This is a genomic window from Streptomyces sp. NPDC090022 (assembly GCF_044748145.1).
Taxonomy (GTDB): Bacteria; Actinomycetota; Actinomycetes; order Streptomycetales; family Streptomycetaceae; genus Streptomyces.
Genome location: NZ_JBIVFN010000011.1, coordinates 82,468 through 196,755 on the forward strand (window position 1 = coordinate 82,468; position 114,288 = coordinate 196,755).

The following is a 114,288-nucleotide window of genomic DNA, read 5'->3' on the forward strand; positions in this document are numbered from 1 at the left end:
CGAGCGGCTGAGCTGAGCCGTAGCGGAGGGTAGGGGTCGCCCCGAGGAACGAGGGGCGGCACCTGCCCGCAGCGCAGGCGAAGCTCAGCGCGACCGAGAACGCGAGCGGCTGAGCTGAGCCGTAGCGGAGGGTAGGGGTCGCCCCGAGGAACGAGGGGCGGCACCTGCCCGCAGCGCAGGCGAAGCTCAGCGCGACCAAGAACGCGAGCGGCTGAGCTGAACGGCCGCGCTCGGGTCGCGCGTCGCTACTGACAGCGATTCCAATCCCGCCGCGGCCGACCTGTGACCGAATCTCCCCCAGGATGTGACCTTTGTCCTGGGGGATCGGTATTTACGCAGGTCAGGCGAGGTGCGCCTATGATCGCCGGGGCGAAAGACCTGTCCATTTCGTGACGTAATGCACTGCACGCCATTCCCAGGTCGGGTCAAGCTGTTGTAGGAAGTCGGGGGATCGGAACACATCTGGAGTTAGTCAGTGAGCGCCATGTCTCTTGCCCTGCTGCTGACCACGGCCGCTGCCACGGCCGTGGGCGCTGCTGCGCTGCACGCGGTGCACAGCCTGCGCAAGCAGGTCACGGCCCTGCGCGGCGAGCTCGTCGCGTCGGTCCAGCCTCGCGGTACGACCGTCCCGCACGCCCGTCACGCCACCGAAACCCCGGCTGCCGAGATACGAGCCGCCGTGGCCGAGGCCCTCGCCGAGGAGCGCGAGCGCGAGCTGGCCGAGGCGCGCGCCTTCTGGGCCGCCCAGGAGGCCCGTGACGCCGCCGACGCCACCCCCCGCTTCGCCGGGGACGCCCCGACCTCGCTGCTGGGCGGTATGCCCGGGCTCGGCGAGGACCACCCGCTCTTCCTGCCCCGGCAGGCGGACCTGGTGGGCCTGGACCCGATGGGTCTGGACCCGCTGGACCTGGAGCCGGTGCTCGGGGACGAGGTGGACGAGTACCCGGAGGACTCCCCCGAGCTGGCCGCCGCCCGCCGGCGCCACCCCTCGCACCCCGACTTCGTTCCGGTCCAGCCGAGCCCCGGCGCCGACCACGAGCGCACCGTCAGCCGCCTGGAAGAGCTCGCGCACGCCCGTACGGCCCTCGCGGACGTCCGCCCGGGCCCGCTGGGCACCCTGGACGTGTACGTCTTCACGGACGGCACCACGCTGTGCATGACCCCGGGCCACCGGGAGACCGCGGAGCGGCTGGCGGAGGCCCTGCGGTCGGGCACCGCGCCGGTCCTGCTCGGCGGCTCGGGCATCTCGGGGGCCTACGCGCTGACGTTCTCCTGCGGCGACTCCGACGACCCCGACAGCAACGTCTACATCCTCGCGGACCGCGTCATCGCCTCCCTCTGAGCGCCGACGCGCCGACGCGCTGACGCGACGCCCACGCGACGCGCCCACGCGCCGCCGTCTCCGGCTCAGCCCAGCGCTCTGGCTTCCGCCCGCTCCACCAGCGCCACGGCCTCGTCCAGCATCCCGGACGGGGCCGTTCGCGCGTCCGGGGAGTACGGGGCCTCGCGCAGGGCCTGGGCCAGGTCCAGCCCGGCGACGGCCACCTGGTCCCCGACGGCGAACAGTCCGGCGTCGGGCATCTCGCGGACCTCTGAGGCCCCCTCCAGCCGCTGTGCGCGCGCCGACAGCTCCCGGGCCAGCGCCAGGCCCTCGGCGGCCGCACCGCGCTGCAGGCGGCTCTGCGGGGCGGCGCGCAGCCGGTCGGCGAAACGTTCCACGACGGCGGTCAGGGGCGAGGTATCGAGCACCCGGCCGACCTTACGCGCCGTACACGCGCCATTGCCAACGGGCAAACGGTCGGGCACGGTGGCATGAAGAGAACAGCACGACGGCGATACCCCCGGAGGCGCCCATGTCCGTAGAGTTCTCCGAGCAGACCCACCGCAACATGATCGACCGCATCCCTCAGACCACCGGTCGTGAGATGTCCGACTGGCTCCGTACCGTCGACGAAGGTCCCTCCCTCGTCCGGTTCGAGGAGAAGCTCCACTGGCTGCGCGGCGCGTACGAGCTCTCGTACGGCCAGGCCAAAGCGATCATCCACGAGTACGACCTGCGCCGGGCCGCCAGAAAGTTCGGCTGACGCGCTGACCCGCTGATCCACGACGTCCGACCCCCTGACCCCTGACGCGGGAAGGCCCCGCGAGCGTCACGCTCGCGGGGCCTTCCCCGTGCTGTCTCCGGGACGATCAGTCGTCGCCCGAGAGGATCTGGAACAGGCGCAGCAGCTCCAGGTAGATCCACACCAGGGTCATGGTGAGGCCGAAGGCCGCCAGCCACGCCTCCTCGCGCGGGGCGCCGTAGGTGACGCCGTCCTCGACCTGCTTGAAGTCCAGGGCGAGGAAGCAGGCACCGAGGATGACGCCGATGACGCCGAACAGGATGCCGAGGCCACCGCTGCGGAAGCCGAGGCCGTCGCCGCCCGCGAAGACGGAGAACAGCAGGTTGGCGACCATGAGCAGCATGAAGCCCATGGCGGCGGCCATCACGAAGCCGTAGAAGCGCCGGTTGACGCGGATCCAGCCCATCTTGTAGGCGAAGAGGACCGCGGCGAAGACGCACATCGTGCCGAGGACGGCCTGGACGACCACGCCGGCGCCGATGTAGGTGCTGGTCGCGGAGCTGATGACGCCGAGGAAGACACCCTCGAACGCCGCGTAGCCGATGATCAGCGCCGGGGCCGGCTTGCTCTTGAAGGTCTGGACCAGGGCCAGGACCAGGGCGACGAGGGCGGCGCCGATGGCGATGCCGTACGACTTGCCGATGTTGGACGCGTCGACCGGCAGCGCGACCCAGGACAGGACCGCCGTCAGGATGACCGTGCCGAGCGTCATGGCCGTACGGGTCACGACGTCGTCGATGGTCATCGCGTTCGTCGTGGCCGGCGCCTGCGGCATGCCGGTCTGCGGGTCGGTCGCGTAAGGGTTGGTCGCGTACGGGTTCGTCGCGTACGGGTTGGTCGCGGCCCCGGCCTGCATCTGCGCCTGCGCGCCAAAGCCCGCGTAGCCGCCGTTGTCGCGGCTGAACCCCCGTCGCGAGAAGACCGGGTTACTGCTCCTCATCTCACTCCTCCATGGCCACCGGGCGCGGCCTTAGCACCCAGAGTAATGCGTTCGCAAAAGAATCACCCTACTGCTGGAGGAGGATCTTAGGAGAAGACAGCACGGCGCGCAGGAGGATATGAGGAGGCGGCGCGGCGTCCGGACGCGCGGCGGGAGTGCCCGGAGCCGGACTTGAACCGGCACGGCCCGAGGGCCAGCGAGGTTTAAGCTCGCCGTGTCTGCATTCCACCACCCGGGCAAGGCGTGCGGCTCCCGCGAGAAAAGCCTTGAACGCAATGGCGAGCCTAACCGGAAGCACCCTGTCACCGAACGGGTTGCATTCCGATGTTGTCTGATTTTATTGGCGCTTGAGGGTGCGTCAGGGCGCAGAACGCGTTGTCGGCCCCCGGTCCGGGACGATCACCGCCCGCCTGTGATTGACGGGATTTCGATGCCCGCGCCACCCGCCGCGCCACCCCGGGCCACCCCACGCCGTCCCCGGCCGTCCCCAGCCCCCACCGCGGCCCCCGCCCCCGCCCCGACCCCGACCTCTTCGCGACGGCCGTCATACCAGAGGAGGAGGCGCGCGGGCGGCGGGTCAGACTCCAGTGGGCCGACGAACGGTCACGGCGGCTGATCCGCGACGGGGGTGGCCGCGGCGACGATGGACACGTCCCCCCGCGATACGTCCCGCAGCACCGACAGGAGTTCCCTGTGACCACCATGAACTACGCCCCGCACACCACCCAGGCCGTGGCCGCCCGCGCCACCGGCCTCTCGAAGGTGTACGGCCAGGGCGAGACCCAGGTGGTCGCGCTCGACAACGTCTCGGTCGACTTCGGCCAGGGCCAGTTCACCGCGATCATGGGCCCCTCCGGCTCCGGCAAGTCGACGCTGATGCACTGCGTCGCGGGCCTGGACTCCTTCTCCTCCGGCTCCGTCCGCATCGGCGAGACCGAGCTCGGCTCCCTGAAGGACAAGCAGCTCACGCAGCTGCGCCGGGACAAGATCGGCTTCATCTTCCAGGCGTTCAACCTGCTGCCGACGCTGACGGCGCTGGAGAACATCACGCTCCCCATGGACATCGCCGGCCGCAAGCCCGACCAGCAGTGGCTGGAGACCGTGATCCACATGGTCGGCCTCTCCGGCCGCCTCGGCCACCGCCCCACCCAGCTCTCCGGCGGCCAGCAGCAGCGCGTGGCGGTCGCCCGCGCCCTGGCCTCCCGCCCCGAGATCATCTTCGGTGACGAGCCCACCGGAAACCTGGACTCGCGCTCGGGCGCCGAGGTGCTGGGCTTCCTGCGCAACTCCGTGCGCGAGCTCGGCCAGACCGTCGTCATGGTCACCCACGACCCCGTCGCCGCCTCCTACGCCGACCGCGTCATCTTCCTGGCCGACGGCCGGATCGTCGACGAGATGCTGCGCCCCACCGCCGACGGCGTCCTGGACCGCATGAAGGCGTTCGACGCCAAGGGCCGCACCAGCTGACCGGTCCTCCGCCCCCGACGCCACCGCACAGACTTCCAGCCCCCAGGACTGACACCCATGTTCCGTACCGCCCTGCGCAACGTCCTCGCGCACAAGGCCAGACTGCTGATGACGCTGCTCGCCGTCGTCCTCGGCGTCGCCTTCGTCTCCGGCACCTTCGTCTTCACCGACACCGTCAGCAAGGCGATGTCCGACCAGTCCCGCAAGAGCTACGACGGGGTGGCGGTCTCCGTCACCTCGTACGGCACCGGCCGCAACGAGGACGGTGAGAAGGAGGGCGAGCCGGGCATCGGCCAGCCGACCCTCGACAAGATCGCCAAGCTCGACGGCGTCGACTCCGTCTCCGGCCGCGTCTCCGGCTTCGCGGGCGTCGCGGACCGCAGCGGCAAGCTGATCGGCACCGGGTGGATCAACCAGGGTGCCAACTACGCCCCCGTCAAGGACGGCAAGGACCCGCGCTACACCTTCACGCAGGGCGCGGGCCCCGCCAAGGCCGACCAGGTCGCCCTCGACAAGGCCTCCGCCGAGACCGGCGCGTACAAGGTCGGTGACAAGATCCGGGTGGCGACCAACGGCCCGGTGAAGGAGTACACCCTCAGCGGTGTCTTCACCACCGAGGACGGCGCGGTCAACGCGGGCGGGTCCCTGGTGCTCTTCGACGCCAAGGTCGCGCAGGAGCTCTACCTCGTGCCCGGCTACTACAGCGAGCTGTCGGTGGCCGCGAAGTCCGGCGCCGACGCCGACACGCTGCTCTCCGCGATCAAGCCGATGGTCGGCGAGAACGCCCGCGCCGAGACGGGCGCCGCGCTCGCCGAGCGCAACGCCAAGGACATCGAGCAGGGCATGAGCGGCATGAAGACCGGCCTGCTGGGCTTCGGCTTCGTCGCGCTCTTCGTCAGCGTCTTCCTGATCTACAACACCTTCACCATGCTGGTCGCCCAGCGCACCAAGGAGCTGGCCCTGCTGCGCGCCGTCGGCGCCACCCGCGGCCAGGTCCGCAAGTCGGTGCTCAGCGAGGCCCTGCTGGTCGGTCTGCTCGCGTCCGCGATCGGCCTCGGCCTCGGTGTGCTCCTCGCCGTGGGGCTGCGCTCCGGGATGGACGCCTTCGGCGTCAAGATCCCGGCCGGTCCGCTGATCATCTCCCCGACCGCCGTCATCACCGCGCTCTGCGTCGGTGTCGTGATCACCGTGCTGGCCGCCTGGCTGCCGGCCCGGCGCACCGCGAAGATCCCGCCGGTCGCGGCCATGGGCAGCGCGCACCTGCCGCAGAGCACCAAGGGCCTGGTGGTCCTCAACAGCGTCGGCGGCACCATCACCGCCCTGGGCGCCGCGATGATCCTGTGGGGCTCCTCCAAGGGCGGTGAGACCGGCCGCTGGATCATCGGCGGCGGCGCGTTCTTCACGCTCGTGGGCATCGCCGTCCTCATCCCGATGCTCTCGCGTCCGCTGATCGCCCTGATCCGGCCGCTGCTGGAGCGGGTGTTCGGGGTCGCGGGCAACCTGGCCGCCCGCAACGCGGTCCGCAACCCGCGCCGTACCGGTGTCACCGCGGGCATGCTGACGATCGGTCTGACGCTGGTGACCGGCCTGACCGTGCTCGGCGTCACCATCGGCCAGGCCATCGACAAGTCGACCACGGACAACATCAAGGCCGACTACGTGCTGTCGATGGCCAGCGGCGACTCCCTGGACCCCACGGTCCTGACCGCGCTGGAGAAGGCGCCGGGCGTCACGGCGGTCTCCCCGCAGCAGTCCGGCTACTTCATCGACGGCGCCAAGACCTACCACTCCGCGTCCGGCGTCAACCCGGCCACCATCGACCGGCTGATCAACCTCAAGGTGGTCAGCGGCTCGACCGCCTCCCTCGCCCAGGGTCAGGTCGCGGTCGCCGACAAGACGGCCGAGAAGGCGGGCCTGTCGGTCGGCAGCACCATCGACGCCATGTTCGGCGACGGCAAGAAGCAGACCCTGAAGATCGGTGCGGTCTACGAGGAGAACGAGCTCGTCTCCCCGTACGTCATGGACGCCAGGCTGATCGGCGCGGAGGAGGGCGCGAAGCCCGAGATCCGCCAGGTCTTCGTGAAGATGGACGGCGGCGAGTCCAAGGCCAACGAGCAGAAGGTCATCGACGCGCTCGGCGACAACCCGGCCATCAAGATCGCCGACAAGCAGGACATGCGCAACGAGATGGGCGGCGTCATCAACCTGATGCTGAACCTGATGTACGGCCTGCTCGGCATGGCGCTGATCATCGCGGTGCTCGGTGTCGTCAACACCCTGGCGATGTCGGTCTTCGAGCGGACCCAGGAGATCGGCATGCTGCGGGCGGTCGGCCTCGACCGGGGCCGGGTCAAGAACATGATCCGCCTGGAGGCCGTGGTCATCTCGCTCTTCGGCGCGGTGCTCGGCATCGGGCTCGGCACCTTCCTCGCCTGGGCGCTGGGCCGCACCTTCAAGGCCAGCATCCCGGACTACGAGCTGGTGATCCCGTTCGACCGGATCGGCGTCTTCCTGCTGCTGGCCGGCGTGGTCGGCGTCCTGGCCGCCATGTGGCCGGCGCGCAGCGCGGCGAGGCTGAACATGCTGACCGCGATCAAGACCGAGTAGCGGCGGAGCCGGGCCCCCGGCCCGGCCCCGGGGACGCCGAAGGCCCCGCGACCTCCGAGGTCGCGGGGCCTTCGGCGTCCGGGCGGGCCGTGCGTCCGGGCGGGCGGTGCGTCAGGGCGCCGGCCAGTGGCGGGTGCGCAGGGGCAGGCCCGACGCCCCGGGGGCGGTGGCCCGTACCGCCAGGACCTGGTTGACGCCCAGCCGGTTGCGCTCGAAGCCGAGGGCCGAGGCGGCCATGTACAGCTGCCAGACCCGCGCCCGCCCCGGGGAGGTCAGGCGCACCGCCCGCTCCCAGTCGGCCTCCAGGCGGGCCACCCAGGCCCGCAGGGTCAGCGCGTAGTGCTCGCGCAGGGCCTCGACGTCGCGGACCTCGAAGCCGGCCCGCTCCAGCTCGCCGACCGTGCTGCCGAGCGGGGACAGCTCCCCGTCGGGGAAGACGTAGCGGTCGATGAACTCGTCCACGTGGTACGCCGATTCGTCGGCCTCGGGGCGACGCGCGATCTGGTGGTTCAGCAGCCGTCCGCCCGGCCGCAGCAGGGCGTAGAGGGTGCGGGCGTAGGCGCGGTAGCCGGCGGAGCCGACGTGTTCGGCCATGCCGATGGAGGAAATGGCGTCGTACGGCCCGTCCTTGACGTCCCGGTAGTCCTGGACGCGGATCTCGATCCGGTCCGCCAGGCCCTCCTCCGCAACCCGCTTGCGGGCGTACGCGGCCTGCTCCCCGGAGAGGGTGATGCCGGTGACCCGGGCGCCGTACTCGCGGGCCGCGTGCAGCGCCATGGAGCCCCAGCCGCACCCGACGTCCAGCAGCCGCGCGCCGGCGCCGAGGTCCAGCTTGCGGCAGACCAGGTCGAGTTTGGCGTGCTGGGCCTCCTCCAGGGTGCCGCCGGGCTGCCAGTAGGCGCACGAGTACACCATCGAGGGGCCGAGGACGAGCTCGTAGAAGGCGTTGCCGACGTCGTAGTGGTGGCTGACGGCCTGTTTGTCGCGGCCCCGGCTGTGGAGGGTCCCCGAACGCCGTACCGCCTCCTCCGGCGGCGGCGCGGGCGCGGGCAGCGGCCGGGCCAGGGCCACCAGGTCGCGTACGGCGGCCCGCGCGCCGGGGTCGCGCAGCAGGCCCACGGGCGTGGCGCCGCCGGGGGCGGGGTGCGGGACGGAGCCGCCGGGGCTCCCGGGGTTCCCGGGGCCGCCGGGACCCGCCGGGGCGGGCCGCCCGCGCTCCCACAGCACGCCCGCGACCCGGTCCAGCAGCTCGTACAGGTCGCCCTCGACGCTCAGTTCGCCCGCGACCCAGGCCCGGGCCAGGCCCAGCTCGCCGGGCTTCCACAGGATCCGGCGCAGCGCGCGGCGGTGGTGGAAGACCAGGACCGGGCCGCCGGGCGGGCCCGCCTCGCTGCCGTCCCAGGCGCGGACGCGGACGGGCAGCACGGACCCCAGCAGGGTCTCGGCAAGAGCGGCCAGCCGCGGCGCGGCGTCGGTCATGGCGCACACCTCCAGATTGGCTCCGACGCATGCGTCTACCCAACTCGCGCCCCGGGTACGCCGAAGGGGCCGCCCGCACCACGGATGGCGGGCGGCCCCTTCGGGGACGTGCTGGGTCAGGCGGGCGTCAGGACGCCTTGGCCTTCTCGGCCGGGGCAGCGGCGGCGGCCGGGGCCGGCGCCGGCTTGGCGGCCTCGTAGAACTCCTCGCGCGGCGTCTCCAGCGCGCCGAGGGAGACCACCTCGCGCTTGAGGAACATGCCGAGGGTCCAGTCGGCGAACACGCGGACCTTGCGGTTCCAGGTCGGCATGGCCATGCCGTGGTAGCCACGGTGCATGTACCAGGCGAGCCGGCCCTTGAGCTTGATCTTCATCTTGCCCATGACGATCATCGCGACGCCCTTGTGGAGGCCGAGGCCCGCCACCGCACCCTTGTTGTGGTGCTCGTACTCGCCCTGCGGGAAGCCCCGCATGCCCGAGATGACGTTGTCGCCGAGGACCTTGGCCTGGCGCAGCGCGTGCTGGGCGTTCGGCGGGCACCAGGCGTTCTCGACGCCGGCCTTGCGCAGCGCGACGTCCGGGACCTGGGCGTTGTCGCCCGCGGCCCAGATGTAGTCGGTGCCCTTGACCTGGAGGGTGGGCTCGCAGTCGACGTGGCCGCGCGGGCCCAGCGGCAGGCCGTAGCGGGCCAGCGCCGGGTTGGGCTTGACGCCCGCGGTCCACACGATGGTGTTGGAGTCGACCTCGAGGCCGTTCTTCAGCACCACGTGGCCGTCCACGCAGGAGTCCATGGAGGTGTTGAGGTAGATCTCGATGCCGCGGGACTCGAGGTGCTCCTTGCCCCAGGTGCCGAGCTTGGGCCCGACCTCGGGGAGGATCTTGTCGGCGGCGTCCACCAGGATGAAGCGCATGTCCTCGCGCTTGATCGTGGTGTAGTACTTCGCGGCGTCGCGGGCCATGTCCTCGACCTCGCCGATCGTCTCGGCGCCGGCGAAGCCGCCGCCGACGAAGACGAAGGTGAGGGCCTTGCGGCGGACGTTCTCGTCCGTCGTGGACTCGGCCTTGTCGAGCTGCTCGAGTACGTGGTTGCGCAGGCCGATGCCCTCTTCGACACCCTTCATGCCGATGCCCTGCTCGGCGAGGCCGGGGATCGGGAAGGTGCGGGAGATGGCGCCGAGCGCGATCACCAGGTAGTCGAAGGGCAGCTCGTACGCCTCGCCGACGAGCGGCGTGACGACGGCGACCTTGCGGTCCTGGTCGATGGTGGTGACCCGGCCGGTGAGAACCTCAGCCTTGGGCAGCACGCGTCGCAGCGGGACGACGACGTGCCGAGGCGAGATACTGCCTGCGGCCACTTCGGGGAGGAAGGGCTGGTAGGTCATGTACGAACGCGGGTCGACGACCGTGACGGTCGCCTCGCCGTAGCGCATCTTCTTCATGATGCGCTTGGCTGCGTACAGGCCTACGTACCCACCTCCTACTACGAGGATCCTGGGACGCTCCGTGGTGCTCATGGAACGAGTATCCAGCACTCGATGGGGCGTCGCTCGTGAGGGTCTTCACAAGCAGCGGGGAGGCCTCTGTTACACTGCGCGACCCACGTGACCCAGGTCATGACCCGCAACGGGAACCATGGGGTACCCGGGGACGTTGTTCACCCGTCCTGAACTGGCCTCCAGGCCCTCGGGAGGACTGGACCACCGCCTTCGTGGATACCTCCGACGCGGATCCAGTGGTGTCCACTCTTCGCACGAACGCGGGCATGAAAGAGGCCTGCGGGCCTCGGAAGGGGCTCGAACCACCCATTCCTTGGCCCAACAGGCCTCTTTTCCTTGTGAAGAACTTCACGAAGTTCGTCCGGAGAGCCGCCCCGGCGACCCCCGCCAGGCCCCCGTCAGACGGCGGACCAGGCGATTCCGTCCAGGATGTCGTGCTCCGAGACCACCACTTCCGAGGCCCCGGTGCGCTCCATGACCGCCAGCAGGACGAGGGCTCCGGCGCCGATCACGTCGACCCGGCCGGGGTGCATGACACCGAGCTCGGCGCGCTGGGCGTGGGTCTCGGTGAGCATCCGGGCGCTGATCTCGCGGACCGCCTCGTAGGGGATCCGCGCGTGGTGGATCGCCTCGGAGTCGTACGCGTCCAGTCCCAGCGCGATCCCGGCGACCGTCGTCACCGAGCCGGCCAGGCCCACCAGGGTGCGTGCCTGCTCCAGCGGGACCCTCTCGGCGGCCCGGTCCAGGGCGGCCTCGATGTCGGCCCGTATGGCGGCGACCTGCGCCTCGGTCGGCGGGTCGGTGATCACACCGTCCACGACCAGGTGGCGCTCGGTCATCCGGACGCAGCCCACGTCGACCGAGCGGGCCGCCCGTACGTGGGTGTCGCCGACCACGAACTCCGTCGAGCCGCCGCCGATGTCCACCACCAGGAAGGGGCGGTCCAGGTCGGCGCGGCCGGCCAGGGACTTGGTGGCGCCGGTGAAGGAGAACTCGGCCTCGTCGTCACCGGAGATCACCTCGGGCTCCACGCCCAGGATGTCCAGAACGCCCCGGACGAAGACGTCGCGGTTCTCGGCGTCGCGCGAGGCCGAGGTGGCCACGAAGCGGACCTTCTCGGCGCCCAGCTCCTTGATCACGGCGGCGTACTCGCGGCAGGCCGCGAACGTGCGCTCCAGGGCCTCCGGGGCCAGCCGGCCCGTCCGGTCCACGCCCTGGCCGAGCCGGACCACGGTCATCCGGCGGTCCAGGTCGGTCTGCTCGCCCGTCGCGGGGTCGCAGTCGGCGACCAGCAGGCGGATGGAGTTCGTACCGCAGTCGACGGCGGCGACCCGGGTCACGCGGACTCCCCCGGCAGCTCGTCCTTCTTCTCCCCGCACGGGGTGACGCACGGGCCCTTGGCCCACCACTCGGGCAGCATCGCGAGCGCCTCGTCACCGAAGGGGTTGACCCCCGGGCCCGCGGCCAGCGAGTGGCCGACCAGCACGTGCAGGCACTTGACGCGGTCGGGCATGCCGCCCGCGCTCGGGAAGCCCTGGAGCACCTCGATCGCGTCGCGGCGCCGGATGTAGTCCTCGTGCGCCTTCTGGTACGCGGCGGCCAGCTCGGGGTCCTCGGCGAGGCGGGCCTGCATCTCCTTCATGACCCCGTTGGCCTCCAGCGTGCCGATCGCGGAGGCGGCGCGCGGGCAGGTCAGGTAGTAGAGGGTCGGGAAGGGGGTGCCGTCGGGCAGCCGCGGCGCGGTCTCGACGACGTCCGGCTGGCCGCAGGGACAGCGGTGCGCGATGGCGCGCAGCCCGCGCGGCGGGCGGCCGAGCTGCTGCTCGAACGCCTCGATGTCGGCGTCGGTCGGCTCGGTCCGTTCGGTCTGGGGCGGGGGCGTCTGCATGCCTGGAGGAAGTCTCTTCGTTCGCGGTTCGGTGGTCGGATGGGGTGGGTGGCTCAGCGGCCGCCGCGGTCGGGGCGGTCGGCCTTGTCGACGCCGTCCCAGACGTTGGAGTACCAGGGGCGGTCCGCCGCGTCCTTTCCGGTACGGCGCTTCTCCTCGGCCTCGGCGTCCGGGTCGATCACGGTGTAGCCGATCTCCCCGGGCCGGACGTAGTGCAGGTGCTTGCGCGCCTGCTGCTCCACGTAGGCCGGGTCCTGCCAGCGGGCCTTCTCGTCGCGCAGCTCCTCGAGGCGCTGGCGCGCCTCGTCGGCGGTCCGCTGCTGCTCCGCGATCTCCGAGCGCTGGGAGACGTACTGGCGCATCGGATACGCGAGGGCGACGACCAGCGTACAGAGCACGAGCACGAGCAGGGCGGCGCGGCCGGTGAGGCGGCTGCGGCGGACCTGACGGCGCGACTGCGAGCGGTAGACGTGGGCCGCGGTCCGCTCGCCGAGCTGCTTGAGCCTGGTCGCGGTGGAGAACCGATCCCGGTTCCCGGCCATGGCTGTCGCCTCCCCTGGTAAGCGCGTACGTCCCCGCACACGGTACGGGACCGGGTGCGGGGACGTACGGAGGCGCTGAAGGTGTCAGCCCATCAGGCGCGGGGCGCCGGGCTGCCCGACGGGTGTCAGCCCTTGAAGCGGGGGAACGCGCTGCGGCCCGCGTACACCGCGGCGTCGTCGAGGATCTCCTCGATGCGCAGCAGCTGGTTGTACTTGGCGACGCGGTCCGAGCGGGCCGGGGCGCCGGTCTTGATCTGGCCGCAGTTCACGGCGACGGCGAGGTCGGCGATGGTGACGTCCTCGGTCTCGCCGGAGCGGTGCGACATCATGCACTTGAAGCCGTTGCGCTGGGCCATCTCGACGGCGTCGAGGGTCTCGGTCAGCGAACCGATCTGATTCACCTTGACGAGCAGGGCGTTCGCGGAGCCCTCCTCGATACCGCGGGCCAGACGCTCGGGGTTGGTGACGAAGAGGTCGTCGCCGACGATCTGGACGCGGGCGCCGAGCTTGTCGGTGATGACCTTCCAGCCGGCCCAGTCGTCCTCGAACAGCGGGTCCTCGATGGAGACCAGCGGGTAGGCGTCGACGAGGCCCTCGTAGTACTCGGTCATCTCGGCGGCCGAGCGGGACTGGCCCTCGAACTCGTACTTGCCGTCCTTGTAGAACTCGGACGCGGCGACGTCGAGCGCGAGCGCGATGTCCTTGCCCGGGATGTAGCCGGCCTGCTTGATGGCCTCGACGATGAGGTCGAGCGCGGCGCGGTTGGACTCCAGGTTCGGGGCGAAGCCGCCCTCGTCGCCCAGACCGGTGGACAGGCCCTTGGTGTGCAGGACCTTCTTGAGGGTGTGGTAGACCTCCGCACCCCAGCGCAGGGCCTCGGAGAAGGACTCCGCGCCGATCGGCGCGATCATGAACTCCTGGATGTCGACGTTGGAGTCGGCGTGCGACCCACCGTTGAGGATGTTCATCATCGGAACGGGCAGCAGGTGCGCGTTCGGGCCGCCGAGGTAGCGGAAGAGCGGGAGGTCCGAGGCCTCGGACGCGGCGTGCGCGACGGCCAGGGAGACGCCGAGGATGGCGTTGGCGCCGAGGGAGCCCTTGTTGTCGGTGGCGTCCAGGTCGAACATGGCCTGGTCGATCAGGCGCTGCTCGGTGGCGTCGTAGCCGACGAGCTCCGGGCCGATCTGCTCGATGACCGCGAGGACGGCCTTCTCGACGCCCTTGCCCATGTAGCGGTTCGGGTCGCCGTCGCGGAGCTCAATGGCCTCGAAGGCACCGGTGGAGGCGCCGGACGGAACGGCAGCACGGCCGGTGCTGCCGTCGTCGAGGCCCACCTCGACCTCGACCGTGGGGTTGCCTCGGGAGTCCAGGATTTCCCGGGCTACGACGACGTCGATGGACGGCACGAGCATCTCCTTCTGGGATGTGACGCTGGGTGTGCGGGGGCGGGGGCCGTGGGACGGCCCTGCCGCACTAGAGCCTAACCGGATCCGGGCAGTCGGCCTGCCGACCGCCCGCCCCCTGGGACGAAAAAGGGTCCGAATACCCGTGTTCCGTCATATAAGACCCATGATCAACAGGCGTTCCGTCCGGAAAGACGCCGCCGCCCGGCGCGTGAGGGGAGACGCGCCGGGCGGCGGGGAGGTACGCGTGTGGCGAACGTTTCGCGGTCAGGACCGCGAGTGTTGCGCCGTGGTTCAGCCGATCTTCAGCTTCTGGCCGGGGAAGATCAGGTCCGCGTCCTTGACGATGTCCTTGTTCAGCTCGAACAGCTGCTGCCAGCCGCCCTTGACGCCGTGGGCCTCGGCGATGGTGCTGAGGGTGTCGCCGGCCTTGACCTCGTAGGAGCCGTTGCCGGTCAGCGGGGCCGGGGCGGGCTTGGAGACCGGCGCCGGGGTGGCCGCGCGCTCGGAGCGGGTGACGGGGGCCTCGGAGCGCGGGGTCTCCTTCTTCGGCGCCGCGGCCTTCGTCTCCGTCTTCTTGGTCTCGGTCTTCTTGGTCTCGGTCTTCGGCTTGGCCGGCGTCTGGGTGCCGCCGCCGTTGTAGGCCGCGTTGGTCAGGCCCTTGCCGCAGTGCGGCCAGGCGCCCTTGCCCTGGCCCTTGAGGACCTTCTCGGCGATGGCTATCTGCTGCGCCTTGGTGGCCTGGTTGGCCTGCGGGGCGTACGCCTTGCCGCCGAAGCCGGCCCAGGTGGAGGCGGAGAACTGCAGACCGCCGTAGTAGCCGTTGCCGGTGTTGATGGACCAGTTGCCGCCGGACTCGCACGCGGCGACGGCGTCCCACTGCGAGGCGGTGGCGGCGTTCGCGGTGCCCGCGGCCATCAGCGGGGCGGCGATCGCGGCACCGGTGACACCGGCGAGCGTGACGATGCGGGTCGCCTTGGAGGCGCGGCGGTGCTTGCCCTTGCCGGAAAGCAGCATGGAACTTCTCCTCACCGACGCCTGCGAGGTGAGCTGTCGGGTTCGGGCGAGTGAGTTGCCCGGCCGCGCGACCTAGCGCGCGGCTTAACCCCTAGCCGTTCCCGTGACCATCTCTCAATGGCCGGTCCCGGCACCTACCTTGGGTCCCCCGCTCCTGCCTTCGGCGCTTGACGCGACGACTGTTCCCTCCGTCCGCCGGCAGGATTCGGCGATGCGGTCGAAGGGGCCCGCGGTGGCGAGCGATTCAGAAGGTAGACAGGTCTCCGCCCGATGTTCAACGAGCGCATTCGCCGGAAACCGCCCCTACTTGCACTCCTGAAAGGGATGTTTGCGCAGGTGAGGGGCGGGTTTGCGGCATTCCACAAACGAGACACGCCAGTTGACCGGAAGAGACGCATGTCTCACTTACACGAAACGGACATTGGGGCGTTTCCACCCGCCTGAAGTGCCCCTATTTCGGGGTTACGTCCAGATTCTGTCCGGGCTTGATCAGGTCCGCGTCCTTGCCGATGACCTGCTCATTGGCCTCGTAAAGGGCGTTCCAGCCGCCCTTGAGGCCGTTGGCGTCCGCGATGTCCGTCAGGTTGTCACCCGGCTTCACCGTGTACGTCGGTTCCGGGGCGGGTCCGGGGGCGGCCGGACTCTCGGCGGCCGGGGCGCCGCGGTGGCGTCCGGTGCCCTCGGCGGAGTCCGGCGTCGGGGTGTTGCCCGGCGCGGTCGTACCGCCCGCCGGAGCGGTGGGGTCGACCGGGGTGCCCGGGACGGTGGGGGCGGCCGGGACCGTCGGGGCGGCCGGGTCGGTGGAGGCGCCGGGGGTGCCCGGGGTCCCGGGGGTACCCGGCGTGGCGGGGGCGCCCGGGGTGGCGGGCGGCGTCACCGGAGGCAGCACCGAGGGCGTCGAGGTCACGTCCGGGGCGGGCATGACGGGCAGTCCGGGCATTCCGGGCGCCGTGGGCAGCAGCGGCTCGTTGATCGGCGGGGTGGTCGCCGGGACCGAGGGGCCGGCCGAGTGGCCGGGGATCTGCGGGGTGTCGCCGGATCCCTCGGAGGGGCGCAGCGGGGCCGGGTCGACCGGGCGGGGGGCGCCGGGCACGCCGGGGTCCACATCGGCGGCCGGGCCGTGCTGGACCAGGCCCGCCTTCTCCGCGCACACCGGCCACGCCTGGGGGCCCTGGGAGGCCAGCACCTGCTCGGCGATGGCTATCTGCTGGGAGCGGCTGGCGAGGTCGGGGCGCTCGGCGTAGGCCAGCCCGCCCGCGTTCTTCCACTGCTCCTGCGTGAACTGCAGGCCGCCGTACGCGTCGCTGCCGAAGTTGGCGCTCCACGTGCCGCCGCTCTCGCACTCGGCGACCTTGTCCCACGTGGTGGCCTCCGCGGCGGTCGCGTTGGTGGCCGCCAGCAGCGGCAGGGCGAGCGCGGAGCCCGCGACTCCGGCGGTGACGACGATTGCGGGAGCCTGACGGGGGCGCCGGTGACGGCCGTTCCCGGAACGCATGAGGGTGGACCTTTCGCGTGACGGCAAAACACACCCGGTGAGGGGTGACGTGGAACCTAGCGCTCCTCGAACGCTTGTCACAAGTCGATGCAGCGCAGATCACGTGAAGGTCACAGTCGTGACGCCGGGTCAGTTAATTGCGGGGAGTGAAGCGGACCGGAAGCGTGCGCAGGCCACGCATGATGAGCCCGCCGCGCCAGCGCAGCTCCGAGGGGTCCACGGCGAGCTCGAGATCCGGCAGACGCGTCAGCAAAGTCGCCAGCGCCGTCTGCCCCTCCAGCCGGGCCAGCGGCGCGCCCAGGCAGTAGTGGATGCCGTGGCCGTATCCGAGGTGCTGGTTGTCGGTGCGCGCGAGGTCCAGGGTGTCGGGCGCGGCGAAGCGCTCCGGGTCCCGGTCGGCGGCCGCGAGCACGACCAGGACCGGGTCGCCGGCCGCGATGTCCTGGCCGCCGAGGGTCAGCGGGCGGGTGGCGAACCGCCAGGTGGCCAGCTCCACCGGGCCGTCGTAGCGCAGCAGCTCCTCGACCCCGGTGGCGAGCAGCTCGCTCTCCCCGGCGGCGAGGGAGGCCTGGAGGCGGGCGCGCTCGCCGGGGTTCATGAAGAGGGAGTGGACGCCGTTGCCGATGAGGTTCACGGTCGTCTCGAACCCGGCGAAGAGGAGGATGAAGGCCATGGCGGCGGCCTCGTTCTCCGTCAGGTGCTCGCCGTGGTCGCTCGCCCGGATCAGACCGGACATCAGGTCATCACCCAGATCATCCCTTTTGCGGTGGATGAGGTCGACCAGGTAGGTCCGCATCTGCTTCACCGACCGGGCGACGCCGCCGCGCGGACCGCCGCCGTGCCGGATCATCATCCCGGCCCAGTCGCGGAAGTCGTCCTGGTCCTCGCGCGGTACGCCGAGCATCTCGCAGATGGCGTAGATGGGGAGCGGGAAGGCGAACTCGTGGATGAGATCCGCTTCACCCCGGCTCGCGAAGCCGTCGATGAGATGGTCCGTCAGTTCCTGTACCCGCGGGGTGAATTCGGCGACCCGGCGCGGGGTGAACGCCTTCGAGACCAGCCGCCGCAGCCGGGTGTGGTCCGGCGGGTCGATGTTGAGCAGGTGGGTCATCAGCTCGGCCTTGCGCTCGCCCGGAATGCCCGTCTTGCCCTTGGCGTGCGCCGGCTCCGCGTGGTGCGCCGGATTCTTGCTCAGCCGCTGGTCGGCCAGCGCCTGGCGGGCGTCGGCGTACCGGGTCACCAGCCAGGCCTCGACCCCGCTGGGCAGCGTGGTGCGGTGCACCGGGGCGTGCTCGCGCAGCCAGGCGTACGCCGGGTACGGATCGGTGGCGAACTCCCAGTCGAAGAGGGTGGGAGCGGCGGGAACGGCGGGAGCGGGCGCGGCGGTGGGCTCGGCGGCGGGGTCATCGTGCACCGTCCGACGGTATCCCGGCCCGCCACCGGTCATCCCATATGGGCGGTTCGCCGCGGCTGTCCGCAGATCCCCCGGAGCTTGACCTGGCGTTCGGAGCCGATCCTACTGTCGGCTTTGTGGATGTGAGGATCTTGAAGAGCAGCTTCGCGGTGGTCGAGAGAAGGGCCGAGCACGCGGTCAAGTACTTCTACTCCCACCTCTTCTGGCACCACCCCGAGCTGCGCGACCTCTTCCCGCCCGCCTTCCTCGACATGGAGCGCCAGCGGGACCGGCTCTTCGCCGCGCTCACCCACATCGTCGCCCGCCTCGACGACGAGAGCCTGCTCCCCTATCTCCACGACCTCGGCCGCGACCACCGCAAGTTCCTGGTCCGCCCCGAGCACTACGCCGCCGTCGGCGCCAGCCTGCTCGCCGCGCTCGCCGAGGCCGCGGGCGAGGCCTGGACCCCGGAGACCGGCAAGGCGTGGACCGAGGCCTACCAGGTGATCGCCGACGCCATGACGGCCGGCGCCGCGAGCAGCCAGGAGCCGCCCTGGTGGGACGCCGAGGTGGTACGCCACCTGAAGTACGGCGAGGACATCGCCGTCCTGACCCTGCGCCCGCACGCCCCGCTGCCCCACCTGCCCGGCCAGTACGTCAGCGTCAGCAGCGCGCACGCGCCCGGGATCTGGCGCACGTACTCCCTCGGCAACGCGCCCCGCGCCGACCACACCCTGGACCTGCACGTCAGCCGGGTCGAGGACGGCCGGCTGAGCACCGCCCTGGTGCGGACCGTACGGCCCGGCGAGATGCTGCGGCTCGGCGCGGCCGGCGGCCGGCTGACGCTGCGCCGCGAGGGCCGCCCGCTCACCTTCATCGCGGCCGGCACCGGCTGGGCCCCGGTGCGGGCGATGCTGGAGGAACTGGAGCGGCACCCTCCCGACGCCGGCGCCCGGCTCTTCGCCGTCGCCCGCGACGCGGCCCACCTGTACGACCGCCCGCTCATCGACGCGTACGCGGACCGGCACGGCTGGCTGAGCGTCACGTACATCACCCCCGCCCCCGGCCGGCACCGCGACGAGGCCACCGAGCGGCTCGCGACCGCCCTGAGCCACCGCAGCATGTGGCCCGAGCAGGACGTCCACCTCAGCGGCCCGGCGCCGTTCATCGAGGACACGGCCCTCGTGCTCCGGGAGCTGGGCGCCCGACCCGAACGGATCTTCCACGACGCGGTCCCCGCCACGGCCCCGGCGCACGGCGGGCGCGGCCGGCCACTGGGTTTCGGCGAGTGGTTCCTCCAGCCGCCCGCCCCGCACTGGCACAACCCCGCGGGCCGCGCCCCGCACCACGGGTGAGGCTCTCCCCTCTATACGCACGGCCCGACGCACGGCCCGTACAGACGTGCGGCTCGGCGTACGGCCCGACGTACGGCCGGCCGGCGCCCGGTGCGTACGGCCGCTACGCGGCGGGGCCGCCGACGCCCTCGGCGGCGCGGATCGCGTCCCGGTACGTCCGGGCCGCCGCGCGCAGCGCGGTCTCGGGGTCGATGCCCGCCTCCTCGGCGCGGGCCGCGAGCGCGAGCAGCTCGTACCCGACGCCCTCGCCCCGCGGCAGCTCCACCGGCACCCCGCCGGCGCGGACCCGGCCCGCCAGCTTGGCCGCGAGCGCCAGGCCCGGCTGGCCCAGCGGGATCCCGTCGGTCACCGACTCGCGCCGCTTCTCCACCGCCTTGGTCCGCAGCCAGTGCGCGCGCACGTCGTCGGGGGTCTCGGCCTTCTCGTCGCCGAAGACGTGGGGGTGGCGGTGGACGAGCTTGGCGACCAGGGCCCCGGCCACGTCGTCGATCGAGAACGGCTCGGCGCCCTCGCCGTCCTCGCCGGGGTCCGCCTCCTCGGCGATCCGCGCGTGGAAGACCACCTGGAGCAGGACGTCGCCCAGTTCCTCCAGCAGTTCGTCGCGGTCGCCGTCCTCGATCGCCTCGACCAGCTCGTACGCCTCCTCTATGGCGTACTTCGCCAGCCCCTCGTGCGTCTTCTGCGAGGTCCACGGGCACTCGCGGCGGATCCGGTCCATGACCGCGACCAGGTCCAGCAGCCGCGCGCCGGGCAGGTCGTAGGAGCCGGGCAGCAGCTCCAGGCCGGGCATGGCGACCCGGCCGGAGCCGGCCAGCCGGGCCAGCCCGTCGGTCAGGCGCCGGTCGCCCTCGCCGGAGGGCAGCACGACGACGGTACGGCCCCCGGCGCACGCGTCGACCAGCTCGGACGCGTCGGGGCGCTCGAAGCCGACCGCGACGCCCGCCTCGCGCAGGTACGGCAGCTGCGGGTGGTCCGGGTCGGCGCACAGCACGCGGTCCGCGGTGCGCAGCGTCTGCCAGGCCGGCCACGACAGCACACCGGGGGCGACCCGGTGGCTGGTGGTCAGCAGGACGATGCGCCCGGTGCCGGACGGGGCTGCGGGCGTCGGCTCGGCGGGCGTCGGCTCGGCGGGCGTCGGCTCGGCGGGGGTGGTCTCGTCGGTCACCCCTCGAACCTACCTCCGTCCGGGCCGGTCAGGCTCCGGCAGGGGGCTGCTCGGGCCGGGTCCGCTGGGTGATCCACGGGGTGCCCTTGTCACCGAGGCCGATGGCCTGCGCGTCCCAGGTGCCGTAGCGCGGGTTGAGCTGGATGCGCATCTTCTCGGCGACCGCGCGGATCCCGTCGACCGCCTTGTCCTGGGATCCGTAGTGGTCGTACAGCTTGTCGCGCAGCAGCTTGAAGCGGAAGTCGTCGTCGATCTGGCCGGGGGCGACGACCGCCTGGAGGGCCGCCGCCTCCAGCTTGTCGGCGCCGCCGGCCCGCTCCACCTGGAGCTTGCGGAAGTCCTCGACCTCCTTGACGGTCACGGTCACCCCCGCGTCCTTGGCGGCCTTCTCCAGGACGGCCAGCTGGATCATGCGCTCCAGCTTGCTGCGTTCCAGCCCCGCGCTGCCGGAGATCAGGGCGGCCGCCTGCGGGGAGGCGTGCTGGGCCGCCCGTACGTCGTTGACCTTGGCCTGCACCGCGGACGTGGTGATCCGCTCGCCGCCGACCACGGCCGCCGTGCCGGGCCGGGCCTGGCCCGAGCAGGCCGTGAGCAGAGGGGCCGCCGCGAGCAGGGCGGCGGAGACGGAGAGCGCTGTGCGACGGTGCAAAGGAGCCTCCCGGGGCGCGGGCTTGGATTGTGCAGGGACGCACAAGGCCTTGCGGTGATCGATGGTATGCAGTCAGGGTGATCCGAGCCACCGGTTCGACCAACGATTCCGGGGGTGTCGGGGCACGTGTTCATCCCGTGGCCATCCGCCGGTCTTCCGGTGCTGCGAGGGTCCCCCCACCATGCCCACGCTCGCCTCGTCGCCGCGCCGCCGCAGCCTCGCCGCCTCGGCCCTCGCGGGACTGCTCACGGCGGTGGCCGTGTGCGCCGGGGACGCCATCGCCCGCGTCCACCCGTACGGCCCCCGCCACCGCAGCATCAACGACCTCGGGAACCAGTTCGTCCCCTTCCACGCCCACCTGTGGGACCTGCTGCACGGGCGGGCCGCGGGCGGGCTGCTGCTCAACTGGCAGTCCGGGTACGGAACCAGCTTCCTGCCCGACTTCGGCACCTATCTGACCAGCCCCTTCGCGGTGCTCGTCGGCTTCTTCCCGCGCGCCGAGATCGACCTCGCGGTGTACGTCGTCTCCGTGGTGAAGACGGCGGTCGCGGCGGCCGCCATGGCCTGGCTGCTGCGGACCCTGCGCCGCGGGCCGGGCTGGGGGGCGGCGGTGCTGGGTGCCTCGTACGCCCTGTGCGGCTGGTCGGTGATCGAGGCCTCGTACAACCCGATGTGGCTCGACGGGCTGATCGCCTTCCCGCTGCTGTGTCTGACGGGTGAATGGGCGCTGCGCGGGCGACGGCCGGTGCTCGCGCCGGTGGTGGTCGCGCTGTGCTGGACGGCGAACTTCTACACCGCGTACATGGCGACGCTGGGCGTGGTGCTGGTGCTGCTGGTGCGCGTGGTGCTGACCCGGGAGGGCGTGCGCGCCCGGGCCCGGGTGGTGGCGCGGGCGGCGAGGTCGGCCGTGCTGGGCGTGATGCTGGCGGCGCCGGTGCTGGTGCCGCTGTTCCTCAGCTCGAAGCAGGCCTACCCGGGCTGGACCCGGCAGTTCGCGCCGGTGTCGTGGGCGGACTTCTTCGCGCGGGCGCTGCCGGCGACGTACAGCTTCTCCTCGCCGGCGGTGTTCGTGGGGACCGGGACGCTGCTGCTGGCGGCGGCGCTGCCGCTGCACCGGGGGGTGCCGGCGCGGACCCGGTGGTGGTGGACCGGGCTGGCGGTGGCGGTCGCGCTGTCGTTCCAGTGGACGCCGACGCATCTGGCCTGGCACGTGTTCGCGACGCCGAACGGCAGCCCGTACCGGCAGACCTTCGTGCTGGCCGGGATCCTGGTGATCGCGGCGTGGACGGCTCTGGCGGCGGGCCGGCCGGACGCGCGGGCGCTGGCCGTCGGCGCGGGGGTGCTGGCGGCCGGGGTGCTGTGGGCGACGCGCAGCGCGCTGTCGACGGACGTGGGGTACCTGCTGTTCGCGGCGGGCCTGGCGGGGGCGGCCGGGGCGCTGTGGCTGGCCCGGCGGCACGTCCTGCCGGCGGCGGCGCTGCTGGCGTGCGTACTGGCGGTGCAGGCGGCGGCGACCACGGCGTACGGCCACAAGGGCAAGCTGGGCGGCCTGGACGACTACCCCTCGTGGGGCGCGCCCCACACGGCCCGCGCCAAGGCGCTGGCGGCCGCCGACGGCTGGCCCGCCTACCGTACGGACGCCGGCCGGCCGGCGCTGACCGGCAACGACCCGTTGCTGCTGGGCGGGGAGGGCGGCGCGTACTACAGCAGCCACACCCCGGACGTGTTCACCCGCACGATGGCGGCGCTCGGCGCCGGCTGGACCTCGCGCGGGCGCAACGTCCAGAGCATCGACAACCCGGTCACGGACGCCCTCTTCGCGGTCGGCGCCCGGCTGCGCCCGGACGGCACGGTGGCCCGCTTCCCGACGCTGCCCCTGGTCACGACCCGCCCGGCCGGCCCCGAGGGCGGCTACGGCAGCTCGCCCTTCACCAACCAGGAGCTCCTGCTGGGCGCCCGTGTGTACGAGGCGCCGCTCGCGCCCGGGGTGTGCGCCGCCGGGACGGAGGCCTTCCTGTGGGCGCCGGCCTACAACGCCACGGCCCGCCTGGCGGACGGCCCGGCGTTCCGGCTGAACGGCAACGCCCCGCGCAACCGCGCGGCCCTGCAGCCGCTGGGCGTCTCCCACGGGGACCGCTCCCGCCTCGTCTTCGACCGCGAGCCCCCGGCCGAGTGGGCCCTGGGCTGCCTGGACCGCGGCCGCCTGGACACGGCGGTGGCCGCCCTGCGCGCGGGCGCGGCCACCTCGGTGGAGGTCCTGGACTCGGGCATCCGCGCCCGGCTGGCCCCGGGCGCCACGGGCACGGCGGTCGTCGCCACCCCGGCCATCGCCGGCTGGACCTGCAACGGCCGCCCGCCGGCGGCCCACCTGGGCCTCCTGGCCGCCCCGATCGCGCCGGGCACCACCACCCTCACCTGCACCTTCCGTCCCCCGGGCCTGTACGCGGGCACGGCGGCGGCCTCGGTGTCGGCGCTGACGCTACTGGGGCTGGGCCTCCTCGCGGCCCGGCGGCGGCGCCGGACCGCGGCCTGACCCGCAGGCCGGTCAGCCGGTCAGCGGACCTGGCTCAGCCAGTGGAGGGTGCGGCGGACCTCGGTGGGGAAGGGGTGCGCCGGGCCGTGGAAGCGTTCCGCGTCGAAGAGGAGGCGGGCCAGGGTCTCGTGGGCCGCCGGGCGGTCGCCGAGGGACAGCAGGAGGTGGGCGATGCGGCGGCGGACCTCCAGGGGGAGTTCGGGGTCCGGGTTGGCGTAGTGGTTCTCGAAGAGCGGGAGCAGCGAGCGGTACTCGGCCAGCGCGGCGGCGGGCTCGCCGAGCTGTTCCAGGCACTGGGCGGCGTCGTAGCGGAACCGCAGCGACTGGGGGTCGCCCGCCGGGAACTGGTCGGCCAGCCTGCGCAGTTCGGGCAGGGCCCGGCGGTACTGGCCGTCGTCCATCAGCGTCGCGGCGTACTGCTTGCGCAGGGAGCGGACCACCGGGGAGTGCTCGCCGTGCCGGGCGGCCGCGGCCGGGAGGATGTCGCCGAGGATGTCGACGGCCTGGGTCAGGCGGCCCTGGTCGAGGAGGCCCTTGACCTGGTCGACCGCTGCGGCGATGTCCGGCTGGGCGGGGGCCGGCGGCGCGGGCCGGGGGGCCGGGACGACCGCGCGGTCGGGCCAGGGGGCCATCGGGCGCAGGAAGGGGCGGGTGGGGTCGAGGGGGCCGGCCGGGGTGCCCTGGGTGGGCAGCAGCGGCACCAGGGCCTCGTAGACCTCCTGCGCGGAGGCGGGCCGCTCCTGCGGGTCCTTGGCCAGCAGGTGCAGCAGCACGGCCTCCAGCTGGTGCGGGACCTCCGGGCGCAGCTGGCGCACCGGCAGCGGGGGCTCGTACAGGTGCCGGTGCAGGACGCCGAGCGCGGTGGAGCCGGCGAACGGCACGTTGCCGCTGAGGAGTTCGTACAGCAGCACGCCGAGGGCGTACAGGTCGGTGTACGGGCCGACCGCGCCGCCCATGGCCTGCTCGGGGGCCATGTAGGCGGGGCTGCCGATGGGGGTGCCGGTGTTGGTGAGGCGGGTGGTGTCGGTGTCCATGACGGAGGCGACGCCGAGGTCGAGGACCAGGACGGTGCCGTCCGGGCGGATCATCACGTTGCGCGGCTTGAGGTCCCGGTGCACGATCGGCACCGCGTGCACGGCCGACAGCACCGCGCACAGCTGCGCCACCACCGCGACCGCCCAGGGCCAGGGGTAGGGGTCGTGCTCGGCGAGGTGGTCGGCCAGGTCGGAGCCCTCGACGTACCCCATCACCAGGAACAGCTCGTCGCCGTCGCTGCCCGCGTCGTGGACCGTGACCAGGCCCGGGTGGTCGACCTGCGCCGTGACGCGGCACTCGCGCACGAAGCGGCGGCGCAGTTCCTCGGCGACCGTGCCGGGGCCGGCGACCTTGTCGGGGCGCAGCAGTTTGACGGCGACGCGGCGGTCCAGGCGCCGGTCGTAGGCGGTCCAGACCTGGCCCATGCCGCCCTGGCCGAGGATGGTGGCGAGCTGGTAGCGCTCACCGATGACGCGCTCGGTCACCGGCCCGGTCCCTGCCCGTGGCCGTGTCCGTGGCCCGGCCCGTGGCCGTGCCCGTGGGGGTCCTGGCCCTGCGGGCCCTGGCCCTGGCCGCCGTCCTCGCGGCGCAGCAGCTCGCTCAGCTCGTCGAGTTCGGCGCGGACCTGGCCGATGCGCGGCGCCTGCGGCGGCCCGGCCGGACCGGGTGCGGGCGTGGGGACGGGGGTGGGAGTGGGGGTGGGGGTGTGCGGGGGCATCGGGCCGGCGCCGGGCGGGAAGCCGTAGCCCGGCCGCTGCTCCGGCGGCTTGTAGTACGGCGCGGCCGGCGGCACCTGGGGCTGCGGCTGCGGGTACCAGGTGGCCGCGGCCGGGCGGGGGGTGGCGGCGTAGTGGCGGATGTCCTCGTAGAGGAAGTAGGCGACGACGGCGATCGCGAGGGTCAGCGAGGTGATCATCGCTATGTCGGTGCCGCGCGAGGTCTCGCCGTCGGGGGTCTTGTCCGTGCCGAGCAGCGCGATGCACACAATGTTGATCACCACGGTGACACCGAAGAGCAGCCAGTTGCGCAGTGACCGCGTCACGATGGCGATCTTGAGCATGCTGGCCCACGCGAAGAACCCGCAGGTGAGAATGGTCAGCGCGACGAACAGCACGCGCAACGTCACCTGCAGTCCGTTGTCGGACCCGGTGTGCTGCGGCGGTGGGAGGCCTGGGCCGTGCATCGCTGCTCCTGTGCTTCCTGTGCGGGCGGTACGAGTGAAGTGACGGGTCTGAGCGTATACATGGACGCACGCGGCGGGTCAGGGGATGCACCCAACCGTCATTGCGGTGTGACCGTGCCGTCCGACAGGCCGTCGTAGAGGCCCTGCACGAGCTGTTCGCCGAGCCGGCCGGCCAGCCGCAGCACGTCCTCGAACTCGGCGAGCGCGCGGAAGCGTGTCCCGTAGTGCCGCTGGTCGGCGAGCGGCAGCCGCGGCAGCTGGAGCCGGCGGACGTCGAGGCGGGTGGCGGTGGAGGCGTAGCTGCTGGCCTGGCGGGTGTTGGCGGTGCCGCGCAGGAAGCCGGCCAGGAACCAGGGGTCGAGGGCCTCGGGGTCGGGGCGCAGCAGCTGGAGGTTGCGGCCGAGGGCCGCGCCGGCGGTTTCCGCGGTGACGACCCGGGCCACGGCGCCGCCGCCGACGACGGGGACGACGACGTCGCCGGCCTCGGTGCGCACCGGCTCGTCGGCGCCGGTCCCCGTGTGCAGGGACAGGGCGCCGGCCCGGGCGAGTTCGCCGATGGTGGTCAGCGGCGGCCGGTCGGCGCCGCCGGCCTCGGCGGGCGCCGGGGTGAGCCGGGCGGCCCGGTGCAGGGTGTCGTCGAGGCGTTCGCGTACGGCGGCCAGCTCGGCCAGGCCGCCGGCGGCGGGCGCGGGGGGCAGGTGGCGGCCGGGGGTGAGGTCCACGTCGTCGTCGAGGAGTTCGAGGACGGGCACGCAGCGGCTGACGCCGGGCACCTCCTCGGCGGTGCCGGTGCGGTCGTACGCGGTCCAGGCGTCCAGGACGGCACGGTGCACGGCGGGCCAGGCGGCCTTGCCCTCGCCGGCCAGGGCGGCGGTGTCGACCAGCAGCAGCCCGGCCGGTGGCGGGGTCCGCTCGGGGCCGCGGCCGGCGGGCCGGCGCAGCACCCACAGGTGGAGCGGGATGCCGTACGGGGGCGCCGCCCCGGCGGGCAGGGCGACCACCGCGCGCAGCGCGCCGCGGCGCAGCAGGTCGGCGCGGATGCGGCGGCCGGAGCGGCGGGCGGCGACGGCCGGGGGCATGAGGAGCACGGCGGTGCCGCCCTCGCGCAGGTGGGCCAGGGCGTGCTGGACCCAGGCGAGTTCGGATTCGGTGCGGGCGGGGAAGCCGTACTCCCAGCGCGGGTCGTAGGCGAGTTCGCCGTGGCCCCAGTTGCGCTCGTTGAAGGGCGGGTGGCAGAGCACGGCGTCGGCGGCGAGCTGCCCGAAGCCGTCGGCGCGCAGGCTGTCCGCGGCGGCGGCACGGACCTCGGCGGCGCCGTGCAGGGCCAGCCGCAGGGCGGTGAGCGCGGCGAGTTCCGGGGCGGCGTCCTGGGCATACAGGGCGAAGGGCGTGGCGGCCTCGCCTCCGGCCGCCTCGCGCCCGGCCCGGCCGGCCGGTTCGCGCACCGCGCGCAGCAGGGTGCCCGTGCCGCAGGCCGGGTCCAGGACGCTGCGGGCCGGGCCGGCGAGGTCGGCCATCAGGGCGGCGGGGCCTTCGGGGGTGAGCGTGTACTGGCGGGGGTTGGCGTCGAGGTGACGGCCGAGCAGGAACTCGAAGGCGCCGCGCGCGCCGAGTTCGGCGGCCAGATCGGCGGCGCCGCGCAGCAGCGGCATGTGCGCGGGCGGGGCGGAGCGGTGCAGCGGGTGGCCGGGGCCCAGCCGCGCGGTGAGCACCTGGTCGAGGACGGGCCGCAGGACGGTGGCCATGCGGTCGTCCGAAACGGCCGTCAGCTCCAGCCAGTCGGTGGGCCGGTCCCGTACGACGAGCAGCGCGCAGCCGGCTTCGACGAGCGCGGCCACGGCGCCGCCGGGGTGGCCGCAGACCTGCTGCCAGACACGTTCGCGCAACGGGACCTCGGCGAGCTTGCCCTGGGCGCGCAGCCACGCCTCGACCTCGGCCAGGGCGAACGAGGGGCTGGTCTCGGTGCCGCCGACCGGCCGGGGGAAGTCGGCATGGCGGCGGCGCCAGTTGCTGACGGCGGCGCGGCCGACCCCGGCCAGGCGGGCGATCTCGGCCGCGGTGACTTCGGCGGCAGTGCCTCCGGCGGCGGCTTCGGCGGCGGCGGCTTCGGCAGCGGCGGCTTCGGCGGCGATGTGGTCCGGCATGCGCCGAGCATACCGAGCCGTGGACACACGGGAATCACTGTCTCCCCGTGAACCGGATCAAATACTGGATTCGCGTTGACTCGGTTCACAGAGATCTGCTGTGATGACTCCCGTCCCACCGATCGGCCCTTCACCAGGCGAGAGAGAGGCACTTCCATGTCCCGCACCGCGAAGCAGCGCACCGCAGTCACGGCTTTCGGCGTCGTCCTGACGCTGTCCCTCGTCGGCGCCTGCTCGGCAGCCGACGACGGCGGCAACGGCAGCGGCGGCAACGGCGGGACACCGCAGTCCGCGGCCCCCGCACCGGCGCAGAGCGGCGGGACCGGCGGCACGGCCGGGCAGTCCAAGCCGCAGGACACGGCGCAGGGCAAGGCCGCCGCCAAGGGCGACGGCACCTACCAGGTCGGCACGGACATCAAGCCCGGCACCTACCGGACCACCGGGAACACCTCGCTGGGCTGCTACTGGGAGACCGCCAAGGACTCCACGGGCGAGATGGAATCCATCAACGCCAACGACAACGTCACCGGCGCGAGCTACGTGACCCTGACGGACGCCGACAAGGTGTTCAAGTCCACCGGCTGCAAGGACTGGTCCGCCGTCGACGACAAGGCCGCCGGCGCCGCGCCGAAGACCGAGTTCGCCGGCAACGGCGGCATGTTCAAGGTCGGCGCCGACATCGCCCCCGGCACCTACAAGTCCGCCGGTATCGCCGAGGGGTCCGTGGGCTGCTACTGGGAGCGCGCCAAGGACGCCCGGCACGGCCTGGAGTCCATCGCCGCCAACGACAACCCCACCGGCCCGGCCGTCGTGACCATCACGGCGCAGGACGGCTACTTCAAGACCACGGGCTGCTCCGACTGGAAGAAGTCGGGCTGACTGCCCACCCCACCCCCGCACAGAGAGTCCCCGCATGCGTCCCCTCCCCCGCACCGCCCGCCTCACCCTCGTCACCGCGGCCGCCCTGACCGGCCTGAGCGGCCTGACCGGCTGCCTTCCCGGCACCACTGACGCGGGGCCCTTCGCCGGGCAGTCCGGATCCGAGATCGCCGACCGGTCGACGGCGGCCCTCAAGGGCGCCACCTCGCTGACCATCTCCGGCACGGTCCGCGACAAGGGCAAGCCGATCCAGATGGACATGGCGGTCAGCAAGGGCGGGGACTGCCGGGGCACCATGACGCTGCCCGGCGAGGGCGCCTTCGAGCTGATCCGTACCGGCGAGCTGGTGTTCATCAAGGGCGACGAGACCTTCTACCGCACCCAGGTGAAGGACCTGCCCAAGGACCAGGCGGACGAGGTGCTCCGCCAGCTCGCCGGCAAGTGGGTCAAGTCCCGGGCGACGGCGCAGGACTCCAAGGACCTGTCCGAACTGTGCGACCTCGACCAGCTGCTGACCATGTTCGAGAAGAGCAAGGGCACCGTGAAGGGCGGCACGGCCGACGTCGGCGGCAAGGAGGCCGTGAAGCTGACCACGATGACGCAGGACGGGATCGAGACCCTCTACGTCGCCACGCAGGGCGAGCCGTACCTGCTCAAGGCCGTCCTCACGGGCAAGGACCCGGCGGACGTCACCTTCTCGAAGTTCAACGAGCCGGTCCAGGCCACCCCGCCCGCCGGCGAGGTCGTCGACAGCGACCAGTGACCGGCCGGCGCCGCCCGCCCGCGACCGCGCGTCAGCGCGCGAGCCGGGCGGGCGGCGCCGTCGGCGTCCCCCCGGTGGGGAGCCGCTCGCCGGGGCACCCGTCGAGCACCCGCCGCATCGCGTCCCGCTCGGCCTCGGTCACCCACAGCCCGTACTTCCGCTTCACGGAGACCTGCGCGGCGACGTACCGGCAGCGGTAGGACCGGTCCGGCGGCAGCCAGGTCGCGGCGTCGCCGTCGCCCTTCTCACGGTTGGCGGCCGCGTCCACGGCCAAAAGGTTCAGCGGGTCGTTTATGTCGGCACCCGCAACTGTCTCACCGACCCCTCCGTTATGTGCGCGTACAGCTTGTCTCACACCGGGGAGGGTGGCTCGCGCGTGATGGAGTCAGAAGAGGCGGATGCCAGTGCCGGGACGCTGGTGCTACTGCACCGGACGGCGCTCGGGGCGCCACCCATCGACCCACTTCCCTTCGACGGGGACACGGTCCTTCAGCGAGCCGGCGCCAACGAGGGCAGACCTTTCATCCTCGGACCGGACGGCGGCTACGACCACCACCTGAACCGCTTCCTGCGCGACCTGGAGAACTGGGGCGTGCGATCGGAGAACAGCCGCATCGCCTACAGCACCGACGTCATGCTCTACTGCCGCTTCCTGCACGAGTCCCGAGGCGGCAAGTCCATCTGGGACACGGACGGTGCCGACCTCCGCGCCTACAAGGCCGTACGCCTGCACGGCAACGGACCGGGCAGCGTCTCGGTGGCGACCTGGAACCGCTCCATCGCGGCGCTCGACAAGTGGGTGCAGTGGTCGCTGCACGAGGAACTGTTGTCGGCCGAACCGTTCCGGTACGTCGACAAGACCGTGGTGTCCCCTCAGGGACCGAAGCGCGTACGGGTCAACGCCGACGCCGAGCCCGAGGTGCCCGGACAGCCGATCCGGTTCCTCTCACACGAGGACTTCATGCTCTGGCGGGACGTCGGGCTGCGCGGGCTGCTGCCGGACGGCTCCCCGGACGCCAAGTGGCGCGGACGCAACGGCGAACGCAACGCTCTCTTCGCCGACCTCCTGGTCTGCACCGGCATGCGGCTGGGCGAGGCCGCGAGCCTGCTGACGACGGAACTGCCACCGGTGACCGGCAGACGCCTCATCGGCGGCATCACCGTCTCGGCCGCCGTAGCCAAGCGCGGCAGGGCACGCACGGTGTACGTCCGCCCCCGGGTGGCCCGCGACCTGCACCACTACGTCGGTATGGAGCGTGACGAGCTGGTGCAGCGACGGCGCGTCCAAGGCGTGTACGACGCGGTTGGGGACCAGCTGCCGGTACGCCGGGCGAGCCGGCACGCGCTGGTGGTCGAGAACGGAACGAGCTGGTCGTACTCGCGCATCGGTGCGGCGGACCGAGCACGACTCGTCCAGGTCGACAGCCGAGGAAGCATGGTCGGTCCCCTGTGTCTGTGGCTCGGTGAGAACGGACTGCCGCTGCGGCGCAGTACCTGGCAGTCGGTCTTCCAGCGGGCGAACGAGCGGTGTGCCGCCTTCGGGATCGATGTCGACGTCCACCCGCACACCCTGCGGCACACGTTCGCGGTGCACATGCTCGGCCTGCTGCTGCGACAGACCGTCCGGGCACTCGGCATGCGTGAGGACCGCCGGTTCACTCACGCGGAAGTGAAGCGCCTACTCATCGGCAACCCCCTGCGCAAGCTCCAACTCCTGCTCGGCCATCGCCACGAGGCGACCGTCTACACATACCTCGACGTCCTGGACGAGGCCCAGGAGATCGTCCTCGCCGCTCTCGGCGACTGGGACGAACAGGCCGCCGCCTTCGAGCGGATCCCCTTGGACGCGGAGGAGGACCGGTGAGCCCGCGCCGCGTCCGCTTCCCTGCCGCTGTGGAGACCCCCGCCACGGCCGAGCCCGTGCCGACGATCGGCCCGGTGATCTTCACCGTGGATCTCAACGGAAGTCCCGAAAACATCGACCTGTCAGGGCTCCCGTGTCCGCGTCTCACCCGGGCGCTCGCCTCCGCTCTCGCTGAAGTCGTCAGCGCTCCCGGCACCCTGCGTGACCGCAATGGTGTCCGCTATGTCGTCAAACGCATCCGGGAGTTCGTCGAGTTCACGGCCGCCGCCCTACCGGACTCCGCCTCCGACCTGCGTCTCAGCGACCTGGAGCCCGATCTCCTGGACGCGTTCGAGACGCGTCTGATCGCTCAGTACGGAGGGACGAGCAAGGAGCCGTACCTCACCATGACGTACCTCGTGCGGCTTCTGAAGCTGGTGCACGAGGCGCACCCCGACGCCTTCGGGGCCGCCTTTCACGCCCGTCTGGGCTTCACGTCGGCATCGGCCCACCGGGCGTCGAAGCCACTCGACGCGTACCCGTTCCCGGTGCTCGACGCACTGGAGAACGCCGCCCGGGACGATGTCGCCCTCATCCGCGACCGGATCCTGGAGGGCGAGAAGCTGGCGGCCACGGGCCGCGACCCGCGCCAACACGGGTGGGACCGGCTGGAGAACGTCCTCTGGTTCATCGCCAACCACGGCCCGCTGACCGTCGACGACGCCTCGTACAAGGTCCTGCGCCCGTTGGGCGGAAGAGAGGAACTCAACGGTCGTCTCCACCTCACCGCTGGGGACCTGGTGCCCTTCCTGCTCCTTCTCGCCTGTCAGACGGGCATCGAACCCGAGTGCATCCGGCAGCTGCGCTCCGACTGTCTGGCGAGTCCGGCACGCGGCTACGTCAGCATCGCCTACGTCAAGAAACGCGCCCCGGGTTCCACGCACAAGACGGTCAGGGTCACCGATGGCGGCTCGCTGCGCTTCCCCGGTGGCGTGATCCGGCTGGCCCTGCGCCTGACGAAACGCACCCGCGAGCTGATCGACAGCGACGCACTGTGGTGCGACGTCGGTCGTCACGGCCAGGCCCGGGCATCCTTCGACGGTCCCCAGGGGTCGGCCGTGAGCCGGCAGTGGATGTCCGAGCGTGGGCTCGACCGCCTCAACGACCGTGACGGCGGGCCCGTCGCCCTCGACCTGCGGCGGGTACGGAAGACCGTCAAGTCCCGTCAATACCTGCGGGCCGGCGGGGTCCTTGAGGACTTCGCCTCCGGCCACACCCGGCCGGTCGCCGCGAAGCACTACGCGGACATCGGCGCGCACGAGGAGACCCACGAGCAGGCAGTGGAGGCGGGCCTTGAGCAGGCGCTCGGCGCGACGCTTTCACCACCTGTAGTGCTGTCGGACGACGGCGCACGACTCGACGACGGCCAGGCGGCGCTGACCACGCGGGAAATCGAGTCGGCGCTCTCCGGCGAGCAGGACGTATGGCTTGCCTCCTGCCGTGACTTCTTCGCCTCACCGTTCGCGCGCAAGCCTGGGGCTGCCTGCCCCGTCCCGGCCTGGGGCTGCCTGGAGTACCCGAACGCGGTGTTCACCAGCCGACACCTGCCGAGCCTGCTGTCCTTCCTGGACTTCCTGGAGCGACAGCGCGAGGAGTATCCGGCCGCTGAGTGGACCACGCGGTTCGGTCTCGCGTGGGACCGCATCGTCCACGGTGTCCGCGCCCGCTTCAGCACGCGCCAGATCGCCACGGCGCAGGTCATCGCCGAGGGCGGCGGCGATCGCCTGCTGCTGCCCGCGTCGTTCCTGGAGGTCATCGCATGACTGCCTTCCCCGAGTCGCGGACCGGTGATCACGACCTGTCCTCAACCTCGGAGTACGTGCTCCCGGAACGGCTCACGCGGGGCCTGCCGAGCCGGGGCCCACTCCTGTCCGAGGACGTCTGGGACCTGCGGTGCGTCCTGCCCCGCACCTGGCGGACGTGGCGACTCGACTTCACGCAGATCTCCGATCCGGTGACGCGGCGCACGGCAAAGGAGTATGTCGCCTCCCGCCTCCACCGGGGATCCCTGGGCCTCGGCCCCATGAAAGCCACGGCAGCGGCCGGAGAGCTGCGCGTCTTCATCTCCGTGATGAACGACCTGCGGGAAGTGGGCGCCCCCCAGTTGTCCGCCGTGAACCGCACCCACCTGGACGCCGTGCTGACGAGGTGGATGCCCAGCCCGGGCACTGCCGTCCGTAACATCACGCTTCTCAAGCACCTGGCCGCCCACGGGCCGTTCCTATCCCGGGACCGGCTGAACGTCCTGCCATGGAACGGCCGCAGTGCCTATGCCGTCGCTGGGGTGCGGCGGGTCAAGGGAGAGAACGCCACCCCGCGCATCCCCGAGGAGGTCCTCGCGCCGCTGCTGCGGGCAGCGGTCTTCTACGTCGAGAAGGCCAGCGGCGACATCCTGGCCGCCCAGCGGGAGATTGCCGCGCTCGAAGCAGCACGCACAGGCCAGAACCTCGGCCACGGCCAGGCTCGCGAACGGGTTCTGGCCTTCATCGCCGAACGCCGCGCGGCCGGTCGGGGCATCCCCGGGCTTCCCCGCGAGACCGCGCACACCGTGCCCGAAGCCGTCACCGTCGACGGCGTACCGCAGAGCCCCAACCACCGCCTCGTCTCCCTTCTGGCAGGCTGCGGCAGCTCCGCACACCTGCGACCGCTGATGGCCCAGGCCGGCGAGGACATCGGCTACGAGGAAGGCGGCCTGGACACTCCGATGTCCGAGTGGCCGGCCACTGGAAGGCCGTGGCGCCCGCGGCTCAGCCCCTTCACGTTGCCAACGAGCTGTCCTTCCTGCGAACGGCGTGCTGGATTGTCATCGCTTATCTGTCAGGGATGCGGGACGTGGAAGTGCGTGAGCTGGACCGCGACTGCGCCACTACCGAGACCGGTGCCGACGGGCGGCCCCGGCACAAACTCCGCGGACGGGTCTACAAGGGGAAGGACCGCAAGCTCAGCGGGGACGAAGCCGAGTGGGCGGTCCTGGACGTCGTGCACCGGGCCGTCGCCGTTCTCAGGGAGATCAACGACGACCCCGGCCACCTCTTCGGCTACGACGGCGGCGGCCGCAACGGATACGTGCTCCTCAGCAACATGCCCCGGCGCATCCGGACATTCCGGGATCACCTCAACGAGCTGTTCAGCACTGAGGACGAGCTCTACGTCCCACTGACGACGCCCAGGGACGAGCACCCCCCGAACGAGGAGGACGAAATCGAGGAAGACGTGCCAGAGTCCACGGCACTCCCCTGGGCCTTCGACACCAGGCAGTTCCGGCGCACCCTCGCCTGGCACATCGCCCACCAGCCCTTCGGCGTGGTCGCGGGCGCCCGTCAGTACAAGCACACGGCGATCACCATGTTCGAGGGATACGCGGGAACCTCCGCTTCCGGCTTCGCCGACGAGGTCGCCGCCGAGGATGCCGTCGCCAAGCTCGACTACGTCGAGGACCTCTACCACGACTGGAACGAGGGTGGTCGCTCCGCAGGCGGCGCCGCCCTGCGCATCGAGGCCGAGTTCGACCGCATCCGCAGCGAACTCGGTGACCTGCCCGGCGCCGTGGCCAGTCCTTCCCGGCTCCGGACGCTGCTGCACCACCTGACGAAGACCCTGCACCCCGGCGTGCTCAACGACTGCTTCTACCAGGCTGAAGCTGCCGTGTGCCGCAAGCGCGCCAAGCCATTGGGTCGTCCTGTCCCCATGCTCGACATGTGTATGCGCTGCCCCAACTCCCGCCGCTCTGCCGTCCACGTGCCTCGCCTGGAGCGAGCGCACGACATGGCACAAGCAGAACTGGGCGAGGCAACCGACCTCCCGCGACTCCAGCACCTCGCCATCACCGAGCACTTGGCCACGCTCACCCACTTGATCGTCGAGATCAGCCATGAGGACACCCTCCGATGACGGATTCCACGAACGAGACCCTCCTGACCGTCCGCACTGCCTTCGCCCGCTTGGCCCGGGAGAACTCCGGGCTGACCGACATCGACCACAAGATCATGCGCGCGTTCGAGCAGCTCATGCTCGGCCGCCCCGAGATCACGGACGGCCGCACGTCGGCGGTGAACATCTGCGCCGAGGCCGGCGTCTCCCGAGCCTCGTACTACCGCTCTCCCGTCGCCGCGGTGATCAAGGGGATTCTCGGCTCTCCCGAGGCCAGACGTCCGGAGTCCGACGAGCTCAGGCAGGAGATCACACGCCTGAAACAGTCCGAGCGGGAACTCCGGAAGGAGAAGGCGGACGAGATCAGGGAACTGCGTGCCACCGTCGCGGCGTACGCGAACCAGATCCAGGTCCTGGCTCTCAGGAACGCGGAGTTGGAGGCGGACACCCGGCGACTTCAGGCCCAACTCGACGGAGGCCGGAAGGACGTGGTCAAACAACTGAGGCGATCGCAGGAACCGGCCACCTGACTACCTCAGTCGCAAGCAGCATGCAGGACGGTGCTCAGTCGGTGTCCGTCGCGGCCAGCACCGCCAGCCGTCGGCCTTCTGGAGAGACCGATGCAAGGCCGATGTCCCAGGCCACGCGCTCGAACCACTCGGTGGCGGCGTCGAAGCCGTACCAGGCACACTCCCGTGCACATGCTTCGACCGCCTCAGCAGGGACACCCTCCGCGGCCCCGGCGAGGCAGGCCAGGGACTGCCACGCGGCCAGTCGGCCGTAGGCACCGCGAGCACCGGAGTTGTAGGCCCCTCCCGAGGACGCGGCGGCGAAGAGCACCCGCCATGCCTGGTCCGGTGGACAGGCCACGACCGAGAAGGCGGTCTTCCTCCCCGCGTCCTTCAAGCACTGCAGCTCCAGCGTCAGCAACGCACTCGGCACCGATTCGGCGTCCAGAGGAGCTGCCAGGCCGAAGACTCGTGCCTCGATTCGTCCGTTCGACTCCTCGGCCCAGTTCGCCACGGCCACGCTGATGCGCTTGGCAACGGCAGGGGTCGTCGTCTCCTCGGCCGACGGCACGTGCGCCCCGCGTTCGACCGCCACACGACCGTTCTCCGACGGGCCGTACGGCATCGAGTGGCTGCTGCCCCGGGTGCTGTAGCTCGGCAGATCCGGCTGTCCCTCCACGTCCGACAGCGCCAAGGGCAGCCAACCCAGAGGATGGTGCTTCCAGTGTGGCGATGTCGCCCACCCTGCGATCCCCGGCGTCTCCGTGACTGCGACGCCCCTGAGCACGAGCTCATGGACCAGGCAGGCACGCAGCTCCTCAGAGGCGTTCCCGGTGAACGCCGCGGCGAGTTCCTCTGCCGGATGACCCGACGCCAGCAAGGATGCCGTGTAGTGATCCAACTCCCTTTGGGCGACTTCCGTCGAGGAGACCAGCCGCAGCGCCTGAACCACGTTCCCGGGGCCGGGATTGGTGGCCAGAAGCCGGAGCAGGTGGTCGAAGACGCTCCCGTACTGCCAGATCGGCCTGGGCTCGGAGCCATACGCCCCGGCGAGCGCGATGCCGAGGTCCGCGACGAAGGCAGCGTCCCCTTGTGCCAGACGACGGTCGGCCACCTTCCAGACGTCGGTGACACTCTTCAGGGTCGGCAGTTCCTTCACGATCTTCTGTATGCGATCAGCCACGGCAACGGAGCATAGGCGTCCCTCAGCGCGAAGGCGACGGCATTTCCCCAGGTCATCGAGGTGCTCTCAGTCCCCGCACTGCTTGAGCATCATTTCCTTGTCCGAGGCCGTCACTGGGAGCTCATACTTTTCCGCGACCTGTGCGAACCGCACCGCATAGGAGCACCGGATCGCCTTGTTCGGCGGCAGCCAGGACGCCGGCCCCGAGTCGCGCTTGGCAGAGTTCGTGGATCCCGAGACCGGCAGGAGGTTCAGCACGTCGTTGGCCAGCCGCTGCCGCTTCTCCTTGCTCCAGCGAGCGGCGCCCATCTGCCAGGCGTACGACAACGGCACTACATGGTCTATCTGCACTTCGGCGGCCTTCGCCTTCTGCCAGTCGATGTCCTTGCCGGTGTACGGGTCGTACAGGTCCATCGAGACGACCACGCAGTCGGAGCCGTCGCGGAACCGAACGTTCTGCCCGTGCAGCTTCAGCAAGTCATTCCGCGTGTCACAGCCGTTCCGGGCCAGTGGCACACCGTCCGTCGTGTCCATCCACGCGTAGCCGAACTCGTCCCGGTCGTATCCGGTCTTCGGCCCTCGCGCCTTGGTCGACAGCTTGGAGATCAGCTCACGCGCTGTCGTCTCGTCCTTCTCGGACGCGATCGGGGCAAGCCCGGGCTTCGTTCCGTCAGGGGCGGCCAAAGGGCTGGCTCCGTACTTGGCGGACGAGTCACCGCCTGATGAACCACTCTCGCCGGACAGTCCGCTTCCCGTACAGCCCGCCAGGAACATCCCGACAGCCAGTGCAGCACCGGCACGCAGCACGTCGCTCGTGAGACACCGTTTGGACACGCAGCCACCCCGCCCCTGAGACACGTCAACGTGAGACATCTATGCCGCCAACATAAGGTCGTTGGCGAACGCGACCCGCTTGCCGCGGTCCCAGCCGCCCGCGCCCTTCTGCCAGGCGTCGGAGAGGGCCACGACGTGGTCGATGTCGATCCCGCCACCGCCGGCGCCGCGCCGGTAGCGGATCCGGCCGCCGGTGTAGGGGTCCTTCTCCAGCACCCCGGAGACCACCGTGCACGCGCCGCCGTCCTTGAACGCGGGGCCCGCCAGGTCCCGTTTGAGTATGTCGTCGCGGGTGCCGCAGCCGTTGGAGTCGGTGTCCAGCCAGGCCTTGCCGAACTCCTCGCGCGCGTATCCGGTCCTGGGGGCGCGGCCCTTGACGGACAGAGTGTCCACGGCGGCCCGGGCGGGTGCGCCGTCCGCAACGCCCGGTCCGGGGGCGGGCGCGCCGCCCGGCGCCGGGGAGTCCTGTGTGCAGCCCGCGAGGACGGTGGCGCAGAGCAGGGACAGGACGGGGGGCACCAGGCGGGAGCGCATGGGGCCAGATCCTAGACGGGCCCTCGCCGAGCGAACGGGCGAAAAGCGGCGTAACGTCACAAAAGGAGCACGAAGGGAGCCCTCGCATGGGGATTTTCGACAGGTTCAAGGGCCACAAGGACAAGGCCAAGGAGATGTCCGACCGTCTCGAGCAAGAGGCCAACACCCGGACCGGCAACAAGTACGAGAAGCAGGTCGACCAGGCCCAGCAGGAGGCGGAGAAGCGCCTGGGAATCGACGACGACCCCAACCGGTAGCCCCGCCCCCCCCTTTCCCCGCGTATCCACGCGTCACGCCCGACCGGGAACCGCCCGCGTACCCGCACGCGCGGGCGGTTCCGGTGCGTCGTAGCGCTACGAGCCGAGGATGGTGGCGAGGAACTCGCCCGTCCAGGCCAGCAGTTCCCGCCCGACCAGCGGCTTGCCGCCGATCCTGCCGGTCTTCGGCCGCGGCACCAGCACCTGCGAGGTCGCCGGCTTGATGACCGACCCCGGGTACAGGCGCTTCAGGCGCAGCTCCTGCGACTCGCGCAACTCCACCGGCCCGAACCGGATGTTGTTGCCCGCCAGCGTGATGTCACCGACCCCGCAGGCCCGCGCCAGCATCCGCAGCCCCGCCACCAGCAGCAGGTTCTCCACCGGCTCCGGCAGCTTGCCGTAGCGGTCGGTGAGCTCCTCGCGCACCGCCGCGATGTCGGCCTCCGACGCCGCGGCCGCGATCGCCCGGTACGCCTGCAGCCGCAGCCGCTCGCCGGGCGCGTAGTCGTGCGGGACGTGCGCGTCGACCGGCAGCTCGACCTTGACCTCCAGCGGCGGCTCCTCCTCCGCGCCGCCCTCCAGCTGCGCCCGGTAGTCCGCGACCGCCTCGCCGACCATCCGCACGTACAGGTCGAAGCCGACCCCGGCGATGTGCCCGGACTGCTCGCCGCCCAGCAGGTTGCCCGCGCCGCGGATCTCCAGGTCCTTCATCGCCACGTACATGCCCGCGCCCATCTCGGTGTGCTGGGCGATGGTGGCCAGCCGCTCGTGCGCGGTCTCGGTCAGCGGCTTCTCCGGCGGGTAGAGGAAGTACGCGTACCCGCGCTCACGCCCGCGGCCCACGCGCCCGCGCAGCTGGTGCAGCTGCGAGAGGCCGAAGTTGTCACCGCGCTCGACGATGAGGGTGTTGGCGTTGGAGATGTCGATGCCGGACTCCACGATCGTCGTGGACACCAGCACGTCGAACTTCTTCTCCCAGAAGTCGACGACGACCTGCTCCAGGGCCTGCTCCGACATCTGGCCGTGGGCGGTGGCGATCCGCGCCTCGGGCACGATCTCGCGCAGCTTGGCGGCCGCCCGGTCGATGGACTCCACCCGGTTGTGGATATAGAAGCACTGGCCCTCGCGCAGCAGTTCGCGGCGGATGGCCGCGCCGATCTGCTTCTCCTCGTACGGGCCGACGAAGGTGAGCACCGGGTGGCGCTCCTCCGGCGGGGTGGTGATCGTCGACATCTCGCGGATGCCGGTCACCGCCATCTCCAGGGTGCGCGGGATCGGGGTCGCCGACATGGTGAGCACGTCGACATTGGCGCGCAGCTTCTTCAGCTGCTCCTTGTGCTCGACGCCGAAGCGCTGCTCCTCGTCGACGATGACCAGGCCGAGGTCCTTGAACTTCGTCTCGGAGGAGAACAGCCGGTGCGTGCCGATGACCACGTCCACCGAGCCCTCCTTCAGGCCCTCCAGGGTGGCCTTGGCCTCGGTGTCGGTCTGGAACCGCGACAGCGCCCGCGTGACCACCGGGAACTGGCTGTAGCGCTCGGAGAAGGTCCCGTAGTGCTGCTGCACCAGCAGCGTGGTCGGCACCAGCACCGCGACCTGCTTGCCGTCCTGGACGGCCTTGAAGGCGGCGCGCACGGCGATCTCGGTCTTGCCGTAGCCGACGTCGCCGCAGATCAGCCGGTCCATGGGGACGGACTTCTCCATGTCCTCCTTGACCTCGGCGATGGTGGTGAGCTGGTCGGGCGTCTCCGCGTACGGGAAGGCGTCCTCCAGCTCGCGCTGCCAGGGGGTGTCGGGGCCGAAGGTGTGGCCGGGGGCAGCCATCCGCGCGCTGTAGAGCTTGATGAGGTCGGCCGCGATCTCCTTGACGGCCTTCTTCGCCCGCGCCTTGGTCTTGGTCCAGTCGGCGCCGCCGAGCCGGTGCAGGGTCGGGGCCTCGCCGCCGACGTACTTGGTGACCTGCTCCAGCTGGTCGGTGGGGATGTACAGGCGGTCGCCGGGCTGGCCGCGCTTGGCGGGGGCGTACTCCACGAGCAGGTACTCGCGGGTGGCGCCCTGGACGGTGCGCTGCACCATCTCGATGTAGCGGCCGACACCGTGCTGTTCGTGCACGATGTAGTCGCCGACCTCCAGGGTGAGCGGGTCGATGGTCTTGCGGCGCCGGGTCGGCATCCGCCCCAGGTCCTTCGTGGCGGTGCGCTGCCCGGTCAGGTCGGTCTCGGTGAGGACGGCGATCTTCAGGGCCGGGTCGACGAAGCCGGTGTCGAGGGAGCCGCAGGCCACCTGGACCAGGGACGGCTCGACCCGGCCGAGGTCGGCCTCCAGGCGGGCCGCGATGCCCTCGCCGCCGAGGACCTCGACGGTACGGCTGGCCGGGCCGTGGCCCTCGGTGACGTACACGGTCCGCCAGCCGTCGGCGATCCAGCCCTTGGTGTCGGCCAGCGCGCGGGCGGTGTCGCCGCGGTAGGCCTCGGGGGCGTGCATGCCGAGCTTGAGGGTGTCGTCGGACAGTTCGTCGTCCGCGGCGAACGGCGAGACCGACCACCACATCATGCCGAGCTCACGGGCCCGGTCGCGGACGTCGGCGATGCCCCACAGGGAGGCCGCGCCGACGTCGATGGGCGCCTCGCCGCCGCCGGCCGTGGCCGCCCAGGACGCCTGCAGGAACTCCTGGCTGGTCGCCACCAGGTCCGCGGCCCGGGTCCGGACCCGCTCGGGGTCGCAGACGACGGTCATCGCGCCCGCGGGCAGCACGTCGAGGAGCAGCTCCATGTCGTCGACGAGCACCGGCGCGAGGGATTCCATGCCCTCGACCGCGATCCCCTCGGCGATCTTGTTCAGGAGCTCGCCCAGCTCGGGGTGCGCCTCGGCGAGGGCGGCGGCCCGCTCCCGTACGTCGTCGGTCAGCAGCAGCTCGCGGCAGGGCGGGGCCCACAGGCCGTGCTCGGCGACCTCCAGGGACCGCTGGTCGGCGACCTTGAAGTAGCGGATCTCCTCGACGTCGTCGCCCCAGAACTCGATGCGCAGGGGGTGTTCCTCGGTGGGCGGGAACACGTCGAGGATCCCGCCGCGTACGGCGAACTCCCCGCGCTTCTCGACGAGCTCGACGCGGGCGTAGGCGGCCGCGGCCAGCGCGGCGGTGATCTGGCCGAGGTCCACGCTCTGGCCCTGGCGCAGACTGACCGGCACCAGGTCCCCCAGGCCCTTGACCTGCGGCTGGAGCACGGAGCGGATCGGGGCGACGACGATGGAGACGGGGCCGGCGGCCGGGTCGTCCTTGCTGGGGTGCGCCAGCCGGCGCAGCACCGCCAGGCGGCGGCCGACGGTGTCGCTGCGGGGGCTGAGCCGCTCGTGGGGCAGGGTCTCCCAGGACGGGTAGTCCACCACCGAGCTCTCCAGCTCGGGCGGCATCAGCGACCGCAGCGCCGCGGCCAGGTCCTCGGCCTCGCGGCCGGTCGCGGTGACCGCGAGCACGGTCCGCTCGGTCCTGCGGGCCAGCGCGGCGACGGCCAGCGGCCGGGCGGCGGCCGGCCCGACCAGGTCGACGTGCATCCGGTGCCCGTCACCGGCGGCCTGGACCGCCTCCCCGAGGGCGGGGTCCGCGATGACGGCGTCGAGCAGTCCGTGCAGGCTCATGAAGGCTTTCCATCCGCAGGTCTCGGGGGCAACGCGAAGGGCCCGACACGAGAACGGGCCGGGGGTACCCACCCTACGACGCCCCCGCGCCCGCCGCGCGAGGGATGGTCACTCCCCGCGCATGCGCCGCGCCCGTGCGGCGCCTGCGCGTCCGCGCGGCGCGGGAGGCGGCCGCGCGGGAGCCGGGCACGCGGGAGGCGGCCGCGCGGGGGCCGGGCACGCCGGTGGCCCCCGCCCGCGCCGGGGTTCCGGCGGGGCGGGGGCCACTGGACCCCCGTGCGACCTGGACGCGGAGCTACTCGCTCGCGATCGCGTTCAGGACGTTCATCCGGCCCGCCCGGAACGCCGGGACCAGGGCCGCGAACAGACCCACGAAGGCCGACCCGGCGAACACCGTCAGGATCGTCGCCCACGGGATCTGAAGGACCTTCATGCCCTCCAGGGCCAGCAGCTGCTGCGCCGTCGCGCCCCAGCCCATGCCCAGCCCCAGGCCCAGCAGCGCACCGAAGAGGGCGATGACCACCGACTCCAGGCGGATCATCCGGCGCAGCTGGCGCCGCGAGAGACCGATCGCCCGCATCAGCCCGATCTCACGGGTCCGCTCGACCACCGACAGGGCCAGCGTGTTCACCACGCCCAGGACCGCCACGATGATCGCCAGACCCAGCAGCCCGTACACCAGGTTCAGCAGCTGCCCCACCTGGTCCTTCAGGGCCTGCTTGTAGTCGGTCTGGTCCCGCACCACGTACTGCGGGTACGCCGCCAGCGCGTCCTTGAGCCCGGCGTACGCGGTGTCCGCCTGCCCGGCCTGCGCCTTGGCCAGCACCATGAACGGCCGCGGCATCCGGTCGGCCGGCAGGTTCGCCTCGGCCGTCGCGGTGCTGATGTACTTCACGCCCTTGTCCAGGTTGCCGTCGTCGTGCGTGATCGCCGCGACCTTCAGCTTCGCCGTCTTTCCGCCCGTGAAGGCGACCGTCAGCTCGTCGCCCACCTTGACGCCGTGCTCCGTGGCGTACAGCGAGCCGACCGACATGGCACCCGTGCCGTACGCGTCCTTGTGCTCCCCCGCGATCATCTTGCGGCGCACGTCGTCGGCGTACGTCGGGTCGGTGACGCTCAGCTCCGTCAGGGCGCTCGACCCGTCCGGGGCGGTGACCTTCGCCTCCACTTCGCGGTACGCCGTCACGTGCGCCAGACCCTTGGAGGTGCGCACCGCCTGCTCGGCCTGCGGCATCATCGGCTGGCCGTTGTCCGCGGTGACCATGTAGTCCGCGCCGACCGTCTTGTCGAGCTCCTCCGTGGCCGAGGCGACCATCGAGGAGCCGACCACCGACAGGCAGGCCACCAGCGCCAGCCCGATCATCAGCGCGGCGGCCGTGGCGCCCGTACGCCGCGGGTTGCGCAGCGCGTTGCGCTCGGCGAGCCGGCCCACCGGACCGAAGGGCCGCAGCACGACGCCCGAGAGGACCCGTACCACCACGCCGGCCAGCACCGGGCCGATCACGATGAAGCCGATCAGCGTCAGCACCACGCCCAGGCCCAGCCACATCGAACCGGGCCCCGCCTTCTCGGCGGCCGAGGTCGCGTACAGCGCAGCCCCGCCCGCACCGGTCAGGACCAGGCCCAGGACCGCACGGAGCACACCGGCCTTGCGGTCGCCGGGCGTGCCGGCGTCGCGCAGGGCGGCCATCGGAGACACCTTGCCCGCCCGGCGGGCCGGGACGAGGGCCGCGACGACGGTGACGACCACGCCGAGGACCAGGCCGATGACCGGCGTCGGCCACAGGACGGTCAGGTCCGAGGTGGACAGCTTCATCCCCATCGCGCCCATCAGCTTCATCAGGCCGACGGCCAGGCCGATGCCCGAGGCGATGCCCAGGACCGAGCCGACGACGCCCAGCAGCAGCGCCTCGACCAGGATGGAGCGGTTGATCTGGCCGCGGTCGGAGCCGATGGCCCGCATCAGGCCGATCTCGCGGGTGCGCTGGGCCACCAGCATCGAGAAGGTGTTGAAGATCAGGAAGATGCCGACGAGGAAGGCGATCCCGGCGAAGCCGAGCATCACGTACTTCATGATGTCGAGGAAGGAACCGACGTCCTTGCGGCCCTCGTCCGCCGACTCCTTGGCGGTCTGCAGCTTGTAGGTGTCCGCGCCCACCGCGGCCGCGATGTTCCCCTTGAGCGCCTCGTCGCTGACGCCGTCCTTGGCGGTGACGCCGATGTTGGTGAACTGGCCGGGCCCGCCGAGGAGTTCCTTCTGCGCGGTCGCGGTGTCGAAGTAGACGACGGTCGCACCGGGGTTGGTCACCTTGTACCGGGCGAGCCCGGAGATCCTGGCGGTGAAGTCACCGGTGACGGCGATCGTACGGAGCTGGTCGCCGAGCTTCAGCTTGTGCTTGGCGGCCGTGTCGGTGTCGACCATCACCTCGGTGGGGCCGCGCGGCGGGTGGCCGGCGGTGACCTCCATCGACTTCAGCTCGTTCTCGCTCCAGCTGGCCGCGATCGTCGGCGCGCCCGAGGTGGGACCGACGTTCTTGTTCCGGTCGTCGACGACGGTCACGGACATCGAGACGACGAAGCCCTCGGCGGAGCCGACGCCCTGGACGGCGGCGACCTTGGCGACGGCCTCGGCCGGCAGCGTCTCCGGCCGCCCGCGCTGCGGGTTCTCGTCGCCCGACTCCGGGGCCTTGGCGGAGACGGTGACATCGGCGGCCGTCGTCGCGAACAGCTTGTCGAACGTGGTGTTCATCGTGTCGGTGAAGACGAGGGTGCCGCAGACGAAGGCGACGGAGAGCAGCACCGCGACGGCCGACAGCGCCATCCGCCCCTTGTGCGCGACGACGTTGCGCATCGAGGTCTTCAGCACGCTCATGACGTCCGCCCGCGCGCGTCGAAGTCCTTCATGCGGTCGAGCACCTGGTCGGCGGTCGGGGCGTACATCTCGTCGACGATCCGGCCGTCGGCGAGGTAGAGCACGCGGTCGGCGTACGAGGCGGCGACCGGGTCGTGGGTGACCATCACGATGGTCTGGCCGAGCTCGTCCACCGAGCGGCGCAGGAAGCCCAGCACCTCGGCGCCGGCCCGCGAGTCCAGGTTTCCGGTCGGCTCGTCGCCGAAGATGATCGCGGGACGGGCGGCCAGGGCGCGGGCCACCGCCACACGCTGCTGCTGGCCACCGGAGAGCTGGGTGGGACGGTGCTTCAGCCGCCCCGCCAGACCCACGGTCTCCACCACCCGCTCCAGCCACTGGGCATCGGGCTTGCGGCCGGCGATGTCCATGGGCAGCGTGATGTTCTCCAGCGCGTTCAGCGTCGGCAGCAGGTTGAACGCCTGGAAGATGAAGCCGATCTTGTCCCGGCGCAGCTGCGTGAGCTTCTTGTCCTTCAGCCCGGTGATCTCTATGCCGTCCAGGTGGATCTGGCCGCCCGTCACCGTGTCCAGACCGGCCAGGCAGTGCATGAGCGTGGACTTGCCCGAGCCCGACGGGCCCATGATCGCGGTGAACTGCCCCCCGTGGATGTCCACGTCCACATGGTCGAGCGCCACCACCCGGGTCTCACCGGTCCCGTAGGCCTTGACGACCTGCCGCGCCCGTGCCGCGACGGCCACCCCTCCAGTACCCCCGTGCCTGGTTTCGGTCACTGCCGTTGTCACGGTCTTCTCCTCATGTGGTCGCGCACGCGTCGTCGCGTCGTCAGGTCGAAGTCTGTGGCCCGGGGATGACCTGGCGCGCTGGTGCCCGGCGCCGTATTCGGCGGGGGGTTAACCCCACCCCGTGCTCGTAGGAACCAGTTAAGAACCGGCCAGGCGCCCTGTCCTCCTCCACCGGGACGAGACGCCCCTGGACCGTAATGAGGAGCAACCCCTAGGGGCTCTCCGCCCCCCGGGGGAGCGGGCCTGGGGGATACCGCCCGACGGGGGCCGATGAGATGGTGTTCCCCGAAACTGCGTGCACAGTGAAAGGATCTTCGTGGGTACAGGGGAGAGCCACGACGCGGCCGCCCGCGCCGGCCACGGCACGGGCCCGGACACCGGCCCGCGGCCCCAGCACGCACCGGGACGGCCCGGCCGGCCCGGCCGCCCCGTCGTCGCCGCCCTCATGCTCGCCATGGCACTGGCCGCCCTCGAAGGCACCATCGTCGCCACCGCCGTCCCCCAGATCGTCGGCGACCTCGGCGGCTTCTCCGTCTTCTCCTGGCTCTTCTCCGGCTACCTCCTCGCCGTCACCGTCACCCTTCCCGTGTACGGCAAACTCTCCGACACCTTCGGCCGCAAACCCGTCCTCCTCTTCGGCATCGGCCTCTTCCTCGCCGGCTCCCTGCTCTGCTCCCTCGCCTGGAACATGGCCGCGCTCATCGCGTTCCGCATCGTCCAGGGCCTGGGCGGCGGCGCCCTCCAGGGCACCGTGCAGACCCTGGCCGCCGACCTCTACCCCCTCAAGGAACGGCCCCGGATCCAGGCCCGGATGTCCACCGTCTGGGCCACCTCCGCCATCGCCGGCCCGGCCCTGGGCGGCCTGCTCGCCGCGTACGCCCACTGGCGCTGGATCTTCCTGATCAACCTGCCCCTCGGCGCCCTGGCCCTCTGGCTCGTCGCCCGCCACCTGCGAGAACCCCACCGCCGGCCGGCCACACGCGGCCCCGTCGACTGGGCCGGCGCCCTCACCGTCTTCGCCTGCGGCGCGACCCTGCTCCTCGCCCTGGTCCAGGGCGGCGTCGCCTGGCCCTGGACCTCCGCGCCCTCCCTGGCCCTGTTCGCCGCGAGCGCCGCCCTCGCCGGAGCGGTCGTCCTCGTCGAACGCCGCGCCGCCGAACCCATCCTGCCCGGCTGGGTATGGCGCCGGCGCACCATCGCCGCCGTCAACCTCGCCATGGCCGCCCTCGGCCTGCTGATGGTCGCCCCCATGGTCTTCCTGCCGACGTACGCCCAGTCCGTCCTCGGCCTCGACCCCATCGGCGCCGGCTTCGTCATGTCCGTCATGACCCTCAGCTGGCCCCTGTCCGCCGCCCTCAGCCAGCACGTCTACCGGCGCATCGGCTTCCGCGACACCGCCGCCCTCGGCATCGCCCTCGCCGCCGTCATCCTCTTCTCCTTCACCCTCCTGCCCCACCCCGCCCGGCCCTGGCAGCCCGCCCTGATCATGCTGCTGCTCGGCGCCGCCCTCGGCCTCTTCCAACTCCCGCTGATCGTCGGCGTCCAGTCCACCGTCGGCTGGTCCGAACGCGGCACCACCACCGCCTCCGTCCTGTTCACCCGCCAGGTCGGCCAGAGCGTCGGCGCCGCCCTGCTGGGCGCCGTCGCCAACGCCACCATCTCCGCCCGCCTGGCCGACTCGCCCCTGCCCGGCCTGCCCACCCACCTCGACGACGTCTCCCGGGCCCTGGACCAGCCCGGCCTGCTGCCCGAGGCCGCCGCCGACCACCTGCGCGCCGCGGTCGCGGCCGCCGTCGACCACATCTACCTCGGCGCCGCCTGCGCCGCCCTGGCCGCCCTGCTGGTCCTGCTCCTCCTCGCCCCGCGCCGCTTCCCGGTCCTGCCCGAACAGCACGAGGAATGAACCCGCCCGCGGGTCGACTTGTCATGACCCCTTCCCGGGGGTAGACCACTGCGGGGGCCGCACCCCCATCCGGGTGACGCACCCGTGCCGGCACACACCCGCGCCGACACGCACGCCCCTGCCGGCACGCGCCCGTGCCGACACGCCCGCCCGTACCCGGCCGACCACAGGGGGACACACATGCTTCCGGCACTCTGGGCACTCCTCACCCTCACCGCCCTGGCCACGCCGCTCGCCCTGCGCCTGCGCACCTCCCCCGCCTTCCTCACCGGCCGCGACGGCCGCCTCTCCACCTCCACCACCCTCGCCTTCGCCTGGACCGTGATCCTGGTCTGGCTCCTGATCACCACCCTGGGATACGGCCTCGCCGCCGGCGGCGGCATCGACTACTTCACCGCCCCGAACGGCCCGCTGTCCTCCCTCACCAGCGTCTACCTCCCCCTCCTCGGCGGCCCCTACGTCGCCCTCATCGCCGCCAAGACGGTCGTCGGCGTACGCATCCAGAACGGCACCCTCAACAAACCGGCCGCCACCGGCGACCACACCCCCACGGCCCGCGACCTCATCGCCAACGACAGCGGCCGCACCGACCTCCTCGACCTCCAGTACGTCGCCCTGAGCCTGGTCACCATGGCCTACGTCGCCGCCTTCTTCCTCACCGACGTCGGCGCCGGCCTGCCCCGGCTCCCCGACGAGATCTGGGCCCTCACCGGCGCCCCCGCCGGCGCCTACCTCGTCAACAAGATCGCCGCCCGCCCCGCCCCCGTCATCACCCAGGTCACCCGCACCGAGGACCACATCACCATCCAGGGCGGCGGCTTCGACCCCGCCGGCAACCCCACCGTCACCATCGACGGCACACCCCAGCCGGCCACCCCGGCCCCCGACGGCTCCCTCGTCATCCCCGCCCAGACCCGCAAGGAAGGCCCCTTCACCGTCCACGTCACCAGCCATGGACTGCGCAGCTACCCCTACCGCTACGACGGCTGAACCCGCCCGCCGCAACCCGCGCCCGGCCCGCGCCAGGCCCCGGCCCGCACCAAGGCCCCCGCCCCGGCCCCAGTCTCGAGCCCCGGCCCCGGCCCCGGCGTCCCCGCCTCAGCCCTCCGCCGGCGCCCGCCCCGTCAACGCCGCCAGCGACGCCCGCACATGATCCATGTGCGCCCGCATCTCCTCCTGCGCCGCCGCGTGCTCCCGCAGCACCCGCTCCGTCTCCCGCCCCACCCGCTCCTCCAGCACCCGCGCCTGCGCCACCAGCTCCGCACCCCGCGCCAGCGCGTCCTCCTGCCCGTGCCGCGCCCCCTCCTCCGCCTCCGCATACGCCCGCCGCGCCTCCGACAACCGGCTCTGCGCGTACCGCTCCAGCTCCGCCTGCCGCGCCTGGAACTCCGCCTCCCGCTCCGCCAGCTCCCGCTCCGCCGCCTCCCACCGCTCCACCCGCTCGGCCTCCGCCTCCGCGAGCACCGCGTCCGACCGCCGCCGCACCTCCTCCAGCACCGCCTGCGCCTCCCCCCGCCGGCCCGCCGCCTCCTCGCGCGCCGCACCCCGCGCCAGATCCGCCTCCCGCTCCGCCCGCACCAGCAACTGCCGCGCCCGCACCTCCGTCTGCTCCCGCACCGCCTCCGCGTCGTGGCGCGCCAGCTCCGCCACCCGCTCCGCATGCGCCTCCGCGGCCCCCAGCGCCGCCGCGGCATCGGCACGCGCGTCCGCCCGTACGCAGTCGGCCTCCTCCTCCACCAGCCCCAGGATCCGCCGCGCCCGCTCCCCCAGATCGTCGTACCGCTGCGGCGCCAACTGCGCGACCTGCTCCCGCAGCCGCTCCGCCTCGGCCTCCATCCGGCGCGCCAGCACCGTCAGCCGCGCCACCCGCTCCCACGCCTCGTCCCGGCCCGCCGACAACCGCGCCAGATACCGGTCGACCTCCTCCACCCGGTAACCGCGCCCGCGCACGGTCGAGAAGCCCTCGGGGGACATCGGTGCAGCACCCATCGTGGAAGCGCCTCTCTCTCGCGGGGCCCGGATCGCGGGGGTTCACGGTATCCCTGCCGGTTCACGGTCTCCCTGCCAAGGATGCGCCATTTGCCCCCGGAAGCGGCAATGGCCGGGCCGGAACCCCCGTCACGAGGTCCCCGCCCGGCCATGCCCGCCGTCACATCAGCTCAGAGCAGCCCGTCCCACATCTGCTCCAGCAGCACCGACCACCAGCTCTCCGGCGACGCCAGCGCCTGCGCGTCCAGCCCCGCCAGATTCGCCTGGAAATCGACGGTCCAGCGGCCCGCCTGCTCCGGCGTCAAATGCTGACGCAACCGCCACATATGACCCAGCATCCCCAGCGACCGCACGAACTGCGGCAGGCTGGAGTTGACGAACTGCGGCGGCACCGGAGCACCCCCCGGACCACCCTCCACCGGCACGGCCACGATGTGCGCCGTCCCGTACTGCACACACAGCGCCTTGCCGAAGTCACTGCCCACGACCAGGTACGAACCCGCGTCCGACGCCGGCTGCACACCCCGCTGCGCCGCCAGCTCCGCCAGCGTCGGCACCGGCTGACCCGGCACCGCCTGCGCCCAGAAGAACGGCCCCATGTCCAGCGGCAGACCCGCCCACACCAGCGTCTGCGCCACGATCTCCGGCACACCCTGGCGGGACACCGCCCGCTGCTCGAACCGGAACACACCCTGCGGACCGAACGCCCCCAGCAGCTCCTGCCCGATCGCCTCCATCGGAATCGCCGGCTGCAACGGCACCTGCGGCAACGGCGCCCGCACCGGCGCCGGACGCGCCGGACCGTCCGCCACCTGGTGCAGCTCACCCTGATGGGTCAGCAGATGCCGCATCCCCGCCTGCCGGCCCGCGTGGTCCTTGCCGTACGGCGCCACACTCGTGATCCGCACCTGCGGCCACGTCTCCCGGATCATCCGGGCGCAGTAACCACCGGGCAGCTCACACGACTCCAGCTCCGTGTGCAGCTCCAGCACCTGCTGCGGAGGCACGTTCATCGCACGCAGCTCATGCAGGATCTGCCACTCCGGATGCGGAGTACCCGGCGCCGAACGCCGGATGATCTGCTGCTCGGAACCATCGGGCGCGCGGTAGCGCAGCACCGCCTGATAGCCGGGACCGACCGTGGGCACACCGGAGGACGCCGGAACCGGCCCCGGACCCGGCGCCTGGACCTGCGCACCGGGCGGCGGCCCGGGAGGACCGGGAGGACCGGGCGGTACGGGCCCACCCGGGCCCGCCAGCATGGTCGCGGCATGGTGCGCCCCACCACCGGGCGCACCCGGAGCCCCGGGCGGACCGGGCGGCGCCGGCGGCTGACCCACGACGGGCGGACCGGCCAGCATCGTCGCCGCATGATCCAGCCCACCACCGGGCGCACCCGGAGCCCCCGGCGGACCGGGCGGCGCCGGCGGCTGCCCGCCCCGCGCACCAGGCGCACCGGGCGCACCGGGCGGACCGGGCGGCTGCGGCACACCGGGGCCCGCCAGCATGGTCGCGGCATGGTGCGCCCCACCACCGGGCACACCCGGAGCCCCGGGCGGACCGGGCGGCGCCGGCGGCTGACCCACGCCAGGCGCACCAGGGGCACCGGGCGGACCGGGAGGTGCCGGAGGCCCGCCCACCACAGGGGGACCGGCCAGCATCGTCGCGGCATGGTCCAGCCCACCACCGAGCGAACCCGGAGCCCCGGGCGGACCGGGCGGCGCCGGCGGCTGACCCGCACCGGGCGCACCGGGCGGCCCCGGAGGCACCGGCGGACCGCCCACGGAGCCGGGACCGGCCAGCATCGTCGGCGCGTAGTCGAGCCCGCCACCGGCGGACCCCTGCCCCTGAGACGGTCCCGACGACGACGGCGACGACGGCGGACCGGGCGGTACGGGCGGCTGCCCGGCCCCCGGAACCCCGGGAACCCCCGGCTGCCCCGGAGACACCGGCGGCTGCGGCCGCGACACCTCGGCCCGGCTCGTCGGCGCGTCGGCGATCTCCGCCGCGAGCACCGGCGCCACCGTGGTCCGCGGCAGCTGACTGCCCCCCGGCATCAGCGTCGTCTTCGCCTCCGACGACGCACCCGACGTCGGCGCGTCCTCGAAGTCCGACCCCGACAACGGCGGCGCGAACACCGTCGCCGGCAGCGGCACGGACGCGTCGTCCGCACCGGAGTTCACATCCGTCCCGGCCCACGGCGTCGCCCCGGCCGGCACCCCGTCCGAAGCGGTCGGCTCGTACGTGGGATCCACACCGCCCGCAGCGCGAGCGGGCACGGGCGGCGGCACGGGCGTACCCGCACCCGGCGTACCGGACGACAACGGCACCGGCTCACCCGGCACCACCGCCGCCGCCACGGGCGCCACGGGCCCGGGCACCGGCGTACCCGCCCCCGGAGTCCCCGAAGCCGACGCAGCGGACGGAGCCGACGGACCGGACGGAACCGACGGCACGCCGCCACCCGACGACGCCCCGCCCCCAGACCCGGACCCAGACCCAGACCCGGACCCGGACCCGGACCCGGACCCGGAACCCGCCCCGGACCCGCCCCCGGCACCACCACCCGTGGCCGTCAGCCACTCCGGCGGACTCAGCATGAACGACGTCTGCTCCGAGTCGATCCGCGCCGCCGGCACCGACGGCTCCGGCGCACCCGACGCCGCCACCCCGTACTCCTCCTCGTACCGGCGGATCACCTCACCCACCGGCAACCCCGGCCACAACGTCACCTCACCACTGTCCCGGGCGATCACCAGCCGCTGCCGGCCACCACCCGACACCGGACCCGCCGCCCGGTCCTCGGCCCACACCACGAACCCCAGACCGAACTCCCGCACCCGCACCTCCCGGTGCTGGTACGCCGGCACATCGCCGTTGATCCACTCCTCGGCGCGCTCCTGCGCCTGCGCGAACGTCACCACGACGCGCTCACCCCTCACCCGAACCGGCGCGCGCCACCGGAACCGAACGCGCGAATCCGCCGTCCACCATCAGACCGGCCACCGTCTCCAGCTCCGGCGGATTACCCGCCAACCGCTCAAGAAAGGCGTCGAAATCGGTACCGCACGGCAACAGCAGCCGCTCCACCCGCTCCTGCACCGACCAGCCGTCCCGGTCCCGTGCGTCGTCGAACGGCGAGAACCACACCGAACCGACCGCCTCGCCCCGCACCTTCACCGCCAGCAGACCCCCCTGCACGAAACCCACGCACAGGTAGTCCTTCGTCAGGTGATCACGCAAGCACTTGTTGACGTACACCAGGTCATTGACCGCCGCCTCCTCACGCACCGTGAAGAACGGCTGGTCCACCAGCAGACCCAGCTCCACATCCAGCCCCGCACCCACCGGCGCACAGCCACCCGCCGCCTTCAGGAACGAGCGGTACGCCTCCGGCAACCGGTACCCGAGGTCCTCCTCGACCCCCTGCACCTGCTCCTCCGACACCGACACCACCGACTTCGGCAGCCCCAGGTGCACCGGACGCACCTCCTGCAACGGCCGCGTCCCCCGCTTCCCGTGATCCACCGGCGCCGACGCCAGCCCCGCGTGATGCCGCAGCAGCGCCTTCACCTCCACCGGGACCAGCTCCAGCCGCCGCGACCCCGCCACGTGGTGCCACGTCCAGCCGTGCGGCGTCGCCACCGGCCCCACCGTGTCCCACAGCTCATGACCCGCCGCACGCATCACCGCGTTCGCGGACACGTAGTCCGTCAGCCGCAGCTCGTCCACACCGAAGCCCTGCGGCGGCTCGGCGATCTCCACCGCCGCCCGCGCGTACCCGGAGAAGTCGGGATGACCCTCCCCGTCCATACGCACTCCCTGGGGATGCCGCGCAGCCCGGACCGGGTCCGGAAAATGCACGACCTGCCCCGCATACGCGGCATTGGGTGGCGCGGCCTGCTGCCCGAGCCGACCTGTCGTCATGGCGGTAGCCCCCTGCTGGATCTGGCTGATTCACCACAGCCTATGCGCTCGGGCAAGAGGCACCGCCGCCCGCGCGCCACACACGTTCCCCACCCCCGCACCCCGGCCGGGAACATCCGAATTGATACGAATATTCGACCCCGCTTCCGCACCACAGGGGACATTTGGCAGGCTGTCCCCTCAGCACGGGGGCGTGCGCACAGCGGCAACCACCGCAGCCACGGGAGGGAAAGCACCACCATGCACCACACCGCCACCAGAACAGACCCGGCCGGCACCACCGAACCCGGCGACCCGGACCACCCGGACCACACCGGCCACCCGGACCGTGCCGGCCACCCGGACCACGCCACCGGCGACCCCCGGCTGCACTGGAGCACCACCGACGGCCCCACCACACCCGTCCTCCGCTTCCGCCGCGACGGCATCCTCCCCACCATCGCCGCCGCCCTCTCCGTCCGCGGCGAAACCCTCACCAGCACCGCCGGCAAAGGCGACCAGCCCCCCGCCCTCCACCCCCTCGTCCAGGACTTCCTCGACACCCTCACCAGCGGCCAACGCGAACGCTTCACCGGCCGCTGCCCCGAAGCCATCCTCCTCACCCGCCACCTCACCACCGTCGAGAACGCCCGCAGCAAACGCGCCTCCCGCAAACCCCTCACCCACGGCGAAGCCCGACGCGCCCTCAAACACGCCAAAATCACCGCCCGCCGCATCCGCGAGGACGGCGACCCCCTCCACGGCAGCTACGCACCCCCCTGCCGCTCCTGCGACGCCCTCCTCGCCCACTTCGGCGTACGCCCCGTCGACCTCACCCACCCCGAGTAGCCACCATGACCACCACATCCGCCTCCTACGACCGCTCCTCGGCCACCCGCTTCCCCGTCGCCGTCGACAGCGCCCTGCGCACCGCCGGCTGGCAACCCGGCCGCTGGGACATCAAACAAGCCGAATACTGGGCCGACGCCCTCCGCGACCACACCACCCCCGCCGGCCACCGCCACACCGTCTTCCCCGCCGCCGTCGAAGCCTGGGCGGAATTCGGCGGCCTCCACATCACCCCCACCGGCCCCGGCCGCCAAATAGCACCCACCCCCCTCCGCCTCGACCCCCTCACCGGCCTCCACCTCGCCCGCACCTTCGCCGACCTCGGCCGCGCCCTCTCCACCCAGCTCTGCCCCCTCGGCATCGAAGGCGACGGCACCAGCCACCTCGCCCTCGACGCCACCGGCCGCGTCTACGCCATCGACCACACCGGCGACTGGTACCTCGGCGCCACCCTCGACGACGCCTTCACCACCCTCCTCACCGGCCTCCAGCCCACCCGCCTCACCACCGGCTGACCACCGGCCGACCCCGCCCTACGCCGAACTGGGCAACACCGCCGACACCCGGAAACCCCCCGCCTCCGTCGGCCCCGACACGAACACCCCACCCAGACCCAGCACCCGCTCCCGCATCCCCACCAGACCGTTCCCCCCACTCGGCAACCCCGGCCGCACCGCCGAACCGTCCGACACCCCGTTCTCCACCTGCATCGCCACCTCCCCCTCCCGATGCGCCAACCGCACCACCACCGCCGCACCCGGCGCATGCTTGTGGCAGTTCGTCAACGCCTCCTGCACCACCCGGTACGCCGTCTGCTCCACCACCGCCGGATACGCCACCACCTCCCCCCGCACCTCCAGATCCACCACCAACCCCGCCGCCCGCGACTGCCCCACCAGCACCTCCAGCCGCTCCAACGACGGCCCGTCCTCCTCCACCGGCACCGGAACAGACACCGCGGCCACCTCGGCCGCCACCCCCGCCGCCACGACCACCGGAGGCACCGCCCGCAACACCCCCAACATCTCCCGCAACTCCGTCAGCGCCTGCCGCCCCATATCCCCCACCAGAGCCGCGTTCCGCTGCGCCTTCACCGGATCCTTCAACGCCACCGCCTGCAACGCCGCCGCATGCACCACCATCAACGACACCCGGTGCGCCACCACATCGTGCATCTCGCGCGCGATCCGCGTCCGCTCCTCCTGACGCGCCCACTCCGCCCGCTCCTCGGCCCGGTCCGCCAGCAGCGACAACTCCCGCTCCAGCGAATCCGCCCGCTCCCGCAGGCTCTCCATCAACCGCCGCCGCGCCCCCATGTACAGCCCCAGCAGCACCGGCGGCACATTGAGCGCCACCGCGACGAACACCGCCAGCGACACCACGAACCCCGGCCCGATGTCACCGTCCACATCGGCCCGCGTCCGCACGTACATCACGACGAACGTCGCCACGAACGACATCGACACCAACGTCACCGTGATCCGCCGCGGCACCTCCGACGCCGCCAGCGTGTACAGCCCCACCACCGACAGCAGGAACCCGATCGCCGCCGGCGACACCGCCACCCCGATCAGCACCACCGCGATCGGCCACCGCCGCCGGAACACCAGCGTGGCTCCCACCAGCGCCGCCAGCCCCACCGCGACCCACGTCGGCAGCCCGGCCTCCCGGGCGACCCCGACCCCCTCGAACCCGCACTCCACGGCCGACACGACCGCCAGCCCCACGTCCAGCGCCGCCGCCCGCGGCCGCCCCCACCACAACGGCCCGGCGCGACCGGCTCCGTCCCGCTCTTCCCCCGTACTGGTCATACCGCCCAGCGTACGGGCGGGCCCCAGCACACCAACGGCGGAAAATCCGGCGAACGCACGGTAATCGCACGTACGACGGAATGACCCGGAGAACGGACCCTCAAACCCGAATTCCGGACGAATCCTGCCGCCATGAGCAAATACGCCGACTTCGAGGCACTCCGCACCCAGGCCGTCGCCCTCCGCCGCGAAGGCCTCAGCCGCCGCCAGATCCGCGACCGCCTGCACGTGGACAACAACGACATCCTCAACCGCCTCCTGGAGGGCGAACCCGCCCCCGAGTGGACCAAACGCCCCAACGCCAAGGACGACCTCCGCGACCGCGCCCGCGAGCTGCGCCTCCAGGGCCTGACCTACGACCAGATCCAGGTCGAGCTGGGCTGCTCGAAGAGCTCGATCTCGCTGTGGGTACGCGATCTGCCGAAACCGGAACGGCGGCCGGCCTCCGAGCAAGCACGACTCGCCAGCCGCAAACGGTGGGACCACGAACTCGCCGTCCGGGACATCGCCCGTCAGGAAACCAAACGGGTCGCCAAGGAGGGCATCGGTGCCCTCTCCGACCGCGAGCTGTTCCTGATCGGGGTGGCCCTCTACTGGTCGGAGGGCAGCAAGGACAAGACGTACGCGCGCCGTGAGCGGGCGATCTTCGTGAACAGCGATCCGGGCATGATCCAGGTCTACCTCGCCTGGCTCCGGCTCCTGGACGTGGAGCCCGAGAGGATCCGCTGCAGTGTGATGATCCACGAGACGGCCGACATCCCCGCCGCCGAGGAGTTCTGGGCCGATCTCGTCGGCATCGACCCTGCCGATCTGGGCACGACGACCCTCAAGCGCCACGACCCGAAGACTCGACGCAGGAACACGGGGGACTCCTACCGCGGGTGCCTCGTCATCCGGGTAGTGCAAAGTGCCGATCTGTACCGTCGCATCGAAGGCGGGTGGTGCGGCATAGTAGGGGCTGTGTCCGGAGCCGATCAACGAAATCGGACATAGCGGGCGAACCATCCCGGATCGTCTAAGGGCAGGACAAATGGTTTTGGTCCATTGAATGAGGGTTCGAATCCTTCTCCGGGAGCACACAGCACACCAGTGCTGAGATTCGGGTCCTGACCTATCGGTCGGGACCCGCACTCGTTCACCTCCCTTGACCCACCGGTATCCTTCGTGCGTCCACCCCCGAAGCCGAAGGGCACACCCGTGAGCGCCAACCGCCCGGCAGCCGTCGTCGTCCTCGCAGCGGGTGAGGGCACCCGCATGAAGTCGGCCACACCGAAGGTCCTGCACGAGATCTGCGGGCGTTCGCTCGTCGGTCACGTCGTCGCCGCTTCCCGCGAGCTGGCCCCCGCCCACCTCGTCGTGGTGGTCGGGCACGCCCGGGAGCAGGTCACCGCGCACCTGGCCGGGATCGACGCCGGCGTGCGCACCGCCGTCCAGTACGAGCAGAACGGCACCGGTCACGCCGTCCGGATGGCCCTGCAGGAGCTGGCCTCCGAGGACGTCAGCGGGACCGTGATCGTGGTCTGCGGCGACACGCCGCTGCTGACGGGTGAGACGCTGCGCGGCCTGGCCGCGACCCACGCCGCCGACGGCAACGCGGTCACGGTGCTGACCGCCGAGGTGCCGGACGCCACCGGGTACGGGCGGATCGTGCGGGACGCCGGCGGCGCCGTGACGGCCATCGTCGAGCACAAGGACGCCTCCGACGCGCAGCGCGCGATCCGTGAGATCAACTCCGGGGTCTTCGCGTTCGACGGTGCGCTGCTGGCCGACGCGCTGGGCAAGGTGCGGACGGACAACAGCCAGGGCGAGGAGTACCTCACCGATGTGCTGGGGATCCTGCGCGAGGCGGGGCACCGGGTCGGCGCGTCGGTCGGGCGTGACCACCGGGAGATCCTGGGGATCAACAACCGGGTGCAGCTGGCGGAGGCCCGTGGTCTGCTGAACGCGCGGCTGCTGGAGCGGGCGATGCTCGCGGGTGTGACGGTGGTGGACCCGGCCAGTACGTTCGTGGACGTGACGGTGACGTTCGGGCAGGACGCGCTGGTGCACCCGGGGACGCAGTTGCTGGGTGAGACGCATGTCGCGGAGCGGGCCGAGGTGGGTCCGAACACGCGGCTGAAGGACACCCGGGTGGGTGCCGGGGCGCGGGTGGACAACACGGTGGCGGATGGTGCCGTGGTGGGTGCGGAGGCGTCGGTGGGTCCGTTCGCGTATCTGCGTCCGGGTACGGATCTGGGGCCGAAGTCGAAGGCCGGGACGTACGTGGAGATGAAGAACGCGTCGATCGGTGAGGGGACGAAGGTTCCGCATCTGTCGTACGTGGGTGACGCGACGATCGGTGAGTACACGAACATCGGTGCGGCGAGTGTGTTCGTGAACTACGACGGTGAGGCCAAGCACCACACGACGGTGGGTTCGCACTGCAAGACGGGGTCGGACAACATGTTTGTGGCTCCTGTCACGATCGGGGACGGGGCGTACACGGCCGCGGGTTCTGTGATCACCAAGGATGTGCCGCCCGGTGCTCTGGCTGTGGCCCGTGGTCAGCAGCGGAATATCGAGGGCTGGGTGGCTCGTAAGCGTCCGGGGAGTGCTGCTGCCTCGGCGGCTCAGTCGGCGGTCCGGCCGGACTCTGCTGGCGACTGACCGGAAACGGGTACGTCTGGGACGGCGTACCGTGATAGGTGCACGCAATTCGGCTGGCTCACCGTGTGCGGGACGGACGCACATGGGGGCGAGCAGCTTTCAACACGTCTGAGGAGACTGTGCTGTGACCGGGATCAAGACGACCGGCGAGAAGAAGTTGATGCTCTTCTCCGGCCGCGCCCACCCCGAGCTGGCCGAGGAGGTCGCGCATCAGCTGGGCGTCGGCCTCGTGCCGACCAAGGCCTTCGATTTCGCGAATGGTGAGATCTATGTGCGTTTCCATGAGTCGGCTCGTGGTGCGGACTGCTTCCTGATCCAGAGCCACACGGCTCCGATCAACAAGTGGATCATGGAGCAGCTGATCATGATCGACGCGCTGAAGCGTGCGTCGGCCCGTTCGATCACGGTGATCATCCCGTCGTACGGGTATGCGCGTCAGGACAAGAAGCACAAGGGTCGTGAGCCGATCTCGGCGCGTCTGGTGGCGGATCTGCTGAAGACGTCGGGTGCGGACCGGATTCTGACGGTGGACCTGCACACGGACCAGATCCAGGGCTTCTTCGACGGTCCGGTGGATCACCTGTCGGCGCTGCCGGTGCTGGCGGACTACGTGGGTGCGAAGGTGGACCGTACGAAGCTGACGATCGTGTCTCCGGACGCGGGTCGTGTGCGGGTGGCGGACCGCTGGTGCGACCGTCTGGACGCGCCGCTGGCGATCGTGCACAAGCGGCGTGACAAGGACGTCGCGAACCAGGTGACGGTGCACGAGGTCGTGGGTGAGGTCAAGGGCCGGGTGTGTGTCCTGGTCGATGACATGATCGACACGGGTGGCACGATCTGTGCGGCGGCGGAGGCGCTGTTCGCGCACGGTGCGGAGGATGTGATCGTGACGGCGACGCACGGCATCCTGTCGGGGCCGGCGGCGGACCGTCTGAAGAATTCGAAGGTGAGCGAGTTCGTGTTCACGAACACGCTGCCGGATCCGTCGGACCTGGAGCTGGACAAGATCACGGTGCTGTCGATCGCGCCGATGATCGCGCGTGCGGTGCGTGAGGTGTTCGAGGACGGTTCGGTGACGAGCCTGTTCGAGGAGCAGCAGTAGTCGCTGCGTAGATCCTTTTGAAGTGCGGCCTTCCCGCCGGGTAGACTCATGAGGTTGCTCGGCGAGGGAGGCCGTACCCGTTCGGTGGTGCGGATGCTCCGTTATCGACGCGCTCTTCGTAGCAGGCCGTGTGCTGGCCGGGTGACCTTGTCCGTTTTTCGTCACCCCACGAGGAGTGAGCATGTCCGAGGTCAAGCTTTCCGCTGAGCTCCGTACCACCTTCGGCAAGGGCTCTGCCCGCCAGGCCCGTCGCGACGCCCTGACCCCCGCGGTCATCTACGGTCACGGCCAGGACCCGAAGCACGTCAACGTCGAGGGCCACGGTCTGATGATGGCGCTGAAGACCCCGAACGTCCTGATCTCCCTGGACATCGCGGGTGACGGCACCGAGCTGGTTCTGCCGAAGGCCGTGCAGCGTCACCCGCTGAAGCGCACGATCTCGCACGTCGACTTCCTGATCGTCAAGAAGGGCGAGAAGGTCACGGTCGAGGTTCCGGTCCAGACCGAGGGTGAGCTGGCCGCGGGTGCGAACATGCTGGAGACCCTGCTGACGACCATCACGGTCGAGGCCGAGGCCACCCACCTGCCGGAGGCCGTGACCGTCTCCATCGAGGGCCTGGAGGCCGGTGCGTCGATCCACGCCAAGGACCTGGTCCTGCCGAAGGGCACCACCCTGGCCGTGGACGGCGAGACGGCCGTTCTGCAGGTTGTCGCCCCGCAGGCGGAGGAGCCGGCCGCCGAGGGCGCCGAGGGTGAGGGCGAGGAGGCCTGATCTCAGGCCCCTGCTGTTTTTGCGTAACCGGCCGCCGTCCTGCTCCACTGGAGCGGGACGGCGGTCGTCCCTGTTAAGGAGCCTTTTTCGATGGTGGACGACGCGACGACTCCCTGGCTGGTCGTGGGGCTGGGCAATCCCGGTGGCGAGTACGCGGGGAACCGGCACAACATCGGTTTCATGGTGGTGGATCTGCTGGCGGAGCGGATCGGCGGGAAGTTCAAGGCGCACAAGGCGCGGGCGCAGGTGGTGGAGGGGCGGATCGGTCCTGCGGGGCCGGGGAGCCGGCGGGTGGTGCTGGCGAAGCCGATGTCGTTCATGAACCTGTCGGGTGGTCCGGTGACGGCGCTGCGGGATTTCTACAAGGTGCCGGTGGAGCGGATCGTCGCCGTGCATGACGAGCTGGACATCGATTACGCGACGTTGCGGCTGAAGCTGGGTGGCGGGGACAACGGGCACAACGGTCTGAAGTCGATGACGAAGGCGATGGGTGCGGAGTATCACCGGGTGCGGTGCGGGATCGGGCGTCCGCCGGGTCGGATGCAGGTGGCGGATTTCGTGCTGAAGGATTTCTCGTCGACGGAGCGCAAGGAGCTGGACTGGTTCGTGGACCGGTCGGCGGATGCGGTGGAGTGCCTGGTCCTGGAGGGTCTGGAGCGGGCGCAGTCGACGTACAACTCCTGACGGTTACAGCTCGTCGAGCCCTTCGAAGTCGATGTCGGCGGCGAAGGGCCGCTCAACGCTGAACGGCTTGCTGTGGATGCCCTGGCAGACGTAGGCGCGGGTGTGGGGGTCGAGCTCGTAGACGTACACGACCGGTTCGCCGGTCTCGTCGCCTTCGATCTTGACGATCCAGTAGTTCGGGATGCCGGCGGCGGCGTACTTGTGGAACTTGGTCTGTGTGTCCCGGGCTTCGGATTCGGGGGAGACCACCTCGATGGCGAGCTGGACGTCGGCGGCGTAGACGTGGGTCTGCATGCGGCTTGTGCAGGCGTCTCGCCCGACGATCGAGATGTCCGGCTCCGGCCCGTTGCGTTTGTCGATCACCACGGTCATCTCACGGGCGACCTTCATGTGCCGGGGGGCGGTCCGGCGTAGCCGGGCGACGAGGAAGTCGATCAGATCGGAGTGGATGAACCGCTGCGGACTCACGAAGACCAGGCTCCCGTCGATCAGCTCGGTGTGGCGCGGGAGGTCCTGCAGTGTCAGCAGATCGTCCACGGTGTACCCGTCCAGCGGCGGCCGGGACCAGTCGTGGACGGACTCAGCGGTCATGGTTGCTCCCATGGACGGAAGTGTGGCCCTGGTGCCACAACCGTAGCGGCCGGTATCGGGGCCCGTCATCACATCGTGTGACGGGCACCGATACCGGCCGTTTGTTCATGCGGCCGGCGTCAGCCGGTGTTGCGCAGGCCCGCTGCGACGCCGTTGACGGTGAGGAGGAGGGCGCGGGAGAGCAGCGGGTCGGGGGCTTCGCCGGCGGCGGCTGCGGCGCGCTGGCGGGCCAGGAGGGAGACCTGGAGGTAGGAGATGGGGTCGAGGTAGGCGTCGCGGACGGCGAAGGTCTGCTGGAGGACCTTGTTGGAGTCGAGGAGCTTCTCGCCGCCGGTGATGCGGAGGACCTCGGCGACGGTGAGCGCGTGTTCGGCTTCGATGGTGGCGAAGACGTGCTTGAGGTGGTCGGGGACGAGGGTGTCGACGTAGTGGCGGGCGATCCGCAGGTCGGTCTTGGCCAGTGTCATTTCGACGTTGGACAGGAAGTTGCGGAAGAAGTGCCAGCGCTGGCCCATCTCGGTGAGGACGTCTTCCTGGCCGGCTTCGCGCAGGGCCTTGAGGCCGGAGCCGACGCCGTACCAGCCGGGGACGATCTGGCGGGACTGGGTCCAGCCGAAGACCCAGGGGATGGCGCGCAGGCCGTCGAGGCCGGCTCCGGAGTCGGGGCGGCGGGAGGGCCGGGAGCCGAGGTGGAGGTCGGCGAGCTGGTCGACGGGGGTGGCGGCGAAGAAGTAGGCGGGGAGGTCGGGGTCCTCGACGAGGTGCCGGTAGGCGGTGTGGGCGGCGTCGGAGACGACGTCCATGGCGGCGTCCCAGCGGGCGAGGGCTTCGTCGGACTGGCGGGGGGCGGTGTGGAGGGCGGAGGCCTGGAGGGTGGCCGCGACGGTCAGTTCCAGGTTTTCGCGGGCGAGTGAGGGGACGAGGTACTTGTCGGAGATGACCTCGCCCTGTTCGGTGACCTTGATCTCGCCTTCGAGGGTGCCCCAGGGCTGGGCGAGGATGGCGTCGTGGGAGGGGCCGCCGCCGCGGCCGACGGTGCCGCCGCGGCCGTGGAAGAGGCGCAGGCGTACGCCGTAGCGGTGGGCGACGTCGCGCAGGCGGCGCTGGGCGCGGTGGATCTCCCACTGGCTGGTGGTGATGCCGCCGAACTTGGAGGAGTCGGAGTAGCCGAGCATGACTTCCTGGACGTCGCCGCGGAGGGAGACCAGGCGCCGGTAGGAGGGGTCGGCGAGCATCTCGTCGAGGATGACGTCGGCGGCCTTGAGTTCGTCGGTGGTTTCCAGGAGCGGGACGATGCCGATCTTGGCCCAGCCGGCGTGGAGGTCGATGAGGCCGGCTTCGCGGGCGAGGACGGCGGCGGCGAAGACGTCGTCGGCGCCCTGGCACATCGAGATGATGTAGGACTCGATGACTTCGGGGCCGAACTTCTCGAAGGCGTCCTTGATGGCGGAGAAGACGCCGAGGGTCTTGTGGCCGGCGGCGTCGAGGGGGGCGGGGGTGGGGGCGAGGGGGCGGCGGGAGCGGAGTTCCTTGGCGAGGAGCTTCTGCCGGTAGTCGCGGGGCATGTCGGCGTAGCGCCAGGATTCCTCGCCGAGGCGGTCGAAGAGCTGGCCGAGTGCGTGGTGGTGGGCGTCGGCGTGTTCGCGGACGTCCATGGTGGCGAGCTGGAGGCCGAAGGCGGCCAGGGTGCGGATGGTGCGGTCCATGCGGCCGTCGGCGAAGAGGGCGCCGCGGTGTTCGCGCAGGGAGGTCTGGATGAGGGTGAGGTCGGTGAGGAGCTCGGCGGTGCCGAGGTAGTCGCGGCCTTCCTCGTGGGGGATGCCCTTGGCGAGGCGTTCGCGGGTGTTGAGGAGCTTCTGCCGGATGCAGGTGGCCTTGAGGCGGTAGGGCTCCTCGGCGTTCAGCCGCTTGTAGCGGGGGCTGATCTCGGGGAGGCGCTCGAGGTCGGCCTGGAGGGAGGCGAGGAGTTCCTCGGTGGCTCCGGTGTAGCGGATGGAGTTGGAGAGGAGTCCGCGCAGGTAGTCGACGAGTTCGAGGGCGTCGGTGATGCCGTGTTCGTGCTGGAGGATGAGGACGTCGCGGGTGACGTCGGGGGTGACGTTGGGGTTGCCGTCGCGGTCGCCGCCGATCCAGGTGCCGAAGGTGAGGGGGCGGGTGCCGGCGGGGAGTTCGATGCCGACGCGGCCGAGTTCGGCGGCGAGGTCCTCGAGGACGTCGCCGACGGCGCCGGCGTGGAGTTCGTCGAGGTAGTAGATGGCGTTGCGGGCTTCGTCGGCGGGTTCGGGGCGGACGACGCGCAGTTCGTCGGTCTGCCAGATGAGGTCGATGTTCTCGGCGAGGCGGAGGTCGTGGCGGCGGCGGTCGCCGGCGCCGGTGACGGGCTCTTCGAGGAGGGCGGCGATGCGGCGGAGCTTGCCGAGGACGCTGCGGCGGGCGGCTTCGGTGGGGTGTGCGGTGAAGACGGGGCGGACGTTGAGGTTCTTGACCGTCGCGCGCAGGTGTTCGGGGTCGGCGTCCTTGAGCATGTCGGCGGTGCGGGCCAGGAGGCCGCCCTCGGCGGCGCGCAGGGCGCGCAGCTCGCGGCCGCGGTGGACCTGCTCGGTGACGTTGGCGAGGTGGAAGTAGGTGGAGAAGGCGCGCACGAGCTTGGCGGCGGTCTCCAGTCCGGTGTCGCCGAGGAGGGCGGCGGCGGCTTCGCCGTCGGTGCGGGTCAGGGCCCGGACGCGTTCGACGAGGTCGAGGAGTTCCGGTCCCTCCTGGCGGACGAGGGTCTCGCCGAGGAGGTCGCCGAGTCGGCGGATGTCCGCGCGCAGCTCTGCGTTGGGGGTGGGCTGGTCAGCACTGCTCACAGGTGCGGCTCCTTGCAGTGTTACGTACGAGCGCTGCTACTGGGGCGGACCGCGCTGTCCGACGTGTCCTAAGGATAGGTGGGCTGGTGGGGGGTGATGGCCGGGAGGTTCTGGTACTGGACGTGGGGCGCGGTTTTGCCATACTTACGTTGCCGTAGGTTACGGTTCCGTAGCCCCCGTATCTCACCCCCCAGGGGACCCTTATGACGCTCACCCCCGATTTGATCGAGGACGCTGCCGCGCTGCCGTCCGCGACGCGTGGAGGCGAGAGCAAGCGGTCGATCGAGCAGGTCGCGCTGCTGTTGTTCATCACTGTTCCCTTCGTGGCGCTGGTGGCTGCGGTTCCGCTGGTGTGGGGCTGGGGGGTGAGCTGGCTGGATCTGGGGCTGATGGTGTTCATGTATTTCCTGGCGTGCCACGGGATCACCATCGGTTTCCACCGTTACTTCACGCATGGTTCCTTCAAGGCGAAGCGGCCGTTGCGGATCGCGCTGGCGATCATGGGGTCGATGGCGGTGGAGGGGCCGCTGGTGCGGTGGGTGGCCGATCACCGCAAGCACCACAAGTTCTCCGACGCGGAGGGTGACCCGCATTCGCCGTGGCGGTTCGGGGAGAGCGTGCCGGCGCTGATGAAGGGCCTGTGGTGGGCGCACATCGGCTGGCTGTTCGACGAGGAGCAGACGGATCAGCAGAAGTACGCGCCGGATCTGATCAAGGATCCGGCGATCCGGCGGATCAGCCGTGACTTCATCTTCTGGACGATGCTGTCGCTGGCGATCCCGCCGCTGGTGGGGGGTCTGGTGACGATGTCGTGGTGGGGTGCGTTCACGGCGTTCTTCTGGGGGTCTCTGGTGCGGGTCGCGCTGCTGCACCATGTGACGTGGTCGATCAATTCGATCTGTCACGCGGTGGGCAAGCGGCCGTTCAAGTCGCGTGACCGCAGTGGCAACGTGTGGTGGCTGGCGGTGCTGTCGTGCGGTGAGTCGTGGCACAACCTGCACCACGCGGACCCGACGTCGGCGCGGCACGGGGTGCTGCGCGGGCAGGTGGATTCCAGTGCGCGGCTGATCCGCTGGTTCGAGCAGCTGGGGTGGGCGACGGACGTGCGCTGGCCGTCGGAGTCGCGGATCGATGCCCGGCGCAGGGAGGACGCGCCGAACGCGGCATGATGGAGGGTGTGGCGAACGACGGCAGTAATTCCAGCAGTGACAGGCCCCGGCGGGGCCGCCGGGTGAGGATGACGGGCGCGGAGCGGCGTCAGCAGCTGCTGGACATCGGGCGCACCTTGTTCGCCGAGAAGGGGTTCGAGGGCACGTCGGTGGAGGAGATCGCGGCGAAGGCCGGGGTGTCCAAGCCGGTGGTGTACGAGCACTTCGGCGGCAAGGAGGGGCTGTACGCGGTCGTCGTGGACCGTGAGATGCGCCAGCTGCTGGACGGGGTGACCGGTGCGCTGACGGCGGGGCATCCGCGGGAGCTGCTGGAGCAGGCGGCGTTCGCGCTGCTGGACTACATCGAGTCCTATACGGACGGGTTCCGGATCCTGGTGCGGGACTCGCCGGTGGCGCAGTCGACGGGCACGTTCGCGTCGTTGATCAGTGATATCGCGACGCAGGTGGAGGACATCCTGGGCCTGGAGTTCAAGGCGCGGGGGTTCGATCCGAAGCTGGCGCCGCTGTATGCGCAGGCGCTGGTGGGGATGGTGGCGCTGACGGGTCAGTGGTGGCTGGACGTGCGCAAGCCGAAGAAGGCGGAGGTGGCGGCGCACCTGGTGAACCTGGCGTGGCACGGGCTGGACGGTCTGGAGTCCAAGCCGCGTCTGGTGGGTCACCGCAAGAGCTGAGGCTCCCCGGCGGGGAAAGGCGTGGGGCGGTGCCCCGCCGGCCGGACGGTTCGTCCGGGCGGCGGGGCACCGCCATGTGGGTTCCGGGGTGGTCAGGTCAGGGCTTACGTCAGGGGTTGTGCCAGGGCTTACGTCAGGGTCTGCGTCAGGGGTTCGAGGAATTCGAGCCGGTTGCCGACGGGGTCCTCGGAGTAGAAGCGGCGGTGTCCGGGGAGGTTGTCGTCCCAGACGACCGTGGCGCCGCGGTCGCGCAGCCGGTCGGCGTACGCCTCGATGCCGGTGACGCGCAGGCCGGGGTGGGCTTTGCGGGCGGGGTGGAAGTCCTCCTCGATGCCCAGGTGGAGCTGGACCGGTCCGGCGGCGAACCAGCATCCTCCGCGGGCGGCGAGGACGGGCGGTTTGGGGATCTCCGTCATTCCCAGGACGTGTTCGTAATAGGCGCGCAGGGCGTCCTCGGATCCGGGGGGTGCGGCGAGCTGGACGTGGTCGACGGCGCTCAGCATGGGTCAGGCCTCCTTGCGGGCGATGGCGAAGATGCGCCGGAACGGGAAGACGGTGCCGCGGGGGCCGGGCGGGTAGGCGCCGCGCAGCAGGTCGCGGTACTGGAGGAGGAAGTCGGAGACGGCCTGTTCGTCGTCGCCGAGGGCGGTCAGGACGGGGCGCAGGGCGGTGCCCTTGACCCAGTCGAGGACGGGGTCCTCGCCGGTCAGCAGCTGGTAGTACGTCGTCTCCCAGACGTCGACGGCGCAGCCGAGTTCGGTGAGGCGGGCGAGGTATTCGGCGGGTTCGAGCAGGTGGGTGTAGCGGGCGCCGTGGCCGGCGAGGCGGGGCCGCCAGCGCGGGGTGTCGCAGAGGGCGGCGAGGAGGTTGTGGCTGGGGGCGCCGAAGTTGCCCGGGATCTGGAAGGCGAAGGTGCCGCCGGGGTGCAGGGCGTTGATCCAGGCCGGGAACGAGGCCGGGTGGCTGGGGACCCACTGGAGGGCGGCGTTGGAGACGATCAGGTCGTAGGGCTCTTCGGGCAGCCAGGTGGCGAGGTCGGCGGGGCGGAAGTCGAGGCTGCCGCCGCCGGGGGTGGGTCCGGCGTACCCCTCCTCGGCGCGGTGGAGCATCTGCGGGGAGAGGTCGAAGCCGGTGATGCGGGCCTTGGGCCAGCGGTCGGCGAGGAGCGCGGTGACGTTGCCGGGGCCGCAGCCGAGGTCGGCGATGCGGGGGGCGGGGTCGGGGAGGTCCGGTATGCGGCTGAGGAGGTCGAGGAAGGGGCGGGTGCGGTGGCCGGCGTGGCGCAGGTACTGCTGGGGGTCCCAGGTGGGCGCGGAGGGGGTGGGGCCCTCGGTGGCCATCCGGGGACGGATGTCCGACGCGGTATCGGAATGCATGTTCGAGCCTCCCTGCTGGCGGGGCGGGATGAAGCGGAAGCTGTTCCCGGCCCCTCCATGCCCCATGGTCACCCCAACTATATCTTGACATCAAGAAACTTGATCACGAGAAACTTGCTATCAAGATACTTCACGTCGATAGACCCCTTACACTGATCGGCATGGAGGACGAGGTCGACCGATTGGTCGCGGCATGGCGGCGGGAGCGCCCTGACCTCGACGTGGAACCGCTCGAAGTGCTCAGCCGCGTCAGCAGGCTCGCGCGCCACCTCGACCGGGCCCGCCGGCTCGCCTTCTCCGAGCACGGCCTGGAGCCGTGGGAGTTCGACGTCCTCACCTCGCTTCGCCGCGCCGGAGCGCCGTACCAGCTCTCCCCCGGGCAACTGCTGACCCAGACGCTCGTCACCTCCGGCACCATGACCAACCGGATCGACCGGCTCGCCAAGAAGGGCCTGGTCGAGCGGTTGCCCGACCCCAGCGACCGGCGGGGGGTCCTGGTGCGCCTGACCCCCGAGGGCCGGGACCGCGCCGACCAGGCGCTCGCCGGGCTGCTCGCCCAGGAGCGGGCCATCCTCGCCCAGCTCTCCCGGGGCCAGCGCGGGGACCTCGCGGCCCTGCTACGCCAGCTGACCGCTCCGTTCGACAACATCCCCGGCTAGCTCCGCCGGCCGTACGCCCGCCCGCCGGGCCAGCGCCACGGCCGCGAGCGTGGAGTGCACGCCGAGCTTGCCCAGCACGTTCTGCATGTGCGTGCGGACGGTGTGCGGGGAGAGGAACAGCCGGGCGGCCACGTCCTTGCGGCCCAGGCCCGCCACCATGCACCGCAGCACCTCGTGCTCGCGCGGGGTGAGCGACTCCACCAGCCGTTCGCTGTCGCTGCGGTGCTTGCGCGCCGCGGTCAGCTCCCGCAGCACCCCGGTCAGCAGCGCGGGCGGCAGATGGGTCTCCTCCCGCAGCACGCCCCGGACCACCGCGAGCAGCCGGGAGAGCGAGCAGTCCTTGGCCACCCAGCCCGAGGCCCCGGCCTGCAGGGCCAGCGCCGCCCGCCGCGGATCGTCCCGCTCGGCCAGTACGACCGTACGCACGGCCGGGTGCGCGCCGCGCACCCCGGCGACCAGGGCGATGCCGTCGCCCGGCGGCGCGGGCGACGAACCCGGCTCCCGCTGCGCGGGTACGGCGCCGGCCCCGGCCGCGGCGCCGAGGTCGGCGTCGACCAGCAGGACGTCGAAACGCCGTCCCTCGCCGGCCGCGCGGTCCAGACAGCGCAGGGCCGCGGGACCGCTGCCGGCCGCGGACACGTCCACGTCCGGCTCGGCGGCCAGTGCCGCGGCGAGCGACTCGGCGAAGATTCGGTGATCGTCCACCACGAGAACCCGGATACGAACCACAGACACCCCCAAGGGTCGGGGAACGGACGACCGCGGGTACGACGCCCGGACCCGGTGAACCGCGAGCGCCGCGGCCGCCGCCGTGACACCAGTGGACTACCCCGGACCGGACGCCGTACCCGACGTGTCTCGACCCCTGAATCAACACCGGCCCCCACCGGTGTCACGCATCAGCGTAGGACGGCCAGGGTCCCGCGGTTGGCCGAATAGCAGAAGTTTTCCCGGCGATTTTCCGGCCCGGGCGCTCCGGACGGGGCCGCACGTGGCCGGAAACGATCCCTGGAGGTGGCCCGGAACGCGGCGTCGGGGACGGCGCGTGCCACGGGCAGTTGCACGGGGGGCATTTCACCCGGCGTGCGCACGCTGGGCGCCCGCGCGCAAGGCACGGCCCCGGCGCGCGGACGAGTGTGCGCGCCGGGGCCGTGAGCCGTCCCGGGCCGTTGTGAGCCGGCGGGTTCGGCGGGGTCGTACAGAGCTGTACGGGGTCGTACGGGCCCCACGCGTACGGGGTGGGAGCGGCGGCGTCGGGGACGCCGCGGGCGTCAGGCGGAGGGCTGCGCGGCGCGGCGCTGGGCGAACTCCCAGGCGTCGGCGACGATCCCGGCGAGGTCCGCGCGGCGCGGCGTCCAGCCGAGCCGGTCGTGGGCGCGCCGGGCGGAGGCGACCAGGACGGCCGGGTCGCCGGCCCGGCGCTCGGCGACGACCTCGGGGATCTCGTGGCCGGTGACCTTGCGGACGGTCTCGATGACCTCGCGCACGGAGAAGCCGTTGCCGTTGCCCAGGTTGCAGATGAGGTGCTCGCCGGCGACGGCCGCGTCGAGTGCCGCCAGGTGCGCCTCGGCGAGGTCGGCGACGTGGATGTAGTCGCGTACGCAGGTGCCGTCGGGGGTCGGGTAGTCCTGGCCGAAGACCGAGATGGCCTCGCGGCGGCCCTGCGCGACCTGGAGCACCAGCGGGATCAGGTGGCTCTCGGGGTCGTGGCGCTCGCCGTACGCGCCGTAGGCGCCCGCGACGTTGAAGTAGCGCAGCGAGACGGCGGCCAGGCCGTGCGCCGCGCACTCCCCCGCGATCATGTGGTCGACGGCGAGCTTGGTGGCGCCGTAGGGGTTGGTGGGCCGGGTCGCCGCGTCCTCGGTGAGCAGGCCCTCGGTGGGCTCGCCGTAGGTGGCGGCGGTGGAGGAGAAGACCAGCTTGGTCACGCCGGCCTCGCGCATGGCGGCCAGCAGGGACATGGTGCCGCCGACGTTGTTGTCCCAGTACTTGCCCGGGTTCACCACCGACTCGCCGACCTGTGAGAACGCCGCGAAGTGCAGCACGGCGTCGTAGGAGGCGTCCAGGTGGCGGGCCGCGTCCTTGATGTCGCCCTCGATGAAGGCGGCGCCGGCCGGGACGCCCTCGCGGAAGCCGGTGGAGAGGTTGTCGAGGATGGTGACCTCGTGGCCGGCCTCCAGGAGATGGGCCGCGCACACGCTGCCCACGTATCCGGCGCCGCCGGTGACCAGGTACTTGCTCACTCGCCTACTACCTCTCGCATGAATGCACTCGTCAGGAGCTGGGATGGGGGTGGAGATGGGGATGCTGATGGGATGCGGGGTTCGCATCTCTGGCTTACCCCATTTCCGGTCCCGCGGGGAAATCGGCGGCCGCCCGGCTGCGGCCGCCGCTCACTCCCCGGCCGCGGTGCGCGCGCCGGCCGCCCGTTCCAGCAGCCCGGTGCGGGCGGCCAGCGCGGCCGCCTCCAGGCGGGAGCCGACGCCCAGCTTCATCAGGACCCGCTGCACGTGCGTACGGGCGGTGCTCGGCGCGATGGCCATGCCGGCGGCGATCAGGCGGGTGTCCTCGCCGTCGGCGACGCGCACCAGGACCTCGGCCTCGCGCGGGGTCAGCAGCCGCAGCAGCCGGCTGCCCTCGTCGTCGGGCTGGACGGCGGGGTTGAGCAGCTCGGCGAAGGCGCCCTGGAGCAGCTGCGGGGCGACGGCCGCCTCGCCCGCCCGGGCCTTGGCCAGGGCCCGCTCGACGCCCTCGATGCGCTCGTCCTGGCGTACGTAGCCGCAGGCGCCGGCCGCGAAGGCGGCGGCGATCCCGCGGGGGCTGGGCACCGGGCCCAGGACGACGACGGCGATCTGGGGGCGTTCGCGGCGGATGCGCACCACCGGTTCGAAGACGCCGGGTTCGGCCGGGGCGGCCGTACCGAAGAGGCAGACCTCCGGTGCCCGGCCGATGACCAGCTCGGCGGCGCCCGCGGCCGGGGCGGCCGCGGCGAGCACCCGGTGCCCGCGCAGTTTCAGGGCCGAGGCCAGCGCCTCGGCCAGCAGCCGGTGCTCGTCGACCACCACGACCCGTACGCCCATTACGGCCCCCACCCCCGACCCTTCTGACCCGGCAAGCTACACGCTTGTTCGACGGCGTGTGCCGGTTACCCGCGTTAAAGCCCCCGGAAGGACGGACCTTCCGGGGGCTGGTGGACGCCTTCGTCGCGTCCGCGGGCCGGGCGTGCGCTCAGTTGGCCGCGAAGGAGACGAACAGGTAGCGCGGGTCGCCGGAGCTGTAGGGCTTGCTGACCAGCTGCTGGGAGATGAACAGCCGGCCGTTGTGGTAGCGGAACTCGGCGTGGTCGGGCGAGAAGCTGGTCTCGGCACGGCGGATGTCCTTGTCCGCCGGGTTCTCCATCAGGACGGTCTGCTTCATCGTCGCCGGGTCGATGCTGACGACCTGGCCGCCCTTGTCGTACGGGGGCACCTTGTAGGCGATGATGTTCGACCCGTCCATGCGCAGCGGGAGCATCGAGTACCGCTCGCCCGCGTCGGCGCGGTCGGTGGTCTGCTTGCCCGTGTCGAGGTCGAAGGAGAGGATCTCGTTGGTGCGGGCCGCGGCGGACTGGCCCTGGTGCTGGATGGAGGGCAGGTACACCTTGCCGTTGCCCACGGCCATCTTCGTGCAGGACTCGACCTCGACGGCGCCGCACTCGGGCTCGTAGTTCCCGGAGGTCAGCTCGATCTTGCTCTTGAGCTGGCCCGCGTCGTCGATGACGAAGAGGTCGCTGACGCCGGTGCCGTTCTTGGCGGTGCGGCCGACGTCGGCGCCGACGACCAGCGGCTTGGTGGAGACGATGCTGGCCCACTCGATGCCGGCGCTCATCTTGTACGAGGACTTGGGCGCGCCGGTGGCCGGGTCGAGGACCTGGGCCTGGAGGTACTGCTGGCCGTAGTCGCCGCACTTGCGGATGACAGCGAGGGCCTCGCCGCCGGCGTAGCCGAGGTCGTAGCACTTCTCGGCGTCCGCCTTGGGCACCCACAGGCTCTTGCCGTCGGCCAGGTTCCAGGCGGCGCCGCCCTGCAGGCCGCCGGCGGCGACGGTCTGGCCGGAGACGGTGATCTCCTTGAACTCGACCTTCTTGTCGCCGCTGGTGACGGACTGGGCGCCGCCCGACCACACGAGCTTGCCGGTGTTCAGGTCGATGACGGCGGCCTGGTTGCAGCGCGGGTACTTGTTCTGGGCGGAGGGCATGCCCTCCTGGAACAGCACGGCGGTCTTGTTGTCGCTGACGTGCCGGCTGGCGCCGCACAGCTGGCCGCCGAAGGGGATCTCCCACTTCTTGGCGCCGTCGCTCAGGTTGTAGCCGACGATCTTGGCGACGTCCGACTTGGCGTAGACGGTGTCGTTGATCCAGGAGCCCTTGACGTTGACGAGGTCCTCGACCGTCGGCTGCGGGACGTTGACCAGGGTCTTGGACTTGGTGTTGGAGGGCACCTTCTCGGTGCCGCCGCCCGCGGCGGTGCCGCCGCCGGGCTTGTCGCCGCCGGCGCTGCTCTGGCCGCCGGTGGCCTCCTGCTTGCCGCCGTCGTCACCGGAGACCAGCCAGAAGCCGCCTGCGACGATGACGGCGATGGCGACGACCGCCGCGCCGATGATCATCAGCTGGTTGCGCTTGGCGTTGCCGCCGCCGGGGGGCGGCGGGGGCAGGGTGCCCGGCGGCGGGCCGAACGGGGGCGGGGGCAGGGTGCCCGGGGGCTGCTGGTAGCCGCCCTGGGCGGGCGCCGGGGGCGTCCAGCCGGGCTGGGCGGGCGGCGGCGCCTGCGGGTAGCCGTAGCCGGGCTGGGGGTAGCCGTACCCGGGCTGGCCGGGCTGGCCCTGCGGGGGCGGGGGCGTGGGCGCGCCGAAGCCGCCGCCCGGGGGCGGGCTCTGCGGGGCGCCGTAGCCGCCCGGCGGGGGGTTCTGCGGGGCGCCGTAGCCGCCCGGCGGGGGGTTCTGCGGGGCGCCGAAGCCGCCCGGCGGGGGATCCTGGGGGGCTCCGAAGCCGCCGGCGGGCGGCTGGTTCGGAGGGGGTGGCGGGGTACTCATGGGGTGTCGTTGCCTCTCACTTGCCGGGCGATTTCCACGTCACGTGCCGACGTACGGCCGGCTCACGCTGCCGACGTACGGCCGGCTCACTTGCCGAAGACCATCAGGAGCTTCTCGGGCGAGCCGTCCCTGCTGCCCGCCAGGTGGGTGGAGGAGAGGAACAGCCGTCCGTCGACGAAGTCGATCTGCGGGGAGAGCATGGTGTTCTCGACCTTGGCCGCCGGGGCCGAGGGGTTGCGCAGCACCGTGGTGGCCTTGCCGCCGCCCAGGGGGACCGACAGCACCTCGCCGCCCTTGTCGTCATCGCCGGCCAGGTACCCGTACAGCTGCCCGTTCTCGACCTTGAGCGGGATCACCTCGCGGTTCGGGCCCGCCGGGGTGCGCCAGGTGGACTTGCCGGTGCCCAGGTCGAAGGCGACGATCTCGTTCGAACGGCCCTCGGTGGGCAGGTACATGGTGTTCGTGGCGGCGTCGACGACCACGCCGGTGCAGTTCTGCAGCGAGCGGTCCATGAGCGTCAGCCCGCAGCGGGCGGCGAACTTGCCGTCGCCGCTGAGCTGGGTGCGCAGCTTCCCGTCGGTGCCGACGACCGCGATGGAGCGCTCGTTCTTCTCCTTGTTGGTGGCGTCGATGACGACGGGGTCCACCGAGTAGATCTTGGAGACGCGCCAGCCCGTGGGGAGCCGGTAGTGCCACGTCGTCCTGCCGGTGACCGGGTCGGCGCCCTGGAGTTCCTCGCCGGCGTCGGGGCAGCGGGCGACGGCGACCAACTTGGACCCGCCGGCGTACGTCTCGGGCTTGCAGCCGCCGGGGTCGGTGGTGGGCTGCTCGGTGCGGGCGAAGAGCCGGTCGCCGGTGCTCACCTTGAAGGCGCTGCTGGACCCCACTCGGCTGACGGCGACGGTGTCGCCGGAGATGGCCAGGGTGAGGGAGGTCATGATGTCGAAGATGCCCTCCTTGGGCACCTCCTTGGTCCAGCCCTCCTTGCCCGCCTTGAGGTCGATCATCTTGAGCTGGTTGCAGTCCGACTCGCCGGAGTCGCCGCTCTTGTAGGCGAGGACGGTCTTGCCGTCCGGGGAGGCCTGGTTGGGGGTGGCGCCGCAGAGCGTGCCGGGCAGGGTGACGCTCCAGCGTTCCTTGCCGTCGGTCACCGCGTAGCCGGTGACGGTCTTGTACGCGAGCTTGACGACGGTGTCGCCGACGACCCACTGGGCGGGTGCGGGGGCGCCGCCGCCGGGCAGCTCGACGGAGTTGGTCTTGAGCCACAGGACGCGGTCCTCGCCGGGCTTGCGGCCGGAGTTGAGGTCGGGTTCCGTCCCGCCGCCCTTGCCGTCGCCCTTGCCGTCGCCCTTGTCGACGGAGGGGCCGGCCGAGGGGCCCGCGTCGGCCGGGGCGGAGCCCTGCGCGGCGGGCTTGCCGCCGGCGCCGTCGTTGTCGTCGCCGGCGAGGACGAAGTAGCCGCCGGTGCCCAGCGCCAGCGCGGCGGCCACGGCGGCGGCGACGAGGGCCGTCCGCTTGCCGCGGGGCGGCTTGCCGGGACCGCCGGGGCCGCCGGGGACCGGGTAGGGCTGCGGGACCGTCGGCGGCTGCGGGTATCCGTAGCCGTGGCCCGGGTGGGGTGCGCCGGCGTGCGGGGGCTGCTGGGCGTACGGGTTGGGGCCCGCGTGCGGCCGGCCGTACCCCTGCTGCGGCGGGCCGGGCAGATGTCCGTAACCGTCCGGTACGGGCGGCTGGTTCGGCTGCGGCGGCACAGTCATCGGCGCGGACCTTCGGCGTTCGGCGGGAGTGAGGGGGATGACCTTTGTATCACTCGCGCCGCACGTCGCAGGGGCCGGTCGCACCCCTGTTCCCAAGGGCGGACCGGCCCGTGACGCCGCCGTGATCCGGCCGGCGGGGTGATGCGGTCAGGCCTCTTCGGCGAGCTCCAGCCAGCGCATCTCCAACTCGTCGCGTTCGGCGAGCAGTTCCCGCAGCTCCGTGTCGAGCTTGGCGACCTTGTCGTAGTCGGTGGCGTGGTCGGCGATCTGGGCGTGCAGGTGGGACTCGCGGTCGGCGAGCTTGTTGAGCTGCCGCTCGATCTTCTGGAGTTCCTTCTTCGCGGCGCGCGCGTCGCCGGAGGAGGTGGACTTCACGGCGGCGGCCGGGGCGGGCGCCGGGGCGGCCGCCTCGATCATCCGCTGCCTGCGCTCCAGGTACTCGTCCAGGCCGCGCGGCAGCATGCGCAGGGTGGCGTCGCCCAGGAGCGCCATCACGGTGTCGGTGGTGCGCTCGATGAAGAACCGGTCGTGGGAGATCACGATCATGGAGCCGGGCCAGCCGTCGAGGAGGTCCTCCAGCTGGGTGAGGGTCTCGATGTCGAGGTCGTTGGTGGGCTCGTCGAGGAAGAGGACGTTGGGCTCGTCCATCAGCAGGCGCAGGATCTGCAGCCGGCGCCGCTCACCGCCGGAGAGGTCGCCGACGGGCGTCCACTGCTTCTCCTTGGTGAAGCCGAACTGCTCGCACAGCTGACCGGCGGTCATCTCGCGGCCCTTGCCGAGGTCGACGCGGTCGCGTACGCGCTGGACGGCCTCCAGCACCCGCAGGGACGGGTCGAGTTCGCCGACCTCCTGGGAGAGGTAGGCGAGCTTGACGGTCTTGCCGACGGTGACGGTGCCGGCGGCCGGCTGGGTGTCGCCCTGGCTGCGGGCGGCCTCGGCCAGCGCGCGCAGCAGGGAGGTCTTGCCGGCGCCGTTGACGCCGACCAGGCCGATGCGGTCGCCGGGGCCCAGGTGCCAGGTGAGGTGCTTGAGGAGGGTCTTGGGGCCGGCCTGGACGGTGACGTCCTCCAGCTCGAAGACGGTCTTGCCCAGGCGGGCGTTGGCGAAGCGCATCAGCTCCGAGCGGTCGCGCGGCGGCGGCACGTCGGCGATCAGCTCGTTGGCGGCCTCGATGCGGTAGCGGGGCTTGGAGGTGCGGGCGGGGGCGCCGCGGCGCAGCCAGGCCAGCTCCTTGCGCATCAGGTTCTGCCGCTTGGACTCCTCGGTGGCGGCGATCCGTTCGCGCTCGGCGCGGGCGAAGACGTAGTCGCTGTAGCCGCCCTCGTACTCGTGGACGGCGCCGCGCTGGACGTCCCACATGCGGGTGCAGACCTGGTCGAGGAACCAGCGGTCGTGGGTGACGCAGACGAGGGCGGAGCGGCGGGCCTGGAGGTGGCCTGCGAGCCAGGCGATGCCCTCGACGTCGAGGTGGTTGGTGGGCTCGTCGAGGACGAGGAGGTCCTGGTCGGCGATGAGCAGCTTGGCGAGCGCGATACGGCGGCGCTCGCCGCCGGAGAGCGGGCCGATGACGGTGTCCAGGCCCTGGCCGAAGCCGGGCAGGTCCAGTCCGCCGAACAGGCCGGTCAGCACGTCGCGGATCTTGGCGTTGCCGGCCCACTCGTGGTCGGCCATGTCGCCGATGATCTCGTGGCGGATGGTGGCCGTGGGGTCGAGGGAGTCGTGCTGGGTGAGGACGCCCATGCGCAGGCTGCTGTTCTGCGTGACGCGGCCGCTGTCGGGCTCCTCCAGCTTGGCGAGCATGCGGATCAGGGTGGTCTTGCCGTCGCCGTTGCGGCCGACGACTCCGATCCGGTCCCCTTCGGACACGCCGAGGGAGATGCCGTCGAGCAGGGTACGGGTGCCGTACACCTTGCTGACTGCCTCGACATTGACCAGATTGACGGCCATCAGACGCGCTCCAGGTAGGGGGATGGATCAGCCCCTCAGCCTAACCTTCCGCAACGGACCGGAACGCTCCCCCGCCACCCGGCCACCGCCGGACCATCCCGATGCCGCCGTACACGCTCACACGACCGCCGCGCCCGGGGCCGGGGACGTGGCCGTGCGGGTGGTGCGGCAGGTGCCCGAGGCTTCGAGGGCGGCCGCGACCGCGGCGGCGGTGGCCGGGTCGGGGACCAGGAAGGCCGTGGTGGGGCCGGAGCCGGAGACCAGGGCGGCCAGGGCGCCGGCCGCGGTGCCCGTGGCCAGGGTGTCGGCGAGCTGGGGGCGCAGCGAGAGGGCGGCCGGCTGGAGGTCGTTGGCCAGGGTCTTGGCGAGGGCTTCGGCGTCGCCCGAGCGCAGGGCGGCCAGCAGGGCCGGGTCGGCCTGCGGTACGGGGACGGCCGTGCCGGCGGTGAGGCGGTCGAACTCGCGGAAGACGGCCGGGGTGGACAGCCCGCCGTCGGCGACGGCGAACACCCAGTGGAAGGTGCCGGCCGGGACGGGGGTGAGGTGCTCGCCGCGCCCGGTGCCGAGGGCGGCGGCGCCGACCAGGCTGAAGGGGACGTCGCTGCCGAGCTCCGCGCACAGGGCCAGGAGTTCCTCGCGGGGGGTGTTCAGGCCCCACAGGGTGTCGCAGGCCAGGAGGGCTCCGGCGCCGTCGGCGCTGCCGCCGGCCATGCCGCCGGCGACGGGGATGGCCTTGTCGATGTGGAGGTGGACGGCCGGCTCGATGCCGTGGCGGGCCGCGAGGAGTTCGGCGGCGCGGGCGGCGAGGTTGGTGCGGTCCAGGGGGACCTGGTCGGCGTCGGGTCCCTCGCAGGTGACGCGCAGCTCCTCGGCGGGGGTGGCCGTCACCTCGTCGTGGAGGGAGACGGCGAGGAAGACGTTGGCGAGGTCGTGGAAGCCGTCGGGGCGGGCGGCGCCGACCGCCAGCTGGACGTTGACCTTCGCGGGCACGCGGACGGTGACGCTCACGGGGTTCACAGGGCGGCCCTCTCGGCGGCGGGCTTGTGCTCGGCGATGCGGGCGAACTCCTCGACGGTCAGGCCCTCGCCGCGGGCCTGCGGGGAGATCCCGGCGCCGACCAGGGCGCTCTCGGCGGCCGCGGCCGAGCCGGCCCAGCCGGCCAGGGCGGCGCGCAGGGTCTTGCGGCGCTGGGCGAACGCGGCGTCGACGACGGCGAAGACCTCGGCCTTGGTGGCGGTGGTCTTCACCGGCTCGGTACGGCGCGTCAGCGCGACGAGCCCGGAGTCGACGTTGGGCGCGGGCCAGAACACGTTGCGGCCGATGGCGCCGGCGCGCTTGACGTCGGCGTACCAGTTGGCCTTGACCGAGGGCACGCCGTAGACCTTGTTGCCGGGCCGGGCCGCGAGCCGGTCGGCGACCTCGGCCTGGACCATGACCAGGGTGCGCTCGATGGTCGGGAACCGGTCGAGCATGTGCAGCAGGACCGGCACGGCGACGTTGTACGGCAGGTTGGCCACCAGCGCGGTGGGCGGCGGGCCCGGCAGCTCCTGCACGTGCAGGGCGTCGGAGTGGACCAGCGCGAACCGGTCGGCCTTCTGCGGCATGCGGGCGGTGATCGTCGCGGGCAGCGCGGCGGCCAGCACGTCGTCGATCTCGACGGCGGTGACCCGGTCGGCGGCCTCCAGCAGGGCCAGCGTCAGCGAGCCGAGCCCGGGCCCGACCTCCACCACCACGTCGTCGGGCCGCACCTCGGCGGTGCGGACGATCCGGCGCACGGTGTTGGCGTCGATGACGAAGTTCTGCCCCTTCTGCTTGGTGGGGCGGACGCCGAGGACCGCCGCCAGCTCGCGGATGTCGGCGGCCCCCAGGAGGGTGCCGGGGGCGTCGGGGGCGTCGGGGGTGCCGTGCGGCTCGGGCTGCTCTGCGGTGCTCACCGGTAAAGCCTACGGCCGCAGTGGGGCCACGGACTCGCCCCCCGCTGCACGTAGAGCTTCTTGGCCCGGAACGTCTGCTCGCCGGCGCTCGCGTCCTGGGGCCGGCCGCTGCCGCCGAGGGACCGCCAGGTGGCGACGTCGAACTGGTACAGCCCGCCGTACGTGCCCGACGCGTCGGTGGCCGCGGGCCGGCCGCCGGACTCGCAGTGGGCCAGCGCGCCCCAGTCGAGGCCGTCGGCGCCCGCGACCGAGGTGGGCAGCGGGCGGGTGCCGACCAGGACCCGCTGGGTGACGGGCTCGCGGACGATCTCCTCGGCGATACGGCGCGGCTTCTGCCGGACCCCGTTGACGGTGCGCAGGGCGTACGTGACCCGGCGGGCGCCGGGCCGGCCGGCCCGTTCGACGACCTCGGTCCCGGTGAACAGGGTGGCGTCCTCGACCTTCTCGGTCTCGTACGGGATGCGCTCCTCGCGGACCTCGCGGGTGCCGGTGATGCGCAGGACGGTGACGGTCTGGCCGTCGCGGGGGAAGGCGTCGGGGGGCACGGAGGTGGTGTCCTGGCCCTGGAGGGTGATCCCGGCCTGGTCGAGGGCCTCCTGGACGGTGGCGGCGTTGGTGCGGATGGTGCTCTCGCGGCCGTCGGCGAGGAAGGTGACGCTGCGTTCGGTGCGCACGTTGAGGGTGAGGCCGGCGCGGGGGACGGCGGTGGTGCGGGGGGTGGAGAGGTAGGCGCCCTCGGCACGGACGCCGAGCTGCCGCAGGGCGCCTCCGACGGTGCGGGCGGTGGTCCACACCTGGCGGCGCTGTCCGTCCAGGGTCAGGCGCAGCGGGCGGCCGTAGCGGACGACGATCTCGTCGCCGTCGTCGAGGTCGGCGTGGCGGCCGGGGGCCACCTGGTCGTGGGGGCCGACGCCGAGGCCCTCGGCGGCCAGCAGTTCGTCGACGTCGTCGGCGAAGGTGTGCAGGGTGCGGGCGGTGCCGTCGACGGTGAGGCGGACGGACTTGTCGGCGGCGACGAAGGCGGAGGTGCCGCCGGCGAGGAAGGCCACGACGAGGGCCTGCGGCACGATCCGGCGCCAGCTGTCCCGCCCGGCCCGCGCCCCCCGCCGGGCGCCCCGGCGCCCGGCGGGCCCGGGGACGTCGGCCGGGTCGGGCGTGGAGGGGATGAAGGGGGCGTCGGGCACGGTGCCGGTGCCGGGTGCGGGGGCGTCGGGCGCCCTGCCGGGTGCGGGGGCGTCGGGCGCCCTGCCGGGTGCGGGGGCCGGGGCGGCCCGGCGGCGCCGGCCCTGCCGGGGGCCGGGCACATCGGCCGTCTCGGGCCCGTGCGGCCCACCGGACCCACCGGCCCCGCCGAACCCACCCGGTCCGTGCGGCCCGCCCGACTCGTCGAGCCCGTCCGTCCCGCCGGACCCGTGCGGACCGTCAGGCCCGCCGGGCGGGTGCGGCGCGTCCGTCCCACCGGACCTGTACATCCCGGCAAGCCCGCCGGACCCGTGCGGCCCGTCCGTCCCGCCGGACCGGTGCGGACCGTCGAGCCCGCCGGGCCCGTGCTGACCGTGCTGACCGTCCGGCACGGTCGGTGCGTCGCCGTACCGGGCGTGGGTCTCGTACGTCCCGGCGGGTCCGTACGACGGGTACGGCTGCGGGGTTCCGGGGCCCGCGGGCGGTTCCGGCGTGCCCGCGGCCCAGTCGCCACCGCCGGGGCGGCCGGCGTACGGGTCGGGCCAGTGGCCGGTTCCGCCGCCGAACCCGGCGTACGCGTCGTACGGCGGCTGCGCCACAAGGCCCTGGGTATCGCTCACGACGCTCGCTCCACTGATCCGGCCGCTGCTTCGGGCACGGCACCCTAGCGGAGCGAGCGTCACTCACCAAAGTCGTACGACTACTCAGCGTGTCGCCGGCGGGCGGGAGCGGGCCGCCGGGTCAGTAGGCGAAGGCGCGGGCCGTGTTCGCGGCGAGGGCCTCGCACAGGGTGTCCTCGTCGAGGCCGCGGACGGCGGCCATCGCGCGCACGGTCAGCGGGATCAGGTACGGCGCGTTGGGCCGGCCCCGGTAGGGCGCGGGCGTCAGGTACGGGGCGTCGGTCTCGACGAGGACCAGCTCCAGCGGGGCCACCGCGAGGGCGTCGCGCAGCGGCTGGGCGTTCTTGAAGGTGACCGTCCCCGCGAACGACATGTAGTAGCCGGCGGCCGCGCACGCGCGGGCCATCTCGGCGTCGCCGGAGTAGCAGTGGAAGACCGTCCGCTCCGGGGCGCCCTCCTCGCGCAGGATCCGCAGCACGTCGGCGTGGGCCTCGCGGTCGTGGATGACCAGGGCCTTGCCCTGCCGCTTGGCGATCTCGATGTGGGCGCGGAAGGAGCGCTCCTGGGCGGCCATGCCCTCGGGGCCGGTGCGGAAGTAGTCCAGGCCGGTCTCGCCGACGGCGCGTACGTGCTCCAGGGCGGCCAGGGCCTCGATCTCGGCGAGCGCCTCGTCGAGCGCGGCCTCCCCGCCCCCGGCCCGGGCCTCCTGCCGCGACCACCCTCCCCCAGGATCCCCGTGCACGATGCGCGGCGCCTCGTTCGGGTGAAGGGCGACGGCCGCGTGGACGTTGTCGTACGCGGCGGCGGTCTCGGCGGCCCAGCGGGAGCCCTTCACGTCGCAGCCCACCTGGACCACGGTGGTCACGCCGACGGAGGCGGCCTTGCGCAGGGCCTCCTCGACGGTGCCGCCCTGCATGTCCAGGTGGGTGTGGGAGTCGGCCACCGCCACCGCCAGGGGTTCGGGCAGCGGCGGCGGGGCGTCGTGGGAAGCGGGGCTCATACGGCCGATCTTATGACCGGCGCAGCTTCCCCAGCAGGCGGGAGAGGCGTCCGCCGCGCTCCTCGGGGCCGATCGCGACCGGACCCGGCGCGTCGTGCGCGGGGGCGCCCGCGTGCGGCTTGGGCGTGCGCGGCACGTTCGCACCGGCCGGTACGGGGCCGGCGATCCCGGGCGCGACGGGGTAGTGGTAGATCTGGTCGAGCAGGCCGAGCACCGACTGCACCTGGCCCTCGCGCATGATCCGCACCACGTGCGCGCCGCAGTTGAGGCAGGTGGGGTTGGACAGCGGCGAGGAGACGCGTTCGCCCCCGGCCTTGTAGAGGATGAACGGCTGTCCGAGGGCGTCCGTGTGGTGCTCGATGGCGTACGCCTGCTCCCAGCCGTAGCCGCACCTCATGCACGCGAACGAGTAGGCCTCGTGCACGGTCGGTACCCCCGCGGGAGCCGGCGCGGGCGCGGGGTCCGTGGCGGCCGGGGCGGCCGCCGCCGTGACCGGGGTGTCTGCGATCTCACTCATGCCAGCTCCTCTGGTCCGCCGGTGTCCTTGACCCAGTGGACGCCTCAATGGCCGGGAGCGCATCAGGTCCTGTCCAGTATTGGACGGCCCTTGGGGGACTCATTCCCCAAGGCACCGGTGCGCGGTCTGAGCTTTGCCTTTCAGGTTATCCCTTTACCGTCCTACAGCATCTTTTGTGCCGCATTCTTTGCCGCGACGACCGCGTCGAACACCTCGCGCTTGGGTACGCCGGCCTCGGCCGCGACCGCCGCGATGGCCTCTTTGCGCCGTTCCCCGGCCTCCTCGCGCACCTGCACCCGGCGGACCAGTTCGCCGGCGTCCACGTCGCCGGGGGCGGCCTGCGGGGCGCCCTCGACGACGATCGTGATCTCGCCGCGCACGCCCTCGGCGGCCCAGGCGGCCAGCTCCGCCAGCGGCCCGCGCCGGACCTCCTCGTAGGTCTTGGTCAGCTCCCGGCACACGGCGGCCCGGCGGCCGCCGCCGAAGACCTCGGCCATCGCGGCGAGGGTGTCGTCGAGGCGGTGCGGGGCCTCGAAGTAGACGAGCGTGCGCCGCTCCTGCTCCACCTCGCGCAGCCGGCCCAGCCGCTCGCCGGCCTTGCGCGGCAGGAACCCCTCGAAGCAGAAACGGTCCACCGGCAGTCCGGACAGGGCGAGCGCGGTCAGCACGGCCGACGGCCCGGGCACGGCGGTGACCTTGATGTCCTTCTCGACGCAGGCGGCGACCAGCCGGTAGCCGGGGTCGGAGACCGAGGGCATGCCCGCGTCGGTCACCAGCAGCACGCGGGCGCCGCCCGCCAGCGCCTCGACCAGCTCCGGGGTACGGGCGGACTCGTTGCCCTCGAAGTACGACACGACGCGCCCGGTGGTGTGCACGCCCAGGCCCTGGGTGAGCCGGCGCAGCCGCCGGGTGTCCTCGGCCGCGACCACGTCGGCGCGCTCCAGTTCGGCGGCGAGCCGGGGCGGGGCGTCGGCGAGGTCGCCGATGGGGGTTCCGGCCAGGACGAGGACGCCGGTCGCGGCGGGCTGCACAGTTGTCACCCGCCCATCCTCTCAGCCCCGCGCCCGGTACCGGGGCGCGCGCACAGGTGCGTTCCCTACGATGACCCGGTGACCGTGACCAGTACCGTGACGCTGCCGCCGCCGCACGCGCCCCGACCGACCGCCGACGTGCGGGACGACGTAACGGCCCGGCTGGTGCCGCCGTACGCGAAGCCGTCGGCGAACCTGTGGACGGCGCTGGGGGTTCCGGCCGCCGCGGCCGCCACCGTGAACCGGATCCTGGCGTGGGCGGGGCCGCTGCTGGTGGCGCTGGTCGCCGGAATCCTGCGGTTCTGGCACCTGGGCAGCCCCAAGGCCGTGATATTCGACGAGACGTACTACGCCAAGGACGCCTGGGCCACCATCCAGCGCGGCTACGAGGCGAGCTGGCCCAAGGACATCGACGGCTCGATCATCGCCAACCCGAACGGGGTCGGGCTGCCGGTCGACCCGGGGTACGTGGTGCACCCGCCGGTCGGCAAATGGGTGATCGGGCTCGGCGAGTGGATGTTCGGGTTCACGCCGTTCGGCTGGCGGTTCATGACGGCCGTGCTCGGCACCCTGTCGGTGCTCATGCTGTGCCGGATCGGGCGCCGCCTGTTCCGCTCGACGTTCCTGGGCTGCCTGGCGGGCGCGCTGCTCGCGGTGGACGGCCTGCACCTGGTGATGAGCCGGACGGCGCTGCTGGACCTGGTGCTGATGTTCTTCGTGCTGGCGGCCTTCGGGGCGCTGCTGATCGACCGGGACCGGGCCCGGGCCCGGCTGGCGGCGGCGCTGCCGGTGGGCGACGAGGGGCGCACCCGCCCGGACGTAACGGTGGCGGAGACCCTGCGGCTGGGCTGGCGCCCGTACCGGATCCTGGCCGGTGTCTGTCTGGGCCTGGCCTTCGGCACGAAGTGGAACGGCCTGGTGGTGCTGGCCTTCTTCGGCATCCTGACGGTGCTGTGGGACGCGGGCGCGCGCCGGACGGCGGGCGCGGGCGCGCCGTACGCGGCGATGCTGCGGCGGGACGCGGTCCCGGCGTTCGTCTCGACGGTGCCGGTGGCCATCGCGGTGTACGTGGCGTCGTGGACGGGCTGGATCCTCAGCCCCGACGACGGCAAGGGCGGCTACTTCCGCGACTGGGCGGCCAAGCAGGGCGGCGGCCCGTCGGTGGTACCGGAGTGGCTGCGCAGCCTGTGGCACTACGAGACGGAGGTCTACACGTTCCACGTGGGCCTGACCTCGGGCCACACCTACGAGTCCAACCCGTGGAGCTGGCTGGTCCTGGGCCGGCCGGTGTCGTACTTCTACGAGTCCCCCGCCCCGGGGACGGACGGCTGCCCGGCCACGGAGGCCGGCAAGTGCGCGCGCGAGGTGCTGGCGCTGGGCACGCCGCTGCTGTGGTGGACGGCGTGCTTCGCGGTGCTGTACGCGCTGTACCGGTGGGCGCTGCGCCGCGACTGGCGTGCGGGCGCGCTCCTGTGCGGCCTGGCCGCGGGCTACCTGCCCTGGTTCAACTACCAGGAGCGGACCATCTTCTACTTCTACGCGGTGGTCTTCGTCCCGTACCTGTGCCTGGCGGTGGCGATGATGATCGGTGCGATGCTGGGCCCGGCGGGCTCCTCCGAACGGCGCCGCGCGATCGGCGCGATCGGCACGGGCGTCCTGGTCCTGCTGATCGTGTGGAACTTCATCTACTTCTGGCCGGTCTACACGGGCCAGACCCTGCCGATGGACTCCTGGCGCAACCGCATGTGGCTGGACACCTGGATCTGATCCGCGCCCGCGCCCGTCTCCCCCCGGCCGCCCCCGTCCGCCGTACCGTTTGCGCTGGACAGGGGGAGTCGACTGGCTGAACATGTTCAGGCAGCCGTGAGTCGGCTGTGACTCCTGGGGAGGGGACGTATGAACGGGGCGGCCAAGGGCACCATCGTCGGCGGGGTGTTCCTCGCGATGGTGGGGGGCGCGGCGTACGGGGTGTACACGCTGGTCGGGGACGGCGACGGGGGCGGGGGCAGCGACGCCGTCTCGGCGCGGGCCTCGGGTCCGCCGACCGACAAGGAGATCGCCGGCACCGCGAAGGAGTTCCTCGCCGCCTGGGCCGCCGGCGACGAGGAGAGCGCGGCCGCGCTCACCAACAACACGGCCGCCGCACGGACCGCACTGGCCGACTACGAGGCCAAGGCGTACGTCTCGAAGGCCGCGATCACCCCGGGCACGCCGGCCGGCGCCACGGTGCCCTTCACCGTGGCCGCCGAGGTGACGTACGAGGGGGTCACCAAGCCCTTCGCGTACGCCTCCCAGCTGACCGTCGTACGCGGTGCCACGACCGGCAAGGCGCTGGTGGACTGGCAGTCGGCCGTCCTGCACCCGCAGCTGCAGAAGGACGACAGGCTCCGCGCGGGCGCCCCCGCCGTCCCGCCCGTCAAGGCGGTCGACCGGGAGGGCAAGGAGCTGACGGCGGAGCAGTACCCCTCGCTGCGCCCCGTCCTGGACCAGTTGCGCGAGACGTACGGGCAGAAGGCGGGCGGGAAGCCCGGCGCCGAGCTGTGGATCGAACCGGCCGCTCCCGGCACCCCGCGGCGCACCCTGCTGACCCTCGCCGAGGGCGAGCCGGGGCGGATCGAGACCAAGCTGGACGCCACGGTGCAGGAGGCCGCGGAGAAGGCGGTGGCGCGGTTCCCCGAGTCCTCGGTGGTGGCGGTCCAGCCGAGCACGGGCGACATCCTGGCGGTGGCCAACAACCGCAAGGACGGCTTCAACGCCGCCATGCTCGGCACCCGCGCCCCCGGCTCGACGATGAAGATCGTGACCGGGGCGATGCTGCTGGACCGGGGGCTGGTGGCGGCGGACAAGCCCGCCGAATGCCCCAAGACGGTCTCCTGGGACGGCCGGACCTTCCACAACCTGGACCACTTCGAGCTGACGGGCCAGACCTTCGCGACCAGCTTCGCCAAGTCCTGCAACACCGCCTTCATCAAGCAGATCAAGGCCGTCGGCGACAACGGGGCGCTGCCCAGGGAGGCCCGCGAGGTCTTCGGCATCGGGCTGGACTGGAAGACCGGCGTGAAGTCGTGGGACGGCGAGGTCCCCGAGGCCTCGGGCGCGGCGGCTGCCGCCGAGTACATCGGCCAGGGCACCATCCGGATGAACCCGCTGAACATCGCCTCGGTCACGGCGACGGCGCGGACCGGGGTCTTCCGCCAGCCGCTGCTGGTGGATCCGGCGCTGGACGGCCGTACGGTCGCGCAGGCCGAGCGCCGGATGAAGCCGGCGGTGTCGGCGCAGCTGGTGACGATGATGCGGCGGGCGGCGGCGCCCGGCGGCACCGGCGCCGCGACGATGGCCTCGGTGGGCGGCGACAAGGGCGCCAAGACCGGCTCGGCGGAGGTCGACGGCGCGGCGGCCCCGGACAGCTGGTTCACCGGGTTCAGCGGGGACCTCGCGGCGGCCGCGATGGTCCAGGGCGGCGGCCACGGCGGCGACGCCGCCGGCCCGGTGGTGGCCCAGGTCCTCACGTCCGGCTGACCCGACCCGGCCCGCCCCCGCCCCCTTCCAGCCCCGCCGGCGTCTGAGGCGCGGGGGCGCGGGGACCCGGGGGCGGAGCCCCCGAATCCTGAACCCGCACCCACCCACCCCGGGTTGCGGGTGGCGTGCCCGAAGGGCGGTACGCCGCCGATCGCGTAGCCGGTGGTCTCCCGGACCACCACCGCGTCGGCCCGCGTCACCCGGCCCGCGCCCAGCTCCCGCCGTACCGCCTCGACGTCGACGCGCGGGGCGCCGTCCATGAGCACGAGCACCGGCACGCCGCCGGCGGCGACTACGGGGCACGTCAGCGCGCCGGGTTCAGCCCGATATGGCGGTCCGCAGCGCCCGGATCAGCGCCTGGGCGCGCGGGTCGGCGGTGACGGACCGGGCCAGCGTGTTGGTGACGTAGCCGAAGCCGATGCCGGCCTCCGGGTCGGCGAAGGCCAGGGAGCCGCCGCGGCCCGGGTGGCCGAAGGAGGCCGGGGAGAGCAGCGGGGACGCCGGGCCGTGGAGCATGTAGCCGGGGCCGAAGCGGGTGCCGACGACCAGGACGCGGTCCGGGCCGGCGGCCTCCTCGGCGGCGGCCAGCGCGGTGGTGGCGGGGGTGAACAGCCGGGCGCCGCCGTCCTCGACGTCGCCGAGCGTGGCGGCGTAGAAGCGGGCGAGCGCGCGGGCCGTGCCGATGCCGTTGGAGGCGGGCAGCTCGGCGGCCCGGTAGGCGGCGTCGGACTCGTCGGGCAGCGGGTCGATGGCGCCGAAGGCCCGCCGGGTCAGGGAGGCGGGGTCGGCGTAGGCCTCGGAGACGTTCCTGCGCGGGCGGGTGCGCAGGGCCCCCTCCCGTGGCGGCGGCTCGACCTGTGCCGTGCGGCCCACCCGGTGGGCCTGGTTCTCGGGCAGGCCGATCCAGAAGTCCAGGCCCAGCGGCCCGGTGACCTCGGCGGCGAGCCAGTTGCCGAGGGAGGCGCCGGTGACCCGCAGCAGCAGTTCCGACAGCAGCCAGCTGTAGGTCTGCGCGTGGTAGCCGTGGGCGGTGCCGGGCTCCCAGAAGGCCTGCTGCTCGGCGACCGCGCGCGGTCCGGACAGTCCGTCGCCGGCCTCGGCGGCGGTCAGCGGGCGGTCCAGGGCGGGCACCCCGGCCCGGTGCGCGAGCAGGTGCCGTACGAGGGCCTTGTCCTTGCCGCCCGCCTTGAACTCCGGCCAGTACGAGGCCACCGGCGCGTCCAGGTCCAGCAGCCCGCGCTGGTGCAGCAGCAGCGGTACGGCGGCGGCGACGCCCTTGGTGGCCGAGCGGACGATCTGCGCGGTGTCCGCGGCCCAGGGCTCGCCGTCCGCCCCGCCCTCGGCGTCCCTGGTCCCGGCCCACAGGTCCACGACCGTGCGTCCGTCGCGGTAGACGGCCACGGCAGCGCCCCGGTCGCCGTGCACCTCGAAGTTGCGCACGAACGCGTCCCTGACGGGCTCGAAGCCCTCCGCCACCGTCCCCTGGACGTCCACGTCCGTACTCCTCGCCCGCTGATCCGGTCCCGGCACCCCTGCGGCGCCGCACGTCAGGATCCAACACGGACCGGCCCGCCCTGCTTCCCGCAGGTGGCCGCGCTCGGGCCGGCGCCGGTCCTACGGAACGGCGACCGAGCGGGGGTCGAAGCCGAACGGCAGCTCCAGGCGGTGGGCGCGCATCAGGTCCTCGTCGCACAGCAGGTTCTGGGTGCGGCCGTCGGCGGCGATGACGCCCTCGCTGAGGATCACCGAGCGCGGGCACAGCTCCAGCGCGTACGGCAGGTCGTGGGTGACCATCAGCACGGTCACGTCCAGGGACCGCAGGATGTCGGCGAGCTCGCGCCGTGAGGCCGGGTCCAGGTTGGAGGAGGGCTCGTCCAGGACCAGGATCTCCGGCTCCATGGCCAGCACGGTGGCCACGGCCACCCGGCGGCGCTGGCCGAAGGAGAGGTGGTGCGGCGGCCGGTCCGCGTACGCCGCCATGCCGACCCGGTCCAGGGCCGAGTGGACCCGGGCGGCCAGGTCCGCGCCGCGCAGGCCCGCGGCCGCCGGGCCGAAGGCGACGTCCTCGCGGACGGTGGGCATGAACAGCTGGTCGTCGGGGTCCTGGAAGACGATGCCCACCCGGCGCCGGATCTCGGCGAAGTTCCGCTTCTCCACCGGCAGGCCGGCCACCTTCACGGTGCCCACGCCGCCGCCGAGGATGCCGTTGAGGTGCAGGACGAGCGTGGTCTTGCCGGCGCCGTTCGGGCCGAGGAGCGCCACCCGCTCGCCGCGCCCGACGGTCAGGTCCACACCGAAGAGGGCCTGGTGGCCGTCCGGGTAGGCGAAGGCGAGCCCGGCGACGTCCAGGGAGGGGACCGCCGGGGCGCCGCCGGGGGACACGGCGGAGCATGCGGCGGACGCGGAGGAGCGGGCAGTCGTCACAGCGTCCATCCCATCAGGCAGACGGCGAGCGCCGCCACCGGCAGTACGGCCGCGTACGCCCACTGCGTGCGCGTGGCGGCGGCCTCGTCGAACACCGGCATCGCGCCGGCGTACCCGCGGCTGACCATCGCGAGATAGACCCGCTCGCCGCGCTCGTAGGAACGGATGAAGAGGGCGCCGGCGGTCTTGGCCAGCACCCCCCAGTGCCGGATCCCGCGCGCCTCGAAGCCGCGCGAGCGGCGGGCGATCGACATCCGGCGCAGCTCGTCGGTGATCACGTCGCCGTAGCGGATCATGAAGGAGGCGATCTGCACCAGCAGCGGCGGCAGCCTGAGCCGCTGGAGGCCCAGCAGCAGGGCCCGCAGTTCGGTCGTCGAGGCGAGCAGCACCGAGGCGGCCACCCCCAGGGTGCCCTTGGCCAGCACGTTCCAGGCGCCCCACAGCCCCGAGACGCTCAGCGACATCCCGAGGACCTCGGCCCGCTCGCCCTCGGCCACGAAGGGCAGGAGCAGCGCGAACGCCACGAACGGGATCTCGATCAGGAGCCGGCGCAGCAGGAAGCCGGCCGGGATCCGGGCCACCGCCGCGACGGCCGCAAGCAGGGCGGCGTACGCGGCGAAGGCCCAGACCGCCTCGCGCGGGGTGGAGACGACGACCAGGACGAAGGCGAGCGTCGCGGCGAGTTTGCAGTGCGCCGGCAACGCGTGGACCGGGGAGTGCCCGTGCCGGTAGAGCGTGTGGGCGTGGCCGGCGCCCATGTCAGGCCGCCGGCTGCCCGGGGCTGACCGGCTGCTCCGCCCGGGCGTCGTCGCGGCGGCGGCGCACGGCCCAGAAGACGCCGGTGCCGACGGCGACGGTCGCCCCCACGCCGATGGTGCCGGCGAGACCGCCGGAGAGGCGCTCGTCGTCGACGTCCTTGACGGTGTAGTCGGCGAGCGGGGAGCCGGCGCTGGCGTGCTCGTAGGCGCGCTCGCCCTCGGGCTTCTCCTCGTCCTCCTTCACCTTGGCGTCGATGCCCTGGTCGGCGGCGACCTTCTCCAGGCCGTCGGGGCTGGTGGAGGCGTAGAAGGAGACGATGCCGGCCAGCACCAGGGCGGTGGCCAGGCCGGTGGCCCACAGGGCGGTGCCGGGCCGGGCGGCGCGGGTGGCGGCGGGAGTGGCGGCCGGGGCGGCGGCGGGGGCGTCGACGAGTTCGCCGCCGACGCGCAGCTTCAGCGGCGTGGTCAGGCCGGCGGCGCCGTGCACCAGGTCGGGGCGTACGGCGAGGACGGCGCCGACGGTGGCGGCGGTGATCGCGGCCTCACCGATGCCGATCAGGACGTGCACGCCGACCATCGCGGTGAGCACCTTGCCCAGCGGCACGTCGGTGGTGCCGCCGACGGCGTACAGGGCGGTGAAGGCCGCGGCGGAGGCGGGTACGGAGACCAGCGCGCCGGCGAAGGCGGCCACCGTGACCGAGCGGCGGGTGCCGGGCAGCACCTTGAGCAGGCCGCGGAAGATCGCGTACGCGACGACCACGGTGACCACGCCCATGACGGTGATGTTCACGCCGAGGGCGGTCAGGCCGCCGTCGGCGAAGAGGATGCCCTGCATCAGCAGGACGACCGAGACGCACAGCACACCGGTGAAGGGGCCGACGAGTATCGCGGCCAGGGCGCCGCCCAGCAGGTGTCCGCTGGTACCGGCGGCGACGGGGAAGTTGAGCATCTGCACGGCGAAGATGAACGCGGCGACGAGCCCGGCCAGCGGGGCCGTGCGCTCGTCGAGCTCCTTGCGCGCGCCGCGCAGGCTGACGGCCACCGCCCCGACGGCGACGGCGCCCGCGGCGACCGAGACGGGTGCGTCGATGAATCCGTCGGGTACATGCATGGGTGGCCGCTCCGCTTCACGAGTGCGCAGGCACTAACAGAATCTTTAACTGTTCAAGAATAGTGCCCACCTGCAAACCGTTGGCAAGAGCGGCCGCATCACAAATGAGGGCTCGCACTTTCGTCGGAATATGCGAGGCTGGGGAGCAACAAGTTCAGTTTTGACCCTGTTTGAACCGCTTTGCTGACGCGCTTGATGACGTGAGGAGCCGGTCGATGTCGCTCACTACCGCCGCCGTCGAAGAGCGGGTGCGTGCCCGTGTGATCAGCGATGACCCGCTCTTCCGGGCCATCCCCGTGGCCCTGCGGTTCGCCGCCTCCGAGCCCCTCGCCGTCCGGATCGTGTTCCCGGCGGGGTTGTCGCCCGAGGGCACCGAGAACGAGTGGGTGCTGCCGCGCGCCCTGCTGGAGGCGGGCCTGACGGCCCCGAGCGGCTCCGGGGACGTACGGGTGTGGCCGTGCGGGCGGGTGCAGGCGGTCGTGGAGTTCCACTCCCCCGAGGGCGTCGCGGTCGTGCAGTTCGACAGCGCGGCACTGCGCCGGTTCCTGCGCCGCACGTACGACCCCGTCACCCGTTAGGCCGTCTCCTCGCGCAAAAGGCCCGGTCCCGCACCCGTGAGGGTGCGGGACCGGGCCTTCTGCGGGTACGCGCCCGCAGGCGGCCGCCGCTACGCGAGCACCTTCTCGCGGTCGCCGTCGGCGTCCTTGTCCGGGTCGGCGCCGCGGGCACCGTCGGCGTCCTCGGCGTCCTCGGCGTCCTTCAGGTGCTTGCGCAGGCCCTCGCCCTCGACGTCCACGTTCGGCAGCAGCCGGTCCAGCCACTTCGGCAGCCACCAGGCCTTGTGGCCGAGCAGTGCCAGCACCGCCGGGACGATCGCCATGCGGACGACGAACGCGTCGAAGAGGACGGCGATCGCGAGGCCGAAGCCGATCATCTTGACCATCTGGTCGTCCATGCCGATGAACCCGGCGAACACCGCGATCATGATCACCGCAGCGGCGGTGACCACCCGGGCGCTGTACCGGAAGCCGGTCACGATGGCCTGGCCCGGGCGCTCGCCGTGGACGTACGCCTCACGCATCCGGGTGACCAGGAAGACCTCGTAGTCCATGGCCAGGCCGAAGACCACGCCCACCATGAAGATCGGCATCATGCTCATGATCGGACCGGGCTGGTCCACGCCGAAGAGCGAGCCGAGCCAGCCCCACTGGTAGACCGCGACGACCGCGCCGAGGGCGGCGACCACCGAGAGCAGGAAGCCGAGGGCCGCCTTGAGCGGGACCAGGACCGAGCGGAAGACCAGCATCAGCAGCAGGAACGCGAGGCCGACCACGAGCGCCAGGTACGGCAGCAGCGCGTCGTTCATCTTCTGCGAGAAGTCGATGTTGATCGCGGTGGTGCCGGTGACCATGACGTGCTTGTCGCTGCCGTCGCGGATCTCGTGGACGAGTTCCTCGGTCGCCGCGGAGGACGGGCGGTCGGCCGGGATCACCGTGATGATCGCGGCGTCGCCGGCCTCGTTGAACCGCGGCGGCATGACCACCGGGTTGCCGTCGGGGCCCTTGGCGACGCCGTCGAGCTTGGTGAGGCGGTCGAAGGTGCGGTCGGCGAGCGCCTTGTCGCCGTCCACGACCACCAGCAGCGGGCCGTTGAAGCCCGGGCCGAAGCCGTCGGAGAGCAGGTCGTACGCCTTGCGCTGGCTGGAGGAGACCGGCTTGGCGCCGTCGTCCGGCAGGCCCATCTCCAGCTTGCCCGCCGGGATCGCCACCGCGCCGAGGCCGATCACACCGGCCAGCAGGACGAGCACCGGGCGGCGCAGCACGAAGCGGGCCCAGCGGGTGCCGCCGTTGGGCTTGGCCGCCCGGTCGGCCGGCTTGTCCTTGCCGCCGCCGAAGAGCTTGCTCTTCGTACCGGCGGGCAGCACCTTCCTGCCCGCGAAGCCGAGGATGGCCGGGACCAGGGTGAGCGCGACGAGGACGGCGATGACCACCGTGCCGGCGGCCGCCACGCCCATCTTGGTCAGCATCGGGATGTTGACGACGGCCAGGCCCACGAGGGCGATGACCACGGTCAGACCGGCGAACACGACCGCGGAGCCGGCGGTTCCGGCAGCCCGGCCGGCCGCCTCGTCGCGCTCCAGGCCCTCGGCCAGCTCGGCCCGGTAGCGGGAGACGATGAACAGCGCGTAGTCGATGCCGACCGCGAGGCCGATCATCATCGCGAGGATGGAGGTGGTGGTGCCCAGGTCCAGCACACTGGCGAGCGCGGTGATGGAGGAGACGCCGATGCCGACGCCGATGAGCGCGGTGAGCAGCGGCAGCCCGGCCGCCACGAGCGAACCGAAGGTGATGACCAGCACGATCGCGGCGACGACGATGCCGATGATCTCGCTGGAGCCGGTCTTGGGCGCCTCCATGAGCGCGTCGCCGCCGATCTCGACCTGCGGGGCGCCCGCGCCGAGGTCCTTGCCGACGTTCGTGAGCGCGTCGCGCGAGGCGTCGGTCAGCTCCATGCCGCTGACCTTGTACGTCGCGGTGACGTAGGCGATGGAGCCGTCGTGGCTGATGGCCTGCGCCTGGTAGGGGTCGGTGACCGAGGCGATCTGCTCCTTGCCCGGGCCGTCCTTCAGACCGGTGACGATCTTCTCGACCTGGGACTTCACACCGGGGTCGTTGACCGATCCGCCGGCCGGGGCCTTGATGACGATCCGGGCCGTGGCGCCGTCGGCGCTCTGGCCGGGGAAGCGCTCGTCGAGCATGTCGAAGGCCCGCTGGGCCTCCGTACCGGGTATGGAGAACGAGCCGGAGCTGGGGGCGGCTGCCGTCGCCGCGCCGAAGCCGGCGAGGGCGAGCAGCGCCACCCAGAGGAGGGCGACGAGGCGCCGGCGCCGGAAGGAGCCCTTGCCCAGTCGGTAGAGGAAGGTGGCCACGTCGGTGGTTCTCCCGTTCGGGTCGTGGGATGGATGGGCACGCCACGAGGGCGTGGTGAGCCGGCCCGACGACGAGAGCGGTGCGTGTCAGGAGCAGCGGGGAAGGGTGGGGAGGGGTCAGACGCCGAGGGCGGGGAACACCACGGCGTCGCAGAACTGGCCGAGGAACTCCCGGTCCACAGGCCGGTCCTCGATCAGCGGGAGGGCGATGAACGCCCCGATGAGCATGTGCGGCACGAAGTCCAGGGCCTTGCAGTCCGGGGCGATCTCGCCCCGGTCCACGCCCCGTCGCAGCATGGCCTGGAGTCCGGTGATCTCCGGGTCGACCAGGAGGTCCCGCAGCGCCTTGTGGAGCTCGGGGCTCTCGTGGACGGCGTGGGCCAGGCCCCGCAGGAGGGCCGTGTCCTTGGCCATCTGGGCGTCGTCGGAGTGCTGGATCATCACCGCGAAGTCACCGCGGACGGTGCCCGTGTCGATGTCCGCCAGCGCCACCGGCTGGGTGCACCGCAGCGCCCTGGCCACCAGCTCCGGCTTGCTCCCCCACTGGCGGTAGAGGGTCGCCTTGCTGGACTTGGTGCGCGCCGCGACCGCGTCCATGGTCAACGCGTCGTAGCCGACCTCACGCAGCAGGTCCAGGACCGCCTCGTGCAGCTCGGCCTGCCGCTCGGGGGTGATCCGGCTGCGCCGTGACGCCGTCGTCTCCTCGGTCATCTCCGCATCCCCTCTCCGAACGAAACCGTTTCGTACACCTACGACGATACCCCGGCCCCGATCGAAACGAAACCGTTCCGTTTCGATGTGGCAGTGGTGTGCGTCACGACCCGACGGACCGGATCCCCGACTGGTTCACCTGTACGAGTTGCCGGGCCCCCTCCGCGCGGAAAGCATGAGGGGGTGAGTCACGACGTCGCGTACCTCCGCTTCCCGCACCTGCACGACGACCTCCTGTGCTTCGCCACCGAGGACGATCTCTGGATCGCCCCCCTGGTCGGCGAGGGCGAGACCCCCGGCCGGGCCTGGCGGCTCACCGTCGACCGGACCCGGGTGGGCCACCCCCGGTTCTCCCCCGACGGCAGCCGGATCGCCTTCACCACCTGGCGCAGCCTCGACCCCGAGATCCACCTGGTGCCGGTGGCCGGCGGCCCCGCCCACCGCCTGACCTACTGGGGGTCCACCGACACCCGGGTCTGCGGCTGGACCCCGCCCGACAAGGACGGCCGCAGCGACATCCTGGCCGTCTCCTCGCACGGCCAGCCCTTCTCCTACTTCGCCTGGGCCTACAGCCTGCCCACCGACGGCAGCCCCGGCGGCAAGCTGCCCTGGGGCCCGGTCTCCGACATCGCCGTCCACGAGGACGCACCCGGCCCGGACGGCACCTGCGAGCGGCGCACCCTGCTGCTCACCGGCAAGCCGCCGCACGAGCCCGCCGCGTGGAAGCGCTACCGCGGCGGGGCCACCGGCCGGCTGTGGCTGCACGGCGAAAGGCTGCTGCCCGACCTCGGCGGGCACCTGGACTCGCCGATGTTCGTCGACGGACGCATCGCCTTCCTCTCCGACCACGAGGGCACCGGCAACCTCTACTCCTGCCTGCCCGACGGCGGCGACCTGCGCCGCCACACCGACCACGACGAGTTCTACGCCCGGCACGCCTCCAGCGACGGCCGGCGCGTGGTCTACCAGTGCGCCGGCGAGCTCTGGCTGGTGGACTCCCTCGCCCCCGACGCGGGCCCGCGCAAGCTGGCCGTCCAGCTGGGCGGCCCCCGCACGGGCCGGCGGATCTACCAGGTGCCGGCCGCCAGCAACGTCGACGCGCTGTCCGTGGACGCCACCGGCCGGGCCAGCGCGGTCACCGTACGCGGCAGCCTGTACTGGCTCACCCACCGCGACGGGCCCGCCCGCACCATCGCCGACACCCCCGGCGTACGGGTCCGCCTGCCCGAGATGCTCGGCACCGGCGGGCAGGTCGCGTACGTCACCGACGCCGAGGGCGAGGACGCCGTCGAGATCGCCTACCTGCCGCGCGCCTCCGGCGACCGCGAGCCGCGCCGGCTGGCCTCCGGCGCCCTGGGGCGCGTCCTGGAACTGGTCGCCGACCCCGACGGGGAGCGCCTGGCGATCGCCTCCAACGACGGGCGGCTGCTGCTGCTCGACGCGACCGAGGAGTCCGGCGGGGAGGCGACCGAGCTGATCCGGTCCCTCAACGGACCGGTGACCGACCTCGCCTTCTCCCCCGACGGCGCCTGGCTGACCTGGTCGCACCCGGGCATCGGCCGCTCCCTGCGCCAGATCAAGATGGCCCGGATCTCCGGCCCCGGCGCGCCCACGATCGTGGACGTCACCAACGGCCGCTTCGAGGACGAGAACCCGGTGTTCACCCGGGACGGCCGCTACCTCGCCTTCCTGTCCTGGCGCGGCTTCGACCCGGTGTACGACGTCCACACCGGCGACCTGTCCTTCCCGCTGGGCTGCCGCCCGTACCTGGTGCCGCTGTCCTCGGCGACCCCGTCCCCCTTCGCGCTCTCCCCCGACGGCCGGCCCGCGGCCGGCGGCCTCGACCCGGCCGAGGGGGACTCCGGCGACGGCACCGTCACGGTCGAGGTGGAGGGACTGGAGAACCGGGTGCACCCCTTCCCGGTGACCGCGTCGAAGTACTCGGCGCTGCAACCGGTCAGCGGCGGCGGCCTGGTGTGGCTGCGCTGGCCGATCTCGGGCGCCCTCGGCGAGACCTTCGCCAACCCCGCGCACACCAGCGGAAAGCCCACCCTGGAGCACTTCGACATCACCAAGGCCCGCAAGACCGAACTCGCCTCCGACCTGGACTGGTTCGCGGTCAGCGGCGACGGCACCCGGCTGGTCCTCAACGAGGACGGCGACCTGCGCGCCGTACCGGCCACCGAGTCGGGCGACGGGGACTCCACCGTCCACCTCGACCTGCGGCGGATCCTGCACGAGGTGGACCCGGCCGCCGAGTGGCGCCAGGCCTTCGAGGAGGCAGGGCGGATCATCCGGGCGTTCTTCTGGGAGCCGAACATGTGCGGCATCGACTGGGACGGCGTGCTGCGCCAGTACCGTCCCCTGGTCGAACGGGTGGCGTCCCCCGACGAGTTCGCCGACCTGCTGCGCGAGGTCCTCGGCGAGCTGGGCACCTCGCACGCGTACGTCTCCCCCGCCCGCCGCAACGAGGGCCCCCCGCACTACCAGCGGGCCATCGGCCTGCTCGGCGCCAACCTGGTGTGCCGCGACGGCGCCTGGATGGTCCGGCGGATCCTGCCGGGCGACTCCTCCGACTCCAAGGCCCGCTCGCCGCTGGCCGGCACGGGCATCCGCGAGGGGGCGGTCCTCACCCATGTCGACGGCCGCCCGGTGGACCCGGTGACCGGGCCCTTCCCGCTGCTGTCGGCGGCCGGCGGGACCACCGTCGAGCTGACCTTCCGGCCCGCCGAGAGCGAGGCCGGGGGCGACGGCGACGGCGACGGCGAGGGTGAAGGCGGCGGCGAGGGCGCGGGCGGCGGCGTGGCGCGCCGGGTGGCGCTGGTGCCGCTCGTCGACGAGCGGCCGCTGCGCTACCAGGACTGGGTGGCCAAGCGGCGCGCGGTCGTGCGCGAGCTCAGCGGCGGCAAGTGCGGCTACCTGCACATCCCCGACATGGGCGGCTCGGGCTGGGCCCAGTTCAACCGCGACCTGCGGATGGAGATGTCCCGGCCGGCGCTGCTGGTCGACGTACGCGGCAACGCGGGCGGGCACATCAGCGAGCTGGTGGTGGAGAAGCTGACCCGCAAGATCCTGGGCTGGGACCTCACCCGGGACGCCCAGCCGGTCAGTTACGCCTCCAACGCGCCGCGCGGCCCGGTCGTGGCCCTGGCCGACGAGGCGACGTCCTCGGACGGCGACATGATCACCGCCGCCTTCAAGCTGCTGGGCCTGGGCCCGGTGGTCGGCCAGCGCACCTGGGGAGGGGTGGTCGGCATGACCGGCCGGCACACCCTCGGTGACGGCACGGTCATCACGGTGCCGATGAACGCGGCCTGGTTCCCCGAGTACGGCTGGTCGGTGGAGAACCACGGCGTCGAGCCGGACCTGGCGATGCTGCGCACCCCGCTCGACTGGGCGGAGGGGCGGTACGCGCAGCTCGACGACGCCGTGCACCTGGCGCTGGAGCTGCTGGAGCGGCACCCGGCGGCGGACCCGCCCGGCTACGAGGACGTACCGGACCGGCGCCGCCCGAAACTGCCGCCGCGCACGTGACGCGGCCGTCGGCCGATGCACATGACACGGCCGGCCGGGGACGGCCGGGGGCGCGGCTCGATGGGCCGCGCCCCCGTCACCTCACCCGCGCCGCGTCCGCGCGGCCTGCTCGTCGGCGGCTCCCCCGGCGCCCACCAGCCCCTTGGAGACACTGCCCAGCCGCGGCTCGAAGCGCCGCATCTCCCGCTGCCCGACCGCCGCGATGATCCCCGGCAGATAGCCGCGGGTGCCCTGCATGCCCCGCAGCCACCACTGGGCGTACACGTGCGCCGAGCGCCGCTCGATGCCGGCGACGATCCGGTCCACGGCCGGCCCGAGCGGGTACGTCCGGTTCGACGGCCACGGCAGCCGCCGGCGCAGCTCCCGCATCACCTCGTCCTGGTCGGCGCCGCGCACCATGTCGGTGTCGGTCCACGACAGGTAGCCGACCCCGACCCGTACGCCCTTGTGGCCGACCTCGGCGCGCAGGCTGTGCGCGAAGGCCTCGACGCCCGACTTGGAGGCGCAGTACGCCGTCATCATCGGCGCCGGGGTGATCGCGGCGAGCGAGGCGATCTGGAGGAAGTAGCCCCGGCTCCGGGTCACGGCGGGCAGGAAGGCCCGCGCGGTGACCGCGCTGCCGATCAGGTTGACCTCGATGACGCGCCGCCAGGCCTGCGGGTCGGAGTCGGCGAACGGCCCGCCCGCGGCGACCCCGGCGTTGGCGACGACGATGTCCACCTTGCCGAAGCGCTCCTCGACCTCCGCGGCGACGGCGGCCATGGCCTCGTGGTCGGTGACGTCGGCGTACCAGGACTCGCAGTCGGTGTGCAGCCGCCCGGCGACCTCCTTGAGGGCCTCGGGCTCCAGCCCCACCAGCGCGATCCGCGCACCGCGCGCGGACAGTTTGCGGGCCAGCAGCTCGCCGACCCCGCGGGCCGCGCCGGTGACGACGGCGACCTGTCCCTGAAGGTTCCCGCGACCGCTGCTCACGCGCTCTTCTCCTTCGCTCCGGCGAGCCGGCGTATGACGTGGGTGACGGCTTCGGGGGCCTCGACGGGCGTCATGTGGCCCACCCCCGTCAGCTCGGTGAGTCCGGTGCAGTTCGGCAGGGCGGCCGCGAGTCCCCGGGCGTGCCCGATCGGGGTGAGCCGGTCGTCGGTCCCGCCGACGACGGCCGTGGGCACGGTCAGGAGCGTGAGGTTGCGCTCCAGGTCCAGCCCGGCCAGTACCCGCGACCACTGGTGGCGCACCGCGGTGGGGCAGGCGTGCACGATCCGCGCGCACGCCTCGACCTTCTCGGGCGCCGCACCCGGGGCCATGGTGGCGTACTTCAGCACCTTCTTGCCGAGGGGGGTGACCGGCCCGAGCGGCGCCCGGCTGCCCAGGACCGCCCGGGTGATACGGGTCCGGGCCGGGCCGGCGCGCAACGGCACCACCCGGGCCTCCTCGACCAGGCGCGCCGGGCCGGTGCTGCACAGCAGCGCGGCCGAGGCGTGCGCGGCGAACTCGGGCCGCCCGGCGGCCGCCATGATCGTCATCCCGCCCATGGAGTGCCCGCCGACGACGGCCTTCTCGCCCTCACCGAGGGTGGCGCGCAGGACGGCGACGAGGTCGTCGGCGAGGACGGTCGTGCTGTACTCGCGGGCCGCCGGGCTGCGGCCGTGGCCGCGCTGGTCGTAGACGACGACCCGGTGGTCGGCGGCCAGGGCCCGGACCTGGGCGGCCCAGAAGGCGGTGGAGCAGGTCCAGCCGTGCGCCAGCACCACGGCGGGCGCGCCGTCCTCGCCGTGCACCTCGACGTGCAGCCGCGCCCCGTCGGCGGAGACGGCGACCAGCTCGCGGCGGGCGGCGGGCGGCGCGTACGGGCCGCTCGTCACGTGCGTCAGCCGGCTCACCGTCCGGCCTCCCCGGCGGCGGCGGGCGCGGCGGCAGCGGGCGCGGCGGCGGGCGCGGCGGGGGCCACGGCGGGGGCCGCCCGCCGCTCCCGGATGCGCAGCACCTCGTACTCCGCCATGTCGACGGACCGCGTCTCGCGCCGGAACTCCCCCGTGGTGCCCGGCCAGACGGTGGTGTTGCGGCCGTTCGCGTCCAGGTACCAGCTGGTGCAGCCGCCGGTGTTCCACACGGTCCGCGTCATCCGGTCCTGGACCCGGCGGTTCCAGGCGTGCACGGCCGAGGGCCGGGCCGCGAGGGCCGAGCGGCCGCCGAGGACGCCCAGCTGGCGCACGTAGTCGGCCATGTAGTTCAGCTGCGACTCGATCATCAGGATCATGGAGCTGTTGCCGAGCCCGGTGTTCGGGCCGATGATCGTCATCCAGTTCGGGAAGCCCGCCGCCGTCGCCCCGCGCAGCGACTGCATGCCGTCCTTCCACGCCTCCGCCAGGGTCGTGCCCTCGGCCCCGACCACCCGGTCGGCGATCGGCAGGTCCGTGACGTGGAAGCCCGTACCGAAGACGATCGCGTCGACCTCGGTCTCCGTCCCGTCGGCGGCGACCAGCACCGAGCCCCGGATCTCCTTCAGCCCGGAGGCGACCAGGTCCACATTGGGGCGGGCCAGGGCCGGGTAGTAGTCGCTGGAGAGCAGGATCCGCTTGCAGCCGATCCGGTACGACGGCGTCAGGTCGGCCCGCAGCTGCGGGTCCTTGATCGCCCGCGCCATGTTGGCCTTGGCCAGCGACTCGATCAGGCCCAGCTGGTTCGGCCGCTTGGTGAACGCGCTCACCTGGAGCTCCCGGATCCCCCACAGCAGGCCGCGGCGCGCGGCGCGGGTGAAGGGCAGCTGCCGGTGCAGCCAGCGCTCCAGCCCGCTGATCGCCCGGTCGGTGCGCGGCAGGACCCATGGCGCGGTCCGCTGGAACAGCGTCAGGCGCGCCACGTCGGGGGCGATGGCCGGCACGATCTGGATGGCCGAGGCGCCCGTACCGATCATGGCGACCCGCTTGCCGCGCAGGTCGTAGTCGTGGTCCCAGCGGGCGGAGTGGAAGACCTTGCCGGGGAACTCCGCCAGCCCGGGCACCTCCGGCATCTTCGGGTCCGACAGCGGCCCGGTGGCGGAGACGACCACGTCGGCGGTGAAGTCCCCGCCGCTGGTCTCGATCTCCCAGCGCAGCTCGGCCGCGTCCCAGCGCATCATCCGGACCTCGTGGTTCAGCCGGATGTGCGGGCGCAGCCCGAAGGTGTCGGCGACGTGCTCCAGGTAGGCCCGGATGTGCGGCTGCCCCGAGAAGGTGCGGGGCCAGTCCGGATTGGGCGCGAACGAGAACGAATACAGGTGGGAGGGGACGTCGCAGGCGCAGCCCGGATAGCTGTTGTCCCGCCAGGTGCCGCCCACCGAGTCCGCCCGCTCCAGCACCACGAAGTCGGTGACGCCCTCGCGGCGCAGCCGGACCGCCGCCCCCAGTCCGCCGAATCCGGATCCGACCACCGCCACGCGCACATGCTCGCCCACGCCCGCCGCCCTTCACAGACTCTGCCAGCAATCACTGGCACGATGGGGAGAGTAGAGCCTCTCCGTACCCATGGGTAGGGGTCTCGCCGGGAAAGTTACCTGCGGTACGCCATAGGCTGCCCGTGTGGCGGACGAACAGACGGTACGCGAATACCGCACGGAGGAGCTGGCCGAGGCGGCCGGCATCCCCGTACGCACCCTGCGCTTCTACCGTGAGCGCAAGCTGCTCCCGCCGCCGCGGCGCGAGGGCCGGATCGCCTGGTACGACGAGCACCACCTGGCCCGGCTGCGCACCATCGCCGCACTGCTGGAGCGCGGTCACACGCTCGGCGGTATCGCGGAGCTCACCGCCGCCTTCGAGAGCGGCCGCGACGTCAGCCAGCTCAGCGAGCTGCTGGGGATGGGCTGGTCGGAGGAGACTCCGGTACGCCTGACCCCGGAGGCCCTGGCCGACTACTTCGAGGGCGAGGTCACCCCGGAGAACCTGGCGGCCTCGCTCGCCCTCGGCTACGTCGCGACGGACGGCGACGAGATCGTGCACATCAGCCGGCGGCTGCTGGACGTCTCCTCCGCCCTGGTCCGCGAGGGCGTACCGCTGGCGGCGGTGCTGGAGACCGGCCGGCGCGTGCGCGAACACGCGGACGCGATGGCCGGGCTGTTCGCGGACCTGGTCGCCGCCCACCTCCCGGACGGCGAGGCCGCCCTGACGCGGCTGCGCCCGCTGGCCAAGAGCGTGGTGGAGGCGGAACTGGCGATGGCGATGGACCGCACCCTGGCGGCCCGCCGCACCCTGGAAAACGCACCCCAGCCGCAGCCGCAGGCTTCCTAGCCCCCGGAGCCGTAGACGACGGTCACGGGGGCGTGGTCGGACCAGCGCTCGGGGTGGGTCTCGGCGCGCTCCACGTAGCCCTTGACGGCCCGCGCGGCCAGCGCGGGCGTCGCCACGTGCAGGTCGATCCGCCAGCCGGCGTCGTTGTCGAAGGCCCGGCCGCGGTAGGACCACCAGGAGTACGGCCCCTCCTGGTCCGGGTGCAGCGCCCGCACGACGTCGACGTACCCGGCCTCGCCGTAGACCGCCCCCAGCCACTCCCGCTCCTCGGGGAGGAACCCGGCGTTCTTGCGGTTGGTCCTCCAGTTCTTCAGGTCGGCCTCCTCGTGGCAGATGTTCCAGTCGCCGCAGACCAGCACCTCCCGCCCGTCGGCGGCGGCCCGCTCCCGCAGCCCCTTGAGGTAGGGGAGGAACTCGCCCATGAAGCGGTACTTCTCGTCCTGCTTCTCGGTGCCGGCCTCCCCGGACGGCAGGTACAGGCTGGCGACCGTCAGCCCCGGCAGATCGGCCTCCAGGTACCGCCCGGAGCCGTCGAACTCGGCGCTGCCGAAGCCGACCCGCACCGCCTCGGGCGCGCGCCGCGTGTACACCGCGACCCCGGCCCGCCCCTTGGCGGCGGCGGGCGCGAACACGGCGTGCCAGCCGTCGGCCTCCCGCACCTCCTGCGGGATCTGCCCCTCCTCCGCCCGGACCTCCTGCATGCACACCACGTCGGCGTCCGTCTGCGCCAGCCACGGCACGAGGCCCTTCTTGGCGGCGGCGCGGATGCCGTTCACGTTGACGGAGGTCACGGTGATCACAACAAGCTCCCCAAAGTCGCACAAACGTGGAGCAGGGTACCGGGGCCGGCGCCCGGAGAGCGTGACGCACCACATCCCGGACACATGGCCGTCGATCGACCGTACGATGTTCGGATGTCTACCGGGATCCAGCTCGTCACCGTGCCGTACGACCACCCGGACGCGGTGAAGCTCAACGACCAGGTCCAGCTCGAGTACCAGGTCCGCTACCAGGGTGAGGGCGACGCCACACCCCTGGACCCGGCGATGTTCACCCCGCCCCGCGGCCGCTACCTCCTCGCGTACGACGCGCACGGCGCCCCGGTGGCCAGCGGCGGCTGGCGCGCCCAGGAGGCGAACGAGGAGGGCTACGCGGACGGCGACGCCGAGCTCAAGCGCATGTACGTCGTCCCGGAGGCCCGCGGCCAGGGCCTGGCCCGCCGCATCCTGGCCGCCCTGGAGACCGACGCCCGCGCGGCCGGCCGTACCCGCATGGCCCTGGAGACGGGAGACCAGCAGCCGGAGGCGATCGCCCTCTACCTGTCGAGCGGCTACGAGATCACCCCGGACAAGTTCGGCCTCTACCGCGACTACCCCTCCAGCCGCTGCATGACCAAGCCCCTGACGCCCTGACCCGCTGACGCCCTGCCTCAGCCTTTCCGGGATCTCGGCCACCCCCCGGCCGCCCGCCGAATCCACTTGTAACGTTCGGCCGTTCGGCGGCACTGACGGGTATGAGCCATGACGACCCGCGTGCGCCGCTCCTCGACCGCACTCCGCAGCAGACCCCGCCGCGCAGCCATGCGCGGAGCCGGGTCGACCTCGGCTCGTGGATCACCCCGAACACCGCTGACATCAGCGACGAAAGGCTGAACACCATGACTGTCGAGACGATCGAGACCGTTCCCACCTGCGCCTACCCCGGCTGCACCCACACGCCCGAGCCGCAGGCGCCCGGCGCCGAGGGTCCGGCCTCGCGCTACTGCGACCACCCCGACCACAACGCTCTCGGCGCGTTCCGGAAGTTCCGTGCCAAGCGGCAGCAGCGCAAGGAGGACAAGCGCGCGGCGGCCGAGGCCAAGAAGGCGGCCGAGGCGGCGGCCGGCGGTGCCGCTGCTCAGGCGGCAGCGGCGGCACCGGTCGCCGGGCAGTCGTGGCCCGCCTCCTCCGTACCCGGGGCCGAGGTCGTGTCCCAGGAGCACGGACACGCCCCCGCCGCCCCTGCTGCCCCCGTCGAGGCCGCCGCGCCCGCCCCGGCCGAGGCCGTGCACGGTGAAGCGGCCCCGGTGGAGGAGGCCATGGAGGTGGTGGAGGCCATGGAGGCGATGGAGGCCGCGGCTTCCCTCGCGATGGCCGAGTGCGGCGACGGAGCCCAGTCCCGCGACACCGTCGTCGCGCTCATCAAGCAGCTCTCCGCCGATCTCCCCGCCTACATCGAGGAGTTGGCGATCATCACCGACTCCGCGGCCGCCGAGGCCCGCATCGAGACGGTCACGCGCGCCTCCGCGCAGCGCATCCTCGCCGCCGAGGAGCGCGCCACGCTCGCCGAGGAGGCGGCCGACATGGCCGTCGCCGCGCTCGACGCCGCGACCGACAAGTTCGCCGAGGAGACCACCGCGATCCGCGAGGAGGCCGCGCACAAGGTCGCCGACGCCGAGTTCATCCGCGCCGAGCTGGAGCGCTACCGCGAGCGCGTCAGCATGCTCGAGGTCCGGCTCGACGCCGTCCGCGACGAGGCGGACGAGCTGCGCCGCGCCCGCGCCGCCGCCCCCGTGGCCGCCCCCGTGGCCGCGCCCGTGGCCGCGAACTCCCCGGCCACGCCCGCCGAGCAGGCGCACCCCGCCGAGAGCTGCTGAGCGCGGTAGCGGAACCGGAGCGGCGGACGTTCATCTGTAACGTTCGCCGCTCTTTCCGTCTCTGAACGCCCAGCACCCCGAACACCCGAGAAGGAACGGAAGAACCCTCATGTGCCGCACCAAGCGCCGTAACACCGCCCTCTGGATCACCACCGCCGCCGTTGTCGTCCTGGCAGCCGTCGGGCTGTACCTCTTCCAGCCCTGGAAGCTGTTCACCACGGACCGCGTGGACGAGGCGCCTCCCGCGGCCGCCGGCCAGCAGGCCGGCGCGGTCGAGCAGGTGGCGAACGGGGCGTTCGTCTCGCACGAGCACGAGACCAGCGGCGCGGTCGAGGTCCAGCGGCTCGCCGACGGGAAGGCGACCCTGCGCCTGACGAACCTGCGCACCTCCGACGGTCCGGCCCTGCACGTGTGGCTCAGTGACCAGCCGGTCAAGAAGGACGGCGGCGGCAACCTCGACGACGGCAAGCACATCGACCTCGGCAGCCTCAAGGGCAACGAGGGCAACCAGAACTACGCGATCCCGGCCGGTACCGACCTGAACACGTTCTCCACGGTGACCATCTGGTGCGAGCGTTTCAGCGTCTCCTTCGGCGCCGCCGAGCTGAAGCAGCGCGCCTGACCGCAGGACGCGCGCGATGCCGCGGAAGAGCCGAGGAGCGGGTGGCGTGTCGCCACCCGCTCCTCGGCTTTCCGGATCCTCACCGACGGACCGACGACAACCCCTACGACACCAGGATCGGGATGAGCAGCGCCACGCACGCGGTCAGGCTCCACAGCGCGGGCGCCGCGCTCAGCGTCTGCGCGTGACGCGCCGCCGCCCGCGCCGCGACCGCCTCGCTGCGGGACTGGTGCCACGGGCCGACCCGCTCCTCCAGCCGCTGGTACACCAGGCCGAGCACGGCGCCGTAGGCGAGGTGGCCGACGAGCGAGGGGAAGGACTGGGCCAGCGCGCCGGCGCCCCACCGGGGTGCCCCGCCGAGCAGGACGGGCAGCAGCGTCAGGTTGCCCAGGATCCACCAGAGGAAGCCGTACGAGGCCCCCCAGCCGATTCCCGAGGCGGGGTCGAAGCTGCGCCGGCGGAAGAGGACCGCGTACGTGACGCCCACGACCTGCGAGATCAGCAGGTGGATGACGAGGCCCACGGCCTCGGACTCCGAGCCGACCAGGGTGGCGACGGCCGGCAGGAAGCCCACGGCGACCATGACCCCGGTGAAGACCGCGCCGCCGGCCAGGCCGGCGACGACGCCGTGCCACACCGAGATCACCCGCCCGCCGGCCAGGCGCCCTTCCAGGACGTGCCGCACGTCGTCCGAGAACACCGCCCGGGACAGGCCGCCCAGCCAGCCGGTGAGCAGGGCCGTACCCGCGCCCAGCAGCAGCAGGCCGGGCAGGGACGCCACCGCGGTGCGCACCGCGTCCGGCGTCCACTCCAGGCCCCGGCCGGCCAGCAGGGGCTCGGCCGTCACGGCCGCGAGCACCCACCACGCGAAGCCGAAGGCGGCGCCGCGCACCAGGGCCGGGCCTCCGCCCTCGCCGGGGTCGCCGAAGACCACCGCGTACGAGGCGCCGAGGAGCACCCCGACGATCAGCCCGTTCCAGCCGAGCTGCAGCCCCGCGGCGACCACCAGCCCGGCGACCGACGCGCGCACCAGGATGCCGGGCCCGATCCGGCGTTCCCCGCGGGCCGGCAGCGCGAGGGCGGCGGCCGTGACCGCTCCGTAGGCCAGGTGGCCGAGCAGGCTGGGGATCAGCGCCTGCGCCGTCGCCACGTCCCAGGCCACCGGCCTGCCGAGCAGGAGCGGCAGCAGCGTCAGCGGCCCGAGGAACCACCACAGCACCCCGTACGCGAGCCCCCAGAACAGCAGCTCGCGCTGGCGCGCCACGAGGAGCCCGAACACGGCCCCGACGAGCGCGGCGATCAGCAGGTGGACGGCGAAGCCCACGGCGGCCGCGTCGGTTCTGACGATGGCCGCGACGGTGGGCAGGAACCCGATCTGCACCATCACCCCGCCGAAGACCAGTCCTCCCGCGAGGCCCGCCAGGGCCCCGAGTCCGGCGTTACGCATGACGGTCCTCCTTCTTCGAAACGGTCGTGCTGGCCGTGCTGGTCGAGAGGGCGATGTCCCGGGGGAAGACGAGGTCGAGCGTCCAGTCGACGAGGACCCGCAGCCGCTTCTCCACCCCGGGCAGCTTGCTCAGATAGACCCCCCGCCACAGCACCCAGGCGAGGAACCCGGAGACCCGGCGCCCGCCGATCTCGCCGGCGGCCGTCCGGTGCCCCAGCGAGACCAGCACGCCGAGCCCGCCGAAGCGGAACGGGACGGGGCGGCGCCCGCCGAGGACCGCGGCGATGTTCCGCGCCACCGCCTTGCCCTCGCGGATCGCGTGCTGCGCGGTCGGCGGGTAGAAGCCGCCCGCCGGGTCGGGGATCCTCGCGCAGTCGCCCAGCGCCCACAGCCCGGGTGCGCCGGGCACCTGCAAGGTGGATTCCACCGCGACCGGCCCGCCGGTCTCCGGCGCGATCTGCCGCACCAGCGGGTTCGGCCGGTTGCCCGCCGTCCAGGCCAGGGTCCGGGTGGGGACGGTCTCGCCGGAGGTCAGCGTGATGTCCCCGGCGGTGGCCCCGCTCACCCGCGCGCCCAGCCGGAGCTCGACGCCCCGCCCGCCGAGTTTGCGCTGCGCGTAGGCGCCGAGCTCGGGCGCCAGCTCCGGCAGCAGCCGCTCCCCCGCGTGCACGATCACGAACCGGGGCCGCAGCCCGTGCAGGCGCGGGTAGAGGTGGAGCACGTCATGGACGAGGTCGAAGAGTTCGGCCACCAGCTCCGTACCGGCGAATCCGCCGCCCGCCACCACGAAGGTCAGCAAGCGGGCCTGCTCGGCCGGGTCCGGCTCCAGATCGGCCTGCTCCAGCGCGCCCAGGACGTGGCCGCGCAGCGCCGTCGCGTCCTCGATGGACTTCATCGGGAAGGCGTGCTCGGCCACTCCCGGCAGGTCGAAGAAGTGCGCTACCCCGCCGACCGCGAGGACCAGGTGGTCGTACGGGACGCGGAGCATCCCCTCCTTGCCGACGGAAACGTACGCGCTGCGCGCCTGCGTGTCGATGGAGGCCACCCGCCCGTGCAGGAAGGAGGCGTGGTCGAGCCCGACCCGCACCGGGGCGCTGACATGCCTGGCCTCCACCGTGCTGGAGGCGACGCCGACGAGGAGCGGGGTGAAGAGCAGGAAGTTCGACTCGCTGATCAGCGTCACATGGGCGTCGAGCCCTCGGCCGATCCGCCGGTCCAGTTCGCGCGCGGCCCCGACCCCGCCGAAGCCGCCACCGACGATCACCACATGGGGTCTGGCCCGCTGGGGTGCCGGGCGCGGCGGGAACCAGGTCGACAGGGCATGGAACACGAGCCCCGTGATCGCGCCGAACAGGGCGGCGCCGACGAGCTCGGGGAAGCGCGCCACGGCCACCGCGATCGACCACGACGGCGTGTCCCCCTCCAGGACGGGGACGAGGGTGAGGGTCCAGGTCACCCAGTCGAGCAGGCCGATGAGCAGGCTGACGGAGAAGGCCGAGCCGTTGCTCTGCCGGTGTTCGCCGAAGAGGAGGCCGAGCACGGCTCCCAGCACCACCGTGTGCCCGGCCCACTGGATCCACGGCGGGTCCGTCGCGAGCGCGACGGCCACGCCACCGGGCAGTCCGGCGACGACGCCGGACAAGAGTCTTCTGAGCAGAGTCATGCACGTTCAGTGCGGCCGCGCCGCCGATGCGTTACACGTCCCGCTGCCAGTCCCGGAAGGCGGACAGGAGACTGCTGCGGGCGTCCGACGAGATGCCGTCCGGGGTCAGTTCACCCGTGGCGGCGATCGTCCGACGGAACTGGTCGAGGTAGTTCTCGCACCCGGAGCACTCCGCGAGGTGCTCGATGAAGCGCCGCTCGTCCCCTTCGGACAGCGCGCCGTCGAGGAACTCGGTCACCAGCTCCACGAAGTCGTTGCAGTTCACGCGCGTTCCCTCCCGCCCGCGACGCCCTGGGCACCGGTCAAGTACGACTCCAGCTTACGGCGCAGCAGAGCCCTGCCACGATGGAGGAGGACCCGCTGGTTCCCGGGCGAGATCTCCAGGAGCGAGCACACCTCGTCGGATCCGTACCCGGCGACGTCGCGCAGGGTGATCACGGTACGGAGGCGGGGCGGGAGCTCGTCGATCGCCTCCGCGATCACCTCGCGGACCTCGCCGCGCAGCACGTGGTCCTCGGGGACGTGCCAGGGACGCGGTTCCTGCCCGGCGACCCAGTGCCCGGCGTACGGCTCGCCGGGGGCGCGGAAACGCTCGGCGTCGACCGTGGGCCCCTCCTCCTCCGGCAGCAGGCTGGCGAAGGGGACGGTCCTGCTCTCCTTCGTGCCGCGCGCCTTGGCGGTGTTGACGAGGATCCGGTACACCCACGTCTTCAGGGACGCGCGGCCCTCGAAGCCGTCGATACCCCTGATGACCGCCAGCCAGGTGTCCTGGACGGCCTCCTCGGCGGAGTCCTTGGTCGACACGAACGACATGGCGAGCCGGAGCATGCCGCCCGACCAGGAGTCCAGGACCAGGGCGAACGCCTCCTCGTCACCGGCGCGGAGGCGCTGCACCAGGATGTCGTCCGGGGGCAGTTCGCGTGGGCCCGCCATTGTTCTCTCCTTGCCGGACGTCAACTGGGAGCGCCAGCCTAGGGCAGCGGGACGGGTGCGGGCACAAGCGGGGGCGTTCGTTCATCTCTCCGTCAGAACCTTCACGGCCGACGGCCGGTGAGGTCACTCGCGCGGCACGCTGCGGAACGCTCCGAGGAGTTGATCGCGTGCCGCGGAGGACAGGCCCGGGCCCGGGCCCGGCAGCGCGGCCACCGCCGCGACGGTCTGCCGGAACTGGCCGAGGTAGGCCTCGCAGCCCTCGCACCGCGCCAGGTGGACGAGACAGCTCAGCTCGGCCGACTCGCTCATGGAGCCGTCGAGGAACTCGGTCACCAACTCCACGAACTCGGCGCAGTTCATGACACCTGCCTGTTCTCATGCGGCGGACGGACGGACGGTCGGACGGACGGACGATCGATCGATCGACCGGTCGACCGATCGGCTCCCGCGGCTGATCCCGGTCAGGAGCCGCCCCCCATCATGCCTGTGCCGCGCCCCCGGACCACCAGAGATCACCATCCGCACCCGGGACGGGCTGCCCGTACATGGCGCGCCGGCCCCCGGGTAGGCGACCGGCATGGATACCCACCGCACGCATCCCGCACCCGCCGGAACCGGGCCCGGGCCGTTGCTGACGGCCGTGGCACGGATCGAGCACGCGCCGCAGGCCGACGCCCTGATCGACATGGTCCGCAAGGCCGTGCGTGCCGTGCCCCTGGGGCCGGTGCGCGACGTGCTGCACGGCCGGCCGTTCGGCCACCCCGCGCACCCCGCGCTCGTCCAGGTGCCGATCGGGACCTGGTTGTCGGCGGCGCTCCTGGACCTGCTGCCCGGCCAGCGCCGCGCCGCCCACGTTCTCGTCGGCGCGGGACTGGCCGCGGCCGCCCCGGCCGCGGCGGCGGGCTGGGCCGACTGGGCCGAGCTGCCGCCCGAACAGGCCCGCACGGGCCTCGTGCACGCCCTGGCCAACACCGCCGGCGTCGTGCTCTACGCCGGCTCGTTCCTGGCCCGTGCCCGGGGCCGGACCGCCCGCGGCAAGGCGCTGGGCCTGGCCGGCCTCGCCGTGGTCGGCGCGGGCGGCGCGCTCGGCGGACACCTCGCCTTCCGCCAGGCGGCGGGCGCGAACCACGCCGAGGACGTCGACCACCGGGTCGGCGCCGGCTGGCACCCGGTCGGCCTCGTCTCGGACTTCCCCGTGGGCCGGGTGGTCCGGGCCACCGTCGACGGCGTGGACGTGGCCGTCGTACGCGAGAGCGGCGGCACCGTCCGGGTGCTGGCCGAGCGGTGCTCCCACATGGGTGGCCCGCTCGCCGAGGGCGAGCTCGTCGACGGCTGCCTCCGCTGCCCCTGGCACGGCAGCCTCTTCCGGCTCTCCGACGGCTGGAACGTCGAGGGCCCGGCCACCGCCCCGCAGCCGGCGTTCGACACCCGGGTCACCGACGGGCACGTCGAGGCCCGCCTGCGCCGCTTCCACGAGGTGCTGTGAGCGCCGTCGGGTCGGCGCGGGCCATCCGGCGGACGAGGGCGGGCCCGCCGTGCCGGCCGGGCGCGTTTGGTGGGCCCGGGCCAGGGCAGGCGCGCTGTGGAGCAGCACTGGCGCACAAGCCCCGTGGAGGACGCGATGTCCACTGCAACCCTCGTCGCCATCATCGTGCCGTGCGCCGTGGTGTTGATCGCCGTCGGCGTGGCCCTGTGGTTCATGGCGCGCCGACGCCGCCTGCAACGGGACTTCGGCCCCGAGTACGAGCAGGCCGTGCGGGAGACCGGCGGCCGCATGGCGGCGGAGCGCGAACTGCGCAGCCGCGAGCAGCGTCATGACGACCTCCGGATCCGGGAACTCGCTTCGGAGGCGGGCCGGCAGTACGCCGAGGCGTGGACCCGGGTGCAGGAGCACTTCGTGGACCAGCCGGGCGGCGCGGTGGCCCAGGCCGACGAACTGGTCACCCGCCTCATGCGGGACCGCGGCTACCCGACGGAGGGGACGACGAGCTGACGAGGTCGTCGACGACCCCAAGGAGTCCGTCCGCGCTGCGGACGCTCTGGTCGCCTCCGTGAGACGCTGGAGAAGCAGTGGCACAGTGGCGAGGAGGTCGCCACCGAGGACCTCCGGGTCGCCCTCCAGCGCTACCGCTCCTTCTTCAACCGCCTGCTCAGCACCTGACCATGGCGGGCCATCGGACACCGGCTCGAACACACCCCGGAAACGCCGAGATCCCGCCCCGCCTTTCGGCGGAACGGGATCTCATGACGTTCCCGAGAGCTACTCGCGAACTGCCGTTTGTGGACCTGTGGGGATTTGAACCCCAGACCCCCTCGATGCGAACGAGGTGCGCTACCAGACTGCGCCACAGGCCCTTGCGACGTGTGAAACATTAGCATCCCATCCGGGAGGCTCCAAAATCCGTTCCCCGCAGGTCACGTCAGGCGGTGCATCACTCGTTCGCGGCCCGGGGGCGGTCGTCGTTCTCGTACTGGTCGAAGAGCGGCGTACGGCCGCGGTCGCGGCCGCGGCGCGGGGCCGGAGGTTCGGCCTTGCGGTTCGGGGCGGCGTCGTCCGGGGCGGGCCGCTGGGCGCGCAGCCGGGGTTCGGTCGGCTCCGCCGTGCTGGAGCGGGCCGCGCTCCAGCCGTCCGGGGAGACCGGGCCGGTGGCGCGCGGGGCGACGGGCGCGGTCACGTACGTCGGCAGCGGGACCGGGACGGGCTCCCAGCTGTCGCCGCGGGCGGGGCCGCGCTCGCGCTCGCGCTGCTGGTCCACCCACTCGGCGTGGTCGGTCTGCTCGACCAGCGCGCGCCGGCCGGCCTCCTGCGGGGAAACCGGTGGGGCGGGGTCCGGGTCGGGGCCCGCGGCGGCCTCCGGCTCACGGCGGCGCGCCCGGCCGCTGTCGGGGTTCTCGCGCAGCCGGCGCGCGGCGGCCTCGGCCCGGCGCCGGTCCATGGTGAACGCGAAGCGCCGCCGCTCCTGGATCCGCAGGTGCACGATGTACGCGCTCAGCAGCACCGCCGGGACCGCCGGCGCCCACAGCAGGCGCAGCCCGCCGACCGCCGCGACGATCGCGCCGAGCGTGAAGGTGAGGAAGAGGATCGCGGTGGTCCGCCGGCGGCGGGCGAGGACCTGGAGACGCTGTTCGCGCCGGGCCCGCTCCACCCGCTCGACCGCCGCGGATCTCGGTTCCGTCCGGGTCGGAGGCACGGCGTTGGCCCGGGCGTCGGCGTCGACGGAATTCACCAACTCCGTCGCGGCGTCCGGGTCCGCGGGGGGCTCCGCCTCCTCGTCACCGCGCTCACGCAGGCCCTTGGCGTAACGGCGCTCCATTCCCGCCCGTCCGGAAAGAAGCCGGATGGCGGTGGAGAAGCGTTCCGTCGGACGGGCCTCGTTCAGCTCGTCCTGCCTCCGGAGCCACATGGGCACCAAGTAGGCGGCCCAGGCCCCGACAATGACTGCGTAGATGAGGCCGCTGCTGCTCACACCTCACACCGTAGAGGGGTACGGGCAAGGGCATCGGCCAATTGGGCCGGTGTGTCGCACGATCTGGCTGATATCACGGACTTTTTTTGTGACTTCTCGGATCAGGTTATGGGCGAATCACCTCCGGAGCCGCCCATAATTCGAACGAAATTCGAACGGATACGTGTGACCGTCCGGCCCTATTTCTGCGGGGTGCCCCGGCGGCGCGCCCGGTGCCAGCGGTGCAGCAGCCCCTCCGGCACCTCCTCCGCCGTCAGCGCGTAGACCAGGTGGTCGCGCCAGGCGCCGTCGATGTGCAGGTAGCGG

The 114,288-nt window shown here is 72.5% G+C and carries 95 protein-coding genes, 3 tRNA genes, 2 pseudogenes and 1 riboswitch (1 of these 101 only partly in view); of the genes and pseudogenes, 36 read left to right on the forward strand and 64 right to left on the reverse strand.

Annotated features, from left to right (window positions below):
- Positions 1-484 precede the first annotated feature (484 nt).
- On the forward strand, positions 485-1,342 hold the full coding sequence (locus tag ACIPXB_RS20745; RefSeq protein WP_401452161.1) for a hypothetical protein: 858 nt from the start codon (positions 485-487) through the stop codon (positions 1,340-1,342).
- Positions 1,343-1,407: 65 nt separating this feature from the next.
- Here the strand turns inward: ACIPXB_RS20745 and ACIPXB_RS20750 are convergent, their stop codons facing one another.
- Positions 1,408-1,749, reverse strand: a complete 342-nt coding sequence (locus tag ACIPXB_RS20750; RefSeq protein ID WP_401451929.1) for a hypothetical protein — start codon at positions 1,747-1,749, stop codon at positions 1,408-1,410.
- Between the two features lie 104 nt (positions 1,750-1,853).
- Between ACIPXB_RS20750 and ACIPXB_RS20755 the strand changes: the two genes are divergently transcribed.
- Entirely contained in the window at positions 1,854-2,084 is a 231-nt protein-coding gene (locus ACIPXB_RS20755) for a DUF4287 domain-containing protein (protein WP_401451932.1), read from the forward strand.
- Between the two features lie 106 nt (positions 2,085-2,190).
- Here ACIPXB_RS20755 and ACIPXB_RS20760 read toward each other — a convergent pair whose 3' ends face one another.
- Together ACIPXB_RS20760 and ACIPXB_RS20765 are read right to left on the reverse strand one after the other, a co-directional pair.
- The gene (locus ACIPXB_RS20760) at positions 2,191-3,063 is read right to left on the reverse strand and encodes a Bax inhibitor-1/YccA family protein (RefSeq protein ID WP_401451934.1); all 873 of its coding nucleotides are present in this window, start codon (positions 3,061-3,063) and stop codon (positions 2,191-2,193) included.
- A 156-nt stretch (positions 3,064-3,219) separates the two neighbouring features.
- Positions 3,220-3,301, reverse strand: a tRNA-Leu gene (locus tag ACIPXB_RS20765).
- 464 nt (positions 3,302-3,765) lie between these two features.
- Here ACIPXB_RS20765 and ACIPXB_RS20770 point away from each other — a divergent pair.
- Positions 3,766-4,530, forward strand: coding sequence for an ABC transporter ATP-binding protein (locus ACIPXB_RS20770; RefSeq protein ID WP_401452163.1), 765 nt, complete (start codon positions 3,766-3,768; stop codon positions 4,528-4,530).
- Between the two features lie 57 nt (positions 4,531-4,587).
- Positions 4,588-7,137, forward strand: a complete 2,550-nt coding sequence (locus ACIPXB_RS20775; RefSeq protein WP_401451937.1) for an ABC transporter permease — start codon at positions 4,588-4,590, stop codon at positions 7,135-7,137.
- Positions 7,138-7,248: 111 nt separating this feature from the next.
- On the opposite strand, the gene ACIPXB_RS20780 is transcribed toward ACIPXB_RS20775, so the two are convergent.
- The 9 genes from ACIPXB_RS20780 to ACIPXB_RS20820 all read right to left on the reverse strand — a co-directional run bounded on the left by ACIPXB_RS20780 (position 7,249) and on the right by ACIPXB_RS20820 (position 17,870).
- Positions 7,249-8,616 carry a class I SAM-dependent methyltransferase gene (locus ACIPXB_RS20780; RefSeq protein WP_401451939.1) on the reverse strand — a complete coding sequence of 456 codons (1,368 nt, stop codon included), beginning with the start codon at positions 8,614-8,616 and terminating at the stop codon, positions 7,249-7,251.
- 127 nt (positions 8,617-8,743) lie between these two features.
- On the reverse strand, positions 8,744-10,129 hold the full coding sequence (locus tag ACIPXB_RS20785) for an NAD(P)/FAD-dependent oxidoreductase (protein ID WP_401451941.1): 1,386 nt from the start codon (positions 10,127-10,129) through the stop codon (positions 8,744-8,746).
- A gap of 380 nt (positions 10,130-10,509) precedes the next feature.
- Positions 10,510-11,451, reverse strand: coding sequence for an exopolyphosphatase (locus ACIPXB_RS20790; RefSeq protein WP_401451943.1), 942 nt, complete (start codon positions 11,449-11,451; stop codon positions 10,510-10,512).
- Positions 11,448-11,999 carry a DUF501 domain-containing protein gene (locus ACIPXB_RS20795; protein WP_401451946.1) on the reverse strand — a complete coding sequence of 184 codons (552 nt, stop codon included), beginning with the start codon at positions 11,997-11,999 and terminating at the stop codon, positions 11,448-11,450. Before ACIPXB_RS20795 ends, ACIPXB_RS20790 begins: the two co-directional genes overlap by 4 nt.
- 53 nt (positions 12,000-12,052) lie before the next feature.
- The gene (locus tag ACIPXB_RS20800; RefSeq protein ID WP_401451948.1) at positions 12,053-12,541 is read right to left on the reverse strand and encodes a septum formation initiator family protein; all 489 of its coding nucleotides are present in this window, start codon (positions 12,539-12,541) and stop codon (positions 12,053-12,055) included.
- Between the two features lie 125 nt (positions 12,542-12,666).
- Positions 12,667-13,953, reverse strand: coding sequence for a phosphopyruvate hydratase (eno, locus tag ACIPXB_RS20805; protein WP_401451950.1), 1,287 nt, complete (start codon positions 13,951-13,953; stop codon positions 12,667-12,669).
- A gap of 285 nt (positions 13,954-14,238) precedes the next feature.
- Positions 14,239-14,961, reverse strand: a complete 723-nt coding sequence (locus ACIPXB_RS20810) for a transglycosylase family protein (protein WP_401451952.1) — start codon at positions 14,959-14,961, stop codon at positions 14,239-14,241.
- 3 nt (positions 14,962-14,964) lie between these two features.
- A riboswitch (cyclic di-AMP (ydaO/yuaA leader) is annotated at positions 14,965-15,137 on the reverse strand.
- Positions 15,138-15,412: 275 nt separating this feature from the next.
- The gene (locus ACIPXB_RS20815; RefSeq protein WP_401451955.1) at positions 15,413-16,456 is read right to left on the reverse strand and encodes a transglycosylase family protein; all 1,044 of its coding nucleotides are present in this window, start codon (positions 16,454-16,456) and stop codon (positions 15,413-15,415) included.
- A 133-nt stretch (positions 16,457-16,589) separates the two neighbouring features.
- Positions 16,590-17,870: a cytochrome P450 gene (locus tag ACIPXB_RS20820; protein WP_401451957.1), complete on the reverse strand. Its 1,281-nt coding sequence runs from the start codon at positions 17,868-17,870 to the stop codon at positions 16,590-16,592.
- A 122-nt stretch (positions 17,871-17,992) separates the two neighbouring features.
- On the opposite strand from ACIPXB_RS20820, the gene ACIPXB_RS20825 reads away from it, so the two are divergent.
- Positions 17,993-19,204, forward strand: a complete 1,212-nt coding sequence (locus ACIPXB_RS20825) for a globin domain-containing protein (protein ID WP_401451959.1) — start codon at positions 17,993-17,995, stop codon at positions 19,202-19,204.
- Positions 19,205-19,307: 103 nt separating this feature from the next.
- Here ACIPXB_RS20825 and ACIPXB_RS20830 read toward each other — a convergent pair whose 3' ends face one another.
- Complete coding sequence (locus ACIPXB_RS20830) at positions 19,308-20,369, reverse strand: nucleoside triphosphate pyrophosphohydrolase (protein WP_401451961.1); 1,062 nt, start codon at positions 20,367-20,369, stop codon at positions 19,308-19,310.
- 28 nt (positions 20,370-20,397) lie between these two features.
- Positions 20,398-21,018 (reverse strand): SurA N-terminal domain-containing protein, encoded by a 621-nt coding sequence (locus ACIPXB_RS20835; protein WP_401451964.1) that lies wholly within the window; start codon positions 21,016-21,018, stop codon positions 20,398-20,400.
- A 181-nt stretch (positions 21,019-21,199) separates the two neighbouring features.
- On the opposite strand from ACIPXB_RS20835, the gene ACIPXB_RS20840 reads away from it, so the two are divergent.
- Positions 21,200-23,551 (forward strand): YfhO family protein, encoded by a 2,352-nt coding sequence (locus ACIPXB_RS20840; RefSeq protein ID WP_401451966.1) that lies wholly within the window; start codon positions 21,200-21,202, stop codon positions 23,549-23,551.
- 20 nt (positions 23,552-23,571) lie between these two features.
- On the opposite strand, the gene ACIPXB_RS20845 is transcribed toward ACIPXB_RS20840, so the two are convergent.
- The 3 genes from ACIPXB_RS20845 to ACIPXB_RS20855 all read right to left on the reverse strand — a co-directional run bounded on the left by ACIPXB_RS20845 (position 23,572) and on the right by ACIPXB_RS20855 (position 27,913).
- Positions 23,572-25,071: a protein kinase gene (locus ACIPXB_RS20845; protein WP_401451969.1), complete on the reverse strand. Its 1,500-nt coding sequence runs from the start codon at positions 25,069-25,071 to the stop codon at positions 23,572-23,574.
- Positions 25,068-25,712, reverse strand: coding sequence for a hypothetical protein (locus ACIPXB_RS20850; protein WP_401451972.1), 645 nt, complete (start codon positions 25,710-25,712; stop codon positions 25,068-25,070). The genes ACIPXB_RS20845 and ACIPXB_RS20850 overlap by 4 nt, the downstream gene beginning before the upstream one ends.
- A 155-nt stretch (positions 25,713-25,867) precedes the next feature.
- On the reverse strand, positions 25,868-27,913 hold the full coding sequence (locus tag ACIPXB_RS20855; protein ID WP_401451975.1) for an N-6 DNA methylase: 2,046 nt from the start codon (positions 27,911-27,913) through the stop codon (positions 25,868-25,870).
- Between the two features lie 156 nt (positions 27,914-28,069).
- Between ACIPXB_RS20855 and ACIPXB_RS20860 the strand changes: the two genes are divergently transcribed.
- Together ACIPXB_RS20860 and ACIPXB_RS20865 are read left to right on the forward strand one after the other, a co-directional pair.
- Positions 28,070-28,792, forward strand: coding sequence for a hypothetical protein (locus ACIPXB_RS20860; RefSeq protein WP_401451978.1), 723 nt, complete (start codon positions 28,070-28,072; stop codon positions 28,790-28,792).
- A 34-nt stretch (positions 28,793-28,826) separates the two neighbouring features.
- Positions 28,827-29,555 carry a hypothetical protein gene (locus ACIPXB_RS20865; RefSeq protein WP_401451981.1) on the forward strand — a complete coding sequence of 243 codons (729 nt, stop codon included), beginning with the start codon at positions 28,827-28,829 and terminating at the stop codon, positions 29,553-29,555.
- A 31-nt stretch (positions 29,556-29,586) separates the two neighbouring features.
- Here ACIPXB_RS20865 and ACIPXB_RS20870 read toward each other — a convergent pair.
- Positions 29,587-29,847: pseudogene (locus ACIPXB_RS20870) on the reverse strand (HNH endonuclease family protein); the annotation flags it as partial.
- 87 nt (positions 29,848-29,934) lie between these two features.
- Between ACIPXB_RS20870 and ACIPXB_RS20875 the strand changes: the two are divergent.
- Positions 29,935-31,419, forward strand: coding sequence for a tyrosine-type recombinase/integrase (locus ACIPXB_RS20875; RefSeq protein WP_401451984.1), 1,485 nt, complete (start codon positions 29,935-29,937; stop codon positions 31,417-31,419).
- Positions 31,416-33,221 carry a hypothetical protein gene (locus tag ACIPXB_RS20880; RefSeq protein ID WP_401451987.1) on the forward strand — a complete coding sequence of 602 codons (1,806 nt, stop codon included), beginning with the start codon at positions 31,416-31,418 and terminating at the stop codon, positions 33,219-33,221. The genes ACIPXB_RS20875 and ACIPXB_RS20880 overlap by 4 nt, the downstream gene beginning before the upstream one ends.
- A 458-nt stretch (positions 33,222-33,679) precedes the next feature.
- Here the strand turns inward: ACIPXB_RS20880 and ACIPXB_RS20885 are convergent, their stop codons facing one another.
- Positions 33,680-34,054, reverse strand: a complete 375-nt coding sequence (locus ACIPXB_RS20885) for a hypothetical protein (protein WP_401451990.1) — start codon at positions 34,052-34,054, stop codon at positions 33,680-33,682.
- A gap of 236 nt (positions 34,055-34,290) precedes the next feature.
- Here ACIPXB_RS20885 and ACIPXB_RS20890 point away from each other — a divergent pair, with 236 nt between their 5' ends.
- Positions 34,291-35,349, forward strand: coding sequence for a hypothetical protein (locus ACIPXB_RS20890; RefSeq protein ID WP_401451993.1), 1,059 nt, complete (start codon positions 34,291-34,293; stop codon positions 35,347-35,349).
- A complete protein-coding gene (locus ACIPXB_RS20895) occupies positions 35,346-35,858 on the forward strand; it encodes a hypothetical protein (RefSeq protein WP_401451996.1) in 513 nt (170 codons plus the stop codon). The genes ACIPXB_RS20890 and ACIPXB_RS20895 overlap by 4 nt, the downstream gene beginning before the upstream one ends.
- Before the next feature lie 34 nt (positions 35,859-35,892).
- On the opposite strand, the gene ACIPXB_RS20900 is transcribed toward ACIPXB_RS20895, so the two are convergent.
- The 3 genes from ACIPXB_RS20900 to ACIPXB_RS20910 form a co-directional block, all read right to left on the reverse strand.
- A complete protein-coding gene (locus ACIPXB_RS20900; protein ID WP_401451999.1) occupies positions 35,893-37,020 on the reverse strand; it encodes a DUF6183 family protein in 1,128 nt (375 codons plus the stop codon).
- 66 nt (positions 37,021-37,086) lie between these two features.
- Positions 37,087-37,794 carry an HNH endonuclease family protein gene (locus ACIPXB_RS20905; protein ID WP_401452165.1) on the reverse strand — a complete coding sequence of 236 codons (708 nt, stop codon included), beginning with the start codon at positions 37,792-37,794 and terminating at the stop codon, positions 37,087-37,089.
- A gap of 99 nt (positions 37,795-37,893) precedes the next feature.
- Positions 37,894-38,388, reverse strand: a complete 495-nt coding sequence (locus tag ACIPXB_RS20910; protein WP_401452001.1) for an HNH endonuclease family protein — start codon at positions 38,386-38,388, stop codon at positions 37,894-37,896.
- Positions 38,389-38,474: 86 nt separating this feature from the next.
- Here ACIPXB_RS20910 and ACIPXB_RS20915 point away from each other — a divergent pair, with 86 nt between their 5' ends.
- Entirely contained in the window at positions 38,475-38,645 is a 171-nt protein-coding gene (locus ACIPXB_RS20915; RefSeq protein WP_401452004.1) for an antitoxin, read from the forward strand.
- A gap of 96 nt (positions 38,646-38,741) precedes the next feature.
- Here the strand turns inward: ACIPXB_RS20915 and mfd are convergent, their stop codons facing one another.
- The 3 genes from mfd to ACIPXB_RS20930 form a co-directional block, all read right to left on the reverse strand.
- On the reverse strand, positions 38,742-42,281 hold the full coding sequence (gene mfd, locus ACIPXB_RS20920) for a transcription-repair coupling factor (RefSeq protein WP_401452007.1): 3,540 nt from the start codon (positions 42,279-42,281) through the stop codon (positions 38,742-38,744).
- A gap of 295 nt (positions 42,282-42,576) precedes the next feature.
- Positions 42,577-45,153 (reverse strand): ABC transporter permease, encoded by a 2,577-nt coding sequence (locus ACIPXB_RS20925; protein ID WP_401452009.1) that lies wholly within the window; start codon positions 45,151-45,153, stop codon positions 42,577-42,579.
- Positions 45,150-45,935, reverse strand: coding sequence for an ABC transporter ATP-binding protein (locus tag ACIPXB_RS20930; RefSeq protein WP_401452012.1), 786 nt, complete (start codon positions 45,933-45,935; stop codon positions 45,150-45,152). The genes ACIPXB_RS20925 and ACIPXB_RS20930 overlap by 4 nt, the downstream gene beginning before the upstream one ends.
- A gap of 316 nt (positions 45,936-46,251) precedes the next feature.
- Between ACIPXB_RS20930 and ACIPXB_RS20935 the strand changes: the two genes are divergently transcribed.
- Complete coding sequence (locus ACIPXB_RS20935) at positions 46,252-47,838, forward strand: MFS transporter (RefSeq protein WP_401452014.1); 1,587 nt, start codon at positions 46,252-46,254, stop codon at positions 47,836-47,838.
- A 180-nt stretch (positions 47,839-48,018) separates the two neighbouring features.
- Positions 48,019-48,828 carry a hypothetical protein gene (locus ACIPXB_RS20940; RefSeq protein ID WP_401452017.1) on the forward strand — a complete coding sequence of 270 codons (810 nt, stop codon included), beginning with the start codon at positions 48,019-48,021 and terminating at the stop codon, positions 48,826-48,828.
- A 108-nt stretch (positions 48,829-48,936) separates the two neighbouring features.
- Here ACIPXB_RS20940 and ACIPXB_RS20945 read toward each other — a convergent pair whose 3' ends face one another.
- From ACIPXB_RS20945 to ACIPXB_RS20955, 3 genes are all read right to left on the reverse strand, one after another.
- Entirely contained in the window at positions 48,937-49,827 is an 891-nt protein-coding gene (locus tag ACIPXB_RS20945) for a cellulose-binding protein (protein WP_401452020.1), read from the reverse strand.
- Between the two features lie 170 nt (positions 49,828-49,997).
- On the reverse strand, positions 49,998-52,751 hold the full coding sequence (locus ACIPXB_RS20950) for an SUKH-4 family immunity protein (RefSeq protein WP_401452023.1): 2,754 nt from the start codon (positions 52,749-52,751) through the stop codon (positions 49,998-50,000).
- A gap of 7 nt (positions 52,752-52,758) precedes the next feature.
- Positions 52,759-53,754 (reverse strand): SMI1/KNR4 family protein, encoded by a 996-nt coding sequence (locus ACIPXB_RS20955; RefSeq protein WP_401452025.1) that lies wholly within the window; start codon positions 53,752-53,754, stop codon positions 52,759-52,761.
- 240 nt (positions 53,755-53,994) lie between these two features.
- On the opposite strand from ACIPXB_RS20955, the gene ACIPXB_RS20960 reads away from it, so the two are divergent.
- On the forward strand, positions 53,995-54,582 hold the full coding sequence (locus ACIPXB_RS20960) for a YwqJ-related putative deaminase (RefSeq protein ID WP_401452028.1): 588 nt from the start codon (positions 53,995-53,997) through the stop codon (positions 54,580-54,582).
- 5 nt (positions 54,583-54,587) lie between these two features.
- Positions 54,588-55,097, forward strand: coding sequence for an SUKH-3 domain-containing protein (locus ACIPXB_RS20965; protein WP_401452031.1), 510 nt, complete (start codon positions 54,588-54,590; stop codon positions 55,095-55,097).
- 18 nt (positions 55,098-55,115) lie between these two features.
- Here ACIPXB_RS20965 and ACIPXB_RS20970 read toward each other — a convergent pair whose 3' ends face one another.
- Positions 55,116-56,393 (reverse strand): sensor histidine kinase, encoded by a 1,278-nt coding sequence (locus ACIPXB_RS20970; RefSeq protein WP_401452034.1) that lies wholly within the window; start codon positions 56,391-56,393, stop codon positions 55,116-55,118.
- A 132-nt stretch (positions 56,394-56,525) separates the two neighbouring features.
- Between ACIPXB_RS20970 and ACIPXB_RS20975 the strand changes: the two genes are divergently transcribed.
- From ACIPXB_RS20975 to pth, 6 genes are all read left to right on the forward strand, one after another.
- Positions 56,526-57,386, forward strand: a complete 861-nt coding sequence (locus tag ACIPXB_RS20975; protein WP_401452037.1) for a hypothetical protein — start codon at positions 56,526-56,528, stop codon at positions 57,384-57,386.
- 11 nt (positions 57,387-57,397) lie between these two features.
- Positions 57,398-57,468 (forward strand) — tRNA-Gln (locus tag ACIPXB_RS20980).
- 122 nt (positions 57,469-57,590) lie between these two features.
- Positions 57,591-59,039 carry a bifunctional UDP-N-acetylglucosamine diphosphorylase/glucosamine-1-phosphate N-acetyltransferase GlmU gene (gene glmU / locus ACIPXB_RS20985; protein ID WP_401452040.1) on the forward strand — a complete coding sequence of 483 codons (1,449 nt, stop codon included), beginning with the start codon at positions 57,591-57,593 and terminating at the stop codon, positions 59,037-59,039.
- Between the two features lie 124 nt (positions 59,040-59,163).
- Positions 59,164-60,141, forward strand: coding sequence for a ribose-phosphate diphosphokinase (locus tag ACIPXB_RS20990; RefSeq protein ID WP_401452042.1), 978 nt, complete (start codon positions 59,164-59,166; stop codon positions 60,139-60,141).
- Between the two features lie 181 nt (positions 60,142-60,322).
- Positions 60,323-60,913 (forward strand): 50S ribosomal protein L25/general stress protein Ctc, encoded by a 591-nt coding sequence (locus ACIPXB_RS20995; protein WP_401452044.1) that lies wholly within the window; start codon positions 60,323-60,325, stop codon positions 60,911-60,913.
- 90 nt (positions 60,914-61,003) lie between these two features.
- Positions 61,004-61,597 carry an aminoacyl-tRNA hydrolase gene (gene pth / locus ACIPXB_RS21000; RefSeq protein ID WP_401452046.1) on the forward strand — a complete coding sequence of 198 codons (594 nt, stop codon included), beginning with the start codon at positions 61,004-61,006 and terminating at the stop codon, positions 61,595-61,597.
- Between the two features lie 3 nt (positions 61,598-61,600).
- On the opposite strand, the gene ACIPXB_RS21005 is transcribed toward pth, so the two are convergent.
- Together ACIPXB_RS21005 and ppc are read right to left on the reverse strand one after the other, a co-directional pair.
- Entirely contained in the window at positions 61,601-62,188 is a 588-nt protein-coding gene (locus tag ACIPXB_RS21005; RefSeq protein WP_401452048.1) for a Uma2 family endonuclease, read from the reverse strand.
- Positions 62,189-62,307: 119 nt separating this feature from the next.
- Complete coding sequence (gene ppc / locus ACIPXB_RS21010; RefSeq protein WP_401452050.1) at positions 62,308-65,037, reverse strand: phosphoenolpyruvate carboxylase; 2,730 nt, start codon at positions 65,035-65,037, stop codon at positions 62,308-62,310.
- Between the two features lie 203 nt (positions 65,038-65,240).
- On the opposite strand from ppc, the gene ACIPXB_RS21015 reads away from it, so the two are divergent.
- Positions 65,241-66,206, forward strand: a complete 966-nt coding sequence (locus tag ACIPXB_RS21015) for an acyl-CoA desaturase (RefSeq protein WP_401452052.1) — start codon at positions 65,241-65,243, stop codon at positions 66,204-66,206.
- Positions 66,203-66,877 carry a TetR family transcriptional regulator gene (locus ACIPXB_RS21020; RefSeq protein WP_401452054.1) on the forward strand — a complete coding sequence of 225 codons (675 nt, stop codon included), beginning with the start codon at positions 66,203-66,205 and terminating at the stop codon, positions 66,875-66,877. Before ACIPXB_RS21015 ends, ACIPXB_RS21020 begins: the two co-directional genes overlap by 4 nt.
- A 128-nt stretch (positions 66,878-67,005) precedes the next feature.
- Here ACIPXB_RS21020 and ACIPXB_RS21025 read toward each other — a convergent pair whose 3' ends face one another.
- On the reverse strand, positions 67,006-67,380 hold the full coding sequence (locus tag ACIPXB_RS21025) for a VOC family protein (protein WP_401452056.1): 375 nt from the start codon (positions 67,378-67,380) through the stop codon (positions 67,006-67,008).
- Between the two features lie 3 nt (positions 67,381-67,383).
- Entirely contained in the window at positions 67,384-68,253 is an 870-nt protein-coding gene (locus ACIPXB_RS21030; protein ID WP_401452058.1) for a trans-aconitate 2-methyltransferase, read from the reverse strand.
- A gap of 161 nt (positions 68,254-68,414) precedes the next feature.
- Here ACIPXB_RS21030 and ACIPXB_RS21035 point away from each other — a divergent pair, with 161 nt between their 5' ends.
- The gene (locus tag ACIPXB_RS21035; RefSeq protein ID WP_362300578.1) at positions 68,415-68,912 is read left to right on the forward strand and encodes a MarR family transcriptional regulator; all 498 of its coding nucleotides are present in this window, start codon (positions 68,415-68,417) and stop codon (positions 68,910-68,912) included.
- Here the strand turns inward: ACIPXB_RS21035 and ACIPXB_RS21040 are convergent.
- The 12 genes from ACIPXB_RS21040 to rsmI all read right to left on the reverse strand — a co-directional run bounded on the left by ACIPXB_RS21040 (position 68,871) and on the right by rsmI (position 83,979).
- The gene (locus ACIPXB_RS21040; RefSeq protein ID WP_401452060.1) at positions 68,871-69,653 is read right to left on the reverse strand and encodes a LuxR C-terminal-related transcriptional regulator; all 783 of its coding nucleotides are present in this window, start codon (positions 69,651-69,653) and stop codon (positions 68,871-68,873) included. The two genes, ACIPXB_RS21035 and ACIPXB_RS21040, sit on opposite strands and share 42 nt — an antisense overlap.
- Positions 69,654-70,183: 530 nt before the next feature.
- Positions 70,184-71,155 carry a UDP-glucose 4-epimerase GalE gene (gene galE / locus ACIPXB_RS21045; protein WP_401452062.1) on the reverse strand — a complete coding sequence of 324 codons (972 nt, stop codon included), beginning with the start codon at positions 71,153-71,155 and terminating at the stop codon, positions 70,184-70,186.
- A gap of 150 nt (positions 71,156-71,305) precedes the next feature.
- Positions 71,306-71,992 (reverse strand): response regulator transcription factor, encoded by a 687-nt coding sequence (locus ACIPXB_RS21050; RefSeq protein ID WP_401452167.1) that lies wholly within the window; start codon positions 71,990-71,992, stop codon positions 71,306-71,308.
- 148 nt (positions 71,993-72,140) lie between these two features.
- Complete coding sequence (locus tag ACIPXB_RS21055) at positions 72,141-73,982, reverse strand: PQQ-binding-like beta-propeller repeat protein (protein ID WP_401452064.1); 1,842 nt, start codon at positions 73,980-73,982, stop codon at positions 72,141-72,143.
- 86 nt (positions 73,983-74,068) lie between these two features.
- Positions 74,069-75,739, reverse strand: a complete 1,671-nt coding sequence (locus ACIPXB_RS21060; RefSeq protein ID WP_401452066.1) for a PQQ-binding-like beta-propeller repeat protein — start codon at positions 75,737-75,739, stop codon at positions 74,069-74,071.
- Positions 75,740-75,886: 147 nt separating this feature from the next.
- Positions 75,887-77,686: an ABC-F family ATP-binding cassette domain-containing protein gene (locus ACIPXB_RS21065; protein ID WP_401452068.1), complete on the reverse strand. Its 1,800-nt coding sequence runs from the start codon at positions 77,684-77,686 to the stop codon at positions 75,887-75,889.
- Between the two features lie 117 nt (positions 77,687-77,803).
- Positions 77,804-78,694: a 4-(cytidine 5'-diphospho)-2-C-methyl-D-erythritol kinase gene (locus ACIPXB_RS21070; protein WP_401452169.1), complete on the reverse strand. Its 891-nt coding sequence runs from the start codon at positions 78,692-78,694 to the stop codon at positions 77,804-77,806.
- A gap of 5 nt (positions 78,695-78,699) precedes the next feature.
- Positions 78,700-79,620 (reverse strand): 16S rRNA (adenine(1518)-N(6)/adenine(1519)-N(6))-dimethyltransferase RsmA, encoded by a 921-nt coding sequence (rsmA, locus tag ACIPXB_RS21075; protein WP_401452069.1) that lies wholly within the window; start codon positions 79,618-79,620, stop codon positions 78,700-78,702.
- Entirely contained in the window at positions 79,617-81,092 is a 1,476-nt protein-coding gene (locus tag ACIPXB_RS21080) for a ubiquitin-like domain-containing protein (RefSeq protein ID WP_401452171.1), read from the reverse strand. Before ACIPXB_RS21080 ends, rsmA begins: the two co-directional genes overlap by 4 nt.
- Before the next feature lie 451 nt (positions 81,093-81,543).
- Positions 81,544-82,422, reverse strand: coding sequence for a TatD family hydrolase (locus tag ACIPXB_RS21085; RefSeq protein WP_401452071.1), 879 nt, complete (start codon positions 82,420-82,422; stop codon positions 81,544-81,546).
- Between the two features lie 10 nt (positions 82,423-82,432).
- Entirely contained in the window at positions 82,433-82,939 is a 507-nt protein-coding gene (locus tag ACIPXB_RS21090; protein ID WP_401452073.1) for a hypothetical protein, read from the reverse strand.
- Between the two features lie 161 nt (positions 82,940-83,100).
- The gene (gene rsmI, locus ACIPXB_RS21095; protein ID WP_401452075.1) at positions 83,101-83,979 is read right to left on the reverse strand and encodes a 16S rRNA (cytidine(1402)-2'-O)-methyltransferase; all 879 of its coding nucleotides are present in this window, start codon (positions 83,977-83,979) and stop codon (positions 83,101-83,103) included.
- Between the two features lie 69 nt (positions 83,980-84,048).
- Here rsmI and ACIPXB_RS21100 point away from each other — a divergent pair, with 69 nt between their 5' ends.
- Together ACIPXB_RS21100 and ACIPXB_RS21105 are read left to right on the forward strand one after the other, a co-directional pair.
- Positions 84,049-85,737, forward strand: coding sequence for a dolichyl-phosphate-mannose--protein mannosyltransferase (locus ACIPXB_RS21100; protein WP_401452077.1), 1,689 nt, complete (start codon positions 84,049-84,051; stop codon positions 85,735-85,737).
- A 129-nt stretch (positions 85,738-85,866) separates the two neighbouring features.
- Entirely contained in the window at positions 85,867-87,489 is a 1,623-nt protein-coding gene (locus ACIPXB_RS21105; protein WP_401452079.1) for a penicillin-binding transpeptidase domain-containing protein, read from the forward strand.
- A 116-nt stretch (positions 87,490-87,605) separates the two neighbouring features.
- On the opposite strand, the pseudogene ACIPXB_RS21110 reads toward ACIPXB_RS21105, so the two are convergent.
- The 5 genes and pseudogenes from ACIPXB_RS21110 to ACIPXB_RS21130 form a co-directional block, all read right to left on the reverse strand.
- Positions 87,606-87,785 (reverse strand): annotated as a pseudogene (locus ACIPXB_RS21110) (YbaK/EbsC family protein); the annotation flags it as partial.
- A gap of 22 nt (positions 87,786-87,807) precedes the next feature.
- The gene (locus ACIPXB_RS21115) at positions 87,808-88,983 is read right to left on the reverse strand and encodes a serine hydrolase domain-containing protein (protein WP_401452081.1); all 1,176 of its coding nucleotides are present in this window, start codon (positions 88,981-88,983) and stop codon (positions 87,808-87,810) included.
- Positions 88,984-89,103: 120 nt separating this feature from the next.
- Entirely contained in the window at positions 89,104-89,922 is an 819-nt protein-coding gene (locus ACIPXB_RS21120) for an energy-coupling factor ABC transporter ATP-binding protein (RefSeq protein ID WP_401452083.1), read from the reverse strand.
- The gene (gene cbiQ / locus ACIPXB_RS21125) at positions 89,910-90,671 is read right to left on the reverse strand and encodes a cobalt ECF transporter T component CbiQ (RefSeq protein WP_401452085.1); all 762 of its coding nucleotides are present in this window, start codon (positions 90,669-90,671) and stop codon (positions 89,910-89,912) included. The genes ACIPXB_RS21120 and cbiQ overlap by 13 nt, the downstream gene beginning before the upstream one ends.
- Before the next feature lies 1 nt (position 90,672).
- The gene (locus ACIPXB_RS21130) at positions 90,673-91,782 is read right to left on the reverse strand and encodes an energy-coupling factor ABC transporter permease (RefSeq protein ID WP_401452087.1); all 1,110 of its coding nucleotides are present in this window, start codon (positions 91,780-91,782) and stop codon (positions 90,673-90,675) included.
- A gap of 215 nt (positions 91,783-91,997) precedes the next feature.
- On the opposite strand from ACIPXB_RS21130, the gene ACIPXB_RS21135 reads away from it, so the two are divergent.
- Positions 91,998-92,360, forward strand: coding sequence for an SsgA family sporulation/cell division regulator (locus ACIPXB_RS21135; RefSeq protein ID WP_401452089.1), 363 nt, complete (start codon positions 91,998-92,000; stop codon positions 92,358-92,360).
- Between the two features lie 89 nt (positions 92,361-92,449).
- Here ACIPXB_RS21135 and ACIPXB_RS21140 read toward each other — a convergent pair whose 3' ends face one another.
- Both ACIPXB_RS21140 and ACIPXB_RS21145 read right to left on the reverse strand, forming a co-directional pair.
- Positions 92,450-94,711, reverse strand: coding sequence for an MMPL family transporter (locus ACIPXB_RS21140; RefSeq protein WP_401452091.1), 2,262 nt, complete (start codon positions 94,709-94,711; stop codon positions 92,450-92,452).
- Positions 94,712-94,828: 117 nt separating this feature from the next.
- Positions 94,829-95,422 (reverse strand): TetR/AcrR family transcriptional regulator, encoded by a 594-nt coding sequence (locus tag ACIPXB_RS21145; RefSeq protein ID WP_401452093.1) that lies wholly within the window; start codon positions 95,420-95,422, stop codon positions 94,829-94,831.
- 183 nt (positions 95,423-95,605) lie between these two features.
- On the opposite strand from ACIPXB_RS21145, the gene ACIPXB_RS21150 reads away from it, so the two are divergent.
- Positions 95,606-98,956 (forward strand): S41 family peptidase, encoded by a 3,351-nt coding sequence (locus tag ACIPXB_RS21150; protein ID WP_401452095.1) that lies wholly within the window; start codon positions 95,606-95,608, stop codon positions 98,954-98,956.
- An 81-nt stretch (positions 98,957-99,037) separates the two neighbouring features.
- On the opposite strand, the gene ACIPXB_RS21155 is transcribed toward ACIPXB_RS21150, so the two are convergent.
- The 3 genes from ACIPXB_RS21155 to ACIPXB_RS21165 are packed head-to-tail and all read right to left on the reverse strand — an operon-like array spanning position 99,038 to position 102,386.
- Positions 99,038-99,928 (reverse strand): SDR family oxidoreductase, encoded by an 891-nt coding sequence (locus ACIPXB_RS21155; protein WP_401452097.1) that lies wholly within the window; start codon positions 99,926-99,928, stop codon positions 99,038-99,040.
- Positions 99,925-100,833 (reverse strand): alpha/beta fold hydrolase, encoded by a 909-nt coding sequence (locus ACIPXB_RS21160; protein WP_401452099.1) that lies wholly within the window; start codon positions 100,831-100,833, stop codon positions 99,925-99,927. Before ACIPXB_RS21160 ends, ACIPXB_RS21155 begins: the two co-directional genes overlap by 4 nt.
- Complete coding sequence (locus ACIPXB_RS21165) at positions 100,830-102,386, reverse strand: flavin-containing monooxygenase (protein WP_401452101.1); 1,557 nt, start codon at positions 102,384-102,386, stop codon at positions 100,830-100,832. Before ACIPXB_RS21165 ends, ACIPXB_RS21160 begins: the two co-directional genes overlap by 4 nt.
- Positions 102,387-102,510: 124 nt before the next feature.
- Here ACIPXB_RS21165 and ACIPXB_RS21170 point away from each other — a divergent pair, with 124 nt between their 5' ends.
- Positions 102,511-103,215 (forward strand): MerR family transcriptional regulator, encoded by a 705-nt coding sequence (locus tag ACIPXB_RS21170; protein ID WP_401452103.1) that lies wholly within the window; start codon positions 102,511-102,513, stop codon positions 103,213-103,215.
- On the opposite strand, the gene ACIPXB_RS21175 is transcribed toward ACIPXB_RS21170, so the two are convergent.
- Positions 103,212-104,015, reverse strand: coding sequence for an exodeoxyribonuclease III (locus ACIPXB_RS21175; RefSeq protein WP_401452105.1), 804 nt, complete (start codon positions 104,013-104,015; stop codon positions 103,212-103,214). The genes ACIPXB_RS21170 and ACIPXB_RS21175 overlap by 4 nt on opposite strands.
- 114 nt (positions 104,016-104,129) lie before the next feature.
- On the opposite strand from ACIPXB_RS21175, the gene ACIPXB_RS21180 reads away from it, so the two are divergent.
- From ACIPXB_RS21180 to ACIPXB_RS21190, 3 genes are all read left to right on the forward strand, one after another.
- Positions 104,130-104,627: a GNAT family N-acetyltransferase gene (locus tag ACIPXB_RS21180; protein WP_401452107.1), complete on the forward strand. Its 498-nt coding sequence runs from the start codon at positions 104,130-104,132 to the stop codon at positions 104,625-104,627.
- 101 nt (positions 104,628-104,728) lie between these two features.
- A complete protein-coding gene (locus tag ACIPXB_RS21185) occupies positions 104,729-105,850 on the forward strand; it encodes a hypothetical protein (protein ID WP_401452109.1) in 1,122 nt (373 codons plus the stop codon).
- 109 nt (positions 105,851-105,959) lie between these two features.
- Positions 105,960-106,472 (forward strand): DM13 domain-containing protein, encoded by a 513-nt coding sequence (locus ACIPXB_RS21190; RefSeq protein WP_401452111.1) that lies wholly within the window; start codon positions 105,960-105,962, stop codon positions 106,470-106,472.
- 103 nt (positions 106,473-106,575) lie between these two features.
- On the opposite strand, the gene ACIPXB_RS21195 is transcribed toward ACIPXB_RS21190, so the two are convergent.
- The 5 genes from ACIPXB_RS21195 to ACIPXB_RS21215 all read right to left on the reverse strand — a co-directional run bounded on the left by ACIPXB_RS21195 (position 106,576) and on the right by ACIPXB_RS21215 (position 110,875).
- Positions 106,576-107,919 (reverse strand): hypothetical protein, encoded by a 1,344-nt coding sequence (locus tag ACIPXB_RS21195; protein ID WP_401452113.1) that lies wholly within the window; start codon positions 107,917-107,919, stop codon positions 106,576-106,578.
- Complete coding sequence (locus ACIPXB_RS21200; protein ID WP_401452115.1) at positions 107,912-109,582, reverse strand: NAD(P)/FAD-dependent oxidoreductase; 1,671 nt, start codon at positions 109,580-109,582, stop codon at positions 107,912-107,914. The genes ACIPXB_RS21195 and ACIPXB_RS21200 overlap by 8 nt, the downstream gene beginning before the upstream one ends.
- A gap of 31 nt (positions 109,583-109,613) precedes the next feature.
- Positions 109,614-109,847, reverse strand: coding sequence for an anti-sigma factor family protein (locus ACIPXB_RS21205; RefSeq protein ID WP_401452117.1), 234 nt, complete (start codon positions 109,845-109,847; stop codon positions 109,614-109,616).
- Positions 109,844-110,515 carry an RNA polymerase sigma factor gene (locus ACIPXB_RS21210; protein ID WP_401452119.1) on the reverse strand — a complete coding sequence of 224 codons (672 nt, stop codon included), beginning with the start codon at positions 110,513-110,515 and terminating at the stop codon, positions 109,844-109,846. The genes ACIPXB_RS21205 and ACIPXB_RS21210 overlap by 4 nt, the downstream gene beginning before the upstream one ends.
- A gap of 123 nt (positions 110,516-110,638) precedes the next feature.
- Complete coding sequence (locus ACIPXB_RS21215; RefSeq protein ID WP_401452121.1) at positions 110,639-110,875, reverse strand: anti-sigma factor family protein; 237 nt, start codon at positions 110,873-110,875, stop codon at positions 110,639-110,641.
- Between the two features lie 217 nt (positions 110,876-111,092).
- On the opposite strand from ACIPXB_RS21215, the gene ACIPXB_RS21220 reads away from it, so the two are divergent.
- Complete coding sequence (locus ACIPXB_RS21220; RefSeq protein ID WP_401452123.1) at positions 111,093-112,001, forward strand: Rieske 2Fe-2S domain-containing protein; 909 nt, start codon at positions 111,093-111,095, stop codon at positions 111,999-112,001.
- A gap of 135 nt (positions 112,002-112,136) precedes the next feature.
- On the forward strand, positions 112,137-112,508 hold the full coding sequence (locus ACIPXB_RS21225; protein WP_401452125.1) for a hypothetical protein: 372 nt from the start codon (positions 112,137-112,139) through the stop codon (positions 112,506-112,508).
- 288 nt (positions 112,509-112,796) lie between these two features.
- Here the strand turns inward: ACIPXB_RS21225 and ACIPXB_RS21230 are convergent.
- From ACIPXB_RS21230 to ACIPXB_RS21240, 3 genes are all read right to left on the reverse strand, one after another.
- Positions 112,797-112,870 (reverse strand) — tRNA-Ala (locus ACIPXB_RS21230).
- Between the two features lie 77 nt (positions 112,871-112,947).
- Positions 112,948-113,982 (reverse strand): hypothetical protein, encoded by a 1,035-nt coding sequence (locus ACIPXB_RS21235; protein ID WP_401452127.1) that lies wholly within the window; start codon positions 113,980-113,982, stop codon positions 112,948-112,950.
- A 179-nt stretch (positions 113,983-114,161) separates the two neighbouring features.
- Positions 114,162-114,288 carry the end of a GNAT family N-acetyltransferase gene (locus ACIPXB_RS21240; RefSeq protein ID WP_401452129.1) on the reverse strand. The gene runs 482 nt beyond the window's last position, so 127 of the gene's 609 nt are visible here — the last part of the coding sequence; its start codon lies beyond the right edge, outside the window — the gene reads right to left on this strand; its stop codon occupies positions 114,162-114,164.

Excerpts from the sequence above, each read along its gene's own strand:
- ACIPXB_RS20745 (WP_401452161.1), top strand. The coding sequence starts at position 485 with ATGTCTCTTGCCCTGCTGCTGACCACGGCCGCTGCCACGGCCGTGGGC.
- ACIPXB_RS20755 (WP_401451932.1), top strand. The coding sequence starts at position 1,854 with ATGTCCGTAGAGTTCTCCGAGCAGACCCACCGCAACATGATCGACCGC.
- ACIPXB_RS20760 (WP_401451934.1), bottom strand. The coding sequence starts at position 3,063 with ATGAGGAGCAGTAACCCGGTCTTCTCGCGACGGGGGTTCAGCCGCGAC.
- ACIPXB_RS20770 (WP_401452163.1), top strand. The coding sequence starts at position 3,766 with ATGAACTACGCCCCGCACACCACCCAGGCCGTGGCCGCCCGCGCCACC.
- ACIPXB_RS20775 (WP_401451937.1), top strand. The coding sequence starts at position 4,588 with ATGTTCCGTACCGCCCTGCGCAACGTCCTCGCGCACAAGGCCAGACTG.
- ACIPXB_RS20780 (WP_401451939.1), bottom strand. The coding sequence starts at position 8,616 with ATGACCGACGCCGCGCCGCGGCTGGCCGCTCTTGCCGAGACCCTGCTG.
- ACIPXB_RS20785 (WP_401451941.1), bottom strand. The coding sequence starts at position 10,129 with ATGAGCACCACGGAGCGTCCCAGGATCCTCGTAGTAGGAGGTGGGTAC.
- ACIPXB_RS20795 (WP_401451946.1), bottom strand. The coding sequence starts at position 11,999 with ATGCAGACGCCCCCGCCCCAGACCGAACGGACCGAGCCGACCGACGCC.
- ACIPXB_RS20800 (WP_401451948.1), bottom strand. The coding sequence starts at position 12,541 with ATGGCCGGGAACCGGGATCGGTTCTCCACCGCGACCAGGCTCAAGCAG.
- eno (WP_401451950.1), bottom strand. The coding sequence starts at position 13,953 with ATGCTCGTGCCGTCCATCGACGTCGTCGTAGCCCGGGAAATCCTGGAC.
- ACIPXB_RS20810 (WP_401451952.1), bottom strand. The coding sequence starts at position 14,961 with ATGCTGCTTTCCGGCAAGGGCAAGCACCGCCGCGCCTCCAAGGCGACC.
- ACIPXB_RS20815 (WP_401451955.1), bottom strand. The coding sequence starts at position 16,456 with ATGCGTTCCGGGAACGGCCGTCACCGGCGCCCCCGTCAGGCTCCCGCA.
- ACIPXB_RS20840 (WP_401451966.1), top strand. The coding sequence starts at position 21,200 with ATGCCCACGCTCGCCTCGTCGCCGCGCCGCCGCAGCCTCGCCGCCTCG.
- ACIPXB_RS20855 (WP_401451975.1), bottom strand. The coding sequence starts at position 27,913 with ATGCCGGACCACATCGCCGCCGAAGCCGCCGCTGCCGAAGCCGCCGCC.
- ACIPXB_RS20860 (WP_401451978.1), top strand. The coding sequence starts at position 28,070 with ATGTCCCGCACCGCGAAGCAGCGCACCGCAGTCACGGCTTTCGGCGTC.
- ACIPXB_RS20865 (WP_401451981.1), top strand. The coding sequence starts at position 28,827 with ATGCGTCCCCTCCCCCGCACCGCCCGCCTCACCCTCGTCACCGCGGCC.
- ACIPXB_RS20875 (WP_401451984.1), top strand. The coding sequence starts at position 29,935 with ATGGAGTCAGAAGAGGCGGATGCCAGTGCCGGGACGCTGGTGCTACTG.
- ACIPXB_RS20895 (WP_401451996.1), top strand. The coding sequence starts at position 35,346 with ATGACGGATTCCACGAACGAGACCCTCCTGACCGTCCGCACTGCCTTC.
- ACIPXB_RS20905 (WP_401452165.1), bottom strand. The coding sequence starts at position 37,794 with ATGTTCCTGGCGGGCTGTACGGGAAGCGGACTGTCCGGCGAGAGTGGT.
- ACIPXB_RS20910 (WP_401452001.1), bottom strand. The coding sequence starts at position 38,388 with ATGCGCTCCCGCCTGGTGCCCCCCGTCCTGTCCCTGCTCTGCGCCACC.
- ACIPXB_RS20915 (WP_401452004.1), top strand. The coding sequence starts at position 38,475 with ATGGGGATTTTCGACAGGTTCAAGGGCCACAAGGACAAGGCCAAGGAG.
- mfd (WP_401452007.1), bottom strand. The coding sequence starts at position 42,281 with ATGAGCCTGCACGGACTGCTCGACGCCGTCATCGCGGACCCCGCCCTC.
- ACIPXB_RS20925 (WP_401452009.1), bottom strand. The coding sequence starts at position 45,153 with ATGAGCGTGCTGAAGACCTCGATGCGCAACGTCGTCGCGCACAAGGGG.
- ACIPXB_RS20940 (WP_401452017.1), top strand. The coding sequence starts at position 48,019 with ATGCTTCCGGCACTCTGGGCACTCCTCACCCTCACCGCCCTGGCCACG.
- ACIPXB_RS20945 (WP_401452020.1), bottom strand. The coding sequence starts at position 49,827 with ATGGGTGCTGCACCGATGTCCCCCGAGGGCTTCTCGACCGTGCGCGGG.
- ACIPXB_RS20955 (WP_401452025.1), bottom strand. The coding sequence starts at position 53,754 with ATGACGACAGGTCGGCTCGGGCAGCAGGCCGCGCCACCCAATGCCGCG.
- ACIPXB_RS20960 (WP_401452028.1), top strand. The coding sequence starts at position 53,995 with ATGCACCACACCGCCACCAGAACAGACCCGGCCGGCACCACCGAACCC.
- ACIPXB_RS20965 (WP_401452031.1), top strand. The coding sequence starts at position 54,588 with ATGACCACCACATCCGCCTCCTACGACCGCTCCTCGGCCACCCGCTTC.
- ACIPXB_RS20970 (WP_401452034.1), bottom strand. The coding sequence starts at position 56,393 with ATGACCAGTACGGGGGAAGAGCGGGACGGAGCCGGTCGCGCCGGGCCG.
- ACIPXB_RS20975 (WP_401452037.1), top strand. The coding sequence starts at position 56,526 with ATGAGCAAATACGCCGACTTCGAGGCACTCCGCACCCAGGCCGTCGCC.
- ACIPXB_RS20995 (WP_401452044.1), top strand. The coding sequence starts at position 60,323 with ATGTCCGAGGTCAAGCTTTCCGCTGAGCTCCGTACCACCTTCGGCAAG.
- pth (WP_401452046.1), top strand. The coding sequence starts at position 61,004 with ATGGTGGACGACGCGACGACTCCCTGGCTGGTCGTGGGGCTGGGCAAT.
- ACIPXB_RS21005 (WP_401452048.1), bottom strand. The coding sequence starts at position 62,188 with ATGACCGCTGAGTCCGTCCACGACTGGTCCCGGCCGCCGCTGGACGGG.
- ACIPXB_RS21015 (WP_401452052.1), top strand. The coding sequence starts at position 65,241 with ATGACGCTCACCCCCGATTTGATCGAGGACGCTGCCGCGCTGCCGTCC.
- ACIPXB_RS21020 (WP_401452054.1), top strand. The coding sequence starts at position 66,203 with ATGATGGAGGGTGTGGCGAACGACGGCAGTAATTCCAGCAGTGACAGG.
- ACIPXB_RS21025 (WP_401452056.1), bottom strand. The coding sequence starts at position 67,380 with ATGCTGAGCGCCGTCGACCACGTCCAGCTCGCCGCACCCCCCGGATCC.
- ACIPXB_RS21030 (WP_401452058.1), bottom strand. The coding sequence starts at position 68,253 with ATGCATTCCGATACCGCGTCGGACATCCGTCCCCGGATGGCCACCGAG.
- ACIPXB_RS21035 (WP_362300578.1), top strand. The coding sequence starts at position 68,415 with ATGGAGGACGAGGTCGACCGATTGGTCGCGGCATGGCGGCGGGAGCGC.
- ACIPXB_RS21050 (WP_401452167.1), bottom strand. The coding sequence starts at position 71,992 with ATGGGCGTACGGGTCGTGGTGGTCGACGAGCACCGGCTGCTGGCCGAG.
- ACIPXB_RS21055 (WP_401452064.1), bottom strand. The coding sequence starts at position 73,982 with ATGAGTACCCCGCCACCCCCTCCGAACCAGCCGCCCGCCGGCGGCTTC.
- ACIPXB_RS21060 (WP_401452066.1), bottom strand. The coding sequence starts at position 75,739 with ATGACTGTGCCGCCGCAGCCGAACCAGCCGCCCGTACCGGACGGTTAC.
- ACIPXB_RS21065 (WP_401452068.1), bottom strand. The coding sequence starts at position 77,686 with ATGGCCGTCAATCTGGTCAATGTCGAGGCAGTCAGCAAGGTGTACGGC.
- ACIPXB_RS21080 (WP_401452171.1), bottom strand. The coding sequence starts at position 81,092 with ATGTACAGGTCCGGTGGGACGGACGCGCCGCACCCGCCCGGCGGGCCT.
- ACIPXB_RS21085 (WP_401452071.1), bottom strand. The coding sequence starts at position 82,422 with ATGAGCCCCGCTTCCCACGACGCCCCGCCGCCGCTGCCCGAACCCCTG.
- ACIPXB_RS21090 (WP_401452073.1), bottom strand. The coding sequence starts at position 82,939 with ATGAGTGAGATCGCAGACACCCCGGTCACGGCGGCGGCCGCCCCGGCC.
- ACIPXB_RS21105 (WP_401452079.1), top strand. The coding sequence starts at position 85,867 with ATGAACGGGGCGGCCAAGGGCACCATCGTCGGCGGGGTGTTCCTCGCG.
- ACIPXB_RS21120 (WP_401452083.1), bottom strand. The coding sequence starts at position 89,922 with ATGGACGCTGTGACGACTGCCCGCTCCTCCGCGTCCGCCGCATGCTCC.
- cbiQ (WP_401452085.1), bottom strand. The coding sequence starts at position 90,671 with ATGGGCGCCGGCCACGCCCACACGCTCTACCGGCACGGGCACTCCCCG.
- ACIPXB_RS21130 (WP_401452087.1), bottom strand. The coding sequence starts at position 91,782 with ATGCATGTACCCGACGGATTCATCGACGCACCCGTCTCGGTCGCCGCG.
- ACIPXB_RS21135 (WP_401452089.1), top strand. The coding sequence starts at position 91,998 with ATGTCGCTCACTACCGCCGCCGTCGAAGAGCGGGTGCGTGCCCGTGTG.
- ACIPXB_RS21145 (WP_401452093.1), bottom strand. The coding sequence starts at position 95,422 with ATGACCGAGGAGACGACGGCGTCACGGCGCAGCCGGATCACCCCCGAG.
- ACIPXB_RS21180 (WP_401452107.1), top strand. The coding sequence starts at position 104,130 with ATGTCTACCGGGATCCAGCTCGTCACCGTGCCGTACGACCACCCGGAC.
- ACIPXB_RS21185 (WP_401452109.1), top strand. The coding sequence starts at position 104,729 with ATGAGCCATGACGACCCGCGTGCGCCGCTCCTCGACCGCACTCCGCAG.
- ACIPXB_RS21190 (WP_401452111.1), top strand. The coding sequence starts at position 105,960 with ATGTGCCGCACCAAGCGCCGTAACACCGCCCTCTGGATCACCACCGCC.
- ACIPXB_RS21195 (WP_401452113.1), bottom strand. The coding sequence starts at position 107,919 with ATGCGTAACGCCGGACTCGGGGCCCTGGCGGGCCTCGCGGGAGGACTG.
- ACIPXB_RS21200 (WP_401452115.1), bottom strand. The coding sequence starts at position 109,582 with ATGACTCTGCTCAGAAGACTCTTGTCCGGCGTCGTCGCCGGACTGCCC.
- ACIPXB_RS21210 (WP_401452119.1), bottom strand. The coding sequence starts at position 110,515 with ATGGCGGGCCCACGCGAACTGCCCCCGGACGACATCCTGGTGCAGCGC.
- ACIPXB_RS21215 (WP_401452121.1), bottom strand. The coding sequence starts at position 110,875 with ATGAACTGCGCCGAGTTCGTGGAGTTGGTGACCGAGTTCCTCGACGGC.
- ACIPXB_RS21220 (WP_401452123.1), top strand. The coding sequence starts at position 111,093 with ATGGATACCCACCGCACGCATCCCGCACCCGCCGGAACCGGGCCCGGG.
- ACIPXB_RS21225 (WP_401452125.1), top strand. The coding sequence starts at position 112,137 with ATGTCCACTGCAACCCTCGTCGCCATCATCGTGCCGTGCGCCGTGGTG.